Origin of the sequence: Streptomyces sp. NBC_01508, from assembly GCF_045040315.1 — a bacterium.
GTDB lineage: Bacteria > Actinomycetota > Actinomycetes > Streptomycetales > Streptomycetaceae > Streptomyces.
In genome coordinates this window covers 515,523-630,333 of sequence record NZ_CP109419.1, presented here as the reverse complement: position 1 = coordinate 630,333, position 114,811 = coordinate 515,523, and the positions used below count along the sequence as shown (strand labels likewise).

Here is a 114,811-nt window from a genome sequence, read left to right as displayed (position 1 = left end):
CTGACCAGCGCGTACTCCACCGCGCTCGGACCGCTCCGGCCACGCGGTACTGGTCATGACCCGGGCCGGATCGCGACCGACCTCGCGGTGATGGTGGCTGCCGGCGGCGAGACCATCACGGATCTGGCCGTCCTGCGCGACCAGCGCGAGGTGTTCGGCCCCATCGCCTCGACACCGACTGCCTGGCGGGTGCTGGCCGCCGTCGATGAACGCGTACTGGGCCGCCTGCGCTCAGCCCGGGCTCAGGCTCGGGAAGTGGCCTGGCTCCAGGCATCCGAGACCCGCTGCGGCATACCGGCGGCGAAAGCCGGCGGGCGGGAAGTGCCCGGACTGGTCCTGGACATCGACGCCACGCTGATCACCTGCCACTCGGAGAAGGTCCAGGCCGCACCCACCTACAAAGGCGGCTTCGGCTTCCACCCCCTGCTGTGTTTCCTGGCCAACACCGGCGAGGCCATGTCCGGGCGCCTCCGGCCCGGAAACTCCGGAGCCAACACGGCCGCGGATCACATCGCGGTTCTGGACGACGCTCTCGCGCAGATCCCCGACGCCCACCGGCACGGCACCGACATCCTGATCCGCACCGACAGCGCCGGATCCGCGAAAGCGTTCCTCAGCCACATCCGAGACCTGCGAACACGCGGAATCCGCACCTTCTTCTCAGTCGGATACGCGGTCACCGAACCAGTCCGCCGCGCGATCCGGGCCCTGCCCGAGCAGGTCTGGCACCCCGCCCTGGACCAGGACGGCACCCTCCGCGAGTCCGCCGAGGTCGCCGAACTGACCGGCATGACCGACCTTGCCGGCTACCCGGACGGCACCCGCATCATCGTCCGCCGCGAACATCCCCACCCCGGAGCCCAGCTCTCACTCTTCGACCAGGACGAAGGCATGCGGCACCAGGTCTTTCTCACCGACACCCCGTTCACCTCCGGCTCCGCCCAGTTCCTGGAGGTCCGCCACCGCCAGCACGCCACCGTCGAAGACCACATCCGGTGCGGCAAGACCACCGGCTTCGGCCGCTTCCCCTCCCGCCGCTTCGGCGTCAACGCCGCCTGGCTCGAACTCAGCCTCGCGGCGATCGACCTCCTTGCCTGGACCCGCACCCTCCTCCTGGACGGCGAACTCGCCACGGCCGAACCCAAGAAACTCCGATACCGGCTCCTGCACGTCGCCGCCAGAATCACCCGGGGCAGCCGCCGCCTCCGCCTCCGGATATCGGCGACCTGGCCCTGGCGACACGAGCTCACGGCCGCATTCCACCGACTGGCCGCACTACCCCGCCCCGCCGGCTGACCCACCACCCCCGCCCACCTCAACCCAAGGACCTCGGAGAACCCGACCCCGCGTCGGGCCCTCACCATGCCCACCGGCCGACCCAGCCTCAAACAACCTCGCTCAGCCGCCCAGCAACCCCAACTGAAACGGCGAGGCTAGCCTCCTTGTTTCGGTAGAAGGATGCTTGTTCCGCCCCTCACCGGCATGCGGGTCAGGCGAAGGCTTCCAGCAGGCCCTGATCTAGGCGGTCACCCGCTTTTCGCCGTTCCCCGGGCCAGCGGCCGGTGCAACTGGAGGACGGGGAGGTGACCGTGCACGTCAGGGTGACGGCAAGGCCCGCCAGTGTCGCGGCGACGGCAGTCGGCTTACAAGCGGTCCAGGGACCTGGGGCGTCCGAGTCGTCACCGAGCAGATGCCGCGGCTCCCCGACGGTCGGGGCGGGGGCTATCGCGGCGGGCCTCGTTTCTGTCCCCTCCACTGCCCCCACCACCTCCACCGGCGGCCTGGGCGAGGGTGTCGGGGTTGAACTGGAGCACGATGATGCGCCATGGTTTTCGGCGCTCGGAATCGACGATGACGATTCCGGACCGGATGGGTTGGGTTGGGTATAGGGGCGTAGCGGGTCACATACGCTCCCGGAGGCGGGCCCGGAGGTCCGAGTAGTCACATTCGGGAAAGATCCCGGGAAACAAATTGAGCATCCCGGTGAGCCGGTTCCGGACGTGGTTGCATTCAGTTTCTCTCAGGGAGACGTCAGCGAACAGGTACTGCCAGTCGTAGACGCCTTTCGTCGTCAGAAGAAGGTCGAGGTAATCCGCGTAGCCGATGTCCAGCTCCTGGAATCCGTGGGCCACCGTGAAGTACCAGACCTCCGGGAAGGATCTCCCGGGTTGAATCCGCAATGCGGCGAAGGAACCGGCGCCGCCTTCGGGCTGGTCGTCCAGGAGACGTAGTCCGGAGGCGAGTCGGCGGTCGGCCTCCGACGGGAAATCCCGCAAGATCTCCAGCGGCCCCGTGGTGATCGAGGTGTAGAGGTTCTTCAGACCGAACTCTCCGGTCAGTGGACGGTCCGCAGAGGTAGTTTGCCATTGGCACGCCAGATTCCGGAAACGCAGGAAGTGGCTTTGCAGCGATGCGTCAAGCACCACACCGAAACGCTGTACGAGTTTCTCGGCAACGGTTTGCGCATCCCCGTACGCGGTGACGAGAGGCCCCCGATTCTCCGCGAGTACACGGATGTCCGAGCTGTTCCCCAACTCGTCCATTAGGGTGAGATGCCGCTCCTCGTAGGCAGTGAGCACCTTGCTCATGTTGCTCCGCGCAACCCTCTCGATGTCACAGTTGCTCTTCCAGGAATCCGATCAGTTCCTTGTCCCGGACCGCCCCCTCGATCCGTTTTTTGCTCTCCTCGACGAGACCGTCTCGTATCGTCGCCCTCCTCCTGTCACCTTGCCAGGGCCGCAGCCCAGATCCGCGACCGGTCCTCGATCAGACGCAGCATGAGGCGGTTTAGAGCCTCCCCCCGCAGGGCGACTCTGAAGGGCCATACCTTCATCTTTCGCACAGCACCATTTCCAGAAGCGGTCCTACAACCAACTCCCTTTCGTGTTCAGGACACAAGACCACCAAGATCCCCGACAGAGTCAAGGTAAGTGCCTGTGTCTGAACCTCGGATGGAGAGTCTTCTCAGGTCAGGATTCGAACGAGGCGATCCGAAGGCGGCTCGATGGGCAGCGCAAGACGCCCGGCCCCCGGCGGGGAGCCGGGCAGGTATGAGGAACTGAGCCTGGTGTCGGTGTATGGGGCAACGCGGCCCACCGGGTATACCGAACTCGCACGTCCAAGCCGATACTCAGGGATTGATCTCGGTTGTCCCGCCTATCGAGCGCCCATGATCGGGAGGACCAAGCGCACCCCGTGGCACGACAGCGCGTTCACCCGTGCCATGGTTGCTGCCATGACAGTTGGCGCGGTTCCGGGCAGTGAGGTTGTACTCGAGACAAGTCGCCTGCTGCTCAGACCTTGGCGGGTAGCCGAGGCCGTCGTCCAGCATGAGCTGTGGACCGAACGTGATCCACGAGTGCCGCCGCACCGCCGAATCGACGCGGACGGACACCCCACGGTCGCGGAGCTCGAGGGTTCGATCCGCACCAACCAGCTGTGGTCGAGCGGGTTGCTGGCGGTCGAGCGGAAGGCATCTCGTGACGTCATCGGCTACTGCGGGCTGGTCGACAGCGAGCGAGGATCGGCAGGGGAACCTGAACTGGCATTCGAACTGCTACGCCGAGTTTGGCGTCAGGGATACGCGACCGAGGCATCGTTGGCGGTTGTGGAATGGGCGAGATCATCTGGGTACGAACGTCTGTGGGCCACGGTCTGGGACTGGAACACCGCTTCACGCCGTGTGCTGGCCAAGGTCGGATTCACTGAAACCGAGCGGAAGGAAGTGGACGCGGTGTACGGAACCCTCCTGTTCACCACGAAACGGCTCTGACACACCCCGTATTGGCCTTGCGGACGGCTCTGTGCCGACGGCTGACGCCGAGCCCCCTGGTGCGGATTGCCCTGTGGAGCCGTCGTGGTGGTGCGACAATTAGGCTGGCCCGAGCCGAGCGACCTCTTGGTGGGGTTGCTGACCGCCGACGCCAAGATGATCAGTCGCGTTGAGTCTCGCGGGAGGTCTGCTGTCCGCTTCTGCGGGAGCTTCGGCGGGTGATTCGTCTGGTCATAAGGGTGATCGCGGCCCAGGTGATGAGTGATTCCGATTCTCTGAACTACTGAACTTGAATGTGTGATGTCGGCCTGATCGTGTCAGCTGTTCAGGGCCAGGCCGGTGCCTATGAGGCAGCCGTCGATGAGGTGCGGTCGGTACTGGGTCTTCTTGAGGCTGCGCTTCACGGCGGCGAGCTGGTCGAGGTTCGCGGCGGCGAGGTTGCCGATCGCCCGTTTCACCAGGGACCGGATGCCTTCCTGTGGGTTGAGGTCGGGTGCGTAGGACGGGAAGTGGAAGACGGTCAGCCAGTCCTCGTTTGCGGCGATGAAGTCCTTCGTCTGCGGCATGAGATGGGTGCGCAGGTTGTCCCAGACCAGGACGATGGGGCCTTTGAGCTGGTTGTGCGCCCGCACGATGAGGTCGCGGTAGTCCTGCCAGGTGAAGCCCTTGGGTTCGCCCTTTCGGCCCCGGTGGACGCGAAAGCTGTAGATCAGCCTCGACCGGTCTCCGGGGCGGAAGCAGGCCATTCCCGCCATCGAAACCCGCCCTGAACCCCGGCCCCGGACGCGGACTACCGGCGTCTGGCCGATGCGGCCCCAGGACCTCGCGCGTGGCGGCCTCAGCGACTGGCTGGCCTCGTCCCCACAGACGATCCAGGCCCCCGCGGGCCGCCGCCGTACTTTTACCTGCGGCCACACCTCCTTCTTCCACAACTCCACAGCTCCGTCGTCACGTTCGATCGCCCGACGGGCCGGCTGCTGCCACGACCAGCCATGACGCTTCAGCAGCCGCCATGTCCCCTCAACCGTGTAGCCGACGTGGAACAACCGTCCGATCAGAGTCTTGACCCGGGCCAGTGTCCACCGCTGATCCGCCCATCCATGGGCAAGCGGACCGCGCTCCAACTCCCGCTCCAGCCTGGCAATCTGGCGTGCCGAAAGCCTCGGGCGCCCTGGCGATCCCTTCGACCGGACACCCGCTTCACCCCGCTCACGCCACTGACGGCGCCAGCGCTCCACCGACCGCTCGCTCACCCGCAGCGCGGCCGCGATCTCCCGGTTCTTCGCGCCGCTCTCGAAGCGACCAACCGCTTCCAGCCGGATCCGCTCTCTTGCAGCCCTCTTGGCATCGGTCAAACCACCGCCCTGCGCGTATCTCACACCCCACAGCTACCGACCCGACTCAGTCGATGTCAGGCGAACGGCCCGACATCACCCAATCAAGTTCAGTAGCACTGAGGCCGGAGATCGATTACGGGACAGCCCTTATTAGAACCTCGTCACGATGAGGTACTTCACCTTTCCTCTTCCTCTTCTTCCTCCCCTTCGGGCTCCTCGTCCTCGTCCTCGTATTCGTATTCGTCGTCGGCTTCCTCCTCGGGCTCCTCCTCGTTGTCCTCTTCGGGCTCGTCTTCCGGTTCGTCGTCCTCCAGCCCCTCCTCATGGCTCCGAACGACTTCCCCGTCGCGGATCTCACCGCGCCAGCCCTCGACGTCCTCGTCGTCGGTGAGCGTGGCGTACCGCTGGAAGTGCTTGAGGTCCAGGCGCAGTCGGCGTCCCTGGGCCCGCCAGATGTTGCCGGTCTTCTCGAAGAATCCGGACGGGGTGTACTCGACGACAGCGACGATGCGGGTCAGGGTCGGGGCCAGTTCGTGGAAGGTGATGGCGCCGTGCGTCGTACCCTGGGCGCCCTCGGACGTCCAGACGATGCGGTCGTCGGGGACCTGCTCCTGCACCGTGGCCTTCCAACTGCGGTTGGAGAACGCGACCTTGAGTTGCCAGTCGCTCTCGATCTCGTCCGACTGGGACACGTTGGTGACACCCTTGGTGAAGGAGTTGAACTCCTCGATCTCCGTCCAGCGGTCGTAGACCGTGCGCAGGGGTTTGCCCACGTCGATGGCTTCCACGATGTTGGTCACCTTGGTGTTGCCTGATTTTCCGCCCCCGCCGCCGAAGGCGCTCTTGACCGAATCCACGGCCTTGTCCTTCATCGAGCCGGCCTTCTCACCTACGAGAGCCTTGGCCGGATTCTCGCCACCAAGCACCCGCTTTCCGACGTCCAGGAGGCCACCGGTGCCGTCTCCACCGGCGCCGTCCCCGAGGCCCTGCGAGAGGTCGGTGAGCTTCCCGCCGGCGGAATCCAGCAGCCGCTGTCCCTGGGCCCCGACGTAGGCGGACAGTTGCTCCTTGACCCGCTCCAGGCCGGACGTGCTCGTGTTCGTGGGGTTGTCGTCTTGCTTGGCCATGAGACTTACCTCCTCCGGCTGTCGCGGTTCGCGGACTTCTTCGCAGGAGCCTTCTTCGGCGGCGGCGGCTTCTTCGCCGCCTTCTTCTTAGCGGGCGCCTTCTTTGCCGCGGTTTTCTTGGCGGGTGCCTTCTTCGCCGGCGGGCTTTTCGCGGACCGGCGGCGAGGGCGTTTCTCTTCTTCCTCCTCTTCTTCCTCGTCTTCCTCGGGATGTTCTTCGGGCGTTTCTTCTTCTTCCTCTTCTTCGTCGGCTTCGAGCGGCGCTTCCAGCAGCGCCTCCGTCCGCTGCTGAAGTGCGTCGGCGACAGCTTCGAGGCGACGGTTGGCTGTCGCGGACAGCGCCGAGCGCCCGGCGCCCAGCACCTCGCCCCGCGCCTGCTCCACCAGCGGCGCCACCGTTGGGTTGTCCGCCAGCTTGCGAGCGGTCAGGATGACCAACTCCCGTGGATTCATGGGTATTTGCTGTCCCGCCACGAGAGCAGCGAGGCCAAGGGCAAGCTTCCCCTTCTTGGTCCGGCCAAGGACGTAGCCCGCCGCCACAGCGGCGGCCACACAGACTTTCTTACTGTCCTCCATGGGTGCCTCGCAATGCTTGGGGAATGGGACACATGCCTATTCGGGCGATGGGAGCCGACGGCTTCTCGGCGTTACCGGACCCGTTCGCTCCGGCGGTCACTGCTTTCGTCGTTGCTTTCGTCGTCGTCCGATCCGGGCAGATGTACGTCAAGCACGTTGATGTTGATCTCGACGACTTCCAGACCCGTCATCTTCCCCACCGCGTCCGTCACGCGCGTCCGGATCTCTTTCGCGTTGTCCGCGATGGGTTCGCCGTACTCCACGATGACGTCCACGTCGACCGCGGCCTGGACCTCGCCGACTTCGACCTTGACCCCCCGGCTGGGGTCGGACGATTTGGCTACCCTGTCCCGTACTGATCCCAGTGCCCGCGAAGCGCTGCCGCCCAGCGCGTAGATTCCGTCGGTCTCACGGACCGCGATGCCCGCGATGGTGGCGACGACGTTGTCGGCGATGGTGGTCGTGCCACGCGGACCTCCACCGTCGCTGCTCGTGCCGTGAGAGGTGCCGGGGCGTGTATCGGTGCTGGCCATCAGAGATCCTCCAATAAGAGCGAGAAGTGTCTGCGAGTGGCAAGGCGGTGGTGTCCCGGGCGCTGGCCGGCATCGCGGTGCGCGCTCTCTCAATCCAGTCTGCTCCGGCCTTCGGCAAGCCGCCATTCGTGTGGTTCGCGGTGGCAGCACATTCGGTCCATCACCACGTGCGGAGGGGCCTCGTTCCCGGCAGGCTGGGGAACATGCCAGAGCAGCGTGCCGGCAAGGCCCGGACCTCCCGATCCACCCGTACCTCCGCGGGCAAGGAGCACCTGAGGGGAGCGGAGGAGGCGGCCGAGAGGGCGTGTCAGAGCCTCCAGAAGCTGATCAGACACCGGGCCGAAGGCGTCTCCGCCGTCTCGCGGAGCGACGACGGGTGGCACATCGACGTCGATGTCCTGGAACTCCCGCGCATCCCCGACACCACCAGCCTGCTCGCCACGTACGAAGTGGACATCGATGAGGACGGGTCGCTGCTGCAGTACCGCAGAGTCCGTCGCTACCGCCGTGGTCAGGCGGACACGTGAGCGCCGAGCACCGGAGCCCCTTCCCGAGAAACGGTCATTCCTTGAGTGCATACAGTGAGGAGGTTGTCCGGGTGCCGCGCGCCGGCACCCTCTACGACGTCCTGGAACTCATTCTCGACCGCGGCATGGTCATCGACATCTTCGTGCGGGTGTCGCTGGTCGGCATCGAGATCCTGAAGATCGACGCACGGATCGTCGTCGCCAGTGTGGACACCTATCTGCGGTTCGCCGAAGCATGCAATCGGCTGGACCTGGAGAACGATTCGGCCAGCCGGACAGTGCCCGAGCTGTTCGGCGGCGGCATGACCAAGAGCGTCGGCAAGGCCGGGGCGAAGAAGGCCGCGCATTCCGTGGGCGACAAGGTCAAGAAGGCCGTGGGTGCTGGCGGGGACGACGAGGAGGACGAGGACGAACTGGAGGAGGAGCGCCCGCGCAGGTCCAAGTCGGCGCGCTCCAGGAGCGCCGGAAGCGAACGAACGCGCCGCCACCGGGATGAGGACTGACGCATGACCGCTCCAGGCATTTACGTGTACGGCATCGTGGGCCGCTCCCATCCGCTCTCCGCCGGTACCGCCGGCGTCGGCGAGCCGCCGACACCGGTACGGCTGCTGCCGGCCGATGATCTCGCTGTCGTGGTCAGCGCCGCGTACCCGGGACTCAGAGCCCGGAGACGTGACCTGATGGCACATCAGGGCCTCCTGATGACGCTGGCAGAAGCCGGGCCCGTGCTGCCGATGCGTTTCGGCATGGTGGCACCGGACGAGGCCACGGTGCTGGCGGGCGTCGCCGCACACCACAGTGAGCACGCCGCGGTTCTGGAGCGGCTGGACTCCCGCGTCGAGATGAACATCAAGATCACTCCGGTGCAGGACAATCTGGCCGCGCTGATCCGTGAGGACCCGGTGGTCCGGCGGATTCGCGAGGAGACGCGCCGTCACCCCAGTTACGAGGCCAACGTACGGCTCGGCGAGGCCGTCGCGGCAGGCTTGCGGCGCAGGGCCGCGGCGGCGGCGGCCAGGCTGCCGGCCGAATTCGCCGGGATCGCGGGGATCGGGGGGATCGCCGACGACATGCGTCCGGGTCCGGACGTGGAGGGCTGCGTCCTGAACGTGTCCTTCCTCGTACCCCGCCGCGAGGAAGGACGTTTCCGAGGCGTCGCCGAGCGGTTCGCCGCAGACCATCGGGACCGCCTCGAACTGCGGGTGACAGGCCCGCTGCCGTGCTACAGCTTCGTGGCTCCGGAACCCGTCCCGGCCAGGGCCTGACATGGGTCTGCTCTCCGGTGTGCTCCTCCTTCCCCTGGCACCCGTACGCGGCGTGGTCTGGGTCTCCGACCGTCTCATCGACGCGGCGGAGGCGGAGCTCTACGACCCGGCGGTGATCCGCGTGCAGCTCGCCGAGCTGAACCGCTCACTGGACGACGGTGAGATCGACCTCGCGCGCTTCGAGCGCGAGGAGGAACGGCTGCTGGACATTCTCGACAGGAAATCCCCGCTACCTGGAGTGAGACCGTGAGCGAACTGGACAGCTGGACGACGGAGTCCCGGTCGCATCCGCCCGCCACGGCCAACCTGGCCGAGATCCTGGAGCGGGTGCTGGACAAAGGCATCGTCATCGCCGGTGACATCAAGATCGACCTGCTGGACATCGAGCTGCTGACCATTCGCCTGCGGCTGTTCATCTCGTCCGTGGAGACAGCGAAGAAGGCGGGCATCGACTGGTGGGAGACCGATCCCGCGCTGTCGTCGCGAGCCGCACACGACGCTCTGTACGAGGAGAATCAGCGGCTGCGCGAGCGGATCGAGGCGCTGGAGGGCGACGACGCCCAGGAGCCGGACAGCATCCGGCGGGCCAGCGGCGGAAGGGAACTGCGCCGCTGATGAACTCCACCTCGCACATCTCCGCCCCGCGCATCTCGCCATCGGCCGAGGGCGTCGGCTCCTGCGCCACGTACGTCTTCGCCGTCTGCCGATCGGACCACCCCGCGTCCCCCTCCGCCGCTCAGGGACATGCCGGTGGCGGGCCGCTGCGCCTGCTGACGGTCGGTTCGCTGTGCGCCGTGGTTCAGGACGTGCCGCCGGCGGAGTTCTCCGAAGCGGCCCTGCGCGAACGGCTCGGCGACGCCGCCGAACTCGAACGCTGCGCACGCGCCCACCACGGCGTCGTCACCGCCGCCGCCGCGGACGGCCCCGCCGTACCGATGCCACTGGCCACCCTCTACCTCGGCGACGAACGGGCGCGCACGGCCATCGAGGAGAACCGGGAGAGCTTTCGGCTGGCGCTGGAGCGCATCACCGGCCGGGCCGAATGGGCCGTGAAGGTCTACCTGACACAGTCCGCCACGACGGCCCGGTCCGTCGCGTCCGACACCCGTCAGACCCCCGCCCCGGGCCGTGGGGCCGGCCCCGGAGCCGTCTCGGGCCGTGCCTACCTGGATCGCCTGCGCAGCCGCCAGGACCTGCGCGAGCAGCACCGGGAGAGCGCGGTGGCCGCGGCCGAGCGGGTGGACCGGGCGGTACGGGAACTGGCGGTCGCCATGGTCCCGCGCCGGCCGCACGGACCCGAGGTGACCGGTAAGGACCGCACGCAGATCATGAACATGGCCTATCTGATCGCCGACGACAGGATCGAGGAACTGGCGGCCACGATCGGGCGCCTCCGCGCGTCCCCGGATTTCGACGGCATCGAGATCGACGTCACCGGGCCCTGGGCCCCGTACTCGTTCACCGACGGAGGAGACCTTGCAGGGCACTCGTAACCCCGTTCCGTGGCAGGGCCCGGAAGCCACGGCCCCCATCGGCGTCCCCCTGGTCGACCTGCTCGACAGGGTGCTCGGTACCGGCGTCGTCATCAGCGGAGATCTCGTGATCGCCATCGCGGATGTCCCGCTGGTCCGCCTCTCCCTGCACGCTCTGCTGGCATCCGTCAGCGAGCGCGTTCCCGCGCCGTGGGCCGACAGCGGGCCCCTGTGAGCGACACACGCGTGGACATCGATCCGCACAACGCGGGCCGCGACCTGGCCTCTCTGGTGCTGACCGTCGTGGAACTCCTCAGACAGCTGATGGAACGCCAGGCGATTCGCCGCTTCGACACGGGAGAGCTGACGGAGGAACAGGAAGAGCGCGTGGGAACCACCCTGATGCTCCTTGACGAGCGCATGACGGAACTCTGCGAACTGCACGGCCTGCGCCGCGAAGACCTCAACCTGGACCTCGGCCCACTCGGAAACCTGCTCTCGCACGAAACGCGGTGAAGGACCGGTAACGCCGTGCCGGATCAGCGGTCGAGGTAGTGCGCGCGGCCCTGCGCGTTGAGTCCCACCGAACCCCGAGGGATGACGCAGAACTCGTTGCCCTCGGGATCGGCCATCACAAGAAAGCCGCTTTCGGCGTACTCCTCGAGCCATCGGCCCCCCAGGGCCTCGGTACGTCGCCGCTCGGCGGCCGGGTCCGGGAAGGTCAGGTCCACGTGCGTGTGGTTCTTGCCCGGCGTGGGTTCCTCGACTCGTTGAAAGCCCAGAAGCGGTCCGTCGCCCGGTGTGAGCCAGACGTACCGGCCTGGTAGGACGCGATCGCGCTGCCGAGGAGTCGCGACCAGAAGACGGCTAGCCGTTCCGGGGCATGGCAGTCGATCGCGATCGCCCTGAGGTACGAGTGATTGCCTGTCATGGTCCGATGTCTTCCCTCTTCCTGCTGAGCTGCCTGCTGGTCCTGCCGTCAGACGTGCTGGTCACGGGAGGGGTGTGCCGCAGGTCGCGTTGACGATCTCGGCGGTGATGTAGCTGGCCTGCGGGGACGCGAGGAAGACGTACGCGGGTGCCATGTCGGCGGGCTGGGCTGGCCGTCCGAGGGGGACTGCTTCCCGAACTCGGCTGTGTCGGGCATCGTCGCGGGGATCAGCGGGGTCCAGACCGGGACGGGCGCCACGGCGTTGACCCGGATGCCGTCCTTGGCCACCATCTGCGCGAGTCCTTGGGTGAAGGTGACGATCGCGCCGTTGGTCATGGCGTACTCCAGCAGATGGGGACTGGGCTTGTACGCCTGCACGGAGGCGGAGTTGATGATGCTTCCGCCCTTCGGCATGGACGGCAGCACCCGCGTGGCGTCGCGAGAACGGCGTGGCCGCCCGGATTCACTCTTCGCATGCTGCCCGAGCCGAGCCCGACGAACCCCGCCGCCGACAACGGGTGTTTCGTCCCCGGCCCGACGGGGACGCGGCGACACAGCCGGCCCACCGTCCCGTTCCCTGAGGATGCGGGCGCGGGACGAGGCCATCACGCTGAGACGGACAGTAAGGCCCGGAGGCGACAGCGGCCGGGACGTCCCGGCCGTACGAGGAGGATGAACAGCATGCCGACTGGATCGAGCCCCAAGCGGGAGCGTCAGTACGAGCACATCAAGGAGGGCGCCGAGAAGCGCGGCACCTCCACCGTCCGGGCGAAGGAGATCGCTGCCCGGACGGTGAACAAGGAACGGGCCCGCTCCGGCGAGTCCAGGACCGCGAGCAGGGTCTCCACTCGTGACAAGAAGTCCGCGTCGCAGCGCGGCGGCGAGCGCTCGCACAGGGGCTCCGGGGGACCGACCCGCGACCAGCTGTACGAGGAGGCCAAGAAGCGCAACGTCGACGGACGCTCCTCCATGAACAAGGACCAGTTGCGCAAGGCGCTCGGCCGCTGACCGCCGCCTCCGTCGCGTCCCCCGATCTCGCCCGTCGGAAGCGGCGGGGCGCTGGGGGCGGTCATCATCGACATGGAGCCTCTTGGCGTGCTGGCGGACATGATCGTGCACGCCTCTGTACGGATGCGATCGAGGTTCTGGAGACTCCTAGCTAGCCCATCGGGCGGGCTCCGCTGTACAGCTCATTGGCCACTCCGCTGTTGCCGTTGTAGGTGAAGGCGGCCTTCGCGCTGCGGGGAAAGTCCAGACCGCCGCCCGATGCGGCGTCGGAGCCGAGCTGGGCCCAAGCGGCTCGGCGGCTGCAACCCACAAGTTCTCTAGTCCTCACCGTCGGCGTGATTGGTGCGTACGAGCCCCGGTCCGGCGGCCCGCGAGCGCCCGTGCCGGTGCCGGGGTGGTCCCGGTGACGGATACCTGCTCAGGGTCGGCGAGGCGGCGCAGCCGCCACACGAGTACGTCGCTGACGGAGTCGGCGGTGTGAAGCTCCCGGCGCCTGGTGGCTTTGGCGAGCAGCGTGGCCGGGTCGTGTCCGGCGGCTTCGGCGTCGGTGAGGGTGGCGGCGAGGGCGGGCCAGCCGGGTTCGTTGAGGATCTGCTCGGCCAGCTCCGGTACCGCCGCGTGTAGGTGCGCGGTCTGTCGCTGGAGCCGGGGTTGGGTGAGGTGTTGGCCTTGTTGGTGGAGGACGGCCATGGGATGGCGGGCGGCGGCCTGGTAGGCGGTGCGCAGGTGCTGGGCGGTCTGGCGGGCGGCGGCGGCCTGTTGGGCGTGGTTCTTGCGGGCGTGCCAGTGGGCGGCGGCGGTGATGAGGAAGAACGCCATGTCGATCACCATGGCGGTGGTTCGCTCCGTCCTCCCCGTGTCCGAGGGCTGGTCCGCTGCGGACGAGGTCGCGTGCGGCCTGGCGGAGCGCCCGGTCGTGTCCGCGTTCGGCTTGGGTGTGGGAGCGGGTGGCGCGCTCGAACAGGAAGGCCGCTTGGCGCAGTTCGTTTCTCGTGGCGGCGGCGGATGTGGTGGCGAGCGCGTCCAGGACTTCCCCCGCCCCGGTGATTCGGGCGGCGATCTGCTCGTCGGTGCCGTGGTCGATGACCAGCAGGGCCTGCCACATGGCGGTGCTCGCCCGCCGCCTGGCGCCCGCCGGCCCCGGCCACCGGGGACCTGCGGACACGTCGGGGTCACGTTCCGGCTGTGGACCGCTGTTGGTCCAGCGTTTGCGGATTCTGGTGAGGGAGAGGTCGGGGGCGAGGGTGGAGCCGGCGTAGAAGACGGGTCCACCGTCGTGGTTGCGGTCGTCGGGGAGGGCGACCTTGTAGCCGAGGAGGTCGCCGGAGGGCGCGACACGTTGGCGGACCAGCAGGCCGGCGGCGGCGAGGCGGGTGAAGAACTCGGTCTCGTTCATGGTGCCGGCTGCCGCGTGGCGGACGGTTTCGCGGAGTTCCTCGCGTGGGGTCTGGGGGCGGTTCTCGCGTGCGGCTTTGTGGCGCTCCGCGCTGGTGGGGCGTTTCGCGGCGGTGCCGTCGCCGGGGTTGAGCTGTCGCAGGCCGTACTCGGCTTCGAGGAGGCGGGCTTCGGCCTGGGCGCGGGCGGCGTCGTTGTTCTGCCGTGGTCTGCGGCCGTCTTCGCGGACGAGGGTGGCGACGATGTGGATGTGGTCGTCCGCGTGGCGTACGGCGGCCCACCGACAGGCGGTGTCGTCGCCGGTGGGGGCGATGCCGGTGGCGGCGACCATGCGGCGGGCGATGTCGGCCCACTGCTCGTCGGTGAGCAGCGGGTCCTCGGTGCTGTTGCGTGCGGACAGGTGCCACACGTGCTGTTCGGGGCGGCGTGATCGGGAAAGGGCGTCGACGGGCTGGTCCAGGAGCCGAGCGAGGTCGTCGTAGGTGGCGTCCGGGTGCCGGCCGGGGTCGGGGGCGAAGGCGTCCCAGGCCGCGACGAGATGCGGGTCGGTGTGCTCCTCGCACCTGCCGGGCTCGTACAGGTAGAAGATCAGGCCGACGGTGCGGCTGCCGCGCTTGTGGACACGGGGAATCATCCGGACCGGTTCTCGTTGCTGAGGTAGTGCTGGGTCAAGGCGTCGACCCGCTGGGCGGCGCGTTCGACGGCGTCGAGAACAGCTGTGGCGTGGGGTGCGTCGGCGCCGGAGTGGGCGGCCTTGGCGACCTGGTTGAGGTTGTTGCCGATCTGGCCGAGATGCCGGCGCAGCGCGAACAGCTCGCTCACCACTTCGCGTTCACCGGCCACCTCGGCAGCGGTCCGGTCGAGATCACGGGCGGCGTTGAGGCCGGCGCGGGCGAGGAAGGCGGCGATGCTCATACCGCAGGCGGCAGCGCCACGGGCGAGACGCTGGTACTCGGTGTCGTTCATGCGGCAGCTCGGCTGGTGCATGCGCTTGTCGTCGTCACGCAGACGCTCACGCTGCTTCACACGCGGCTTCAACGGCGCGGCGCAAGCGTGCTCACACGACGAACGACGGCACTTGTGCTGCTCCTCCTGTTGTTCCGGATGCGGGCCGCCCTCGGCCCCATGCGGACCGGTCGGCGCCCCCTGGCGCCGGCCGTCTCCCGCCACTCCCGGGGCGGGAGATGCGTGAGCATTGCTGCCATCGGCAGCAATGCTCACGCGATAACTTGCTCCTCCTGGGACCGAGTTGGGGTCAGCGCTAGGTTCGGGTGTGGAGGGGCTCGGGTTCGTCACCGTCCGTCCTCCTGTCCTTCGTGAATGATCTCCAGGATGTCGAGGACGAAGTCGAAGGCGTCCTGGGTGTCGGTCAGGTGATGGATCCGTCCGTCGGCGACTATCTGGACGAACCGTTGTCCCTCGGGCCCGTCGACGGCTGAGTGGATCAGTCGGAAGTGGAGGAAGGTGTGCAGGAACGCCCAGACCAGGTGGTCCTCGAACTGGCTGGGGGCGGCTGGATGGGCCATGGTGATCTCCTTCGTCGTACGGGGCGTGACCGGCGTGGAGCCGGGATCTCCGGCAGGCTGGGCCCCGGACGAGCGCACCATCCAGCGCATGATCGTCCGTGAGGGTCTGACCGCCTTGCGGGCCCCGGCCTCGCCCGCCGTCTTCGGCCGGTTCGAGGCCGAGGGGCCCAACGAACTCTGGACCGGGGACGCCCTGCACGGGCCGATGGTCGAGGGCAGGAAAACGTACCTGTTCGCGTTCATCGACGATCACTCGCGGGCCGTGGTCGGCCACCGGTGGGGCTTCTCGGAGGACACCGTCCGCCTGGCCGCCGCTCTGCGGCCGGCTCTCGCCTCGCGCGGTGTCCCGCGTCTGGTCTATGTCGACAACGGCAGCGCGTTCGTGGACTCGTGGCTGCTGCGGGCCTGCGCGAAACTCGGCATCAAGCTCGTGCATTCCACGCCCGGCCGCCCGCAGGGCAGGGGTGAACCTCGGCGCCGACCCCGACCGGACGGTGATTGTGATCGCCCATCGCCCCGCCACCCTGGCCGCCGCGGATCATGTGGTCTCGCTCGACGACGGCCGGGTCGTGGAGACCGGCATACGGGCGGAACTGCTGCTCACGGGTGGGGCGTTCGCGCGTGTGAGCACACAGTACGAGCGGGCACGTCACTGGCGTATCGCCGATGTGAGTCGCTGACCGGCGACATGAGTCACCGCGCCACTGCGCTGCCGGCGATCCGCACACAAAGTCGCCGGCAGCGCAGCGCAGCCCGGCCCAGCCCAGCCCAGCTCAGGTCTCAGTGCGCAAGTAGCGATGTGCCAGGTCGGTGATGTCGGCGATGAGCTCATCGGCCAACCGGTCGATGTCCTCGGCTTCGTGATGCACCAGCGCATGGGTGGCGCCGTACCAGGTGCTGTAGATCAGATTCGCCGCCATGGCGGGGTTCGGGGCGTCCGCCGGCGGCGGACGCTCGGTGATGAGTCGCCGGAACGCTTCGACATGCGCGTTCTCAGGGCTGACCTGAATCTCCGTCGTGGCGTTGATCGAAGTGTGGCCGTACAGCACATCGCGCAGTTCGGCATGTTCCACACATAGACGCGGACCGCGTGTCTGAGCCAGGCGCCCACGTGCCCGGTCGGGGTGCCCCTCCTTCACCATCGGCCCCCGCGCCGGGTCGACGTCGCGCGACCTCGACATGAGATGTGTCACATTAACTTCCCATTGACGCCCAGGGAATGGGCTTGCAACATCTGTAAACGTTTCCAACTGCGGGAAACGTTTACAGCAATGGGGAAGTCGGCCGACAGGGGGATACCACGATGCCGAGGACATCAGGCGGCGGTCAGCCGACGATCGTGTCGATCGCTGAGCGTGCCGAGGTCTCCATCGCCTCGGTCTCCCGTGTTCTCAACGGTCTCGGCGCTCGGCGGGAGACCGTTGAGCGGGTGGAGCGGGCCGCGTCCGAGCTGGGCTATGTGCCCAACGCGGTGGCGCGTTCTCTCAAGGGCGGCAGGACGCGGCAGTTGACGTTCGCGATGCCGGACATCGGTAACCCGGTGTACGTCGAGATGGTCCGTGCCATCCAGTCCGTCGCCAAGGCGGCCGGATACCGGTTGCTGCTGCACTCCACCGATGCCGTGGTCGACGACGAACTCGCCGTACTGCGCAGCCTGGGCGACCGTACGAGCGACGGTCTGATCATCTGTCCCATCCGGATCACGGACGCACACATCGAAGCCCTGCGCACCGCGGCCGGCCCGGTCGTCGTCATCGGTTCGCTGCCCGACGGCGCACCCGTGGACAGTGTGCGCGCCGACTCCGTCGCGGGCACCATCCTGGCCGTGCGGCATCTGTACGAAACAGGCAGACGACGCATCGCGTTCGTCAACGGCCCTTTCGACACGGTGCCCGGCCGCAACCGCGCCGAGGGGTACCGCGCCGCCCTGGCGCAGTGCGGCCTCGGCTACGACAGCGCGCTCGTCGTGCACACCGACTTCGGTATTGATTCGGGTGCCGAGGCGGCCGGGCAACTGCTGGCCGACCCCGCTTCCCGGCCCGATGCCGTGTTCTGTGCCAACGACCAACTGGCCCTCGGTGTCGCCCGTACCCTGCACTCCGCGGGCCTGCGCATCCCCCAGGACGTCGCCGTCGCGGGAATGGACGACAGCCTCCTTGCCCAGGCCGGCTGGCCCCCGCTCACCAGCGTCGATCTGGGCTCCACCGCACGCGGCCGGCACGCCGCCGAATTCCTCCTCCAGCGACTCGGCCAGGCGTCCGACGGCCCCGAGATCTCCCCTCCCCGCACCACCACCGCCCCTCCCCGCCTCGTCGTACGCGCCTCCACCGCGCACACGGCGACCGACAAATAAGAGCACGAGGTTCGCATGAGTCTCACCGCCTCCCGGGCCGGAGCCGCCCCGGGCAGCCGCGGCACCCCACCGCCCCGTACACCCGCACAGCGCAAGCAGGTGCTCGGCCTGGACCGGGGCGCCTGGTTCCTGCTGCTCCCCGCACTGATCCCGATCCTGATCCTCAGCGCGGGGCCGCTGCTCTACGGTGTCGCGCTCGCGTTCACCGACGCGCAGACGGGCCGTACGGCGGCCACCCAGTTCGTCGGGCTGGACAACCTTCTCGACCTGCGCCACGACTCGTTGTTCTGGGAGTCCTTCCGCATCGGCCTGATCTGGGCGGTGTGCGTGACGGCGCTCCAGTTCGTCATGGCCATGGGACTCGCGCTGCTGCTCAACCAGAACCTGCGTTTCCGCTGGCTGGCCCGCACCCTCGCCATCGTGCCGTGGGCGATGCCCGAGGTCGTCGTCGGCATCATGTGGCGCCTGGTGTACCACTCCGACGCCGGGGTCCTGAACAAGACGCTCTCCCAGTTCGGCCTCATCAGCGAGAACGTCGACTGGCTGGCCAACCTCTCCTACGCGCTGCCCGCGGTCATCGTGGTCGGCGTATGGGCGGGCATGCCACAGACCACGGTCGTACTCCTGGCCGGTCTGCAGAATGTTCCGCACGAGCTGCGTGAGGCTGCCCAGCTCGACGGCGCCGGCGTCTGGCGCCGCTTCACGACAGTGACCTGGCCCGCGCTCAAGCCGGTCGTCCTCGCCATCACGGCCCTGAACTTCATCTGGAACTTCAACTCGTTCGGCCTGGTGTATGTCCTGACCCAAGGCGGTCCGGGCGGTCAGACGCGGCTTCCGATGCTGTTCGCGTACGAAGAGGCGTTCAAGTACGGGCAGTTCGGCTACGCCGCCGCGATGGGCCTGGTCATGGTCGCCGTGATCGCGGTCCTGCTCACCCTGTTCCTGCGCAAGAAGCTGAAGGAGGACGCGGCGTGAGCGTGACTTCTGCTCTCCCCAAGGTCCGTGCCCTGCGCGCGGCGGGCCGCACCGGTCAGTACCTGGCCCTGCTCTGCTATCTGATCTTTCTGGCCTTCCCGCTCCTGTGGCTGCTGTCCACGTCCTTCAAGTCGCCGCAGGAACTGGGCTCCATTGACCCGACGTGGTTCCCTCAGCACCCCAGCCTCGACAACTACCGCGCCGCCTTCGACGCGCAGCCGCTGCTCAACTCGGCGCTCAACAGCCTTCTGGTGGCGGTCAGTGCCTCGGTGATCTCGGTGTCGATCGCCGTCCCGGCCGCGTATGTGATGGTCCGCTACAAGTCGCGCGTCAGCCAGGCCGGTACCGTCTGGATCCTGGTCAGCCAGATGTTCCCGTTCGTCCTGGTGATCATCCCGCTGTTCCTCGTTCTGAAGAACCTGCACATGATCGACAGCCTCCTCGGCCTGATCATCGTGTACGTCGTGTGGAACCTGCCCTTCTCGCTGTGGATGCTCCAGGGCTACGTCAAGTCGGTGCCGCTCTCCCTGGAGGAGGCCGCGGCGATGGACGGCGCGGGCCGGCTGCGCACCCTGGTCAGCGTGGTCCTGCCGATGCTCATGCCCGGTCTGGTGGCGACGCTGATGTTCTCCTTCGTCACCGCCTGGAACGAATTCTTCTTCGCCCTCGTGCTCCTCAAGTCCCCGGAGAACCAGACGATGTCCGTGATCCTCACCCACTTCATCGGCGCCGAGGGCGCGGCGGACCTGGGCCCGCTGGCAGCGGCCTCGGTCCTCGCGACCATCCCCAGCCTGCTCTTCTTCGCGCTGCTCCAGCGCCGGCTCGTGGACGGCATGCTCAGCGGGGCGGTGAAGGGCTGATGCGTATCCCTAACCGTACGAAGAGGCTGAGCGCCTGCGCCGCCGCCCTCTCGCTGGCCCTGGTCGCCGGCTGCGGCGGCTCGGAGCCGGACTCCACCGACGGCCGAGTCACCCTTGATTTCCTGAGCCTGGCCTGGCAGAAGGAGTCCGTCGACGCCAACAAGGCGCTCGTGAAGGAGTGGAACGCGACCCACCCCGATGTCCAGGTCAAGTACGTACAGGGGAACTGGGACAACGTCCACGACCAGCTCCTCACCTCCTTCGAGGGCGGCGAGGCGCCCGACATCATCCACAACGACGCCGCCGACCTCACCGACTTCGCGAACGGCGGCTATCTCGCCGACCTCACCGACTACCTGCCGACGTCGCTGCGCGAGGACATCCCGCAGTCTCTGTGGGACACGACGGCGTACCAGAAGGGAACGTTCGGCGTCCCGTTCCTCCAGGAGCCCCGCGTTCTCATCGCCAACACCACACTCCTCGAACAGGCGAAGGTGCGCATCCCCACGGTCGAGCACCCCTGGACCTGGGACGAGTTCGAGGAGGTCGGCAAGAAGCTGACACGCGACAAGAACGACGACGGCAAGACCGACCAGTACGGCGTGGCCTGGTCCATGAAGGAGCCGGTCACCCAGTCCGTCAACCTGTCTCTGTCCACCGGCGGCGAGATCTTCTACAAGAACGCGGACGGCAAGAACGAGATCCGCTACGACAGCGCCGAATCGGCCGTCGCACAGATGATCAACCGGCAGGTCAACAAGGACGGAACCGCGCCCAAGAACGGCCTCGGCATGTCGGGTTCGGACACGCTGCCAGGCTTCTTCGCGAGCCGCTACGCGATGCTCCCGCTCAACTTCTCCTATCGCCAGCAGGTACAGCAGCAGGCCCCCAAGGGCTTCGACTGGACAGTCCTGCCGCTGCCCAGCAGCGAGGGGAAGCCGATCCAGGGCACGGCCCCGCAGACCCTGTCCGTCTCCGAGGACAGCAGGCACAAGCAGGCGGCGGTCGACTTCATCGCCTTCCTCGGCCAGGCCGACCACCAGGTGCGACTGGCGCGCGGCGACTGGATGCTGCCCACCAGCACCGCGGCGCTGAAAGACCCGTTCTTCAACACCGTGAAGTACGGCTGGAAGACCGGCGTCGGCGTCGCGGCCGGTCTGCGCGCCTCCCCGGTGCTGGGGGTGCGTGGCTACCCGGAGTGGAAGGACAAGATCGCCACCCCCGCCTACCAGGAGTACTACAACGGCGCGTTCGGCGTAGCGGAGCTGCGTAAGCGCCTGGCCGAGGACGGCACCCACATCCTCGACCGCTACCAGCGCTGAACCCAAGCACAACCGGCTGAAAAGAGCACGAACCCACCATGAGCGTCAAGCTCGACTCCGACCCCCACCCCGACCCCGGCTCCGACCGCAACCCCGACCGCAATTCCGACCCCGACCGTGACCCCGACCCGTCGTCGGACGGCGCAGCGGATCCCCGCAGGCGCCGTACCGTTCCCCCCTCCCAGCCCGCCGCCGCGGTCCCGCTGCGGGACCGCGCCCGCGGCGCACTGCTCGGCCTCGCGGTCGGCGACGCGCTCGGCGCACCGGCCGAGAACATGAAGCCGTCCCAGATCCGCGAACGCTGGGGCCGCATCGAAGGATTCGTCTCCGACGACCCGGCCGGCACGGACGACACCGAGTACGCGATCTTCTCGGGTCTGCTGCTCGCCGACCATGGCGCCGCTCTCACCGTCGACCAGGTCGAGGCAGCCTGGCACGAGCAGATCGCCGACCGTGACGAAGGACCGTTCAAGGGCGCGGGGTTCAGCGAACGCGGCACCCTGGAGAACCTGCGCCGAGGTCTCGCCGCCCCCATCTCCGCCCAGCACCGGCACGCCTGGAGCGACGGTCTCGCGATGCGTGCCGCGCCCTTCGGGGTGTACGCGGCCGGGCGCCCGGCCGAGGCGGCCCGACTGGTCGCCATCGACGGCACGGTGTCGCACGACGGCGAGGGCATCCTCGGCGGCCGGGCGGTGGCCGCGGGCGTCGCCGCGGCCATGGTCAGCCACACCCCGGACGCGGTGATCCAGGCCGCCCTGGCCGTCGTACCGGACGACTCATGGACGGCCCGCTCACTGCACCGGGCGGTGTCGGCGGCACGCCGGGCACGACGCGAATTCGACGGCACCCAACTGTCGATGGAGCGAGTGGTGCGCAAGGCCGTCGTCATCGGCGGCTATCCGTGGACAGACCTGGCCCCCGAGGCGGTCGGCCTCGCGTTCGGCGCGTTCGCGGTGGCCCGGGGTGACTTCCGCGAGTCGGTCCTGACCGCCGTCAACATGGGCCGCGACGCCGACACCACGGCCGCCGTCGCGGGCGCCCTCGCCGGCGCCCTGCGCGGCGCCGCCGCGATCCCCGCCGAGTGGGCGGACGCGATCGGCCCGGTACGCGGCAGTTGCCTGCCCGCCATGGCCGGACGGCACATCCGCGACATCGCCGACCGGCTGACTCCCACCGCACCGCACTGGGCGGGGGCGACGGCGTGACCAGGCGCCGGGACAACGCCGCCGTGCCTCCCCGTACCACCGAAAGGCCCCGCACCCTCATGCCCCCCGCTCCCGACGACACCGCCCATCGCGTCGAGGGCCTGCTCCTCGGCATCGCCGCGGGTGACGCCGCCGGGTGGCCATCGGGCCGGCACCGCGCCGCCCGGCTGCCCGACTGGACGCGTCGCCTCACCCGCGAACTCGACACCTTCGCCGAGCAGAACGCGACGACGACCCTGCCTGTCCCGATCGCGCTGAACCAGCCCTCCGAGCCCCTGCGCCTCGGCCCGTCCGACGACGCGGAGTGGGCGGCCTTCACCGCGCTCTCCATCCTCGACGCCCACGCCGACGGCCTCGGGGACCTCCCCACCGACCAGCGCGTACGCTCCGCGCTCTCACTCGCCTGGAACTCCCTCGCGGACGAGATCGCGGCGGCGGCGGACCGCGCGGACGAGATCGAGTCGGCCCAGATGCCGCTGCGCGCCCGTATCTCCGTACGGGCCGGCCTCGGCAACCTCGCCGCCGGACTGCGGCCCCCCGCCACCGGCCACGACAACCCGCACTACTTCGACGACGCGGCCTGCGTACGCGCCGCCGTCCTCGCGGTCGTGCACCCCGGCGCACCCGAACTCGCCGCTGATCTGGCCGAGTTCGACGCGCGCTACACCCAGGACGGCGACGGCGTCCACGGCGCCCGCGCCATGGCGGCGGCCGTCGCCGCGGCCCTCGGCGGCGCGCCCGTCGACGCCTGCGTGGACGCGGCCCTCGCCCAACTGCCCGAGGGCACCGAAATCCACCGCAACGCGGTGCGCGCGGTCGGCCTGGCCCGCACCGAGGTGACCGAGCGCCCCGGCCGGTCCGGCAACGCGTTCGCCCTCGTGCCCGTACTGGAGCACGAGATCGTCGACCACGTCTACAGCTACGGCATCGCCGCCGCCGAAACGGTCCCCGTCGCGCTCGCCATCGCCACGGCGGCGGCCGGATCCGTGAGCGAGGCGGTCCCCACCGCGGCCTGCCTCTCCCGCGTCGCCGACTCGGCCCCCGCCCTGGCCGGCGCCCTCGCCGGTGCACTCGACGGCGCCGACGCGTTCCCGCGGAGCTGGCGTGAGTCCTGCCGCACGCTCGCGGGCTGCGCGCTGCCATGGCTGGCCGGCACGGACCTGGTCGACCTGGCGGCGCGCCTGTCCACCACAAGCAGCCTGACCAACTCCCCCTTTTCGGAAGGCATCCCGGCATGAGCACCCCCACCAACCCGACGAGCCCCATCGCATCCCTGGAGGACCGCACCGTCGGCGCCCTCGTCGGAGCCGCCGTCGGCGACGCCCTCGGCGGCCCGGTCGAGGGCTGGACCCCCGAGGCCATCGCCGAGCGGCACGGCGGCCGGGTGCGCGGCATCGTGGAACCGTTCTACAAGGACGACTGGAAGACCGCGCGGCCCATCGCGCCGTACCACAAAGGCGATGGGCATGTCACCGACGACACCTTGATGACGCACGCCCTGATCCGCGTCTACGAGAACGTGCGGGACCACCTCGACGCGTACGCGGTCGCCGACCACCTGGTCCCCGACCTGATGACCAACCCGCGCTGGATCCCTGAACTGGAGGCCGAGGCCCTTCCTCTGCAGCGCATCTTCCTCGCGGAGAAGTGGATCGTCGCCCGTATCCACTACGGTCACATCGACCCACGCGAGGCGGGCGTCGGCAACATCGTCAACTGCGGTGCGTCCATGTACATGGCGCCCGTCGGCGCGGTCAACGCCGGCAACCCTCTCAAGGCGTACGAGGAGGCGCTGGATGTCGCGGGCGCCCACCAGTCGTCGTACGGCCGCGAGGCCGCAGGCGTCTTCGCGGCGGCCGTGGCCTCCGCGTTCAAACCCGGCGCGACCCCCGAGTCCGTCGTCGAGGACGCCCTGGGGCTCGCGAAGGACGGCACCAGAACGGCGATCGAGGCGGTGTGCGAAGCCGCGGCGCGTTACGACGACTTCGAGGACGCACTGGCCCCGCTGCGCGAGGCGGTGGCCCCCTTCGACACGGTCGGACCCGAGTACCGCAACCCGTCCCTCGGTGCCCGTCGCCCCTCACGTCTGCACGCCATCGAGGAACTTCCCGTCGCCCTGGGCATGTTGCTGGTGGGCCGCGGCGACTTCCGGCAGACGGTGCTCGGTTCGGTCAACTACGGCCGCGACTGCGACTCGATCGCCACGATGAGCGGCGCGATCGTCGGTGCCCTGTACGGGGAGAGCGCGGTGCCCCAGGAGTGGAGCACGGAGATCGCCCGGGCCAGCAAGCTGGATCTGCACGCCCCCGCGGTATCCCTCGCCCGGATCACGCGCGAGGTGCACGCCCGCGACCTGGAGCGGCACCGCGCCCACGAGGCGGCGTTCGCGACGATCGCGGGGCTGTGATGCTGCGTCTGACCTGGGTACAGCCCGAGGACCTGATCGGCCACGAACTGCGCCAGGCGGCCCAGGACGGCCGCGACGCCGCCGCGATCGAACGTCGCTGGACCGAGGCGGGCGGACATCTCGCACCCGAGCGGGCGGGAGCTTCGCCGCAGTCGGCGACCACCGAACTCCGGGATCTGGCCGAGCGGTTGATGACGGAACTGGCGCGGGAACCCTCGCCGCTGGCAGCGCGGGAACCTACCGGCCTACCCGCCATCCGGGCCCTGAACCCGGCCGCCCCGCCCGCCCCGGCCCACCCGACGCCGCACGCCGAGCCGTCCCCGACGCCGCACGCCGAGCCGTCCCCGACGCCGCACGACGAGCCGTCCGGGCGACTCGGCGCGACGGACCCGCGGCCGGACAGGGAGCAGCGGCGTCTCCACGCCGCCTGGCTCGGCCGGGCCGTCGGCTGCCTCCTGGGCAAGCCTGTCGAGAAGCTTCCGCTCACCGGCATCAGGGCCATCGCCGAGTCGACGTCGAACTGGCCGCTGACGACGTGGTTCACGGAGCGGGACCTGGACCCGCGGATCGCCGCGGCCTACCCCTGGAACCGCCGCTCCCGCCCGACCTCCCTCGCGGAGAACATCGACGGCATGCCGGAGGACGACGACCTCAACTACCCGCTCCTCAACCTGATGCTGCTCCAGCGTCACGGCCACGACTTCACCACGGGCGACGTGGCGAAGCTGTGGCTGGACGAGCTCCCGGCAGGCCGCACGTTCACCGCGGAGCGCATCGCCTACCGCAACCTCCTGGACGGCTTGGAGCCGCCGCACACAGCGACGCACCGCAATCCGTTCCGTGAGTGGATCGGTGCCCAGATCCGGGCGGACGTCTTCGGCTGGACGAACCCGGGCGACCCCGCCAAGGCCGCCGAACTCGCCCACCGTGACGCGGTGTTGACCCACACCGCGAACGGCGTCTACGGCGAGATGTTCGTCGCGGCGGCCATCGCGCACGCGGCCGGCCCCGCCCCCACCACCATCCACGAAACCCTCGCCACCGCCCTGGCCCACATCCCGCCGAAATCCCGCTACGCACAGGCGATCCGCGTCGGCATCGACACGGCACAGGCGGAACCCACCGGCACTCCGGCCGGCTTCGAGCAGGTCGTCGACACCCTGCACGCCCGCTACGCCCCCAGCCACCACTGGGTACACGTCCTGCCGAACGCCGCCCTGCTCGCCGCCGCTCTCACCCACTCGGACGGTGACTTCACCGGCGCCATCTGCCGTGCCGTATCGGGTGGTTGGGACACCGACTCCAACGGCGCGACCGCCGGTTCGATCGCGGCCCTGCTCGCCGGCAGCCCCGAGGCGCTCGGTGAGCACTGGACGGCCCCGCTGAAGAACCGCCTCGCCACCACGGTCGGCGGTTTCGACGGCATCGGCTTCGACGAACTGGCCCGTCTCACCTTGAAGGCCCGCACATGACACACCTGACCGTCCTCGGCTCGGCCAACATGGACCTGATCGCCTTCGTACCGAAGGCCCCGTTGCGCGGCGAGACCGTCACCGGGCGCGAGTTCCGCACGGTCCCCGGCGGCAAGGGGGCCAACCAGGCGATCGCCGCCGCCCGCGCGGGCGGCACCGTGGCCGTGATCGGGGCGGTCGGTGACGACGACTTCGGCAAGCGTATGCGCCGGACCCTCGCCGACGCCTCAGTGGACACCACCGGCCTGCGCACCGTCCCCGGCCCGAGCGGCACCGCACACATCGTGGTGGACGACGACGGCGGCAACGCGATCGTCGTCGTGCCCGGAGCGAACGGCACGCTCACCGCACTCGCCACCGGTGACGAGGAACGCATCGCCGCGTCCGACGCGCTCCTGCTGCAACTCGAACTACCCATGGAGGGCGTGCTCGCGGGCGCCCGGGCGGCTCGTACGCACGGAGTCCGCACCGTCCTCACCTCGGCCCCCGTCCAGCCGCTGCCGGCCGAACTCCTCTCGCTCACCGACCTGCTGGTGCCCAACGAGCACGAGGCGGCGGCCCTCACCGGGACCGCCGACCCGTACGAGGCCGCGCGCCTGCTGCTCGCGCGAGTCCCCGAAGTCCTCATCACCCTCGGCGCGCGGGGCAGCCTCTACGCCACCCGCGACGCGGCCCCCGTCACCGTTCCGGCACTGCCCGTCACCGCGGTGGACACGACAGCGGCCGGCGACACGTTCGTGGGCGCGCTCACGGTGGCGTACGGCCTGGGACGCCCCATGCCGCAGGCCATGGCCTGGGCCTCGGCGGCCTCGGCGCTCGCGGTGCAGCGCCCCGGGGCCTCGTCCTCCATGCCCACACGGACCGAGATCGACGCGTTCCGCGCGACAGTGCCAACCGATGAAGCGTCTCAGGAGACACGATGAACGACACTCCTCCCACCCCGCACGAAGGCCCGCTGAAGGGCCTGCGCGTCCTTGATCTGGCAACGCTCTTCGCCGGCCCCCTGTGCGCCACGATGCTCGGTGACTTCGGCGCCGAGGTGATCAAGGTGGAACACCCCCGCAAGCCCGATCCGTCCCGGGGCCATGGCCCGTCGAAGGACGGTATCGGCCTGTGGTGGAAGCTGCTGGGCCGCAACAAGCGGAACATCACGCTCGACCTCTCCACCCCCGGCGGCCGGGACGTGCTCCTCAAACTGGTCGCGGAGTCCGATGTCGTGATCGAGAACTTCCGCCCCGGCACCCTGGAGAAGTGGAACCTCGGCTGGGACGAGCTGTCCGCCGCCAACCCCCGCCTCGTGCTGGCCCGCGTCACCGGCTTCGGCCAGTTCGGCCCGTACTCGCGGCGACCGGGATTCGGCACGCTCGCCGAGGCGATGAGCGGCTTCGCGGCGATCACCGGTCAGCCGGACGGCCCTCCGACGCTGCCACCGTTCGGCCTCGCCGACTCGATCGCCGCGCTCTCCACGTCGTACGCGGTGATGGCCGCCCTGCGCGGTCGTGACGCTACGGGCCGCGGCCAGGTTGTCGACATGGCGATCATCGAGCCGATGCTGACGATCCTCGGCCCGCAGCCCATCTGGTACGACCAGCTCGGCTATGTGCAGCCCCGCACGGGCAATCGCTCCACGAACAACGCCCCGCGCAACACCTACCGCACCCGCGACGACAAGTGGGTCGCGGTCTCGACCTCCGCGCAGTCGATCGCGGAGCGTGTGATGAGCCTCGTCGGCAGGCCCGAGTTCGTCGGCGAGGACTGGTTCGCCACCGGCTCGGGCCGTGCCGCGCACGCCGACGAGCTGGACGAGGCGGTCGGTTCGTGGATCGCGGCGCACACCCGTGACGAGGTCGTCGCGGCCTTCGAGAAGGCGCAGGCCGCCATCGCCCCGGTCTACGACATTCGCGATGTGATGGCCGACGAGCAGTACCGGGCGCTCGACTCGATCACCGAACTCCCCGACCCGGACTTCGGCACGGTGAAGATGCAGAACGTCCTGTTCCGTCTCTCCGAGACGCCCGGCTCCATCAAATGGACGGGCCGCCCGCACGGCGCCGACACGGACGCGGTTCTCACCGGTCTCGGCGTGAGCGAGACGGAGATCGCGTCGTTGCGCGAAGCGGGTGCGGTATGACGGACCACGCGTATCTGACCTGGTTGTACGTTCCCGGGGACCGCCCTGATGTCGTCGTCAAGGCACTTGGCTCCGGGGCCGACGTGGTGCTTGTCGACCTGGAGGACGCGGTCGCCCCCGACCGCAAGGCATACGCACTCGACGCGACCGCCGAACTCCTGGCCGCCGAGCACGAGATGCCGGTTCACGTACGGATCAACGCTCTGACCGGCACGCTCGCCGAGAAAGAGGTGCGCCGCCTCACCCCGCTGCCGGGCCTGGGCGCACTGCGCCTGCCGAAGGTCGACAGCACCGACGACATCGCCCGGGCCCTGGCCTGGGCGGCCTGCGAGACATCCGAAGCACCAGCCCTGTACGCCCTGTTGGAATCGGCCCTCGCCATCGAGAGCGCCTACGACGTCGCTCGCCATCCCGCCGTGTGCGGCATCGCTCTGGGCGAGGCGGATCTGCGCGCCGAACTCGGTGTCACGGACGCGGTGGGCCTCGCCTGGCCGCGCGGCCGGGCGGTGGTCGCGGCACGGGCGGCGCGACTGCCGCCGCCGCCGCAGTCGGTGTACCCGGACGTGCGCGACGCCGAGGGTCTGGCCCGCTCCTGCGCCGAGGGCCGCGCCCTGGGCTTCTTCGGCCGCACCGCGATCCACCCGCGCCAACTCCGGGTGATCGAGGAGGCGTACCGCCCGAGCCCCGAAGAGGTCGCGGCGGCGCACGAGATCGTCCAGGCGGCGGCGACAGACGCGGGCGCCCTGGCCCTCCCCGACGGCCGCTTCGTGGACGCGGCCGTCGTCGCCGGCGCACGACGGACACTGGCCCTGGCGGAACGCCGGCTGGACTGATCTCGCCGGGCACCGTCCCGACGGGGCGTGGCCGGCCCGACAAGCGGCCCGTGTCGAGGCGAACTGGCGGGTGCACGAGCGCCGCCTGCTCGACATGTCATGGGCAAGAACGCCGGAGTGAGTCGAGTCGGACCATTCTTCGATGACGATGATCCCGACCGGATCTCCGTTCTCGTCGCGGGCGGTTCCGAGCGTGACACGGACACCAGACCCGGCGTCTGCCGGCCGCGTGGCCGAGCTGTCTCCGCGGTCGGCCCCGTGCGTACATTCCCGAACTCCTGATGTCAGGCGGCGCGTTTTACGTGGCGGACCAGCCACATCAGAAGGGCGTCCAGGTCGGCGGCGGCCGAGAGGACCCGGTCGACCGCCTCGGGGGTGTGCAGCCACTCCTCGCAGCCGAGGGGACGGGCGGCGATCAGCGAACGGTGGCGCAACAGGTTCGTACGCGGGTGGTCCGTCGGAAAGCCGCGCGGGGGGCGTTTCATCACGTCCCCGGAGATGTCGTACCCCTTCTTCCGCATGTCCTCGACGATGGTGGACAGTTCGCGGCCGCTCCGCTCGGATGCCACGGCTTTGCGGAACGAGTCCACCTGGCCGGGATCGGGGTACCACCAGGCGCCCTGGATCCGCAGGCCGTCCAGGTCGAACCGGAGACCGATCTCGATCTTGCGGCCGAGCCGGATCACCGCGCCCTGGTGCTGCCACCACCAGGAGTTGGTGCGGTAGTGCCAGACGGAGAAGTCCTCGTACCGGGGGTCGGTGTCCGCGACTTCGTTCAGCAGGGCGATCATCGGCTGCCGGACCAGGCGTTCGCGGTCCGCGCGGTAGCGCTCGCGGATCGCGTGGGCCGGTTCGCCCTGGAGCTGCAACAACACGTCCATCGCCTGCTCCGGCCAGCCGGTGAACTGTGCGCGCATGCGCGCAGGGTAGCTCACCCAACGGCCGGGTTGGTGACCCCGTGACCGCCGAGCCGAGCGTCGTCGGCCTCGCGCGCCAGGCCCCGCTCGCGGCCCAGAAGGCGGCGAAGCAGCACACAACACAGGGGGACACAGTGGGAGCACGGACGATCAGGGCCGCGAAGGCGGCGGGGGTCTGCGGGCCGGCGTTGGGCGCCGCGTTGAGTTCGACGGGATCGGCTTGGGCGGCGCAGTGGACGAACGAGTACTGGAGGGAGGGACGCCTACGACGGTGAGACCGGTGGAGTCGGCGGATCGGCCGCCCGTTACTGGTCCGGCGATGACTCCATCCGGGCGTACATCGGGTTCTCCGCCAAAGGCGACGTGTTCTCCGTCCACAACGACACTTCCGCACGCGCCTCTTGCTGTGCGACCGCGAACGGCTGACCTCTCCGGGCCGGTATCGAACGAAAGAGGGACGTGCGGGAGAGCCCGCCGCGGCTCCTGCGGAGAGTGTGGGCGCAGGATCTTCCTGGCCGGCCCGGCGGTCGAGGACGGCTGTGCAAGCCGTGCCCTCATCGAACGGGGTGGTCGTACCAGTGCGGCAACCCCCGCCGTAGCGCAGCCGCGGCGCACGGGTGACTGGTCACAACACCTGGCGCTGCTCGCTTCCCGGCCGCTGAGCGCGGCACTCATGCCGAACTCGCCGCGGAAGGACCGGCTGTGGCGCCATGGCCGGGGTGGAGTTCGCGTGACACCGTGGGGTGCCACGACAGAACGGCGCTGCGCCGCAATCCGCGTGCGGGGCGCCCGATCACGTGCCTCGACCATGGCGGTGGCCGCGGCGAGGTTCGTCACCACGGTGGGGAGAGCATTCGATGAGTGCGGGGGGTTCGGCTTCGGCGCGCGCTGCGGCATTGCGAGCGGCGGCCCGGAAGGGCTGGTGGCGGCGTGTCCTGGCGTGGCTGGGTGTCGGTGGGCGTGCGACGCGCCGTGCGGACGCGAGAGCGGCGTTGTGGTCGCACGGCGCCGCGGGGGAGGAGCGGACCGCCCGATTACTGGCCGAGCTCCAGGCACAGGGGTGGGTGGTCTGGCACGACCTGATGCTGTACGGGCGCAGGTTCAATCTGGACCACGTCCTGATAAGCCCCTGCGGGACGGCAGTGGTGGTGCTCGACACGAAGGCGTGGCGCCGCACCTGGACCACAGGACTTCTGCACGGGCGGGTGTACTGCGGGCCGGACGACCGGCACAACCAGGTCGAGAAGGTCGCTTCGTACGCGCAGGCGGTCGCCGGCGTAGCCGGTTTGCGTCCGGCGGCGGTACGTCCTCTGATCGTTGTCCATGGTTCCCCGGTCGCCGGCGGGTTCCTTGAGGTGATGACGCCTCACGGCCTGGTGCGTGTCCTGAGCCCCGAGTCCCTGGTGCCGACACTGGTCAACGGTGCCGGAGCGGCGGATCTATGGCGTGCGGGGGCTCTGGCTGAGCAGGTGGGCCGTGTGCTGTCCCCGTACGTCGACCGGGGGTAGTGGTACGGTCCGGTGTTCTCCGCGCCCATGGGTTGGTCCCGAGCCGCTCACGACCCCGCCCGGAGGGGCAGCGGAAGTCTTCAGGGCCTTCATCACGGACAACGCCGCCGCGTTCGACGCGACCTCTCCCGGCCCGCAAGCCTTGTTCGGTTCCGCGACGTCCGTGGCCTGCATGGACGCTACGGGTGAAGGCGTCACCCTGCCGTACGGCGCCCTGGTCGACCTCGCACGTGACATCGACACCGGCCGGACCGACGCGTATGAGGTGGCCGACTCCATCCGCTCCTGGCGGACCTGACGCCGCCACAGCCACGCGCCGGTCGCCGTGGCGGCGCTGGTGCCGTCGTCGCGTCTCTCGCGGCCGCGACGCGGACGATTGCCGGGCTCTGCCCCGCACCGGCTTGGCCGCCGAGGGCCGGGGATTACTTGCCCGGCCCTCGGCAGCATTGTGGGTCCGGCACGGGGCCATCAGGACACTCCCCGGTGGCAGCGGGACATGATGGGGTGCATGCGCGATCTGACCTATTCCGACGTGGGTATGACGGCGAAGAGCGAACCGACACCCCCGGGCTTCCACATGCTGCAGCTCCGCACATCACTGGGGCCCGGCACGTACGAACGTGCCGCCGAGGCGCTCTTCGGGTGGGGGATGCACCGGGCCACTCCCTTGATCCGTGTCTCGAACGACACCCCGCACGCCGCGCCCGGCGTACGGGTGCTGTTGCGGGCAGGGCCGCTCAGGGCGCCGTGCCAGGTCGTATGGACCGTCAACGAGAAGCATCGGACCGGGTTTGCCTACGGGACGCTCACCGGACACCCCGAGTGCGGGGAAGAAGCGTTCGTTCTGGAACGCCTGCCGGACGACTCCACCGACTTCGTCATCATCGCCATCAGCCGACCCTCGGCTTGGTACGCGAAGGCGCTGGGCCCCTGCGGACGCTTGCTGCAGCAGGCTGTGGCGCGGCGGTACGCCAAAAGCCTGCAGCGGCTGGCCCGAACGACGTGAACTCGCCCGCCCGGCCTGCGGCTGCTCACGTCACCTGGCCGCCCGCGCCGACCAGGCGCCGGCACCCGCCGAGCCCACTGCACGGCCGAACCAAAAGACGCCGCTCCACTGACTGGTGGAGCCCAGGGAAAGAACTGAAAGGAAGGCGACGGAGTCGAATACGGAACCTTCGGCAGTTCCCCCACGACAGCGCGGCACCGACGCCTCACACCTGTTTCGGTTGGGCGCGCCGGGCGTAGGCGCGGGCGGCGCGGGCGCGGTCGCCGCAGCGGGTGGAGCACCAGTGGCGGCGACCGTGGCGCAGCAAGTAGCGGTTACAGGGACTGGAGCCGCAGCCGGTGAGGCGGTTGGCGTCGGGGCCGGTGAGTAGGTCGGCCGTGTTGGCCGCGAGGGTCGCGAGAGCGCGGTCGAGGATCTCGTTGGTGGGGCACGGCACCGCGCGGTAGGGGCCGTTCTTCTCGTCCCAGTACAGCAGGGCGGCCGTGGGGGCTCTGCCCAGCGCGTTGTTGACTGCGGACAGTGCTGCGGGCAGGGCGGGCAGCCCGGCGACGCGGGCCGCGAACAACGACCTGAGGTTTTCGCGCAGAGAGCGCAGCTGCGTCGCGCACATCTCCTGTATCCCGGCATCAGTCGGCGCGAGGCCGTGTTCGGCGAGCCACCGATTCGCGGCCTCGGGAGTGCCGAGGAGATCGATGAAGTGCCCTCCGGGCAGCGCGATGGCGCTGTTGACGAAGTCGAGGGCGAGGTATTCCTCCGCCCCCGGCGCGGACGGTGGCACGGATTCGACGGCCGATGGGTCGCTCATACCTCTCATGGTATGGCTTGCGTTGATCCGTGAGGCGCCGCTACCGTCTCCCACGGATGAACTTCGTTCTATCCGTGAGGTTTTGTTGACCGGTACCAGTACGACCACTGGGCAAGTCCCCATCCCCATCCGCGTCTTCGGTGGTCCGACCGCCCTCCTCGAATACGGTGGTCTGCGATTCCTGACCGACCCGACATTCGACGCGCCCGGCGATTACCACGTGCCGGGCGGACACCTGACCAAGACGGCACCCTCCTCCACCGCAACGGCGGGCCTTGGCCGTATCGACGTGGTCTTGCTCTCCCACGATGAGCACCCCGACAACCTCGACGACTCCGGCCGGGCACTGCTCGCCGACGTCCCGCTGACCCTGACCACGCCCGGGGGCGGGCGGCGCCTTGGGGCGGGGGCCAGGGGACTGGCCGACTGGGAGTCGATCGAGCTGGCCCGCCCCGGCGGCGGCACCATCACTGTCACGGGCGTGCCCGCCGGCCACGGGCCCGGTGCGCGCGAGGAAGTCGAACCAATCACCGGCCAGGTTGTCGGATTCGTCCTGACGGGAGAGGGCCTGCCCGTGGTGTACATAAGCGGCGACAACGCCTCGCTCCGCCTGGTCAAGAAGATCGCCGAACAGTTCGGCCCCGTGGACACCGCCATCCTGTTCGCCGGGGCTCCCCGCCTTCCCGTCCTCTTCAACGGCGCGCTGATCGTCCTCGACAGCGCGCAAACCGCCGACGCTGCTCAGATCCTCGGCGCCCGCCGGGTGGTTCCCGTCCACTACGACAGCTGGGCACATTTCACCGAGGGCCATGACGAACTGGTCGCCGCCTTCGCCGACGCCGGGCTGCTGGACCGCCTGGACTTCTGCGACCGGGCCTGACCGCACGGCCTGGGGAGGCCGGACGTCGGCCGATGCCGCGGCAGGCCCGGCCGGCGTCCGGGCCTCAGGAGAACGTCGCGCCTCGCGGGAAGAGTGATCCCACGCCCCGCAGGACGTGCAGGGTCAGGTCGCCGCCCTCGTCCAGCAAGGCGCCCAGCAGGTGCTCGGCAGCGAGGACGAGTACAGCGGATGGTGCTGGGGCGACAGCGCACCCCGATACTCCAGCCCCGGCTCCGACCCCTTCGACTGCAAAGCCGAGATCGCGCAGGTTGAGCCCGGCGAGGACACCTACAGCGATCACTTCGCCGACGCCGACTCCTTCCGCGTCGATTCGGGCTGCAAGACCACGTTCGAGCGCAGCGCCGACGGTCTCGGGCCCGACCTGTGGCCCGCTCCGGGCGACCACACCTACGTTGAGGACCGGCGCGGCAAGGCCGGTGACAGCGGGTTTGCCGCGGTGCTCGAATCTGCCACCGACAACGAGGCGCAGGCCTCGGAGTGAAGGCCAAGCTCGACCGGGCCGTCTCGCATTCGCGGCCGACCCGGCGGCGCCGCTGCCGACACCCGAGGGCACCCGCGCGATGTGCGCGGGCGCACCCGGGCGCTTCTTGCTTCCCTCGCGCCGGCCGGTGCGCCGCTCACGACCGGTCGGATGGTTGATGCCGACGAGCCTGCTCGCCTCTGACCGCCGGCAAGAGTCGTCCCCCCCAGGCGTGGTGCCAGGTGTGGTACCACCGGACCGGACTTCTGAGGGTCAGGAGTTGGTCCAACTGCGGGTGCTGAGTACCAACCGATAGCCGTCCGGGTCTTGGACAGTGACACCCCACGTGTCCCAGTACGGATTACGCGACCGCACGCGCTTGCCGCCGTGGGCTTCCAGGCGTGACAGCAGCGTTTGCGGTACCCGCTCGTCGAGGTAGACGACGAGCAGGTCTTCCTCGGTGGGCCGTGGTTCAACGGCGGCGTCGTGGACGAGTTCGAGGTGCCAAGAGGCATCCGGCCAGCCGACCATCAGCAGATCGTGCTTGTCCGGCCTGCCTGCGCCCTCGGCTCGGAACAGTACGCTCAGCCCGAGCCCGTTGATCCAGAAGTCCTCTGCCGCGGCGAGGTCGCGCGACGGCCGGGCGATGCGGACGTGACTCTGGCCGGTGGCGGGCATGGGATGCTCCTCGTCATCGATCATGTTCTGGCTGCGGCAGCGTATGTGGGTGTGATCCCCGCGGCATCGGCCCGAAGGCTCAGGATCGATCGATCGCGAGTCCTACGACCGGGTCGGGCCGGTCCCGAACAGGGCTCGTACCGGATCACCCACCTGACGATGTGACGGACAGACAGACAGACAGATGGACAGACGACCGACGGACGGACGGCCCGCGCGTGGGCTGCTTCCTCTGCCGACTCCCGGTTGAGTGCCGCCCTACCACTGCTGCCAATGCAGAACCTGCTCCCGAGGAATCCGGCGGGCCGGCTTGAAGTCGGTACCGATGGTGAACGCCAGCGGGATGAAGGCGGCGAGCATCACCTCGTCGTAGGGCACTCCGAGCGCCGCGGCGAGTTCCTTCTCCAGCGGGCCCTGTGCCGTGGTCCACACGGTGCCCAGCCCGCGGGCACGGGCGGCGAGCATGAAGCTCCACACCGCCGGGAGGATGGACCCCCAGGTCATGGACTGGTCGAGCACGGAGGCGCTCTCCGTCCGGCCTTCGACGGCCGGGACGACGAAGGCGGGCACTCGGTGGATGTTGTGGTGCAGGTGCCGCAGGCCGTCCGAGATCCGTTCCATGGAGCCGGGATGGGCGAACATGCGCGGCAGGTCCCGCTCGGTCGGAGGCTGCCCACCTCCGGTGGTCAACGCGCGGCGGAAGATGTCTCCGACGAGGCGGCGCCGGTCGGGGTCGGTGACGACGATGAAGTGCCAGCGCTGCCGGTTGCGCCCCGTCGGTGCTTGTGTGGCGAGATCGACGCACTCCTCGATCAGGGACCGTGGGACCGGGCGGTCCAGGTCGAGGCGTTTGCGCACCGCGCGGGTGGTGGACAGCAGTTGGTCGGGGGTCAGGTCCAGTGTCATGAGGAGCCTCCTCGGCGTCGGGTGGTGTGGTTTCGGGCGGGACTCAGGCACGGACCTGGGCCTCGTGGCTGACGCGGGCGCGGGCGCGCAGGCCGATGGACGCGAGGGTGGCGCCGAGCAGCGAGAAGCAGCCGGCAGCAAGGAAGGCGAGCCGGTAGCCGTCGAGCCCGGACCCGCCCATGGACATGAGAGAGGCCAGCAGGGCCACGCCGATTCCGGCCCCTATCTGTATGGATGACGTGATCAGGCCGGAGGCCAGACCCTGTTGCTCGTCGGGCAGCCCGTCGACCGCGGCGATGTTCAGGCTGGGGAAGGACAGGCCGTTGCCCACGCCGTGCACCAACAGCGCCGGGAGCAGCACCCCGATATAGTCGCCGGTGGCTCCGGCCCGCAGGAACAGCAGGATTCCGGTGGCCTGGATCAGCATTCCGACCGCGGCCGTCCGCCCCAGCCCCCACCGGCTGATCAATCGTCCGGCGAGGTTGGCGGTCACCACGATGGCCAGTCCCATGGGGGCGATGCCCAGTCCGGTTGCCAACGGCCCATAGCCCTGGACCTGCTGGAGGTAGAGGACGGCGGCGAACTGCCAGCCGATGGTCGCGCAGGCCCAGGCGAGCGCGGCGAGGTTGGCGGTGACCAGATTGCGTGACCGGAAGACCCGCGGTGGGAGCAGCGGGTGCCGCTGCCGACGCTCGATCAGCACGAAGGCGACCAGAAGCAGGGCTGCCGCCGCTCCTGCCGGCCAGGTGGTCTCCGTGAGGCCGTACACGAGCAGCAGTACTCCCGCGGTGATCGTGAGCGCGCCGGCTCCGTCGAAGCCCCGGGCCGTACTGTGCGAACGGTCCACTCTCGGCAGCGCCATCGGGGCGAGGATCAGGACCAGCAGGGCGATCGGCACCGGGAAGAAGAACACCAGTCGCCAACTGACCTCGGTCAGCAGCCCGGAGGCGATGAGTCCGCCGCTGTATCCGGTGGCGCCGGCCAGGGCGTAGACGCCGAGCGCCCGGTTGCGCCGGGCGCCTTCGGCGAATGTCGTGGTGATGAGTGACAGGGCCGCCGGGGCGGTGAGCGCCGCGGCCAGTCCCTTGACCACCCGCGTGACGACCAGCGCCCAGCCGTCCGAAAGCAGCCCGCCGACCAGGCTGGCAGCCGCGAAGACCGCCAAGGAGAGCAGGAACACGCGGCGACGGCCGAACAGATCCGCCATGCGACCTCCCAGCAGCAGGAAGCCGCCGTACGCGACCGCGTATCCCGACACCAGCCACTGCAGCGTTCCCTCCGACAGCGACAGATCCCGCCCGATCGCGGGCAGGGCGACCCCCATCAGCGACAGGTCCATCGAGTCGAGGAACACCGCAGCGCAGAGCAGTGCAAGCGCCATTCGCTTGCGTCCATCGGGCTTGTCCACGCCAGACCTCCGTCAGAGCGCCAATGATTGGATAGCAGATGGTTGGCGAGCATACGATTTTGATGGTTGGTGGTCAAACAATCTGGGGTCAGATGATTGCTGGTAGGGTGGCGGCAGTCAGGAGGGAGACTCCATGCCAGCCGCCAACACGGACCGCGCAAGCACCGACTACTTCCCCCGGCTCGCCGCGGAGCGCTTGGACATCGCTCTGTGCCGGGCCTCAACTGCCGTTGCCCGGGCCGCGGATGCCCGGGCCGGCGCGCTCGGGATCGGCGTCGGCCAGCATCTGGTGCTCAAGATGCTCGCCGAGGTCGGCCCCTGCTCACAGCGCGTCCTGAGCGACGAACTGCGCATCGACCGCACCGTGATGGTCGGCATCTGTGACGGCCTTGAACAGGCAGGCCATGTACGCCGTGAACGAAACGTCGCGGACCGCCGCGCGTACGCCGTCACCATCACCGATTCCGGTAGGCGACTCCTCGCCCAGGCTGAGGACGCCGTGCCCGAGTTCCTTGACGGGACCTTCCAGGCCCTCAGCCCCACGGAGCGCGAGCAGCTCTCCGGCATCCTCGGCAAACTACTGCGACCTCGATCGGAAACGACCAGTCAGTAGGCTCCCGCCATGACTCCGGACTCCCGCCATGACGCTCATGGAGGCCGGTGGACGAGAACCCGGACCCGTACGCCACCTTCCGCCGTCGTGACCTATGCGGGCCGACATCGTTCCCAGATGGTCCACGTGGGCACGGCGGCGCGCATGGTGGAAGGGGCAGGGAATGGTCACACGCAGAGGGTTCATCGACGGAATGTCGGCGGCCGGTGCCGCGACGCTCTTCGGTGTCACCCCGTCGGCCTCCGCCACCACGCGTGCGGGCGCGGCCGTGGCCGACGCCGAGCTGACGGCCCGTGACGCGATCCGAGCGACCAACGTCGGTATGCGTGCGAGCTATGCCGCACTCAAGTCCGAACTGATCAGTCGCCTGAGTCCGGTGATTGTCGTCCAGAACGACGCCACGGGCGGCGAGTTCACTCTCATCCATGGCGCGAGCCCACAGGAATCCGTCACCCCGGTGCCCGAGCTGTTCGAGCTGGCGAAGTCGATCAGCCACGTACCTCAGGGCATCTTCTCGACCATTGCCGCGTACCTGAGCGACAAGGTGCCCAACCTCCCCAACGCCGGCCGCATCGACCCCCACGACCTGGACATGGTCGCCTTCGAGGGGCCCGGGGCGGCCGGCTGGATCAGCCCGCTCCAGGGGTACGCCGCCACGCTCACCACCGCGCGCCGGCAGCTTGGGGAGGCCAATCTGCCGCGGGAGTTGGAAATCTCCTGCCAGAAGATCCTCGACGAAGCACTCACGTTCATCCGTGATTCCGTGCGAAGCGGAACATTCGACATGGCGTCGTTCGAGAAGTTCTCGGGCAAGACGTACCCCAGCATCCGCACGAACATGAAGTACGCGGCCGCCGCGCAGATCTCCGGCGTGGAAGGTCTGATGCGGAAGTGGCGGGGCACGGTCGGTGACGAGGCGTGGAAGGACTTGTACACGGTCGTGCTGTCGATCTGGACGACGTCCGAGCTCAACCAGGCTTCGATCATCGTCAGGCGATGCATGAATCCGGCGAAGGTCGACACCCACCTGATCGACCTGCCGACCGTCGAAGTTCCTCGCGATCCGATCTTCGTCGCACTGGACAATCTCGCCCGGATCGTTCAGGACAGAGTCTCGGCCGAAATGGTCTTCCCCACCGATCCGGTGGTCGCGGACGCCTTCAAGGGCAAGGAGGACTTGCTCTCCGTCGAAATCCTGCATCAGCTCGGGGCGACGGCCGGGGCACCCGCGGCCTTCCCCTCGGCGGCGGCGTCCGCCTGTCCAGTCCGTAGGGAGACGGCGCAGCCGGCCGTCGCCCTCTCGCCGGACGCGGTCCGCCGATAGCTGCCGCACGTCCAGCACGCCGTCTTGTCTGCCCTCGTGTCGAGCCGGCAATATCGGTGGATGCCCTCCACGCCACCCGCGCCTCACACGTACCGATCGCTATTCGGGATCGGGGAGTTCCGACCTTCGTGAAGCTCACGATGCCCGGCGCGTCGGCCGGGACGGCGCGGGGCAGGTTTCCCGCGTAGCCCTGCTCCGTCATGAACACACCCCAGGCGACCGTGTACGCGGCGGGCTGCCCCGGAGTCGCGGAGGGGAACAACTCCGGTACCGGACGCACCAGTCGCTGTACGACGGTGGCCGCCATCGACGCCCCCGGGCGCGGTGACCGGCCCCGTTCCGCCGCCGACGACCAGGCCCGCGCCGACCTGCGCCGGGCGTTGGGGGCCGGCGAGCCGCTCGATGAGATCTTCGAGTCCTTCATCGGCCCGCTGGTCGAGAAGACGGCCCCGGACTGGCGGACCGCCCTTGACGCCCTCCTCTCGCTGCCCGGGATCGGCGGTCCGGTCGGGTACTCGGGGTGGACCGCCGTAGGCATTCATCTGGCGGTGGTGGAGCCACGCATCGCGGCCGCCGGCTTCTTCGCCGGGGGATACGTGCCCCGCGCCCAACGCGAGGAGGCCCGGCAAGTCACCATTCCGCTGCTGTTCCTGCCGCAGTGGGACGACGAGGGAAACCCCCGCAGCGGGCACTGGACCTGTTCGATGCCTTCGGCGCCAAGGAGAAGACGCTGCACGCCAATCTGGGCGGGCACACCGGCATCCCGTGGTTCGAGGTGGAGGACGGAAGCCGCTTCTTCGGCCGGCACCTGAGTCGGCACCCGAAGTAGGGCCGGGCCGGCAGGTCGGCAGCAGCCGGTGGGCCGTGTCTGCCGGGATGCCGCTCATCGAGGACGGACGGGCCCCGGCCCTCCTCGACGAGCGGCGCCCGGTCGCTCGGCGTTCACCAGCGCGTTCACCAGGCGTGCCATGTGGGGCCGTGGGTCAGGCGTGCCGGGCCAGCCGGTCATCAGGAGGTGATGGGCAGTGCCGACGATGGCGAGGGCCACCGTGTCCGGGGCGATGGTCCGCGCCACTCGGCCAAGCTCCTGCTCGGCCTTGAGATAGCCGGTGATGGCCTCCTGGATCACGGTGAAGCCCGGCGCCCCGCCTTCCAGTGCCTCGCGGATACGCAGTGCGGCGGCGGGGCGGGTCATGGCCAGGCCCGAGATGGCGGGACCGCCGGAGTCGAACAGTGCGAAGGCGACGGCCTCAAGATTCTGCGCCACCGCGCCCTGCCCGGCGAACCCCGACAATGCCCGCGCCTTCGCCGCACTCCGTGCGAACCGGTCGAGACACAGTTCGGCGACGAACTCATCGAGCCCCGCGAAGTGCGTATGCAACAGCCCCTTGGCGCAGCCCGCCTCGGTCGTGACGGACCGGCTGGTGAGCGCGCCGGGGCCATCCCTTTCCACTACGCGCTCGGCGGCTGTGAACAGCCGCTCGCGTACATCCGGTGTCGGTACTCCGCGTGGTGACATGGCCGCCTCCTTCCGTTCCGGCTCTGCCGCTCCTCAAGGCACAAGCGCCTGGATAGTAGCGGGGATTGCCAGTTTGGGCGAGCGCCCATACAGTTTGGGCGCATGCCCATTCTCGGTCGTCCACCAGTCGTCGACCAGTCGTCCACCACCCCAGGAGGCACCCGTGCCGGACATCGTCAACACCGAGCAGGCACAGGCATGGAACGGCCCCGAAGGAGCGCACTGGGCCCGTAACCAGGACCGCTGGAACGCAGTGAACGAGGGCTTCAACGAGCCGCTCCTGCATGCCGCCGGGATCACCGGGGGCCACCGGACCCTCGACCTGGGCTGTGGCTCGGGGCAGACCACACGCCTCGCCGCCCTCCGGGCACCCCAGGGCCGCGCGCTGGGCCTCGACCTGTCAGGTCCGATGCTGGCCGAGGCCCGCGCCCGCGCCGAGCGGGAGAACATCGTCAACGTCTCCTTCGCGCAGGGCGACGCACAGGTGCACCCCTTCGAAGAGGGCGCCTTCGACACGGCGATCAGCCGCTACGGGGTGATGTTCTTCGCCGACCCCGTGGCCGCCTTCGGCAACGTCGGCCGGGCGCTGCGACCCGGTGGGCGCCTCGCGTTCGTCTGCCCGGCCGATGCCACGCTCAACGAGTGGGTGACGGCAGTGGCATCCCTGCGCGACTTTCTACCGGTCGGCGATTTCGGGCAGCCGGGGCTGCCTGGCATGTTCTCCCTGGCCTCGCCGGACCGTATCCGCGACGTCCTCACCACCGCCGGATTCACCGGCATCACCCTCAACCAGGCGCAGGTGTACGGGGCGTGGGGACACGGAGCCGCAGACTCGGCGGAGTTCCTGCTCGGCACCGGCCCCGGTCGCCACCTGATGGAGCGGGCCGACCCGAACGCACGGGCCCGAGCCCTCCGCACGCTGACGGACCACTTGCGCGCCCACGAGGCGGCGGACGGCACGGTCCGGCTGCGCAGCACGTCGTGGCTGGTCACGGCGGATCGCCCGACCGTGCCGTCCGGCAGGCCCTGACTTCGAGTCGGCGAGAGGATCCGGCGCACCGGCCGACGCCTCGGGCGTTTCGCCCCTGGGTGGAAATCGGGCCGCGGCCGTGTCGATCGGCGCTTGCCTCGTTCGACCTAGGAACAGAGACAGTGAGGGTCGAGAGGCGACCCCCGATCAAGGAGGCCGAAGATGGCGAAGTACATGCTGATCATGCGAGGCACGGACGAGTCCGTCGCGAAGATGATGGAGACGCCCTTCGAGGAGATGCTTGAGACCGTGGGCCGCTTCAACGAGGAGATGATCCGGGCGGGCGTGCTGGTCGCCGCCGAGGGCCTGGACGACCCGTCCCAGGGCGTGGTGGTCGACTTCGGCGGGGAGACCCCGGTGGTCACCGACGGCCCGTACGGTGAGACGAAGGAGCTGTTCGGCGGCTTCTACGTGATCGATGTCGCCTCGAAGGACGAAGCGGTGGAGTGGGCCAAACGACTCCCGGCCCTCCCCGGCTCGAAGTGCGAGATCCGCCGTGTGCCGGGCATCGAGGAGTTCCCGCAGGACAACGAGTGGATCATCAAGGAGCGGGCGTGGCGCGAGAGGACCGGCCAGATCTGATGACTGCGGCTGATGGCGGCCCGCCGGGTGCCGAGTCGGCACGGCGGGCCGTCGAGGCGGTCTGGCGGATCGAGTCGGCACGGATCGTCGGTGCGCTGGCCCGCTATACCGGGCACTTCGCGCTCGCCGAGGATGTCGCTCAGGAAGCCCTGGCGGAGGCATTGGTCAGCTGGTCGCGCGACGGTGTGCCGGCCAGCCCGGTGGGCTGGTTGCTGGCGACCGCGCGGCGGCGGGCCATTGACGGCTTCCGTCGCGAGTCGGCGCTCGACGCGCGGTACGCGATGCTCGCGAACCAGCTGGCCGATGGCGAGTTCAGCTCGGGCGTGGCCCTCGCGCGGGACCGGCCCGACGATCTGCCGTGGGATCCCGACCGGGTCGACGACGACGTCCTCGCGCTGATGTTCACGGCCTGCCATCCGGTCCTCTCGCCCGAAGCCCGGGTGGCGCTCACGCTTCGCGCCGTGGGTGGCTTGTCCAGTGAGGAGATCGCCCGGGCTTTCCTCATACCGGTGCCCACTGTCCAGGCCCGGATCACACGGGCCAAGAAGACGCTGGCCGCGGCGGGAGTGCCGTTCGAGCTGCCGCCGTCCGAGGAGCGGCGCGAGCGGCTCGGCGGAGTCCTGAGCGTTCTGTACGTGATCTTCACCGAGGGTTCGACGGCGACGGCCGGCGACCGCCTGCTGCGTCCCGATCTCGCGTACGAGGCTCTTCGGCTGGCCCGGATGCTGGCCGGCCTGCTGCCCGGTGAGCCGGAGGTGTACGGGCTGCTCGCGATGTTCGAGCTCACCGCCGCGCGCTTCGCGGCACGTACGGGGCCCGACGGCGAGGCGGTGCTTCTGGAGGACCAGGACCGGCGTCTGTGGGACCGGTCGGCGATTCGTCGTGGCCTGGCGGCGCTCGGCCGGGCCTCCGCTGCCGGGCGGGGCCTCGGGCCGTACGGTCTCCAGGCCGCGATCGCCGCCTGCCACGCGACGGCGCCTGCGGTGCGGGAGGTCGACTGGGAGCGTGTCGTGCTCCTGTACGAGGCACTCGGGCGGGTGGCTCCCTCGCCCGTTGTCGAGCTCAACCGGGCTGTGGCCGTCGCGATGGCGAGCGGACCGGGGCCGGCGCTGTCCGAGGTCGACGAATTGGTCGCGTCCGGCCGCCTGTCGGGGTCGTACCTGCTCCCGAGCGTGCGCGGCGAACTGCTGGTCCGGCTCGGCCGGACGGCCGAGGCCCGGACCGAGCTGGAGCTCGCGGCCCGGCTGTGCCGCAACGTCCGCGAGCGGTCCGTGCTGCTGCGCAAGGCGGCCGCGTTGGGGTGACGTCCACCCGCGCAGTGGAGCCCCGGTCCATCAGCCGGCCCTATGACGCCGACCAGGCTCCGGTCGATCCGGGATCACTGTCACCAGCCCCCGAAGATCCGCCGGACAGGGCCTGGGGCGCGTCACCCTCCCGCATTGCCGTCCTGTCCTCCCCTGGCAGCCATGCGTCCGAAGGCAGTTCGAGCCAGTGGTGTTCTCGCGCGAGGCGCCGTGCGCTGTCGGCGAGTGCGTCGAGCGCCGGGTGGTCGAGGCCGGCGCGCCAGACCAGGGAGAGGGGTGAGAGGGGCACGGGGTCGCTCAGCGGGCGCAGCGCCATGCCGGGGACGTCGATGAACTCCGAGCTCGCCAGCACCCACCAGCCCCGTTTCACCACAACTCGCATGAACTCCTCCGGGCCCTCGATCTCCGGGAAGGGATCCGCCAGATGAATGCCGTGCCCGGCGAACAGCCGGGTGGCGAGGTCGGTCCACTCGGCGGCGGACTGGTTGCCCGCCGCGGCGTAGAGAGTACGGCCGGCGAGGGCCTTCATCGGGACCCGGTCGCCCGCGCACAGGACGTGGTCCTCGGGCAGGAGCACGGCCATCCGCTCGTAACGGACCGGGAGATGCGCGAGCTGCGCGGCCACGGCGGGGGCGAGTCCGGCGAACCGCCCGAAGGAGGCGTCGAGACGGCCGTCGAGGATTTTCTGGGCGGCGCCGGTGAGGCCGCTGTGGAAGCGGGCGACGAGTTCCAGTTCGGGGTGGGCGCGCCGGGTCTCCTCCAGCACCTCGTGCCCGGTGGCCACCCGGGCCCCGACGTCGACGAGCAGCGGCCGTTGTTCGCGCGCCGAGGCGGCGGCGGAGAACGCCTCGTGGGCGGCGAGCACTCGCCGGGCGTGGGGCAGCAGCCGTGCGCCCTCGGCGGTGAGGCGGACGTGGCGGGTGGTGCGTACGAACAGCTCGGCGCCCAGGTCGTGTTCGAGACGGCGGATGTCGCGGCTCAGTGCCTGCTGGGCCACGTACAGCCGGGTGGCGGCGCGCGTGAAGTGGAGTTCCTCGGCGGTGGTGACGAAGGCGCGCAGGAGACGGGGGTCGAAGTCGCGGGACACCCCGGCAATCTACCGTCGCGGACGGCACTGACAACACAGATGCGTGAATGCGGACAAGGTAGGTGTTGGACCGCGGTGGGCGCGGCGGGCGAGCGTAGAGGCCATGCCCCACTACGAACTCCCGCGGCCTGCTTCCCCCTTGGCACCTGCCCCGATGCTGCTGGCAGTCAGCGGACACATGCTCGTTGCCGCCGCTGTGACCCACTTCGACCACGACTCCGACCATGACTCCGACCATGACGACCACGACCACGACCATCCGGAACAGCGGTCGGCGCACACCAGCCGGGACGGGAAGAGCCGCGCCTGGGTCCGCCGTCTGCTCGCCACCGGATTCCGCTCCCGCCCCGGCGCCCCCCCCGCGGAGTACGAGGAGATGCCGTTCAAGGCCGAAGCGACCCTGCGTGCACGGCCGAAGGCGCCAGTCTCGGGCTCGTAGCGGCCACCACCCACGCGTACCAGCCGCCCGCTCGTCCGACGACGGTCTGTTTGGGCACCAGGTGGGGTAGTTGTCTCAAAGTACGCGTGAGCGAAGTTGTCCTCACGACAGAGCGCGGTGCCGGCTCGACACCGGATCGTCACCGGTGACCCGCAAGCTCAGGAGGCCCCGAGTGCCGTCAACAGGGCGATCACAGCAGGGTGGTGCCATCAGCGACGACCAGGCGCAGGTGATCGTGGTGGGCGCGGGGCCGGCGGGTTCGGCCGCCGCCCTCTTCCTGGCCCGCGCAGGTGTGGACGTACTGCTGCTGGAAAAGGGCGCCTTCCCACGGGACAAGGTGTGTGGTGACGGCCTCACCCCACGGGGCGTACAGCAACTCGTTCGCATGGGCATCGACATCGACGCCCCAGGCTGGATGCGCACCAAGGGCATGCGCTGGGTGTGCGCGGGCCGCCAGGTGCACATCGACTGGCCGCGCTCGGGCAGCCAGCCGGATTTCGGCCTCACCCGCAGCCGGCACGACTTCGACGACATCCTGGCCCGCCATGCCGTGGCCGCCGGAGCGCGGCTGCGTCTGGACACGAGGGCCACGGGTCCGCTGACCGACCGGGCAGGGCGTGTCATCGGCGTGAGTGCCGTTACGGGAGCGGACAAGCAGCCACAGAACTACCACGCCCCATTGGTGATCGCCGCCGACGGCGCCTCAGCCAGAACAGCCCTGGCCATGGGGCTGGAACGCGATCCGAGCAGACCCATCGCCACCGCCGCTCGGCGCTACTACCGCAGCGATACCCGCACACATGACCCGTATCTGGAGCTCTGGGCCGACCTGCGCTGCTCCCGCACCGGCCGTGACCTGCCCGGATACGGATGGATCTTTCCCCTCGGCGACGGCCGCGTCAACGTCGGCCTCGGCGCGCTGCCACACCGGAAGCACGGCGCGGTCGACCTGCGGGCCACCCTGGACCAGTGGCTGACCCGGCTGCCCCCGAGCTGGGAGCTGCGGGAGGAGAACGCCGACTCCCCGCTGCGCAGCGCCGCCCTGCCCATGGGTTTCAACCGCAGGCCGCAGTACCACCGCGGCCTGCTCCTCATCGGCGACAGCGCGGGCATGATCAGCCCATGGAGCGGTGAGGGCATCGTGCAGGCCATGGAAGCCGGGGAGGTCGCCGCCGAAACGGTCGCACTCGCTCTGCGCCGCGCCGGCGAGGGCGGGCGCGAGCAGGCCCTGCGGCAGTACCAGAAAGAGGTGAACCGCCGCTGGGGGCGCTACTACCGGCTCGGCAACACCGTCGCCGACCACGTCTTCGCCCGCTACGGCTACCGGCCTCTCCTCAACCGCCGTGTGATGGCCACTCCCGCTCTGGTCCGCACCCTCGCACGCCTCCTGACACACGGAACGGACGCGCCCTCCGACGACCTGATCGACACCGCGGTGCGAACTCTCGTACGGATGGTGCCCGCACCGGCTCAGCGTGCGACGTCCAAGCGCTGAGCCCGATGCGGGCACCATCCGCACCGCGTACGGGATGCCTCCGACCGAGTACCGCCGCCTCGCTCCGCAGGGCGGCGACGCGTCCTGATCGGCGCCCCCACCTCGCCGGTACCGGCGGACGGTAATGCCACTTCTCGAACCAGGCACTGGCGGGACAAGCGCCTGGCGCTGAGTGATAAGGGTGGCCCTCAGTCGATGCGGCAGAGTCACAGGTGCTCCACCCGGTCGGCACGCCGCATCGGCGTGCCGGGCCCGGAGGTCGGCCGGGAAGGCACCCGGCCGTCACTTCCGTATCTGGGGGAATGCACACATGCCGTTGAACATGCTCACGAAAGCGCTGGTAGGAACCCTCGCAGCCGCCACCCTCGGCATCGGCACCCTCGCCGGCACGACCACGGCCACCGCCGCACCCGCCGAGCAGGTCCCCACCCGGACCGTCACCATCCTGGCCGGCAACAACCCCGGCCCCAACACGATCCGAGCCCTCCAGAGGTTCCTCGTCGACTGGGGCTACAGCACCGGCGGCATCGATGGCATTGCCGGTGACCGGACCAAGGCCGCCTGGAAGGCGTTCTCCCGTCGCGGCGGAGGCTGGTGCTGACCACCCGTCGCGGCGCATGACGGGGATTCGCACCGCGTAGGCGCAGCCGGTTCCAACGGCTGTGACACCCCTCGTGCGTCTTCCGCAGTCAGGGGACACACCGTTCCTCGTGCGGTCCCGTCGAGTTCCGTCGAGCCCCGTCGTCACGCGAGCCGAGGGAAGAGCGTGAGCGTGTTGTCGCGCTCCACGCCGCGCAGTTGGTTCTTCGTGAAGCCGTCGAAGGCGGTGAGGTTGCCGATGTCGCGTACGACTGTGGGGGTTCCGGGGCGGCCGGCCAGTCGGTGCCGAAGAGGAGGTGGTCCGGGGTGGTCACCTCAAGGGTCGGCAGCAGTGAGTTACGGCTCCCGGCGAGTGCCGTGTCGTAGTAGAGCCTGCGGAGCACCTCGGCGACGTGGGCCGGGTCGATGTCGGCGTCGTCCGGTCCGCGGCCCATGACGGTGTGTTCGCCGATCCGCCAGCCGAGTGTGGGGAGCGCCCCTCCGCAGTGCGCCAGGATCAGGCGCGGTCCCGGGTGGCGCTGGAAGACGCCGGCGCCGACAGCGCCCGCGAGCTGTACGGCCGTGCCGTCGCTCTCGCACGCACCGACGGCATCGTCGCCTGGCGCGGTGACCACTGCCCAGCCGACCCCGACGCACTGGTGGACCGGGTGACGGGCGGTACGGGCGGTACAGGTGGTACGGGCGGTACGGGCGGTACGGGCGGTACGGGTGCCTCCGGCGCCGGCGGCGAGAACTGACAGGAGATCACCATGCTGCTCGCACAGACGGACCAGGGCATCGCGCGGATCGGCCCCGAGGGGCCACAACTCCTCGACCAGCCAGTCCAGTCGAACCGGTCGGACCGTTCAGACCAGTCCGGCCGATCGCTGGAGGACTACATCATCGAGGGCCGACTGGCCGAGCTGGCGGGCCTGCGGACCCGTAACGGCATCGGCCGGGAGCAGGCCACGTTCGCGCCACCGGTCGGACGTCCCGGCAAGATCGTCGTCATCGGCCTCAACTACCGCGACCACGCGGCCGAGACGGGCAGCCCGCTGCCACTCCTGCCCCGATTCCATGTGATCCCGGGCTCCGCCGTGACCGGCTCGGGCGCCGTCGTCCACCTGCCTCGATCCGCACCGGACCGGGTCGACTACGAAGGCGAGCTCGGCATCGTGATCGGGCGTACCGGCCGCGACATCCCCGAGGCGACGGCGTGGGACTTCGTCGCGGGCGCGACCGTGGCCAACGATCTCTCGGCGCGCGACATCCAGGCGGGTGAGAATCCGGCCCTGCTGATGGCAAGTCCGGTGGTCGGCAAGGGATTTGACGGCTTCAAGCCTCTCGGCCCCGCCCTGCTCACCACCGACGAACTGCGCACACACGGCGCGTTGGGCATCACCACCGAGGTCAACGGTGTCGTGCGGCAGCGGTCGTCGACCGCCGAACTCATCTTCCCGGTTCCTCAACTCCTCTCGTACGTCGGCTCGTTCCTGACCCTGGAAGCCGGCGACGTCATCCTCACCGGCACCCTGGGCGGAACGGGCGTCGCGCAAGGGCGGTTCCTCGCGGCCGGGGACGTTGTGACGGTGACGATCGACAGGATCGGCACACTCACCACCACGCTCGCCGCCCCGCGCACCGGAACACGGCGGACGGCGGCGGAGACGGCATGACGGACGACGCATGCCCACTCTTCGTGCGAGGCACGACCCTCGAAGCCGCCGATCCCGGCTGGCTGACGCGCACCGCGCACTGGGGTGTGTCCCCGCACCCGGCCATGCCGGTGCCCGGCTGGGTCGCGGCCCAGACGCTGCGCCACACCGAAGGACTCGGCACTCTGAACGGTGACGAGGGCGCCGAACTCGGGCCGCTCCTGGCCCGGTTGAGCGCGGCGGTGACCCGGGTGACCGGCTCGGAGCGGGTGTACACGTACTCCCTCGGCGAGGGCTGTCCCCATACCCACATCCTGCTGGGCCCGCCCCGACGGGACGTACGCGGCTCCGCCTTCGTCACCGCACTGCTGCGGCGCGACGAGTCGCTGGCCGACGCGGCGCGCACGTCGTGTCGCCGATGAACTGGCCGATGAACTGGCGGACGAACTGGCGGACGAACTGAACGGCGTCCCGCCCGGAACCCTGACCACTGGCCCCCCGACCACCGGAAGCCCCACCACCCGACCCCCCACCACCGGAGTCCCCACCACCGGGAACCCCATCACTGGAAAGCGGTGATCACCATGACCGAGACGACCGACGTGCCCATCCCGGAGTCCTTCGCGTACTTCCGGGCGATCGGCCCCCCTGCCGGACAGTCGCTCAAATGGAAGCTGGAGCGTTACGCCAAGACCCACCTCGACGTCTCCGAGGAACTGGCGACGGCGTTCGGCCGGGCCATGAACACCGGGGACCGGCTCGGTGACGCGTACATCGACGCCGCCTTCGCCTCGACCAAGGGCAAGTCGCGCGCCAGGAAGGACGTCGAGCAGGCCCTCCTCGGCGGCGTCGAGAGCGTCAAGGACCCCTCGGCGGAACTGGTGGCGCTGTTCGACCAGATCAACACCGACCCGGAGTGGGTGGACTGGGCGAAGGTCGAGCACGGCGCGGAGGTCTTCCGGCGGTACGGCAAGGAGCTGTACCCGTACTTCGGTATGGCCACGTTCAACGCGTACGGGCTGGAAACCGTCGCCAAGCCGCTCGCGCTGACCGGCGCGTACACGGGCGGTTCTGCGTTCGGGCGGTTCCTGGAGACCTCCCGTCTCTGGACGGACACCACCGAGCCCGGAGCCATGCGGCCCGGCGGTGTCGGACGCCGCTCCGCGGTGTTCGTGCGCACCCTGCACTCGATCATCCGCCACACCCTGCTTCCGCATCCCGAGTGGGACCGGGCCAGGCTGGGCGTGCCGATCAGCCAGTTCGCACAGACGGGGACGCTGCTGCTCAGCTCCTTCGCCCCCGGAATGCAGCTCAAACTCCTCGGCTACCGGCCCACCGACGCCGACATCGAGGCGATGATGCGTCACTGGCGCTACGTCGGACACCTCATGGGTGTCGAGCCGCCCTGGTACCCGGAGACCGTGCGGGACGGGTTCGCGGCCCAGCCGCTGATGGGGCTCGCCGAGGCGCCGAAGATCGACGGGGACTCCCGCGAACTGTGCCGGTCGTTCATGGACACCTACCTTCCGCCGGAGGACGCGCGGGGTCTGCGCCAGATCTACGGCTAAATCCGCTACAAGGCCCAACTCGGCCACGCGCGTTTTTACCTCGGCTCGGAGAGCTACGACGGTACGGGCCTGCCCGACGTGGGCCTCTGGCGTTTCGCCCCGCTCGCCCGCGTCCCCGGAAATCTGACTCGCGAGACCCTTCGCCGGAACGTCCCCGGAGTGGCCGGGTGGATCGACCAGGTGAACCGGCGCGATCGTCACGCGTTCCTGAACTCGAACCTGGAGGGCGGCGAAGCGAAGTTCACTCCCGTCGACAAGCTCACGCGGTAGACGAATAGCCGTTCCGAATCGGATCAGAATCGCCCGGAATCCGCTCCGAATCCGCTCCGGGTCCTCCTCGAATAGCCGCCCCGTCCCGCAATTCCACTCCGCTCTCCTCGGTGTCGAACCGAGGAGAGCGGACACCGCTAAGCTGGTCCCGTGTCTGATACCCCACCGCGCCCCGTCCGCCCACGGGGACGTCCCCCAAGGATGCCCAATTGGCCCCGACCGACCAGGTCATGGCCGCAGCGATCGAAGCCTTCTCGGTGCAGGCTACAACGGGGTTTCGCTCCGGACGGTCAATGAAGAACTGGGTGTCAGCCGCAATCTTCTTTACCAGCGCTTCGGCTCGAAGGACAGACTCTGGCATGCCGCCGTCGACTGGGCCTTCCGACCGCTCCGGGACCATCTGGAGGCCGCCGACGACGAATTGGCCGACCCCATGGTAAGGCTGAGGGTACTGACTCTGAATTTCATCGAGTACTCGGCCACACGCCCTTATCTGGCACGTCTTGTCTCGATGGAGGGCGCGGTCGCCAACGATCGGTCGGAGTATCTCTACCACCACTACATCGAGCCCGTCCGGTCACGCTTCATGCCTGTCTTCGATCTGCTGCGCGACCAGGGAAGAATCAAGAACATCCCGGCCGAGATCTTCTATTTCCTGCTCACCTCGGGCGGAACCGCGCCCTACGGTCAGAAGGGAGTCGTCTCGCTGATGAGCCCGGAGCTGGCTTCGACGGACGAGACCCGTGTGCGGCTCTATGCCGAGAATGTGGCCGAAGTGCTCATCAACGGCCTGTCGTTGACCGACTGAACCTGTGGCCACCGGGCGGACCCGGTGAACCCTTCGGGTCGTAGCACTGGCTTACGACGTCAGGACGGATCGGCACGGGTCGGTACGGATCGGGACCGCGCGCTCCCGTCGCCCACGCGCTCCCGTCGGCCTGGGGCCGCGCCCGCGCGCACGCCGTGCCGGTGGCCGCCGTCCCGGCGCGTGATCCGGCCGTTTTCGCCTTGCTGTTCAAGGTCGTTGGCGTGATCTCATCACTTCTGCCTCGCCGTGACAGATTGTGTGTATGTTGTGACCGCTCGCATGGGGAGTGTGAGCGTCATGGGTCCTTGGTGACCCACGAGGGGGCTCTGGGGAGGGGCGCGGTGCGCATGCACGGCGAACGCTTTGGGACACGTATGTCCACGTACCGTCGATCGCTGACGGTCGGTCTGCTCGCGCTGACTCTCTCGGCGGGCCTGGTGTCGGCCGAGGCCGCGCCACCCGCCCCGACGCCGGGAGCCTCTTCCCCGTCCTCGGCGCCTGCCTCTCCGCGGCCGAAGCAGCCCGAGAGGGCCAACGGCCCGGTGGCCCCGGCGAGTTCGAAGGCCGCCGAGCCGACCACGAAGGACGCCGTGTACGCCTACGACGCGGCGTCGCGGCTGGTCGGCGTGACGGATCCGGCGGGTGAGACGGCCCGTTACCGCTACGACGCGGCGGGCAACCGGCTCGGCGTGGACCGGTTCGCGTCGAGCACCCTGTCTGTTCTCTCCCTGGTCCCGGCGCGCGCTCAGGCGGGCGCGAAGGTGACCCTCTCCGGGACCGGTTTCTCGACCACACCGGCTTCGAACTCGGTGACGTTCGGCACGGCGGCGGCGACGGTCACCTCGGCGTCCGCCACCCGGCTGGTGGTGACGGTCCCGGCCGCCGCGGCCAACGGCAAGGTCTCGGTGACGACAGGCGGTACGACGGCCCAGTCGCCGGAGTCGTTCACCTTCGCGGCGGCACCGTCGATCTCGAAGATCGAGCCAACCACCGGCGGCGCGGGCGGCCACGTGGTCATCACTGGTGCCGATTTCGCGAGCACGGTCACCGAAAACGTCGTTCGGTTCGGCGGTGGCATGGTCGCGGAGGTGACGAACCGCACGAGCAATGCCCTGACCGTCCTGGTGCCGGTCGGTGCGGCGGACGGCCCGCTGGAGGTCGCCACCCCGGACGGTGAGGTGGCGTCCACCACCAGCTTCGACGTGCGCTCCGCCGACGGCGAGATGGAGATGTCCGCCGAGACATCGCTCACCGACGAGACTCCGCCGACTCTCTCGGTCACCAAACCGGGCAATACGGCCCAGGCGCTCTTCGAGGCTCCCGCCGGTGCGGACATCAACGTCGGCATCACGGACTCGACGTTCAACTCCGTGATGAGGGCGCGGCTGGTGGACCCTCTGGGCAACAGCGTGCGGAGCATCACGTTCCAAGGGCCGGAAGGCGAAGGGGAGTTCACCGACCTACCGGTCGCAGGCCTGTACGCGCTCGTCCTGGAAACGGGATCGGGCAACTTCGGCACGGCCGTGGTCACGCTGTCGGCTCCCCTGACGAGCACCCTCACCGTCTCCGGGCCGCCCGCCCAAGCCGTCTTCGAGCGTGCGGGACAGGACCGATTCCTCACCTTCTCCGGCACGTTGGGGACGTCGCTGAGCCTGGGTATCGACGCCAAGGCACTGCCGCACCAGGTGTGGGCGCGTCTGTACGGACCGGACGGTGCGCAGATCGAGACCGCCTTCATCACCGGAGGCAAGGCCGGCGGCATGGACCTGGACATGCTGCCCCAGTCCGGCACATACGCGCTGGAACTGGATCCCGCTGTCGGAAACGCCAAGGGCACGGTCACCGTGACCGCGTCGCCGTACGTCGACGCGGGCACACTCGACCCGGTCGGAGCGGCACTCGGTGTGTCACTCACCCGGGCGGGTCAGCAAGGGCGCGCCCGGTTCGCCGGCACGGCGGGTCAGCGGGTGTCCCTCGGCGGTACGGCCACCGGTTTCGGCTCGGCGACCCGGGTGGAGATCCGCCGGCCAGACGGCGGGCTGCTGGACTACTTCCTCGTATCCGACGGTGACGTGGGGGACGAGTGGGACAGCGACCCTCTGCCCGCGACCGGGACCTACACGATCGTCGTACTGCCGACCAGCGGCGTCGGGGCCGGTGAGCTGGCGCTGACCCTGTCGCGTCCGGTGGTCGTACCGGCACTGTCGACCACGGCGGGCGCCACGACGGCGACCGTCGCCCGGATCGGTCAGAATGCCGAATCGTCCTTCCAAGGTCAGACCGGGGTCGCGCTGTCGCTCGGCGTGACCGGCAACACCTTCGGGCAGTACGTCGATCTGACGGTCCTCGCGCCGTCCGGCGCGAAGGTGGTCGACGGACTGAACGTGTCGGCCGGCGTCTCGGCGACGGTTCCGCTGCCCGTGCTGACGGAGACCGGTACCTACCGCGTGGTCCTCGATCCCTACAAGGGCGCGGTCGGATCGGCGGCCCTCACGCTCTCCACCGAGGTTCAGGCCGCCCTCACCGTCGACGCGGCCGGACTCGCGGCGACGGCGCCCCGTGCGGGACAGCTGATACGTGCACGGTTCACGGCGCCCGCCACGACCTCGCTGGGCCTGGGCATCACCGCTAACACCATCGCCGATTCCACGGAGATCAGGCTCATCGGCCCCGGCGGCGGGGCGGGCACGGTCGTCGGCCGCGCCACGAGCAAGGCGTCCGAGGCGTTCTACCTGACCGGTCTGACGGCGGGAGCGGCGTACTCGCTGGTCTTCGAGCCCGCGAAGGCCGCGACCGGCGGGATGACGCTCTGGCTGTCGAAGCCGGTCAAGGCGGGCGCCCTCTCGACGGCGACCCCCGCGCTCACCGGAGAGATCACCCGTCCGGGGCAGCAACTGGAGTTCACCGTCAACGCCGCCGCGGGGGCGGGCTACGGCGCGGCTGTCGTCTTCGGCGCCACCACCCTCAGCACGTCGTCGCAACTGGTCCACCGGGTACCGGGCGGGACGGAGTCGGCCCTCGGATCGCTCACCAAGACGGCGGGCGAGGGTGACCTGCTGGCACCGCTGGTCGCGGGCGCCCACCTGCTGTTCGTACGCCCCAACGCCCCGGCCACCGGGAAGACCACGGCCACCCTGGTGCCGGACGCGAACGGCGGGGCGCTCGCCACCACCGGCACGCGCAAACCCGTCACCATCGCCAAGGCGGGCCAGAACGGCCACTTCACGTTCGCCGGCACCCAGGGGCAGAAGCTCACTCTCGGTCTCAACACCCCGCCCGCCGCCTGGGCGTTGTCGGTGTCCGGCCCGGACGGCAAGTGGCTCGTCGACGGGCGTGCGATGAGCGCGACCGCCGTGACGTACGCCCTCCCTGCCCTCCCGGCCACCGGCACCTACACGCTCTCGGTCGACCCGAACACTCTCAAGACCGGCACTTACACCCTGGGGCTGACCGCCGCGGCAGCGATCGCCGGAGCGGACAGGGCCGACGCGTCGGCGGGCGGACCGAGCGACGGCCAGACGCGGACCGACAGCGCCGACACGTCCTCCGCGGCCCGCGTCACCCCGGCCGGTCCGGATGCCTGGCAGCCGGGTAAGTCCAGCCTGGCGGGCCGGGATTGGATCACGAAGCGCGGCAAGGCGCCGAAGGCACCACCGGCCTTGCGCGGCCCGCCGAAGACCACCGCGCTGACCGGTCATGTCCTCAAGCTCGACGGGAAGCCGTTGGCGAAGGTCACCGTCTCCGTGGGCAAGAAGTCGGCGAGGACGGACGCCCGGGGGAGGTTCCTGCTGAGCGGCATCAGTGACACCAACACGACGCTGGTGGTCGAGGGCGCGAGCGCGAACAACTCCAAGCGCCAGTACGGGCGTTACGACATCAAGATCAGCCCGGAGGCGGGCCGGACGGTGGATCTCGGGTTCCCGGTGTGGATGACGCCGCTGGACACGAAGAACACGGTGAGGTTCGCGGCCCCGGCGAAGGCCGATGTCGTACTGAAGACCCCGAAGATTCCGGGACTTGAGGTGCGGATCCCGAAGGGCTCGGTGGTCCGCGACGAGGACGGCAAGGCGGTCACGGAGCTGGGGATCACGGCGATCCCGATCGACCGGCCGCCGTTCCCGCTGCCGGGGAACGGCATCGTGCCGGTGTACTTCACCGTGCAGCAGGGGGGTACGTACGTCTTCCCCAAGGGCGCGCAGATCGTCTACCCGAACTACACCCGTGAAGCTCCCGGCACCCGGGTCAAGTTCCAGGACTACGACCCGAAGAAGAAGGGCTGGTACGTCTACGGCACCGGCGAGGTGTCGGCGGACGGCCGCCAGGTCGTACCCGACAAGAAGACCCGTATCTGGGCCTTCCACGGCGCGATGTTCCACACCGACGACCTGATGCCGTGGGACATCTCCTGGATGCAGGACGTCATGGACTGGCTGTCGGGGGACCCGGTCGAGCTGTCGACGGGCCTGCTCACCGACTCCCGTACGGACCTGGCGGTCGCGGACTCCTACGGTGGCGCCGAGCTGACCCGGACGTACTGGCAGGCCGACGCACAGAAGCGGGCGTTCGGGATCGGCCGCGACTTCTCCTACAACGCGTTCCTGCACTCCAAGGATCCGTGGAAGGAGGTCGATCTCTATCTGCCGGGCGGCAGCAAGGTCCACTTCACCCGTACGTCGCCCGGGATCGGCTGGGCGGACGCGGAGTTCGAACCACTCGACACCTCCTCGGAGTACCAGGGTTCCAAGATTGTCTGGAAGGGATTCCGGGGCGGCTGGGACCTGACGTTCCGTGACGGCACGGTGTGGGTGTTCCCGCAGTACGCGCCGCTGAGGGAGATCCGGGACCGGCACGGGAACAGCACCATGCTGTCCCGCCTGAACGGCAACAAGGGCGAGATCACCCGTATCACCAGTCCCGGCGGAAAATGGATCTCGCTGACCTACGACCCCCTGCACCGCCGTGTCACGTCCGCGCAGGACAACACGGGCCGCACCACCTCGTACCTGTATGACGGCGTGGGCCGTCTGGAGACGGTGACGGATCCGGCGGGCAAGGTCAGCCGGTACACCTACGACGGCGCGTCGAACCGGGTCAGGACGGCGGTCGACGCACGTGGCATCACCTATATGACGAACACGTTCAACTCGGACGGGAGGGTGGCGGAACAGACACTCACCGAGGGCGCGAAGTACACGTTCGCGTACACGCAGAGCGGGGCGGGGAAGGTCACCTCGGCGAGTGTGACGCAGCCGGGTGGTTCGGTGCGGCGGGTGGAGTTCGACGCGGACGGCTACGGCGTCAAGGACACCGAGGCGAACGGGAGTTCGCTGGCGCGGAGCACGCAGTACCACCGGGGTCCGAGGCACCGGATCGACGCGGTGAGCGACCCGTACGGTCGGCGTACGGAGCTGGCGTACGACGCGAACGGCTACGTCACCCGCACCACCGAACTCGCCGGCACCGCGCAGGCACGCATGTCCGGCACAGCCGTCTACAACGGCCCGTACGACCAGCCCACCTCTGTTACGGACCCGTTGGGCAACGAGACGGTGTTCGGCTATGACGCGGCGGGTGATCTGCGGACGGTCACCGACCCGGAGAACCGGCGCACGGCGTTGACGTACAAGCCGGACGGCCAGATCGAGACGGTCACCGACGCGTCGGGGGCGGTCACCGAATACATCTACCGCCACGGCGAGTTGCTGTCCGTGAAGGACGCGGAGGGCCGCACCGGCGCCCAGTTCCTGGACGCGGCGGGCCGGCCGACGGCCATGACGGACGAGGCGGGTTCGCGTACGGCACTGACGTACGACGCGCTGAACCAGACACGGACGATCACCGATCCACTGGGCCGGTCGACGTCCCTGGACTACGACGACAACGGCAACCTCAGGACGCTGACCGACGCCCGCCAGAACAGCACGAGCTGGGCGTACGACGACGCGGACCGTACGAAGTCGGTGACGGATCCGCTGGGCGCGCAGGCGTTGTTCGGATACGACCCGGCGGGCCGGCTGACGAAGGTCACCAGCCGCTCGGGTCAGGTCGCGACCGCCGAGTACGACCTGCTGGGCCGGGCGAAGAACACCAGGTACGGGGTGAACGCGGCGGGAGTGGCCGAGTCCACGGCCACATACGCCTACGACGCCGTGGACCTCCCGAAAACGGTCACCGACACCCAGGCCGGTACGGAGAGCTTCGGCTACGACGTGTACGACCGGCTGAAGACGGTCACCGGCCCGACGGGCACGGTGGGTTACGACTACGACGCGGCGGACCGCCGCAAGGAGATGACGGCGGCCGGGACCACCACCGTCTACGGCTACGACACCTCCAGCATCCTCACCTCCGTCACCTCGGGCCAGCAGGCGGTGAGCTTCGGCCTCGATGCGGTGGGCCGGGAGAAGACGGCGACCCTGCCGGGCGGCATCACACGTAGCACCACACTCGACAAGACGGGCACCGTCAAGGCCATCGACTACACGAAGGGCACGACCGGCGTCGGTGACCTCACCTACACCCGCGACACCCGGGGCCTCCAGACGGGCCTGGCGGGCAGCCTGGCCTCCGTCGCCCTCCCGGCCGCCGAATCGGGCGCGGTGTTCGGCAAGGACAACCGGGTCACGTCCCTGGGCGGGCGTTCCTTCACCTACGACGCCGACGGACAACTGACGTCGGACGGCAAGAGGACGTACAACTGGAACGCCCGGGGCCAGTTGGCGGGCCTGACCCCCACCGGGGGCGGGGCCGGCGGGACCTTCGGCTACGACCCGCTGGGCATCCGCAGCTCGAAGAAGCTGGGCGACACGACGCGGAAGTACCTGACCGACGGCTCCAACCCGCTGGTGGAGCAGGACGGTTCGGGCGCGACGAAGGCGACGGTCGCGACGTCGGGCCTGGACGAGTACCTGACGCGTACGGAGAACGGCGCGACGCAGGTCTATCTGACGGACGCGCTGGGCTCGGTGGTGGGCCTGGCCAACGCGGACGGCACGGTCGCGACGAGCTACACGTACGACCCGTACGGCCAGCCGACGACGTCCGGGGCGGCCTCGTCCAACCCGTACACGTTCACGGGCCGCGAGTCCGACGGCACCGGGTTGCTCCACTACCGCAATCGCTACTACGACCCGGAGTCGGGCCGTTTCATCTCCCAGGACCCGATCGGCCACGCCGGCGGCACGAACCTCTACCAGTACGCACTCAGTTCCCCGACGACTTACACGGATCCTACGGGCAACAGCCCGATGCTGGCCGGCTGCGTGATCGGCGGCCTGGGCGAGGCGGGATTGGACTGGCTGGGTCAGCGGTTGTCGGGCCGGAAGGTCGACTGGGGTCAGGTCGGCACGTCGGCGGCGCTGGGCTGCGCGGGCGGGATGCTCGGCAAGATCAAGCTGCCGGGCTGCGGCAAGGGGTTCCGCTTCCCCAACAGCTTCACGGCGGACACCCCGGTCCTCTTGGCGGACGGCACTCGCAAACCGATCAAGGACATCCGGATCGGCGACCAAGTCCTGGCCACCGACCCGGAGACGGGTGAGTCGGGCCCCCGCCCGGTAACGGCCCTGATCAAGGGCACGGGCGACAAACAACTGGTGGACATCACCCTGGCAGGCGGCAAGACCAGTACTCTCACCGCCGCGGACGGCCACCCGTTCTGGGTCCCCGCCCTCGGCCGCTGGATCGAAGCCGACGAACTCACCGCGGGCCAATGGCTCCAGACCAGCACGGGCACCTGGGTCCAGATCACAGCAGTTACCCACCACACCGAACGCACGACGGTCTACAACCTCACCGTCGATGACCTGCACACCTACTACGTGTTGGCAGGCGCCACTCCGGTCCTGGTGCACAATATAAATAGGCCGACCGGCTGTGGTCTCAATGGTGAGCCGATTTTCGATATACCGACTGGAGCGAGCGGAGGTCCTGGGGCGGGCAAGAAGATTCCCCGCGATATGCTCAGGGATTACAATATTGGAGTTAATGGAAACCCGAGTCTACCCACGCCTTTGTGTTCGTACTGCAGGACAAACCCTGCGCAAGCGGTGGATCATGTTCAGCCGCGCATTCGTGGAGGAGATCTAACCGACGCGAACACGACACCTGCGTGTAGGCACTGCAATAGTTCAAAGAAAGACAGCGGGGCTCCGCTGAACCCGCCGGCGGGTTACACCGGCCCGTGGCCGCCGCCTCACTGGCCGCCCCACATCAAGAGGTAGTCTCAGTCTCTGGACATTGGTCTACCCGGTTTGTTTGCTGATGTCGGGTAGACCAATATTTGCCCCAGGGAGGCAGTCGATGAGTTCGCAAGTCAGCTTTATCGTTCATGATAAACCAGCCATTAGGCCGGAGCCTGCCCATATTGCGATGGTTGATCTGGCTCCTTTCGGGTTTCGCGGCCAGATGGAGCAAATTTGGCTGCGCCCTCTAGGCGGTGGGCGGTATGAAGTTTGCTGCTTGCCTTTCAGGGTTTACGGGTTGGTGATGGGTGACATTGTTTCGCTCGACACGGAGGCCAGAGTGATTACCGAAATAGTTCAATCTTCCGGGAATCGCCTATTTCGGGTGTTCTTTCCTCCCTCGATTCCTCCGGGTAGATTCTTTGCGGCGAAAGAGAGTTTGGTTTCCGCTGTCCGTGATGCCGATTTGAAGGTGGAATGGAGTGGAGACCGCCATGTGGCGATCGATATTCCCTTGGGTGGATCCGTGGCTCGGGTGTGGGAGGTGGTTCGAGAACTCGAAGGTGTCGCGGTGTGGGAGTGGTCCGATGTGGAAGAATTTCGTATTCGCTGAGCTCGAATTGCTATTTCCCCGGGGATAGCGGGCCGGTGCTGACGGCAAGATTGTTTTGGTGCGGTCCAATGGGTGAGGGAGCGTGTTGTGCGACGTCGGGCGTTGGTGGTTTCCGGGTCGGCGGTTGGGCTGGGGCTCGTTGGCGTGGGTGTGGTCGCAGTGCGTGCGGGGGGTGGCGCGTCGGAGGTCGGCGAGCGGTCCGACGCTGTTGCGGCGCGGGTGCTGGGGCCGCATCACCCGGAGAGCCGGGCGGGGTTCGTCGTTCTTGATCGGGGTCGGTCGGGTGGGGAACAGGGGCGTGCGGAAAAGGCGTTGGTCGGGGAGGTGCGGGCCGTTGGTGGGGGTGGCACCGTTGTGGGGTTCGGGTTGGGGGCGTCGTTGTTCGAGGGTGCCGGGGCGCGGCCCCGGCAGTTGAAGGTGATGCCGTCCTTCCCCGGCGATCTGCTCGATCTCGCGCAGTCGCACGGAGACCTTCTCGTGCGGGTCGCGGGGGAGGACGCCGCAGAGGTGCGGAAGACCGTCGAGGGTGTCAAGGGCGTTGCCAAGCGCTCCGGTTGGAGGATTCGGTGGGGCATTGACGGGTTCCGGGCCGACAATCGGGTCGAGGGCGGCCGGGGGCTGGCCCGTAATCCCTTTCACTTCACCGAGGGGTTCGGGAACCCGGAATCCGAGCGGGAAGTCGCCGACCGCGCCCTCGTCCGGGCCGACCAGGGGGAGCCGGAGTGGGCCGTCGGCGGGAGTTATCAGGTTCTCCGCGTCATACGCTTCGCGACCGAGTTGTGGGACAAGGACTCCGTCCATGAGCAGGAGCGGATCATGGGGCGGCGGCGTAACGGGAAGTGGCTGGACGGGACGCCTGTTGGTGAGGAGCCGAACTTCGCGGCCGACCCGAAGGGCCGGCGTACGCCGCTCGATTCGCATGTACGGCTCGCCGCTCCCGACCGCCGCGATCCACCGGCCCTCGTACGGCGCAGCTACAGCTACGACCGGGGCGACGGCGATACCGGGATCGTCTTCTCCTGTTTTCAGCGGGACTTGGGCAAAGGGTTCGAGGCGGTCCACAAACGGCTGGAGGGCGAGGCGCTGGCCAAGTACGTGCTTACCACCGGCGGCGGCTACTTCTTCGTGCCCCCGCCCGGCGACGCCTGGATCGACGCCCTCGGTTACTGAGGTTGTAGGCGTGGTGTCGTCAGTGTGAGACCGGTTCCGGTGAAGGCGGTGTTGGCCTGGGTGGTCCGACGGAGTACTGACCAGATGCCTTCGACGGGGTTGAGGTCGGGTGCGTAAGGCGGCAGGTGGTAGGCGGTGATCCAGTCCTGTGCGTCGATGAAGGCCCGCATGCGGCGGTCTTTGTGGACGTTCAGGTTGTCCCATATGAGGACGATGGGTCCGTCGAGCTGCTGGTGGGCGGCGATGAGGAGGTCGCGGTACTCGGTCCAGGCGAAGCTCTTGCGGCCACCGCTCTTGTGGTCGGTATGCCGTTTGGGCCGGTAGATCAGGCGGGAGCGTTCGCCGGGCTGGTAGCAGCACAGGGCTGCCACGGAGAAGCGACGCTGGGAACGACCCCGGACGCGGATGACCGGGGTGGATCCGCGTCTGCCCCACGTGCGTGAGGTCGGCGGCGTCATCGAGAATCCGGCCTCGTCTTCGAAGACGATCCAGGCCCCGAGCGCCGCCGCGGTGGTTCCAGGTGCCGCCACACCTCCTTCACCCAGCCGGCGACGGCTGCCTCGTCGCGCTCGACGGCACGACGGGCCGGAACCTGGTGGCTCCAGCCACGGCGCCGCAGCATCTGGGAGATCCCCGACAGCGTCATGGACTTATGGAACCGTCGGCCGATCAACGTCCTGATCCGGGCGAGCGTCCACCGCTGGTCCGGCCAGCCGTGAGCGACCGGCCCCTTGGCCAACTCCTCCTCGAGCACCGCGAACAGTCGGTCATTCAGCTTCGGACGGGACACCGGGCCGCGGGAACGGACCGCGTCCTGGCCGGCCTCCCGCCAGGACCGCCGCCACCGCTGAACCGACCGGACGCTGACCCGTAACTCCTTCGCGATCTCCGTACTGCCACGTCCGTCGGCGAACATGGCGACCGCTTCCATCCGGACCCGCTCGCGAAATGCTTGCCTCTCCGCGGTCAGACCCCCACCCTGCGGATACCTCATACCTCCGGCATACCGCGACGATCACCAACCGTCAGCCCCTACGACAAGACGACTTCAAGGTCAGTAGCCGCACCACAGCCGTCACACGAGCCGATGGAGAAGCCGGTCTCGTGCGCCCGGAGGGCTCCGGGCGGGCGGCTGCCCGCCGCCCGCGCCGCCCGCCGCTTCGGACGATCGATACGTGCCCCGGGGCAGGTGTGCCTACCGCCGCTCCTGACCGTCGGGGGCGGATCGCACGCGGCGGCGTACGACGTCCGGCAGTCGGCGCGAGGCCGCGGCCGGGAGGAGGAACAGCCCGCCCATTCCCAGGCCGGTCACCACCAGGCTGAGCAGCGCCACCGGCACCCCGGGATCCGGTGCGGAGGCGGTGCCGCAGAGCGCCGAGCAGGTGGCGACGAAGGCCGGGCCCGACCAGATCCAGCGCTTGGACAAGGGGGACTCGTAGCGGCCTACGACGCTCACCCACCAGATCGCGCCCGCGCCCAGAACGAGCACGACCGCCGTGGCGGGCAGCAGCACCGGTAGTGCCCAGCGGACGAGATCCCCCTCGGGCAGCCGCCGTTGGCCCGTCAGATACGCGGCACGGGCCAACCACCCCACGTACAGCGGGACATCGACCGCGATCAGTACCCACATCAGCACGCGCAGCGTTCGTAAGCCGTCTCGCTCGGTCAACTCTCCGCCTTCCCCTTGGGCCATGGTGGACCATCAGGTCAACGGGACCGTACTGGCGACACACGGCGCACGCCAAGGGGCAGCGGGTCAGGGGCGGCCGGTCAAGTAGCCGCCCATGGAGGTGAAGTACTCCGTCGCGGGCAGTTCCCGGCCGTCCTCGGTGCGTACGCGTGTGATGGCCAGGCCGTGGTTGCGGCCGGTGCGGGCGTCGGCTCCGGCGACTATCGTCACGCCGTCGCCCTCGCGGTAGAAGACGCGGCCGGGCGTACCGCCGTATCGGCCCTGGGACACCACCGCGGCGAGGATCTCAAGTCGCTTGCCCTTGTGGAAGGTGAAGGCGCTGGGGTACGGCTCCGACTGGGCGCGGACCAGGCGTTCGAGGTCTTCGGCCGGCCAGGTCCAGTCGATGCGGATGTCTTCGACGGACCGCTTGTGGAAGAAGGTCGCCTGCGAGCGGTCCTGCTTGGTGAACTCCGCCCGGCCCGCAGCGATGAGGTCGAGTGCGCCGATGGTGACCGGGGCGATGAGGTCGACTGTCTTGTGGAAGAGGTCGGTGGTGGTGTCCGCAGGTCCGACCGGGACCGCCTCCTGCCGGACGATGTCGCCGGCGTCGAGTTCGTCGTCCATCATGTGTGCGGTGACGCCCACTTCGGACTCGCCGTTGATCAGGGCCCAGATCAGCGGCGAGAAACCGGCGTACTTCGGCAGCAGCGAGTCGTGGACGTTCAGCGTGCCGTGGCGCGGGAGGCCGAAGATACGCGGGGGAATCCACGTACGCCAGTTGTTGGCCACGATGATGTCCGGGTCGGCCTCCTTGAGGCGCGCGAACAGCTCCTCGTCGTCCGGGCGGTTGCGGATCAGCACCGGAACGCCGTGCTCTTCGGCGAGGTCGGCGACGGAGTCGCTCCAGATCTTCTCGTACGCGTGGTCGCTCTTGGGGTGTGTCACGACCAGCACCACGTCGTGCTCGGAGTCCAGCAGGGCTCGCAGGGTGCGATGTCCCCAGGTCTGGTAGCCGAACATGACGACCCGCATGGGGTTCCTCCTCGGAGCAGGGATTGGCCAGGGCAGTTAAGCAAGGCTTGCCTTAGTTTGCAACTGCCCCATAGCGCACCCCAGTCGGCGGGCGCCGCACCCCGGGTGCCCTATCGACAGTCGCGAGAGATTAGCTTAGGCTCACCTAAGTTTTGACGTGGCCGCTTCGTCGGCGTGCCCATCTTTCCTATGTCTTACCTGCCCCCCACGCCGCACAGGCGGCTTTCCCGTATGAATGGGAGTGACATGTCACAGGTTCTTCCTGGCGACGCAGCACCGGTCTACGACCTCATAGGCATCGGCTTCGGGCCGTCCAATGTGGCCATGTCGATCGCGCTCAGTGAGCACAACGCACGCGTCGGCAGGCAGGAGTCGGTCACCGCTCACTTCTTCGAGCAGCAACCGCGCTTCGGCTGGCACCGGGGCATGCTGATCGATGACGCGACCATGCAGGTGTCCTTCCTCAAAGACCTGGTGACGCTCCGGAACCCGACCAGCGAGTTCAGCTTCCTCTGCTACCTGAAGAGCAAGGGGCGGCTGATCGACTTCATCAACCACAAGAACCTCTTCCCGCTGCGGGTCGAGTTCCACGACTACTTCGAGTGGGCCGCGGCCAAGGTCGACGACATGGTCTCCTACGGCCACGAGGTCGTCGGCGTGACGCCGGTCGTCCATGACGGCACCGTGCAGTACCTGGACGTGACGGTACGGTCGGGGGAGGGGCTCGTGATCCACCGGGCCCGCAACCTCGTCATCGGCACCGGGCTGCGGCCGCGGATGCCGGAGGGCATGGAGCGTGGCGACCGCGTCTGGCACAACTCCGAACTGCTGGCGAAGGTCGACGGGTTGGCGGACGCGTCGCCCTCGCGGTTCGTCGTCGTCGGGGCCGGGCAGAGCGCCGCCGAGAACGTCGCGTACCTGCACCGCCGCTTCCCGCAGGCCGAGATCTGCGCGGTCTTCTCCCGCTACGGTTACAGCCCCGCCGACGACAGCGCCTTCGCCAACCGGATCTTCGATCCCGAGGCGGTCGACCAGTACTTCGCCGCCCCCGACGAGGTCAAGAGCCGGCTGATGGATTACCACGGGAACACCAACTACTCCGTGGTGGACATCGACTTGATCGACGACCTCTACCGGGAGATGTACCGGGAGAAGGTCCTCGGCACCGAGCGGCTGCGTTTCCTCAACGTGTCCCGGCTGGTCGATGTCAAGGAGACGGCGGACAAGGCCCGCGCCACGGTGAAGTCCCTTGTCACGGGTGAGGAGACCTTCCTCGACGCCGATGTCGTGGTGTTCGCCACCGGCTACGGTCCCGCCGACCCCGTCGGTCTCCTCGGCGAGGTCGCGGAGCGCTGCCTCCGCGACGACGAGGGCCGCGTCCGCGTCGAGCGCGACTACCGCATCGCGACGGACCTCGACCTGCGCTGCGGCATCTACCTCCAGGGCGGTACGGAGCACACGCACGGCATCACGTCGTCGCTGCTGTCCAACACCGCGATCCGGGTCGGCGAGATCCTGGATTCCCTGCTCGACCGGAGCGCCAAGTCCGCCTCCGGCGAGGCCCGGCCGGTCACCCGCCGGCCGAACTGATCAAAGGGATTACGGGATAAGGGATAACGTACGTCGACATGCGCACGACCGCAGTGGAACGCCCTCGGCCCAAGGGCACAACAGAAGCCGGCAGGCACCGGGTCATGGGTGTGGGCGCCCTGGTGGTGATCCTCGCGATCGCCGCGGTGGTGTCACTGGCCGTCGGTGCGCGTGCCTTGAGTCCCGCCGAGGTGTGGCACGGGCTGTTCGGCGTGCCGGACCCCGACCAGCGACTCACCGAGATCAGGCTCATCGTGCGCACCGTGCGGGTGCCCCGGACGGTGCTCGCGATCGTGGCGGGCATCGCCCTGGGGGTCGGCGGGGCGCTGATCCAGGGGTACACGCGTAACCCGATCGCGGACACGGGCCTGCTCGGGGTGAACGCCGGCGCCTCGTTCGCCGTGGTGTCGGCGATTGCCCTGTTCGGGTTCACCAACCCGTTCCAGTACGTCTGGTTCGCCTTCCTGGGGGCGGCGGTCGCCGGTGTCGTGGTGTTCGGTCTCGCGAGCATCGGCAGGGGGGCCGGCAACCCGCTGACGCTCGCACTGGCCGGGCAGGGCATCACGGTCTTCCTCGGGGCGATGACCACGGCGGTCTCGCTGTCGGACCAGAAGTCGCTGAACGCCCTGCGGTTCTGGAACTCGGGCTCCGTGGCCGGGGTCGGATTCGACGTCATCTGGCCGGTGACCGCGTTCATCGTGCTCGGGCTGGTGTTGGCGCTGACCACGCTGCCCGCCCTCAACCTGCTCAACCTGGGTGACGACGTGGCGCGGGGGCTGGGAGTGAACCTCGTGCTGAGCCGTACCGTCGGCATCGTCGCCATCACGCTGCTGGCGGGCGCGGCGACGGCGGCGTGCGGCCCCATCGCGTTTCTCGGGCTGATGGTCGCCCATGTGGCCCGCTATCTGACCGGTCCCGACTACCGCTGGCTGGTGCCGTACGCGGGTCTGCTCGGCGCCGTCGTCCTGCTGGTCTCCGACATCGTGGGGCGATTGGTGGTGCGGCCGGGGGAGTTGGACTCGGGTGTCGTCGTCGCCCTCCTCGGGGCCCCGTTCTTCGCGGGCCTCGTGTGGCGAGGAAAGTTCAAGAGCGCATGAGCGGGACAGACAGCGGGACCGGCAGCGGGACAGACGGTGGGGCCGGTAGCAGGACAGACGACAGGGCAGATGTCGAGACGGGTGTCGGGATCGGCGGGCAGGGATCGGTGGTGCCTGGCGTACGGTTCGGCCGAGCGTCGTTCGTATGGCGGCCCTGGATGGTGCTGGTCACGCTGCTGCTGACGGCGGCTGCCTTCCTGGTGTTCTGCCTGTCCATCGCCGTCGGTGACTTCCCCATCGGGCTGTCGCGCGTGATCGCCACGATCCTCGGCCGGGGTGAGCAGGTCGACGAGTTCGTGGTCATGGATCTGCGGATGCCGCGTGCCCTGGCCGGTCTCGTCGTGGGCATCGCGCTGGGGGTGTCCGGCGCCATCACGCAGTCCGTCGCGCGCAACCCGCTGGCCAGCCCGGACATTCTGGGGATCACCTGGGGAGCCGGCGCGGTCGCGGTGTTCCTGCTGACCGTGTCGGGCGGGACCGCCGCGGCGGTCGTCAGCTCCGTGGGCCTCTCCGCAGCGGCGCTCGCGGGCGGCCTCGGTACGGGGCTGCTGGTGTACTTCCTGGCGTGGCGGCGCGGGATCGACGGCTTCCGGCTCATCCTCATCGGCATCTCGGTGAGCGCCATGATGCAGGCGATCACCACCTGGCTGCTGGTCAGGGCCGACATCAGGGATGTGGCCAAGGCCCAGGTGTGGCTGGTCGGTTCGCTGGACAACCGGTCGTGGGACGAGGTCCGGGTGGCGATCTGGTGCACGCTCGTCCTCATGGTCGTCGTGGCGGGTGCGGCCTTCCAGTTCAAGCCGATGCACCTCGGTGACGAGGTCGCCGCGGGCCTGGGTGTCCGGTATTCGGCAGTGCGGGCGGTTCTGCTGCTGTGTGCGGTCCTGCTGGCCGCCGTGGCGGTGAGCGCGGCGGGTCCGGTCGCGTTCGTCGCGCTGGTGGCACCGCAGGTGGCGATGCGTCTGGCGAGGTGCCCGACGCCGCCGATGGTGGCGTCCGGCCTGGTGGGAGCGTTGCTGCTGATCGGTGCCGACCTGGTCGCGCGTACGGCGCTGCCGATCAGCCTCCCGGTCGGTGTGGTCACGGCCGCGATCGGCGGGCCGTTCCTCGTCTATCTGCTTGTGCGGGCGAACCTCAGGCAGATGGATAGATGATAGAAAAGGTTAGGCAAACCTAAATAAAGGGGGGCTTGTGGCCGCTCAGTACACCACCGAGGTCAAGTCCGAGGCCAAGGCCGGGATCGGGACCGGGGCCAAGGCCGGGACCAAGGCCGGAATCGGGACCGACGTCGCGATCAACTCCACGGTCGAGTCCGGCGTCACCGACGCCGCGCGGTTGGCGGCCAGAGGCGTCACGGTCGGATATGGCGGCCGGACCGTCATCGACGGTCTCGACGTCGTGATCCCGCCAGGGGTGATCACCACGATCATCGGCCCCAACGGCTGTGGGAAGTCGACCCTGTTGCGCACCCTGACGCGGCTGCTGAAGCCGACCGAGGGGACGGTGGTGCTCGACGGCGAGGACATCGGCCGGCTCAGGACCAGGGACGTGGCGAAGAAGCTCGGTCTGCTGCCGCAGGCGCCGGTCGCCCCCGAGGGGCTGACGGTGGCCGACCTGGTCGCCAGGGGGCGCCATCCGCACCAGAGTTGGCTGCGGCAGTGGTCGTCGGACGACGCCGATGTCGTGGAGCGCGCGCTGGCCATGACCGGGGTCGCCGATCTGGCAGACCGTCCGGTCGACTCGCTGTCGGGTGGGCAACGCCAACGTGTCTGGATCTCGATGACGCTCGCTCAGGGCACCGATCTCCTGCTCCTGGACGAGCCGACCACGTATCTGGACCTGGCGCACGCGATCGACGTGCTCGACCTGGTGGACGATCTGCACGAGTCGGGGCGCACCGTCGTCATGGTGCTGCACGACCTCAACCTGGCCACGCGTTACAGCGACAACCTGATCGTGATGAGGGAGGGGTCGATCCTGGAGCAGGGGCATCCGCGTGACGTGATCACCGCCGAGCTGCTGTACGAGGCGTTCGGGTTGCGCGCCCAGGTGATCGACGCCCCGGTGGGCGACAGCCCGCTCATCGTGCCGCTCGGGCGTACGCACGTGTAGTGCGGGGCCGCGTGCCCGTACGCGGTCCAACCCGATTGCCGGTAAAGGCAATTCACAAGTTAGGCTAGGCTAACCTCATCTGCTCGGGATAAGGTTTGGCTGCCCTCACACAAGGGCGCAGCGGACAGCGCGAACGCAAGGGACTCCGGATGCTCTTCCATCGAACGACGCTCGTGAAGCCATGGCGGCGACTGGCGGCGACACTGTCCGCCGCGGCCCTGGGCGTCGGCCTCCTCACGGCCTGTGGTTCCGATTCGACGGACAAGCCGGGCGACGACGCCCCGGCCGCTGCCGCCGGCGGCACTTTCCCGGTCACCGTGGAGCACGCGTTCGGATCCACGAAGATCACCAAGGCTCCCCAGCGGGTCGTCTCCGTCGGCTACACGGACGACCAGGCCATCCTGGCTCTCGGTATCAAGCCGGTCGGCATGGTCGACCAGTATCCGAACCCGGCGGGCAAGTCCCCCGACATCAACACCCAGTGGCCCTGGGTGAAGGACAAGTGGGGCGACACCCGCCCCGAGGTCGTCATGAAGAACGGCGACTCCGGCCCCAACTACGAGAAGATCGCCGCCCTGCGGCCGGACCTGATCATCGGGGTCTACTCCGAGATCGACCAGGCCGCCTTCGACAAGCTCTCCAAGATCGCCCCGACGGTGGGCCGTACGAAGGCCGAGAAGGAGCCGTTCAGCGCGCCGTGGCAGGACAACGCGGTCCACATTGCCAAGGCGCTCGGCAAGGAGGATGAGGGCACCAAGCAGGTGCAGGCCATCCAGGACAAGCTCGACGCCGCGAAGAAGGCACACCCCGAGTTCGCGGACCAGACCGCTGTCGCGGTGTCCTGGTACGAGGGTTCGATCGCGGCGTTCACCACCACCGACGTGCGCGGACGGCTGCTGACGGGTATCGGCTTCAAGGGCGCGACGGAGATCGACAAGATCGCGGACGGCCAGTTCTCCACCGTACTGTCGCCCGAGCGCGTCGACCTGGTCGACGTCGACCGCATCTTCGTCATCAACGACCAGGCGGACCAGGAGGCGTTGAAGAAGTTCAAGCTGTTCGCCAACCTGTCGGCCGTCAAGGGCGGGAAGGTGTCGTACGTGCTGGACAGTGAGGGCCCGGCGGTCGGCGCGGCCATGTCGCAGGGCACCCTGCTCTCCCTGCCGTTCGCGATCGACGAGCTCGTCAAGTCGGCCGCCGAGTGAGGGTGATCCGTCACACCCGTCACCGACTCCGTCCCCGGCCGCGTCACCGACCGCGTCACGGACTCCGTCCCCGGCCGCGTCACCGACCGCGTCACGGACTCCGTCCCCGGCCGCGTCACCGACCGCGTCACGGACTCCGTCCCCGACCCGCCCTGGTTCGCGGGTGAGCGCCACCGGTACGCGTGTCGCCCCGGCGGCCCTGCGCACGGCGACCGGACGGGAGGCCACCCGGTGGGTCATGGCGCACTGCCGCCAGGCCCCGTGGCTGACGGTCGCCACCGTGCTCACCACCGTGGTCGGGGCGGCGCTCCAGGTGCTCCCGGTGCTGCTGCTGGGCCGGGTGGTCGACGGGGTGGTCGAGGGCGAATCGCGCTCGGTCCTGGTGACGGTCGGTGTGCTGATGGCGGCCGCCGCGCTGCTCGGCGCGGCGGCCACCGCCGTGTCGACGTATCTGATCGGGCGGTTGGGCGCGGATCTGCTCGCGCGGCTGCGGGAGCTCGCCGTCCGCGCGGTGCTCGCAATGCCGAGCACCCGCGTCGAACAGGTCGGCCGGGGCGACGTGTTGTCCCGTGTCGGTGACGATGTGGCCGTGCTGTCCAAGGGGATCCGCACGGCTATCCCCACGGTGTTCTCGGCGGGCGTGCTGGTCTTCATCGCCACCGTCGGCATGTTCGGTCTTGACTGGCGGCTCGGCCTGGCGGGCGCCGGCGCGCTGCCCGCGTACGCGCTGGCCCTGCGCTGGTACCTCCCCCGCTCCGCCCCGCTCTACCGCGAGCAGCGGGTGGCCCAGGCCGACCGCGCGCAGGCGCTGATCAGCGGACTGAACGGGATCGACACCGTACGGGCGTACCGCCTTGAGGAGTCCGTCCGCGAGACGGTTACCCGTGAGTCGTGGCGGGTGCGCGATCTCGGTATCGAGGTGTTCCGGTTCTTCGGCCGGTTCGTCGGCAGGGAGAACCGCGCCGAGTTCATCGGGCTCGTCCTCATCCTCGTGGTGGGATACGCCCTGTTGGAGGCCGATGCCGCCACCCTCGGCGAGGTGTCGGCGGCCCCGCTGATGTTCCACCGGCTGTTCACCCCGCTGGGCGCGATCATGTTCACCTTCGACGAGGCGCAGAAGTCGGGCGCGAGCCTGACCCGTCTGGTCGGGGTGCTGGGGGAGGACGCGGAGGACCGGCTGGTGGGTGACGGTTCCGTCGCTTCGGCGGAGGCCGCGCCGTATCCGATCACGGTCGAGGGGCTGACGTTCAGCTATCCCGACACCGACGAACCGGTGCTCCGTGACGTCAACTTGACCATTCCGGCCGGTGGTTCGCTCGCCCTGGTCGGCGCGACCGGTGCGGGCAAGTCGACGCTGGCCGCGCTGATCGCCGGCATCGGGACCCCGCAGGCCGGGTCGGTGCGGGTCGGGTCGCACGATCTCGCCGGTCTGGACGAGGCGGGGGCGCGGGCCCTGGTGAGCATCCTGACGCAGGAGACGCATGTGTTCTCCGGTCCGCTCGCCGACGATCTGCGGCTCGCCGCGCCGGAGGCGACCGATGCCCGCCTGATGGACGCGTTGCGTACGGTCGGCGCCGAAGGGTGGGTCGACGCGCTGCCCGACGGGCTGCACACCGTGGTCGGCGAGGGCGGCGAGCGCCTGGACGTCACCAAGGTCGCCCAGATCGCCCTGGCGCGGCTGGTGTTGGGCCGGGCTCCGGTCGTGGTGCTCGACGAGTCGACCGCGGAGGCGGGCAGCGAGGGCGCCGCCGAGCTGGAGCGGGCCGTGCTGGCCGCGTGCGCGGGCCGGACCACGCTGTTCGTGGCGCACCGGCTGACCCAGGCGATGGCGGCGGACCGGATCGCCGTGCTGGACGCGGGGCGGGTGGTGGAGCGTGGCACGCACGAGGAGCTGGTGGCTCTGGGCGGTCGGTACGCACGGCTGTGGCGCGCGTGGCGAGAAGGTAGTTAGGCCAGCCCCACTTAGGTGAGCCTAAGTTAGGCTAGGCTAACTTTTCATGCCTGGAAGGGATGCTGAGTCTTCGATGTCTTCGACGATGGAACCGAGCGCTCGTCTCGTACTGCTTTCTCCCGCGCGCCTGGCCGACGTGCGCCGGCGGACCGGCGACCACTGCGACCGGACCATCGCCGAAGCGTGCGCCGTCGGGCTGTCGTACTGGGCGACGGGCCGCAGTCCCGACGGCATCGACCTCGCGCCCGGCACGCTGTTCGCCGATGTCCTCGGCTGGGTCGACAACGGCGGTGCCGGTCCCGGCGGTTGGGAAGTCGGCGCGGACGGCCTGGACGGTTGGCGCATCGCCGTCCCCGAAGGTGTCCTCCCGGCCGACGCGCAGCTCGCGCTGGACGACCTGGCCGACTTCCCCGACCGCCCCATCGGCACCATCGGCCCCTCCGGCGCGGCGGCGCGGATCGAGGCCCTGACCAAGTGGAACGACACCGCGGCCGACCGGGTCCGCCCGACCGTCGTGGAGATGTTCCGCGAGCAGGCCCGGACCAGGCCGGACGCGATCGCCGTCGTCGACGAGGACCGATCACTGACCTACCGTCAGACCGCCGAGCTGTCCAGCCAGTTGGCGCACCGGCTGATCGAACGCGGCCTCACCGCCGAACAGGTCGTCGGCATCTCACTGGGCCGCTCCGCCGAGATGGTGATCGGGCTGCTCGCCGTGCTCCAGGCGGGCTGCGCGTTCGTACCGCTCGATCCGCAGTGGCCCGCCGCGCGCCGCGCCGTCGTCATCGAGGACGCCCGGGTCGTCCGGCAACTCAACTCCTCGGGCGAGCCCGGCGCGGGTGAACCGGAAGCCGAGGCCGTGGACCTCGACGACTGGCGGTTCGGTGCCTACCCCGCCGAGGGAACCGGGATATCCGTCCCTGGCGCGGCCCTGGCGTACGTGATCTTCACGTCCGGTTCGACCGGGCGGCCCAAGGGCGCGATGATCCGGCACGAGGCGATAAGTGAGCGCCTGCTGTGGCAGGTTGACGAGATTCTGCGCTTCGGCCACGACGACGCTTCGCTGTTCAAGGCGCCGCTGTCCTTCGACATCTCCATCAACGAGATCTTCCTGCCGCTGGTGTCCGGCGGCAGACTGGTGGTCCTGCGGCCCGGCGGTGAGCGCGATCCGCACCACCTGCTGAGCGTGATCGCCGAGCAGCGCGTCACCTTCACCTACCTGGTCTCGTCCATGCTGGACGTACTGCTGGAGATGGCCGGCGACACCGGGCGCCTCGACAGCCTGCGGCACGTGTGGTGCGGCGGCGAAGTGCTGACCCCGGAGCTGTACGAGCGGTTCCGCACCCGGCTCGACATCCCGCTCTACCACGGCTACGGCCCGGCCGAGACGACGATCGGCGTCTCGCACGTCATCTACCGGGGCGCGGCGGAACGCCTGTCGACGTCCATCGGCAAGGCCAACCCCAACACCCAGTTGTACGTGCTGGACGACGAGTTGCGCCCGGTTCCGGTCGGGGTGGGCGGCGAGCTGTACGCGGGAGGGTTCCTGCTGGGGCGCGGGTACGTCAACGCGCCCGGCCTGACGGCGTCGCGGTTCGTGGCGAACCCCTTCGCCGACGACGGGTCCCGGCTGTACCGCACCGGTGACCTCGCGCGGTTCGCCCCGGACGGGTCGCTGGACTTCCTCGGCCGGGCCGACAACCAGATCAAGATCCGCGGTATGCGGCTGGAGATCGAGGACGTCGAGGCCGGTCTCGCGGAACACCCCTCGGTACGGCACACCTGCGTCGTCGCGAAGAAGAACGCGGCGGGCGGCACCTACCTGGTCGGGTACGTGATCCCGGCCGCCGGCAGCGAGGATCTGCGGGCGGACCAGGTCAAGGCGTGGGCCGTCGAGCACATGGTGGAGTACATGGTGCCCGCCCACACCGTCGTGATGACGGAATTCCCGCTCACCGCGAACGGCAAGCTCGACCGGAACGCGCTGCCGGAGCCCGTGATCGGCACGGGTCCGGTCGTCGCGCCCGTCACCGAGGACGAGCGTGTGGTGTGTGCGGCGGTCGCGGCGGTGCTGCGGCTGGACGAGATCGGGGTCAACCAGGACTTCTTCCAGCTCGGCGGGGACAGCATTCTGGCGATCTCGCTGCTGAGCGCGCTGCGCGAGGCGGGCCTCTATGTCACGGCGCGGCAGATCTTCACCAACGGCAACGTGCGGGCGCTGGCGGCGGTGGCGAGCCGTGAGGACGTCTCCACCGTGGACCACCGCGACGTGCCGACCGGTTCCGTCGTGGGATCGCCCATCGTGCGGTGGCTCGGCGAGACCACGGACGCGATCGACGGCTTCGTGCAGTCGGTGGTGCTGAACGCCCCGGCGGAGCTGACCGCCGACGCCCTGGACAAGATCCTCGCCGCAGTGGTGGGGCGGCACGACATGCTGCGCGCCAGGCTGGTGCGCGGAGACCACTGGAGCTTCGACATCCCGGAGGCGGACCCGGAGGCGGACCCGGAGGCGGACCGGGAGGCGGACCGGGCCGTCACGTACTGGCAGGAGAGTGACCGTTCGCTGGATCAGTGCGTCGCGCTCGCCACCGACGCGCTCGACCCGGACAACGGCGTGATGCTGAGCGTGGTCTGGCGCCGCGAGGCGCGCCAACTGGTCGTGGCCGTCCACCATGTGGTGGTCGACGGTGTGTCCTGGCGGATCCTGGTGGACGATCTGGCCACGGCGTGGCAGCGGTTCACCTCGGGCGCGCCCGTCGAACTGCCCCCGGTGGGCACCTCGTTCCGGCGCTGGACGCAGTTGCTGGAGCGCGCGGCGTTCGACGCGGACAGCGCCTACTTCCGGCGTCAACTGCCGGGCGCCGACCTGCCGGTGGGCAGGCGCGCGCTGTCCGATGCCGACACCGTCGCCCGCGAGCGGACGCGGACCGTTTCGGCCGGCCCCGAGGTCACGGCCGCGCTGCTGGGCGAGATTCCGGCGAAGTTCCACGCGGGCGTCAACGACGTGCTGCTGACCGCGCTCGCCGTCACCCTCGCCCGGTGGCGTCGAGACCTCGGGCAGAACCAGAGTCACGCCCACATCGAACTCGAAGGCCACGGACGCGAGGGGCGGTTCGTGGCCGGCACGGCCGGCTTCGAGCCCGAACTGTCGCGGACCGTGGGCTGGTTCACCACCCTGTTCCCGGTGACCGTGGACCCCGGAGCGGCGGCTGATCTCACCGCACCCGAGTATCTGGCCGCCGCGCTCAAGGCGGTCAAGGAAGACCTCGCCCGAGTGCCGGACAACGGTGTGTCGTACGGCGCCCTGCGGTACCTGGCCCACTCCGAGTTCGCCGCGCCCGCACCGCAGGTGCTGTTCAACTACCTCGGGCGCTTCGACGCGGGAGCGTCCGGGGACTGGCAACTCGCCGGTAACACAGGTCAGTTGGGTGAGAAGCGGGACCCGAGGATGCGCCTGCCGCGTGCCCTGGAGTTCAACGCGATCGCCGAATCCGCGTCGAGTGGCGAGTACGACCTGGTCACCACCGTCTCCTGGCCCGACGGGATGTTCACCGACGAGGACATCGCGACGCTCGGCGCGTACTTCCACCGTGCCCTGACCGGGCTGGCGGCGCTGACCGCGCTCGACCAGGGCGGCCACTCACCCAGCGACTTCCCCCTGGTGCCGCTCACACAGGCCGATGTCGACTCCCTGGACGGCCCCGCGCTGCGGGACATCCTGCCGCTGACCCCGTTGCAGGAGGGCCTGTACTTCCACTCGGTCTACGACGACGACTCGACGGGCAGCTACGTCGAGCAGCAACTGCTCACGCTGGACGGCGACATGGGCGGGGGCGGGGACGTGGACGCCAACCGGCTCGCGGCGGCGGCCACCCGGCTGCTCACGCTGTTCCCGAACCTGGCGGCGCGGTTCACCGCCCTCGCGGACGGCCGGGTGGTCTCCGTCCTGGAGAGCGGTGTCCAGGCGCCGTTCACCGTCCTGGACCGCCCCGGCATCACCGACGACGAGATCCGCGCGTACGCCGAGCGGGACCGCGTCGCCGGGTTCGACCTGGCCACCGGACCGCTGATGCGGTACACCCTCATCCGCGCCGGCTCCGGCCGGAACGTCCTGGTGCAGACCGTGCACCACATCATCGCCGACGGCTGGTCGGTGCCGCCGATGCTGCGCGCGCTGCTGGCCGAGTACGACGCGCCGGGCACCGTGTACCCGCTCGGCGGCTTCCCCGACTACCTGAGGTGGCTCGCCGACCGGGACGACGACGAGAGCGACCGGGTGTGGCGCGACGAACTCGCCGAACTGCCCGGCCCCTCGCTGGTCGCCGAGGGGCACACCCCGTCCGACCGGTTCGCCGACACGTTCCTGGAGGTCGAGGACGACATCGACGCGGCCGTCCGGTCGGCCGGCGTGCCGCTGAGCGTGGCCGTGCACAGCGCCTGGGCGCTGACGCTGGGCGCCATCCTGCACGGCGATGACGTCGTGTTCGGCTCCACGGTGTCCGGGCGGGACGCGGATGTGCCCGGCATCGGGGACATGGTCGGCCTGTTCATCAACACGATCCCCGTACGCGCCCGTTGGGCCGCCACCACCACTGCGCGCGAGCTGCTCGCCGCCGTCCGGGAACACCAGAGCGCGGTACTGCCGCACCAACATGTCTCGCTGGCCAGGATCGGCCGCCAGGCCGGTGCCGGCGCCCTGTTCGACACCCTGGTGGTGTTCGACATCGCGACCGACGTGGCCGCGCTGCGCGGATCCGGCGACGGGCTGGGCATCGCCGACATCGTCAACGAGGGCGCCCCGCACTACCCGTTGACCCTGGTCGTGGAGCGCGCGGGCGACGGCCGCCCGCGCTTCAACCTGATCTACGACGGTGAACTGGTGCGGGAGACGAGTGCCCGCGACATCCTGCGTACGTTCACCCGCACCCTCACCGGACTGCTCACCCGGCCGGACGCCCCGGTCGCCGACCTGGCACCCGAGACCGGCCGGCTTCCCGCGTCCCTCACCCCGACGACCCTCGGCGCGCTGTTCGACGCCGCGGCGGACCGCGACCCGGCCGCCACCGCCGTCACCCAGTGCGCTCTCGACGGCGTCACCCGGTCCCTCACCTACGGCGAACTGGCCGAAGCCAAGGACGAGTTGGCCGCCGGACTGCGCGCGGCCGGAGTCGGCCCCGGCAAGCGGGTCGCCGTCGCCGTCCCGCGCTCCGTCGAGCAGGTCGTCGCCCTGGTCGCGGTCGTCACCGCCGGTGGCGCGTACGTACCGCTGGACCTGGCGTACCCGGACGAACGGCTGGAGTACGTCCTCGCCGACGCCGCCCCGCAGGTCGTTCTCGTGGACCGCGACCAGCGAGAGCGATTTACCCAACTGCTGTCGCGGGCAGGCGTGTCGGCCCGCGTACTCGTGCAGGGGGACGAGCCGCCGCTCGACGCCGTAGAGACCGTTGAGAGTGACGTCGACTGGCGCGACCCCGCGTACGTGATCTACACGTCCGGATCGACCGGCCGGCCCAAGGGCGTCGTCGTCCCGCACTCCAGCGTGGTGTCACTGCTCGCGAACACCCGTCCCGACATGGGCTTCGGGCCGCACGACGTATGGGTGCAGTTCCACTCCTTCTCCTTCGACTTCGCGGTCTGGGAGCTGTGGGGCGCGCTGGCGCACGGCGGCGAACTGCTGGTGCCGGAGTACGGGTTGACGCGCTCCCCGGTCGACTTCCACCGGCTGGTCCGCGAGCGTGGGGTGACCGTTCTCAACCAAACCCCGTCGGCCTTCTACCAGTTCATCGAGGCCGACCGGCATGCCGGCGAACCGGTCACTGCGCTGCGCCGGATCATCTTCGGAGGCGAGGCGCTGGATCCCGGGCGGCTGCGCGGGTGGGTCGAGCGGCACGGCACCCGTTCGCCCGAGCTGGTCAACATGTACGGCATCACCGAGACCACCGTCCATGTCACCCACCGGGTGCTGACCGACGACGACTTCGGCCTCGCCGACCCCGTCGGCCCCGTCAGCTCCGGCGACGATGTCAGCCCGATCGGCGGTCCCATCCCCGGCCTGGTCACCCACCTGCTCGACGACCGGCTCCGCCCGGTGCCGCCGGGCCGGGTGGGCGCCATCTACGTCGCGGGCGACCAGGTGTCGCTCGGCTACCTGGGCAGGCCCGGCCTCACGGCCGGCCGGTTCGTGGCGAACCCGTTCGCGGGCGACGGCTCCCGCATGTACCACACGGGCGACCTCGCCCGCCGCACGCTCGACGGCGAACTGGAGTTCACCGGCCGCGCCGACGACCAGGTGCAGCTCAAGGGCTTCCGTATCGAACTCGGCGAAGTGGAGTCCGCCATCAGGGAGTTGGTCGGCGTGGTCGACGCGGCCGTCACCGTCGCGGACAGCGGCGATCACCTCGTCGCGCACATCGTGGGCCGGGTGCCCGGCAATGTCACCGGCCCGCTGTCCACGAAACTGCCCGCGCACATGGTGCCGGGCCGGGTGCTGCCGGTCGACGCCCTGCCGCTGACGGTCAACGGAAAACTGGACCGCGAGGCCCTGACCGAACGCGCCGCCCAGGCACCGGCCCAGGCACCGGCATCGGCGCAGGACGACGACAGCTCCGTGGCCACGAGTGAATCCACGCTCGCCGCGCTGGTCGGCATCTTCGCCGACACCCTGCCGGGCACCGACATCGCCAGTGACACCGACTTCTTCATGGCCGGGGGCGACAGCATCGTCGCCATCACCGTGATCAACCGGGCCAGGGCGCTCGGCCTGCCGATCGCGCCCCGCGACGTATTCCTGTTCCGGACCCCGCGCGCCCTGGCCGAGCACCTCGCCGACAGCGCACCGCAGACCGAGACGGCCGCGCCCGCCCGCCCCGCGGACGGCCCGCTGACACCGACGCCGATCATCCTGCGCCGGCGCGAACTGGGTGGCTCGCTCGCCCGGTTCGCCCAGGCCAGGGCACTGGTGGCGGCCGAGGGCACCGGCTTCGCCGACGCCGAGCGCGCCGCGAACGCCGTTGTGGCCGCTCACCCGGTTCTGCGCCTGCGGCTGCGCGTCGAGCACGGCGTGTGGACCCTGCGTACCGATCCCGCCCGCGAGGTCACCGTCGTCCGGACGGACGCCGCCGACGCGACGGCCGCGGCGAACGAGGCCGCCGGACGCCTCGATCCCGAGTCCGGAGACGTCATCGCGTTCTCCTGGCTGGAGGCCGGCCGCACGCTCGTGGTCACCGTCCACCACATCGCCGTCGACGCGGTGTCCTGGCTGATCCTGCTGGACGACCTGGCCACCGCGATGCGCGGGGCGGACCTGCCACCGCCCACCACGTCGTACGCCGAGTACGCCGAGGCACTGGCCGCCGGGTCCGCCCAGGCGATCGACGGTCTCGGGCACTGGATCACCACACTCCAGGCCCCCGCGCTGCTCGGCGCGGTCGAGAGGCCGCGTGAGACCACCGTCGTCCTCGCGCCCGAGGTGAGCGACCGAGTGACGCGCACCGCGCCCGCCGCGCTCGGTGTGGGTCTCACCGAGCTGCTGTGCGGCGCCCTGCGCGCCGCGCTGACACACAGTCAGCCGTCGCCCACCGACCTCGCGATCGAACTGGAGCGGCACGGCCGGGTCCCCGCCCTCGACCACCACGACTACACCCGTACGGTCGGCTGGTTCACCTCCATCGCGCCCGTGCGGCTCACGCCGCACACCGACCCCGTCGCGGCGGCGCGCGAGGTCGCCGAGCGGCAGCCGGACGAGTGCGGGCACGTCGCGTACGGCCAACTCCGTTACCTCAACCCGCAGACGGCCCCGCTGCTGACCGCCCGCCCGCAGGTGCTGTTCAACTACCTCGGCCGGGGCGGCGAGTCGCAGGCACCGCGCCTCAACGGCGGCGATCCGGGCAGCCCGTACGCCGTCGAGGTCAACGCGTGGACCGACGACGCCACCGGAAGCCTGCACGCCGCGTTCACCCTCGCCGAAGGCGTCCCCGACGCGATAACCGACCACTGGCGCACCGCACTTGAGCGCATCGCGGACGCCTCCGCGACGGCCGGGCGGACGGCTCCGGTCACCCCGCTCCAGCGGGGCCTGTTCTTCCAGGCCCAGTTGGCCGGCGCGGCCGGACACTACGTCGCGCAGAGCTGGTTCACCTTCGACCGGCGGCTGGACACCGACGCGCTGGCCGAGGCCATGGCGTACGTGATCGCCCGGCACCCGGTCGTGGGCGCCGGCTTCACCACCGACGACGACGGAAACCCCGTCCAGAGCCTCAAGGCCGGCCGGCGGGTCGGTGTCCGCACCGTCCAGTTGACGACGGACGCGGACGTCGAGGCCCTGCGCACCCGGGACCGCGACACGGGATTCGACCCGGCCGAGCCGCCGCTGGTCCGGCTGACCGTGGTGCGGCTGCCCGACGACCGGGACGGCCTGCTGCTCAGCTACCACCTGCTGCTGTGGGACGGCTGGTCCCGCGAGATCCTGCTGCGGGACCTGTTCGACGCCTATCAGGCCGCCGTCGCCGGTGAGCCACTGGTCGCGGCCCCGGCCACACCGAGCTTCGAGGACCACGCCCGGACGCTCGCCGCCAAGGACCCCGCCGTATCGGAACGCTTCTGGGCCGGGCACCTGGCCGCACTCCCCGGCCCGACGCTGCTCGCCGGGCCGGAGCCGGCCCGCTCGGACGACCTGCCGCGCGCCCTCGTGCACACCGTCTCGGCCGAACTGTCCCAACTGCTGCGGGAATCGGCCAAGGCGCACGGCGTCACCCTGAACACTGTGCTGACCGGCGCGTTCGGCCTCCTCCTCGGCGCGCACACGGGCCGCGGTGACGCCGTGTTCGGTGTGACCGTGTCGGGCCGGGAGGGCGAGGGCCTGTCCGACATCGTCGGTGTGCTGCTCAACACGGTGCCCATGTGGACGCGGGCCCGGCCGGACGACACGGTGCGCGCGTACCTGTCGGCCGTCCAGGCGGCCCGGGTCGAGGCGATGGAGCACGAGCACCTGGGGCTCGGCGAGATCCAGCGGGCCAGTGGGCACGACACCCTGTTCGACAACCTGTTCGTGCTCCAGAACTTCCTGGACATGGACGCGTTCGCCGCGATGAACGCCCGGCACGGCATCACCTCCGTGAAGGCCGACGACTCCACGCACTACCCGTTCACCTGGGTCGTCACGCCCGGCGACCGGCTGACGGTCAAACTGGAGCACCGCGACGACGACACGGCGAACGCCCGTCGTCTCCTCGACGACTACCTGCGCGTCCTCGAAGACCTGGCCACCTCGACCGGACCGGTCGGCGCGCTGCGCGGCGTGGGACCGGAGCCCGAGCCCGCCGCACGTACGGACGTCGGCACGGACACCGTGGTCGACCGGTTCGACCGCGCGGCGGACAGCGATCCCCGCCGGGTCGCGCTGGTCGCCGACGGCGCGACCATGACCTTCGCCCAACTCCGGGACCGCAGCCGCGCGGTGGCGGGTGTGCTCGCCCGGCGGGGGATCGGACCCGAGACGACCGTGGCTCTCGCGATACCGCGCTCGCTCGACTCGATCGTGGCGCTGTTCGCCGTACTGCGCGTCGGCGCGGCCTACGTGCCACTGGAGTTGGACCACCCGGACGAGCGGATCGCCACGATCGTCGCGGACGCCCGCCCGGACGTGACCCTCACCGTGAGCGCCGTGTCGCCCCGGCTGACCGGCGACCTGATCGAGCTGGACCGCCCGCTGCCGCAGGCGGAGCCGTATCGCACGTTCGCGCCCGACGACCCGAACCGGCTGCGGCACCCCGCGTACACGATCTACACCTCCGGATCGACCGGGAAGCCGAAGGGCGTGGTGACCGAGTACGCGGGCCTCACCAACATGCTGATCAACCATCGGCGCCGGATCTTCGAGCCGGTCCTCGCCGAGCACGACCACCGGGTCATGCGGATCGCGCACACCGTGTCGTTCGCGTTCGACATGTCGTGGGAGGAGCTGCTGTGGCTCGCCGACGGGCACGAGGTGCACATCTGCGACGAGGAACTGCGCCGTGACGCGCCCCGGTTGGTCGAGTACTGCCTGGAGCACGGGATCGACGTCATCAACGTGACCCCGACCTATGCGCAACAGCTGCTGGCCGAGGGCCTGTTGGACAACCCCGAGCGGCGGCCGGCGCTGGTGCTGCTGGGCGGCGAGGCCGTGACCCCGATGCTGTGGCGGCGGCTCGCCGAGACCCGGGGGACCGTCGGCTACAACCTGTACGGCCCCACCGAGTACACCATCAACACCCTGGGCGTCGGCACCTTCGAATGCCAGGACCCGGTGGTGGGCGTGGCGATCGACAACACCGACGTGTACGTCCTGGACCCGTGGCTGCGGCCCCTGCCGGACGGTGTTCCCGGTGAGCTGTACGTGGCGGGCGTCGGCATCGCCCGCGGCTATCTCGGGCAGCCCGCCCAGACCGCGCACCGCTTTGTCGCGTGCCCGTTCGGCGCACCCGGCGAGCGTATGTACCGCACCGGGGACCTGGTGTTCCGGCGGCCCGACGGGAACCTGACGTACCTGGGCCGTACCGACCAGCAGGTCAAGATCCGGGGGCACCGGGTCGAACTGGGCGAGGTCGAGGCCGCGTTCGCCGCGCACCCGGCGGTGCGGTTCGTCGCCGCGGTCGCCCAGCCCGACCCGCGGGTCGACGGCGCGTACCGGCTGGCCGCCTATCTCGTCCTGGACGGCGCCGACCTGGCCGGCATCGCCGCCGAAGTGGGCGCCGGGCTGCCGGACTTCCTGCGCCCGACGCATTACGCCCGCGTCGACGGCATCCCGCTGACGGTGAACGGGAAGGCTGACACCAAGGCCCTGCCGGAGGCCAGGCCGCTGGGCGCGCTGACCACGGCCGTCGAACGCCGGCCGGAGGCCGGGACCGAGACCGTGGTGTGCGAGTTCTTCGCCGAGGCACTGGACCTGGACGACGACGAGGTGAGCGCGGTGAGCGACTTCGTGTCCCTCGGAGGACACTCCATGCTGGCGGTGCGGCTGATCGGGCTGCTCCGCCGGGAGTACGGCCCTGTGGTCACGATCCGTGATCTCCTGACCCTGCGAACCCCGGAAGCGATTGCCCGCCACCTTGATGACAACTCCTGACCCGCAGCCGCCCACGCGGGGGTCGTCCCAGCGGCCCTCCGAGCAGCCTTCCGAGCAGCCTTCCGAGCGGCCCTCCCAGGGGTCCGACATCCTCCGGACCGCCCTGCGCCGCAACGTCGGCGCCATGACCAAGGGCACCGCCCTCATGGGCATGTACCAGGCGGCCGAGACCGCCTTCCCCATCGCGCTCGGCCTGATCGTCGAGCACACGATGCAGGACCGCAGCCTCGGCGCGCTCGGCCTGTCGATCGCCGCGCTGGCCGTGATCATCACGACCGTCTCGCTGTCGTGGCGGTTCGGGATGCGCGTCCTTCAGAAGGCCAACACGACCGAGGCGCACCGCTGGCGGGTGCGGGTGGCGGCCTGCGGACTCCAGCCGGTGGCCAGGGACGTCGACCTGAAGTCCGGCGAGGTGCTGACCATCGCCACCGAGGACGCCGACCAGACCGCCGACATCATCGAGGTGGTGCCGCTGCTGGTCAGCTCGCTGGTCGCGGTGCTGGTCGCGGCGGTCGCGCTGGGTCTGGCCGACATCCGGCTCGGTCTGCTGGTGATCGCGGGAACGGTCGCGATCCTGTCGATCCTGGCCGTGATGTCCAAGCGGATCGGCTCCAGCACCCGTGAACAGCAGGCCCGCGTCGCGCGGGCCGGCGCGAAGGTCGCCGACCTGATCACCGGCCTGCGTCCGCTGCACGGCTTCGGCGGCAACCACGCGGCGTTCCTCTCCTACCGGAAGGTCAGCTCGGAGGCGAAGCGCCAGGCGATCACCGTCGCCCGGGTGAACGGGGCGTACGCGGGCACCGCGCTCGCGCTCAACGCCGTTCTCGCCGCCGCGGTGACCCTGACGGCGGGCTGGCTGGCGTTCGGCGGCCGGATCACCATCGGGGAACTCGTCATGGCCGTGGGCCTCGCGCAGTTCATCATGGAACCGCTCAAGCTGTTCTCGGAGATGCCCAAGTACGTGATGATCGCCCGAGCGTCGGCCGATCGGATGGCGCTGGTGCTGTCCGCGCCGCCGGTGACGACCCCGGGGCCGGAGCGCCCGGCCGCGGGCGGAGACCTGGAGGTCGACTGCGTACGGTACGGGGTCCTGCGGCAGCTGAAGTTCCAGGTGCCGGCGGGTGAGTTCGTGGCGATCGCCGTCTACCAGCCGCGCGCCGCGGCCGACCTCGCGTCGATCCTGTCCGTCAACGTCCCGCCGGACGCGTACGAGGGAACGGTGCGGGTGAGCGGGCAGCCGATCGCGGACCTGTCGATCGAGGCGGTCCGCGAGCACATGCTGGTGAACCCGTACGACGGGGAGATCTTCGCGGGCACCCTCCGTACGAACATCGACCCGTCGGGCACCAGCCGTACGGTCGCCGAGGCGGTCGAGGCGTCCATGCTGACCGACGTCGTCGCCCTGCACCGCGACGGACTCGACTACGGCGTCCGCGACCGGGGCGCCAACCTCTCCGGGGGCCAGCGCCAACGACTGTCCCTGGCGAGGGCGTTGGCCGCCGACAGTGACGTACTTGTCCTGCACGACCCGACGACGGCCGTCGACGCGGTCACCGAACAGCTCATCGCGCGCAACGTCGCGAAGCTGCGCCGGGGCCGTACCACCGTCGTGATCACCAGCAGCCCGGCCCTTCTGGACGCGGCCGACCGCGTCCTCGTCCTGGACGAGGGCGTCGTCACCGCCGAGGACACCCACCGCAACCTCCTCGCCACGGACGAGGACTACCGCCTGGCGGTGGCGAGGTGACCCGCTGAGCGGCCCTGGCGGCGCGCCCCGTCAGAGGAGGCCGCGCGGGCCACGCCCGGCGCCATCGGCCCGCAGGTTTCGTTCCCCGCTTCTCATGGGGCGTCCAGCGTCCAGGCGACATCTCTGAGCAGCGCATGCCGCCAGCCCACCCGGTCGTGGCCGGACGGCGACCGCGAGACGCGCACGGCCGCGCCGGCCCGCTCGGCCAGGGCCTCGACCGGCTCACAGTGGGGCAACATCCGCGTCTCGTGTTCGCCCACGTCGAACGCGGCCCGTAGCCCGGACAGTTCGGACAGTTCAGCCCCATAGGCGCGCAGCCGCGCGGCGACGGCACCGCCGGCCGGTCCGTCCAGGGAGTCCGCCAGACCCGTCGCGTCAGGCGTCCACCAGAACGATCCCGACTGGCAGGCGACGCGCGACACCAGGTCGGGGAACTCCAGCGCCGCGTACAGCGCGCTCAGCCCGCCGAGACTCTGCCCGGCCACCACCAGCCGGTCCGGGTCGGCGGGCACGCCGGACTCCGCCACCAGCGGCAGCAGTTCGTCCCGTACCGCCTCCCACAGTTCGGGCCGGCACCCGAACTCGGCCTCCCTGTCCTTGGCCGGCAGGAAGACGAGCGTGACGGGAGGCATCGCACCACTGGCGACGGCCGAGTCGAACGCGGTCATGGCCGGGTGCAGGTACAGCCAGTCGTCCCCGTCGAGGAGCAGGACCAACGGCCCGCCGCCGCCCACCGGGTGGACGCGCACGGTGCGCCGTCCGCCGAGCCGTTCGCTGGTCCAGCGGAGCCGGGTACGGGGGAGGGGCAGGACGTCATCGGCGCCGAAGACCGGCCAGTGCGGCTGGGCCGGGATGTCCGGGGTCGCGGCGATGGACCGGTCGGCGCCGGCGCCGACCGGGTTGTACGGGTCGGCGTACGCCCCTTCGCCCACGAGGAGTTGGTACGTCACCCGCAGCCGCGCGGGCATCGGCACCGCGGCGTACCAGCAGTCCGTGTCGCGCCACCGGCGCAGGGGTACGGGCTCCGACCAGCTCTCGAAGCTGATGAGCGCCGGAGACCCGCGCCACAGGAACAGGGCCAGCCTGCCGCCGTCGTCGGCGGGCACCGACGCGGGCGTCCGCGCCGCCGCCCAGAAGGCGTCGGTGCCGGGTTCACCGGGCAGCCCGAAGGCGGCGAAGTCGTGCTCCCTGTCGGCCCCGAGGCGCATGAACGTCTCCTTGTGAGAGGGAAGGGGAAAGGCTAGGCTCGCCCTTGATTAGGCGAGCCTAACCTAATGTTAGGTCTCTCCTCATGTTGGCCCCGAGGAGGCACTGGCACATGAGCACCAACCCCTTCGACGACCCCGAAGGCCGATTCCTGGTCCTGGTGAACGACGAGGGACAGCACTCACTGTGGCCGTCGTTCGCCGAGGTGCCCGGGGGATGGGCGACCGTCCTCGGCGAGAGCACCCGCGAGGCGTGCCTGGACTTCATCGAGGCCCACTGGACCGATCTGCGCCCCCGCTCCCTCGCGGCGTCCACGGACGGCTGACCGCGCGGCCCGGTCGTGGGCCCGGCCGAGGCCGTGACGTCGCTGCCCGCCCATGAGGTGATCGACCTTCAGGGCGGGCAGTGTGCTGCCCGGGTTCATCGCGGCCCGGACCGCCGCGCTCGGCAGTCCGTACGAAGGGCTGGGTGAAGCAGGCCGGTTGGGCCCGGCTTCCTCCCGGTTGGGCCCGGCTTCCTGCGCCACGTCGTCGACGACCCCCGTGCTGGACTTGCTGCTTAGGTAAGGCTAGCCTTATCTCGTTTGTTCGTCGGAGTGATACGGCGACGAGTCGTTCTCCGATTGTGGAACCGAGGAAGGAAAGCCTTGACCACGGCTGTGCCGCGCCCCGCCCCGCCGCCGCACGCGCTTCTCGCGCCGACACCCTCCGTACGCCGCGCCCGCACGGAGGACGCCGCCGAACTCGCCCGCCTGTCAAGGCCGTTCGCGCGCTCGGGGGCGCTGCGGGAACGTCCTGCCTCGCTGTACGCCGCCCACGCGGCCGACTTTCTCGTGACGGAGGCCCCCGGCGGCACCCTTGAGGGCTGCGTGGGCCTGCGCGTCCACCCGGCCCGCCCGGGGGAGGACCCGCCGGGCGGACGCGCGGGCGTGCTGTACAACTTCTGTGTGGCCGGGCGGAGTCAGGGGCGCGGGGTGGGTGCCGGGCTGCTGCGTGCCGCGCTGGCCGCGGCGCGCGCCCAGTCGCTCGGCGCGCTGTTCACGGCGACGACCGGCGGTGGCGGCCTGTTCCTCCGGTACGGATTCGCCCCCACGGCCGCGCGCCTGGCGCCTGAGTCCTGGGCCGAGTCCCTGGATCCCCGGCGGGGCGCGCGGATCCTCGCGAGGACCCTGTGACCGTGTTGACGTCCCGCGATTCGCGGTGCTCACGCCGCCGTTCGCGTCGCCCGTACGGTGCTCATACGGCGCTTCCTTCGTGGTCCGGGCTGTTGTCGGGGACCACGGTGGTGCCGGGGCCGGTCTCGCCGAGGGCGCCTCGCAGCACCGCGTGCGGCACACGGCCGTCGAGTACGTGCGCCCGGCGCACGCCACCGCGGACGGCCCTCAAGCAGCCCTCCATCTTCGGCAGCATCCCGCTCGCCAGCCCCGGCAGCAGCCCGTCCAGCGCGTCGGCCGTCAGGCGCTCGACCACCTCGGTGCTGTGCGGCCAGTTCGCGTACAGCCCCTCGACATCGGTGAGTATCACCAACCGCTCGGCTTCGAGGGCCACGGCCAGGGCCGACGCCGCGAGATCGGCGTTGACGTTGTAGATCTGGCCGTCCTCGCCGCGTGCCACGGGGGAGACCACCGGGATGTGGCCCTGTTCCAGGAGCGTACGCACCACACCCGGGTTCACCTCCACGATGTCGCCCACCAGGCCGATGTCCACCGGCCGGCTGTCCACCCAGGCGGGCCGTCGCACAGCCGTCATCGTGTGCGCGTCCTCGCCCGTCATGCCCACGGCGAAGGGGCCGTGCGTGTTGATGTGCCCGACCAACTCCCGCTGGACCCGGCCGGTCAGCACCATGCGTACCACCTCCATGGTCTCCGGAGTGGTCACCCGCAGCCCCGCCTCGAACCGGGTCTCCAGGCCGAGACGGTCGAGCATCGCGCTGATCTGCGGCCCGCCCCCGTGCACGACGACCGGGCGCAGGCCCGCGTGGCACAGCTCCACGACGTCCCGGGCGAACGTCCGTTGGAGGCCGGCGTCCACCATGGCGTTGCCGCCGAACTTGACGACGACCGGGCGGGGGAGTGGCCCGGTGGCCGGCTCCAAGCCCGTGCGCGCTGTAACGACCGGGCCCATGGCTGTCCCCACCTCGTTGTGTACCACTCGCGCTCGGCGGAGAAGTCGGCCACCGAGTCGCGTGTCGCCGCCGATGACCGGCCGAATACCGGAACTTAGCTTAGCCTAACCTAAATTAATTTGGGTCAGGTTGAGCATGCGGGAATCGGCCTTCCGCGCGGGGGAGCTGCCGAGCTGGGGCGGTGCGCGAGACCGATCGACCGCGGGCACGACTCAGGACGTACTCGCCGCGCCGCGATCACGGCGGAGGCCGGCCAGCAGCAGCTCGATGAGCCGGCTGGACGCCTGTGCCCGCGTAAGCGGGTCGGACAGCGAGGGCGGGCTGCTGCTGACGACGAGGAGCAGGTCCCGCACGGTGACGGCGGGATCGATATCGCCCGCCGCGCGGGCGTTTCGGATGAGCTGCCGCAGTATGTGCGTCAGCTCGCCGTCGATCTCGACACTGGCCGTCCTGGGCGCGCCATCACGGAGCAAGTGAGGTGGCACCAGACGCCCCACTCGGATGTCACAGTTCACCGGGTCGTGACGCACCAACAGATGAGCCGCGTTCTCGTGAGCGAGGCCGAGCACGGCCACCAGGCCAGGCCCAGTAGGGCGATCACAGTGATCCCCGTCGGTGGGCTCCTTCCGGGGGACGGGCAGAAGCAGGTCAACGACGTCGTCATCGGGTAACTGCCACTACCCGCCGCCCAGGTTGGGTCCACGCGTGGATTCCCTGTTCTTCGTCCTTGAGGAACCGCATTCGTCTGCGGGCTCGAACGAGTGGCCGGGCGGCCACCGGGCCCGGATCGGCCGCCAGTGTGGGCGGTCGATCCGGGCCCGTGGGCATGTCTGCGGCGGTCAGTTTACCTTTGTCACGATCCAGGTTCCCAGCTCGTACCGGGCGCCGATCACCCTCAGCGTGCCCGCCGCTATCCGGGTTTTTGTCGGCTCTTCCAGCACGAGCTTGGCCCGTATGCGCCGGACATTCTCGTTGATCGCCAGGTTCAGCCGGTTCGGGGTGCCAGCCGGAGGTATCGCGGGCGTGATCTCGTCGGTGAGCCACTTCAGGTGGGGCGAGACGCCGGGCGGGGGCGAGCCGTCCGCCCATTCGATCGCCTTGGACACCGCGCCGCAATTCTCGTGCCCCAGTACGACGATGAGCTGCACGGCGGAGATCCCCGCGGCGTAGGAGGCGCTGCCGTAGACCGCCCGGTCCACCACCTGACCGGCGGTCCGTGAGACGAACAGGTCACCGAGCCCCTGGTCGAATATCAGCTCCGGCGGCACGCGGGAGTCGATGCAGCCGAGGATCATCGCCCAGGGTTCTTGGTGGTACGAGAGGGGGGCCACCTCGTTGCGCCTGACGTTGTCCTCGCGCGGATGTGTCTGTCCTTCCGCCATCCACCGCTGGTTCACGTCGAACAGGAGTTGCTCTGCGGCTGCCGGGCTCGTGGGCGGCGCGCCGGGGTGCGGGGGATACATCGGGACCCCTCGCGGCGAGGCCGCGGCGGGCGAGGCCCCGCCCAGCGTCAGTCCGGTTCCGGCGACCAACCCGCCGGCGACCATGCCGCGTAACAGTCCGCGACGGCTGGCCCCTGCTTTCGGGTTTGCGAACTCTTGGTCTGTTGTTGGCCTTTCGTTTTCTTCTTCTTTCATGAATCGAGAACTTAGAGTCGAAGATCTCCGTGCGTAAGCGGTCAATCACGCCAAAGCGATATGGGCGACATGTGCGCATTAAGCGCTTAAGGAGGTCGACCCACCGAACGGACCGGCGGCCCTCTGCCGCCTCCCTGGCCCCGCTCTCCACAGGGGTCTCGCCGGCGGGCGCTTCTCTCTTCCGCTTACTGTGGGCGCACGCCTCGTGACAGGGGCGTACGCTCCTCTCGCCGGGCGTCCGAACGTTCGTCTGATCGCGGCGGTCGGGATGTGGGCTGCCGTACGGTACGGCAGGCCGGCCATCAGGCGCGGCGCACCGGTATCAAGGTCAAGAGCAGGGCTGGTATAGACCTTTACCTCGACGCTCGGATGCGCAGTCGGTCGCTTTCGTCTCACCCGCCACGGCTCCGACCATGATCCACCGTGATCCAAACGACAGACTCCAGGGCCTACTCCTGCGAGTTCGGCTTCCACTCCTGGACGAGGAGCCCGAGCAGTACCTGGTCCAGGAACTCGCCCATCACCCAGGCCGAGGAGCGCAGTACGCCCTCGCGGACGAAGCCGTTGCGCTCGGCGGAGCGGAGCATCGCGGCGTTGTCGGACAGTGTCTCTATCTGTAGCCGTCGCAGGCCGCGTAGGACGAATCCGTAGTGGCACAGCACCGCGACCACGTCGGTGCCGTAGCCCTTGCCGCGAGAGGACGGCAGCAGCCCGAGCCCGATGTGCGCCGACCGGTTGTGGTCGTCGATGCCCCACAGCGCCGCGGTGCCGACCAGCGTGCCGCCGGCCAGCTCCACCACGGAGAACGGGACGCGCCCCTGCTCCGTGTCGTCCACCACGAGCCGCGCGTCCTTCGAGCCGGGCGTGACCGGCCGCCATGGCCGGCCTTCGGCCCGCGAGGCGTTGACCACGTCGTCGTAGAGCTCGGCCCGCAGGATCGGGATGTCGTCCTCGTGTCGGGCCCTGAGCCCCACCTTGTTGCCGTTCAGCATGCCCAGCTTCCTATCCGACCGGGCTTGCCGACGGCAAACCAAACCGGGCAACTCGCCCGCCCGTTCCGCGATAATGCGTTGCCCGGCGCGATCGCCGGGGCAATGATCGCCGGATGACTTCGACTCCCCCCGACGGCCGTGCCGGTATCGACGCCGCCCTGGTGAAGCGTCTGATCGCCGAGCAGTTTCCCCAGTGGAGCGCGCTGCCCGTCACCCCCGTGGAGGTCGACGGGTGGGACAACAGGACCTACCGGCTCGGCGACGGCATGACGGCCCGACTGCCCACCGCCGCCGGCTACGTCCCCGCTGTGGCCAAGGAGGACCACTGGCTGCCCCGGCTGGCGCCCGCGCTGCCCGTCGCCGTGCCGACGGTGCTCGGCCGGGGAGTTCCCGGTGAGGGATATCCCTTCCCGTGGTCGGTGCGTGGCTGGCTGCCCGGTGGGACGGCCCGGCGTGAACGCATCGGGGACATGCCCCGATTCGCCACCGCTGTGGGCGAGTTCCTGCTCGCGCTTCAGCGCTGTGACACCACCGGCGGCCCGGTCGCTGGCGAGCACAGTTTCCACCGGGGTGCGCCGCCCGCCCACTACGACCAGGAGACGCACCGCTGCCTGACCGCGCTCAAGGGCCGCGTGGACACCGACCGGGCCGCCGCCGTGTGGGATGCCGCGCTCGCCGCCGAGTGGCACGGGGCGCCCGTGTGGTTCCACGGCGACATCGCCTGGGGCAACTTGCTGGTCGCGGAAGGCGAGTTGACGGCCGTCATCGACTTCGGTACGTCGGGGGTCGGGGATCCCGCCTGCGATCTGGTGATCGCGTGGGGGATGTTCTCCGGCGACAGCAGGGCGGCGTTCCGGCGGACGGTCGCCCAGGACGACGGCACTTGGGCACGCGCCCGTGGCTGGGCGCTGTGGAAGTCACTGCTGGTCCTGTCCGAGAACATCGACACGGATGAGGAACTGGCCGCAGCCAACCGGCGTGTGATCGATGAAGTCCTGGCGGATCACGACGACTTCGCCTGACCGCCCGCGGCGGTGCGGTGCGCGTGTGGGCGGTCCGGCCCGTCGCCGGACGGTGATCCGCGCAAGGCGGACCGCGGCTGCCGAACCCGTCAACGGGCCTGCGGCGCACCGGCGTTGAGTCGTGCGACGAGTACGACGAGTACGCCCAGCAGGACCTGCCGCGCACGAACCCTCACGGAATGAGCAGCCATCGCCCCCGCTGGCCGCCGGCAGCCACCTTGTCGTACGCCGTCGTGGCCTCGCGCAGTGGCACGCGGCCGGCCACCCTCAGTTCCAGGACACCGGAGGCGGCGAGGGCGAGCAGTTCGGCGAGCATCGTGCCGTCGGGCGCGACGTTCACGATGACGATGCCGATGTCCCGCTCGGGCGTCGCGGGTGACGCCGTGGTCACGCCGACGAACGTGCCGCCGTCGCGGATCGCGACGAGGACCGGTGTGTGCAGGGCGGCGGCGTAACCGCCCACGGCCCCGGCCGCGCCGGTGACCAGCAGGGACCGTCCGTTGGCGGGGCCGATCCGGTGCACCATCTGCGCCGCGGTCAGCGCGTTGGGCGGGAGTGACGGCGCGTCGACCGGATCGAGGCCGTCCGGCAGTAGCGCGGTGGCCGCCGCGGGCACGACGGTCTCCTCGGCGTGCGCGCGGACCGGGGCGGCGAAGTCGTTGTTCGCGGCGGCGACCGGGTCACCGACCGAGAATCCGGTGACTTCGGCACCGGTCTCGGTGACGACACCGGTGAGGGACCAGCCGAGGCCGACCGTGCCGGTGAGCCAGAAGATGCTGACCCAGACCTTGCGGGGGCTGGAGCGGGACGGGCTGCTGACCCGTACGGTGACCCCGTCGGTGCCCGTTCGTGTCGACTACGAGCTGACGCCGCTGGGGCTGTCCCTGCTGGGGACGATGCGCCACCTCAAGGAGTGGGCGGAGGCGCACATGGCGACGGTGGACAAGGCGCGCGAGGAGTACGACCGGAACAGCGCCTGACCGCGTGCGCCGCGCCCGATGACTCGTCCGGAGCCGGTGCGTCCATGAGCGCGTCGTGCACCGGTCTCACTCCTCGTTGAGGTGCGCGAGGGTGGTGATGACGCGTTCGGCGATATCCGGTGGCCAGGGGTAGGTGAGGGACACCGCTCGCCGGTGAGCGGAGCCCGTGCGGACTCGGCAACAGCACGACCGCGTCGGCGAGCGGGTCGGCGCTGGTGGCCTGGCCCGTGGTGACGCAGGCGTCGAAGAAAGCCTGCTGGATGACGGCCGGCATGATGGCCGGCTGCTCGGGAGAGTGGCGGTGGATCGAAGGCGCGGCGATCCCGACGCGGCGGGCGACGGGGCGATCGCAGGGTGATGGAGCGCCCCGTCCTCGATCGCCGGGACGGGACCGGTTGTAGCCTCGGTCCCTATGAGTTGGCTGCCTGATGACTTCGTCCACCCCGTCCACGTGCCCGTGCCAGGCACCGCGCTTCATCTGCGGCCGATCCGGGAGACGGACGCCGCGCTCGACCACCCCGCCGTGATGGGCTCCCGAGAGCGTCTGTGGGAGATCTTCGGCCCGGCCTGGGCCTGGCCCAGGGAGACGATGACCTACGAGGAGAACCGCGCCGACCTGCTGCGGCACGAGAAGGAGATAGCCGCGCACCAGTCGTTCAACTACGCGCTGTTGGACGAGGAGGAGACGGCGGTCCTCGGCTGCGTCTATATCGACCCGCCCGAGCGCACCGGCTCCGACGGAGAGATCGCCTGGTGGGTCGTGGACGACCTCGTCGGTGGCGAGGTGGAGCGCGCGTTCGACGCGCTGGTGCCGCGGTGGATCGCCGCCGACTGGCCCTTCCGGCAGCCCCGTTGTCTGGGCCGCGACATTGCCTGGCAGGACTGGCTCGCGCTGCCCCGCGCCTCCTGACATGTCCGAGGCGCTGCCGGAAGGGCCGGTCGGCGGCCCTCGCCGCCCCGCGCGCTCGGGTCAGGTCGGCGGGTGAACGTTCGAGCGTATGTACCCGTGGAGGTGAGGGTGCGCCTCGGCCTACAGTTACGCGCTGTCCGCTAATCCGTAGGGCGGTCGGCGGCGGTACGTGGTTCGGTTCGGCGTCGAGGGAGGCCGCTCATGGCCAGTACGTTTCAGGAGCGCAAGCTCAAGGGGATGTTCGCCGCGTTCGACGCGGACGGCGACGGCTGTCTGCGCGAGGAAGACTTCACGGCGCTCGTCGCCCGCTGGAGTCGGCTGCCGGGAGTGGGTCCGGGGACGGAACTGGGCGCGCGGATGGAGACGTTGCTGATGGGCTGGTGGGTGGCGTTGCTGGAGGTCGGGGACTCCAACGGGGACGGCGCGGTCGACATGGGCGAACTGCTCTCCCTCGTCGACCGGCTGCCCGTCATGGCCGCCGACGTCACCGCGACCGCCGACACCGTCTTCGACGCCGTGGACACCAACGGCGACGGCCGCATCTCCCCGGAGGAGCACCGCAGGCTCGTCGAGACCTGGAACGGGCAGCCCGTGGACATGACGGGCATCTTCGAACGGCTCGACCTGAACGGCGACGGCCACCTCGGCCGGGAGGAGTTCGCCCTGCTGTGGCGCCAGTTCTGGATAAGCGACGACCCGGCGGAACCGGGCAACTGGCTCTGCGGGCCGCTCCCCGCCCAGTGAGTCGGCCCGGTCTCCGCGCGACTTCGTCCTGGCCAACTCGAAGGCCGCCGGTGAGCACCGGCCCACCTGCGTGCCGCTATCGGCGCCGTGGCGGATCAGGGTGTGTCCTGCCGTTCGCTCGGTTCGACCACGGCTAGTTTCGGTCCATGCCTCCGCTCTCGCCGCTCTATCTACTGCGCAAGCTGCTGGGCAACGAGCGGTGGCAGCGGCTGCACGTGAAAGCCTCCGCGTGGGCCGCCGTTGGGGTCGTTCTGGTCCTCGTACTCGGGTCCTGGATCATCGTCCCGTTCGAATCATCGGCGCCCCGGGCGACCATCACCTCGTTCCCGCTGGCGCTGTGGTGGTCCATCGAGACCGCGACAACTGTCGGGTACGGGGATCTGTACCCGGTCACCGCGCCCGGCCGCGTCATCGCGAGCATCGTGATGCTCGTCGGGATCTCGGTCTTCAGCATCGTCACCGCCTCCCTTGCCACCTGGTTCGTGGGGAGCGCCGCGCGCAGTGCCCGCCGGGTGGCGGAAGCCGTGGAACACGTCGAGCTGGCAGGGGAGGCGGACGGCGCCAAGGAACTACGCGCCCTGCACGCCCGCTTCGACCGCATCGAACACCTGCTGGCCCGGAACTCCGGCCGCGACCCCGGCCGCGACTTCGACCCGCCCGCCTGATGCTTGCCCGACCTTGCCCGCCGGCGCTCCGAACTGACCATCGACAGCGAACTCCGGTGAGCGAGCCGATCTAGGGCGTGTTGCGAAAGTAGCGCCGTCCGCCCGAAGGGCGGGGCCGACGGCGTCTGGTGCGTGCGATCGCAAGGCGGAGGATCGTGCTCGTACTGGGCGTACTTGGACGAGTCCGACAACGCGGCGAGTGTGCGTGCCAGGCGTCGTCGGCCAGGCGGGACTTTCGCAACACGCCCTAGGGTGGCTCCATGGTGAACGTGAGTGTGGAGACGCGGGAACAGACCGAGGAGCGTCTTCGACGCGTCCTCGCGGCGGCGGACGTGGTTGTTCACGAAGGCGACTGGTGCTTCCGGGAGACGCCGTTGTCCGCTCCGCCAATACTGTCACCGGAGACTCTGGCCGTGGTGCGGGACGCCGAGTCGTGGAGTGCGCTCGTCCCCGTGACCGGCGACGCGACGGATGTCGAGCGGTTCGGACTCTTCTCCTTCCATTTCCCTTCCGGGTTGGACAACAGCGGATTCGTGGGGTGGCTGGCCACCCATCTGAAGCGCTCGCTGGGCACGGGTGTGTTCGTGGTCTGCGGCAGCAATCGCGACCGTGGCGGGATCTACGACTACTGGGGCTGCCCGGCCGATGTGCTCTCCGAGGCCGTCGCGGCCGTCGACAACCTGCGCCTGGAGACCTGAGCGTCCGGTGGTGGGCCGGCGGGAGTGACGAGCGGGCCGAGCGTGGCACGGCTTGGTGCCACCTGGTGCCATGTGGCGTCACCCGGCATCACCTGGCGCCATGCGGTGCCATGCGGTGCCATTCCGTGCCTCGAAAGGCGCGTGAGCGTATGTGGTGCCACAACTGCTCAGGTAGGCGCCAGTGCGTTTTCGCAGGTCAGAGGAGTTGCGTCAGTGGGTGGCCCGGAAATGGTGCCTCGTCGCTTGCGTGTGGAGCCATTATGGTGCCATGATGGCGTCATGGACCTCACCCCGTACGTCGACACCCTCCGCCGTGAACTTGCGGTGGCCGCCGAAGCCGGTGGCGTCGAAGCGCGCGAGCTGGCCGAGAGGCTGACCGCTCCTCTGGAGTCGGCGACCCGGCTGACCATGCTCAACGTGCTCTCCGCCGCGATGGACGAGATCACTCGCGAACTCGCCCCCGGCTCCGTCGACGTACGACTGCGCGGGCTCGACCCCGACTTCGTGGTGACGCTGCCGCCCGCCGACGGCGGCGACCGCGTTCCCGCGGAGCCGGCCGCGCCCGTCGAACCGCTCAGGACCCCGGCCCCGGCCGACGGTGACGAGGGTGGCACCGCCCGTATCAATCTGCGCCTGCCGACCCACCTCAAGACCCGCGCCGAGGATGCCGCGGCCCGCGAGGGGCTGTCGGTCAACGCGTGGCTGGTGCGGGCCGTGTCGGGCGCGGTCGACGGCGGCACCCGGCCGCGCACGACGGAGAAGACCCGGACCGTCGGACAGACCTACACGGGCTGGGTCCGCTAGCCGCGCCACCGCCCGCATCACTTCACCCGCATCACTTCACTTCACTTCACTCACACCACGTCCCGCCAGCGGGGACGACCCCAAGACCCAAGAGGACGGGACAGCCATGCCTTCTTTCGACACTCCCGAACCGATCTCGGTCAACGCCTACATGTACTCCGGTTCCATCTGGTTCACCGCCGGCGACCGCCTCGACACCGTCGTGGAGGTACGGCCCCGCGACCCGAAGAAGGACCAGGACGTACGGACGGCCGACCAGACCGAGGTCGCCTACGCCGGCGGCGAACTGATCGTCAGGACGCCCAAGGCCAATCTGCTCGGGCGCGGCGGCACCGTCGATGTGACGGTCCAACTGCCCACGGGTTCGGACATCGACATGACCGGCGCCGGTGCCAACGTGATCGGCGAGGGCCGCCTCGGTGAGGTCCACGTGAAGACCTCGGCCGGCGACGTACGTCTCGACACGACCGGCCCGCTGCAACTGAAGGCGTCGCACGGCTCGATCGCCGTGGACCGGGTCGAGGGCGCGGCCGAGATCACCAGCAGCACCGGCAACGTGCGCGTCGGCCTCGTCGACGGCCCCGCCGTCCTGAAGAACTCGCACGGCACCACAACCGTCGGCGCCGTGACCGGCGAGCTTCGGTTGAGCGGCGCCAACGGCGCCATCGACATCGCACGCGCCGAGTCCTCGGTCACCGGCACCACCACCAACGGCGGCCTTCGTGTCGCGGAAGTCGCCCGTGGCACCGTTCAGTTGGAGACTGCCAACGGCCCCATCGAGGTCGGCATCCGCGAGGGCACCGCCGCCTGGCTCGACGTCAACTCCAACCGTGGGCAGGTGCGCAACACGCTCGCCGCGTCCGAGGCCCCGGAGCAGACCGAGGACACCGTCAAGGTCCGCGCCCGGACCAACTGGGGCAACATCGACATCCGCCGCGCCCGCGCCTGAGGGTCCGCCCGCCCTCTCTGTCCAGCCTCTCGCCTCATCTTTCACTTCACTCCATCCTTCGAACGGGAGAGTCCATGCCTTCATCTGTCATGCCCATGTCCAAGTTTGACAACGGTCGGCAGTCGTCCGTCGCGGTCTCGGCGGTCGGGTTGCGCAAGTCGTACGGCGACAAGCTCGTCCTCGACGGGATCGATCTGCGTATCCCGGCCGGGTCCGTGTTCGCGCTGCTCGGGCCGAACGGCGCGGGCAAGACCACGGCCGTGAAGATCCTGTCCACCCTCGTCGCCGCCGACGCCGGCGAGCTGCGCGTCGGCGGGCACGATCTGGCCGCCGAGCCGCAGGCCGTGCGTGCCGCGATCGGTGTCACGGGGCAGTTCTCGGCCGTCGACAGCCTGATCACGGGCGAGGAGAACATGTTCCTCATGGCGGACCTGCACCACCTGTCCAGGAGGCAGGGGCGGCGGGTCGCCGCCGAACTCCTTGAGCGCTTCGACCTGGTGGAGGCCGCGAAGAAGCCCGCCTCCACCTACTCCGGCGGTATGAAGCGCCGCCTGGACCTCGCGATGACGCTGGTCGGCAGCCCGCGGATCATCTTCCTCGACGAGCCGACGACCGGGCTCGACCCGCGCTCCCGTCACAACATGTGGGGCATCATCCGCGGCCTGGTGTCCACCGGGGTCACCGTCCTCCTCACCACCCAGTACCTGGAGGAGGCCGACGAACTCGCCGACCGCATCGCGGTGTTGAACGACGGGAAGATCGCCGCCGAAGGCACCGCCGACGAACTGAAGCGACTCGTCCCCGGCGGGGACGTCCGGCTCCGCTTCACCGACCCGGCCGCCTACCGCACCGCGGCCGACGCCCTGACCGGGGCCACGAGGGACGACGAGACACTGTCGCTGTCCATCCCCAGCGACGGCACCCAGCGCGAACTGCGCTCCATCCTCGACTGGCTCGACTCCGCCGACATCGAGGCCGACGAACTGACCGTCCACACCCCCGACCTCGACGACGTGTTCTTCGCCCTCACCGGCGGCGCCAAGGTTCCCAACCAGACCACGTCCACGTCCACGTCCACGTCCACGGAGGATGTCCGATGAGCTCCCTCTCCCTCGCCGTACGCGACTCGAACACCATGCTGCGCCGCAACCTCCTGCACGCGCGCCGCTACCCGTCCATGACGCTGAATCTGCTGCTCACCCCGGTCATGCTGCTCCTGCTCTTCGTCTACATCTTCGGCGACGTGATGAGCGCCGGCATCGACGGCGGCGGCGCGGACCGCTCCGACTACATCGCCTACATCGTTCCGGGCATCCTGCTGATGACCATCGGCGGCACCACGATCGGCACCGCGGTGGCCGTCTCCATGGACATGAACGAGGGGATCATCGCCCGCTTCCGCACGATGGCGATCCACCGTGGCTCGGTACTCGTCGGACACGTCATCGGCAGCGTGCTCCAGTGCGTGCTGAGCGTCATCCTCGTCGGCGCCATCGGCGTGGCCATCGGCTTCCGGTCCACGGATGCCACGCTCCTGGAGTGGATCGCGGCGTTCGGGCTGCTCGTACTCTTCTCCATGGCGCTCACCTGGGTCGCGGTCGGGATGGGCCTGATCAGTCCGAACGTCGAGGCCGCCAGCAACAACGCGCTGCCGCTGATCCTGCTGCCGATGCTGTCCAGCGCCTTCGTCCCGGTCGACGCGATGCCGGGCTGGTTCCAGCCGATCGCCGAGTACCAGCCCTTCACCGCCGCCATCGAGACCCTGCGCGGCCTCCTTCTCGGCACCGAGATCGGCCACAACGGGTGGCTCGCCGTCGTGTGGTGCGTCGGCCTCGCGGTGCTCGGCTACTTCTGGTCGACCTCGAAGTTCAACCAAGACCCGATGTAGCCGCCACCACGACGCGGGCCAACTCCCGCGGCTCGTCACGCCCCTGGGCGGCGTACCCCGACACCACGTCGGCGTACGCCGCCCCTTCGGCGCGTCGGCGCGTCGGCACCGATCACCGCCCGCCGAGCCGGTGTGCCGCCGCGTCCCGCAGCAGCTTCAGCGCCTGGCGTTCATCCGCGTCATGCCCGCCCGTCCCGGTGAGGGTCCCCGCGATCGCCGCGTGGTCGTGCCCGGTCAGGGATCCCACCGGCCGCAGCAGACGGGCCAGTGGGTGATGGAAGTCGTGGACGGTGAGGGCGAAGCCCGTGGTGGTGTCGAGCGTTCCGACGGCGGCGAACCGGCCGTCGGCCGAGGCGGCGATGGTACGCAGCGTCCACGGGTTGTCCTGAAGCCCGGCCAACGAGCGCGGCGGATCGGCCGTTTGGAGGGTGGCCGGGTCGAAGAAGCAGTGCCCGTCCTGGCTGCCCGTCCTCGCGACCAGGACACCCCAGGCCGGGACGGCGTACAGGCCGGTGAGGCGCGGTGCGTTGGCGACGGCCTCCAGGGTCAGGGCTTCGTGCGGTCCGGTACACCACCGGCCGAGCCCGCCGTTCATGCCGCAGCTGACGATCTCGCCGGGTCCGGTGAACGTCAGCTCCCGTACCGGCCCGTGCGGCAAGGGGACGACGCTGCGGGCGATCAGGTGCTCCAGTCGGGCGTCGACGATCGCGATGTCGGTGCTGCCGCCGAAGGCGACCGCGTTGCCGTCCGGCGCGACGGCGAGGCGGTGGGCGGTATCGATGCCGTACGGGCTCAGATCCACGAAGCCGGGGCCGACCTCCGGACCGGCGAGGAGCGCGACCGGCTGGAGGGCGGCGCCCGCGACGTAACCGGCGGCCGTGCCCGCGGGCCGCATGCCCGTCAGGCCACCGCCCTCCGTGACGGGGACGGCGTTGCCGCGCCGGTAGTGCACCACGACCCGGCCGTGTCCCGGCCCGTCACGGACGGCGACGACGTTCTCCTCGTCGACGCACGCGACGGCGTGATGCTCGGACGCGCCGTGGTAGATGTCGTGCCAGGAACCGTCACGCAGCATCGTGACGCGGGTGAGGTCGTCCTCTCCGTAGTCCGTGAGCGTGAGTACGGGAGCGCCGACGCCGAAGGACAGCCACTCGGCGGCGGCGGTGACCTGTGGGTGCACGGAACGCGACGCGCCGGCCGCCGCCGAGGTCACCCGCGCCACCAACTCCTCGTCCGCGGCGGCGAGCCGCGCGATGAAGGCGGCGTCGGGATGCCCGGCCGGGAAGAGACCGGCGTACCGCTTCGCCAGCCGTATCCCGTCCGGCAACGGCACGGAGGTGATCAGCTCTCCGAGTACGTTGCGGTGTCTGGCCCTGAGGTGCTTGGTGGCCTGCCGGTCGATACCGGCGGCGTCGTCCCAGATGACGCGACCCGTCATGCCCCGAACCCCACTCTCTCCGCCAACTGGTGCCGTTGGAAGGGATGTTCCTCATGCCGTGCTCTTCTGCCCGGCATTACGCTGACTTTCACACACCAGGGAGTTCAGGGGGAACGCAATGACGGATCCGATGTCGGCGCTGGTGATGACGGGCGCGACGACGATCGTGGCGGCCATGGCCACCAGCGGGTGGGAGAGTGCGCGCGCCAGGGTCGCGGAGCTGTTCGGGCGTCGTGGTGACGACGAGGTGACGGCGATCGCGGTCCAACTCGACGGGGACGCGCACCTGGTGGCCGACGAGGAGGACACGGAAGGGGTACGCGAGGAGCTGGTGCGGCCCTGGGCCCGGCGCTTGGCGGCACTGCTGCGTGAACACCCGGAGGCCACCGAGGAGTTGCGCCGGGTGGTGGAGGAGGTGGCCGCCGGGCTGCCCCGTACCGAGCACCACTGGACGCAGAACGTCACGGCGCACTCGGGAGGCACGGCGTTCGGGACGCAGGGGCCGGGCAGCAGCGTCCATATCCACCGGTACGCCACGGCCGGGGAGACGGCGCCGGGCGACCCGGCGCCGGGTGGCGCGGTGCCCGGTGACACCGCGCCCGGGGACAGCTCCCCGGCGTGAGCGACACGGCGCCGCACGGCGCGTACCCCGAGCCATCCGCCCGTCAAGTGGTGCGTGCGGAAGGCGGGTTCGCGTACGGGGTGGTCGGCGCGGACATCCACGTCTTCGGCGACGGCCGTCCCGTCTACGTCCTGCGGACCTGGCAGGGCGCGCCCGTGTCGGACCCCGAGTGGCTGCGTGAACTGCCCAGCAGAATGCTGAGCGCCCGGCACGAGGTGGTGCCGTTCACCGGCCGCGAGCACGACCTCGCGGAGCTGCGTGGCTGGCGGGACGCGCCCCGGAGGCTGGCGGCACGCTGGCTGCACGGCCCCGGCGGGCAGGGCAAGAGCCGTCTCGCCGCGCGCCTGGCCGCCGAGTCGGCCGCCGCCGGGTGGCTCGTCGTGGCCGCGGTGCACGGGCCCGGCACCGTACTGCCGCCACCGGGCAGCCAGGATCTGCGCGCGGAACACGCCGCCGGGGTACTGGTGATCGTCGACTACGCGGACCACTGGCCGCTGCCCGATCTGGCCTGGCTGCTCAGCAACGCGCTGCTGCACCGCTCCGATCTGCCGGCCCGGGTGCTGCTCGTGGCGCGCGACACCACCATGTGGCCCGCCGTGCGCGCGACGCTCGCGGACGTACAGGCGGCGACCTCACGTCAGACGCTGGAACCACTGTCCGGCGAAGGTGAATTCCAAGGGGAGGGGGAGAGGGAGGGAGAGGGGGAGGAAGGCCGGGGGAGCGGTGACCGGAGTGGCATGTTCCGTGCGGCGCGTGACGCGTTCGCCGCGCGTTACGGACTTACGGCGCCCGAGACGGTCGGGCCGCCGGTGCCGCTGTCGGGACCGGAGTTCGGGCTCACCCTGACCGTGCACATGGCGGCCCTGGCGGCCGTGGACGCCCACCGCGACGGACAGCGTCCGCCCACCGACGAGGCGGGCCTGACGACGTATCTGCTCGACCGGGAGCAACGGCACTGGTTCCGGCTCTCCGACACGCCCGGCCACCGCACACCCCCCGCCGTGATGAACCGCGCCGTCTTCGCCGCCGCCCTCACCGGCGCGGTCGAACGGCCCACCGGCACCGCGGCGCTCGCCTCGCTCGCGCTGCCGCTGCCCACCGACACCGTGCTCGACGACCACGCGGTGTGCTACCCGGCGACAGACCTGGCGGACGTCGCGGACGTCGCGGACCGTACCGGCCAGACCGACCCCGCGTGGCCCATCGTCCTCGAACCGCTGACACCCGACCGGCTGGCCGAGGACTTCGTCGCCCTCACCCTGCCGGGCCACCGCGCCGACTACCCGGCCCACGACTGGGCACCACCCGCGCTCAACGCACTGCTCCCGCTCAACGCGCTGCACCCGGACCCGCACTCCGCCCCGGACCCCGACCGCGCCGCGCCCAACCCCTGGCTGCCGCACGCGATGACCGTCCTGGCCAGCGGCGCCGCCCGCTGGCCGCACCTGCGAGCGGTACACCTGTATCCGCTGCTGCGCGAGGCGCCCTGGCTGGCCGTCGCCGCCGGCGGCGCCGCGCTGGGCACGCTCGTGGGCCTGGACGACATCGACATCGGCCTGCTGGAGCAGATCGAGGCGTACGTACCGCACCGCGACGACGCCGAACTCGACCCGGCCGCAGCCGTCCTGGCCGTGCGGCTCGCCGAGCACCGGCTGGCGGCGACCGACGACCCGGCGGCGCACGCCGCCGTGTATCTCAACCTCGGCTGGAGTCTCGGCGGGGCCGGACGGTACGACGAGAGCCTGGCCGCCGAAGAACGGGCGATCGAGCTCTACCGCGGCCTCGCCCGCACCGATCCCGACGCCCACGAACCCGACCTGGCCCGTGCCCTGAACAACCTCTCCGGCGGTCTGCACCGGGAGCGCCGCATCGACGAGGCGCTGCGGGCGATCGAGTCGGCGGTGGAGATCCGGCGCCGCCGGCTGCGACCGGGGCACGAAGTCGACACCGCCGACCTGGCGCTGTCCCTGTCCAACTACGCCAACCGCCTCGGCACCGCCGGCCGGTGGCTGGAAGCGCTGACGGCCGACAGCGAGGCCCTGGACCTGTACGCCGGGCTGGCGGCGTCCCGGCCCGGCGCGTACGGCCACGACCTGGCGGTCACCCTGCTCAACTTCGGCAGCGCCCTGCACCGCGCGCTGCGCCTCGACGGCGCGCTCGCCGCGACCCGGCGGGCGGTGGACCTGCTGCGCCCCCTGGCCCGAGGGACGCCGGCCGCACACGAGGGGATGCTGGCCCAGGCGCTGGCCAACAAGGCCCAGATGCTGGCGAGCTGGGGCCGGAGCGACGAGGACCTGATCAGGGACCAGCACCTGCCTTTCACGCGGGAGATGGCTCGGACGCGTGGCTGGCGCGCGGAGGCGCTGGAGGCCGCCACCGAGGCGGTGGAGATCGCCCGCCGCGCGGCGCGGGCCAATCCGGCCGCGCTGGACGCCGACCTGGCCGGCTATCTCGGGGTACTCAGCAATGTGCAGAAGGCCGTGGGCCTGCCGGACGAGGCGGTGATCACCGCCCGTGAGGCGCAGGTCGTCACCGACCGCACCGATCCTCGCCGGCACACGCGTCCGGCGCCGGAAGGCGTGACGTACGGCGGCGAAGCCAGCGTTGTCGCCGAGGACGCGATGATCACCCTGTACCGCCATCTGAGCGTCACCGAGGTGACGCGCTACGGTCCCGAACTCACCCTGCTGCTACGGCTCCACGCCCGACGCGGGCCGACGCCTGATCTGGCGATCCTGGAGGAGGCCCTGGGAGTCGACCTCCGGCTCGCCGACGCCGATCCGGTGGCCCACGAGCTGGGCTATCTGCTGGAGTTGAAGCAGTTCGGGTGGCAGCTGTGGTGGGCGGGCCGACGGGCGGAGGCCGTCGAGACGGTGGAACGAGCGGTCGAACTCGCCCGCGAACTCGCCACGGAGGATCCCGAGACGCACGGCGAGCGACTGGGCTGGGACGTGGACACGCTGGCCACGATGCTCAAAGGGGTCGGCCGCCGTCGCGAGGCCCGGGAGGTGCGGCGCGCGGCGAAGCGACTCCTCGCCGGGGCGAAGGCCCGCCGCACCGCCTCACCGCCGTAGGGCCTGTCGTTCGGATCTCGCTGGGCTCGCGGTCCCTGGCACGCACGCTCGCCGCGTTGACGGCGGACGGGGAGGCACCGCTCCCGCCATGCCTCCCTCCTCCGCCTTGAGACCGCACGCACCAGACCCCGCTCCCTGATCCAGCCTGATCCAAACGACAGACCCCAGGTCCTGTCCCGGCGTCACGCCATACGCGGCGCCGGTACGGGGGTGACCAGGGTGCCCTCGGTCATGAACTGGTGGAGATTGCGGAAGGCGAGTTCCCCCATGGCCTCGCGGGTCTCGTGGGTGCCGCTGGCGATGTGCGGCAGGAGCACCACGGTGTCGAGTCCCAGCAGGGCCGGCGGCATACGCGGTTCGTCGGCGAAGACGTCGAGCGCTGCGCCTGCGATGCCGCCTGCGACGAGGGCGGTGACCAGCGCCGGTTCGTCGATCACACTGCCCCGCGCGATATTGACCAGATAGCCCCGTGGCCCGAGCGCTTCGAGCACGTCCGCGGAGACCAGGCCCCGGGTGCCGGCACCACCGGCCGCCGCGATCACGAGCACGAGCACGTCGGCCCCGGCGGCGAGTGCGCGCGGCGAGTCGGCGTAGCCGTACGGCACGTCGTCCGCCGCGGTGCGCGAGTGGTAGGTCAGCTCGACGCCGAATCCTTCGAGCCGGCGGGCGATCGCGCGGCCGATCCGGCCGAGGCCGAGAATGCCGACCCGTTTTCCGCTCACCTTGGTGGTGAGGGGGAAGCCGCCCGGCACCCAGTCGCCCCGGCGGACGTAGCGGTCGGCGGCGGAGAGCCCGCGCAGCACGTCGATCAGCGCGCCCACGGCGAGGTCGGCCACACAGTCGGTGAGTACGTCGGGGGTGTTGCTCACCTCGATCCCGCGTGCGCGGGCGCGCGGGACGTCCGTCGTCTCATAACCATCGCGGCGGCGTCGGGTCGAAGTCCGGTTCGGTGCGGCGGAAGTACCCGGTGTCGTCGCGCTGCCGGATGCCGCACGCCAGGTACTGCTCGTGCAGCCGGGCCAGGGCGTCGCGGTCGAGTTCGACCCCCAGGCCCGGGGCGGTCGGCACCGCCACCGATCCGTTACGGAAGGTCAGCGCGCCGGGCGCGATGACGTCCTCGTCGGGGCTCTTCCACGGCCAGTGCGCGTCGCAGATACCGGCGAGCGTGCGGGAGCGTCCCAGACCGCCCCAGAAGTGGTGGTCGGAGAGGACCACTGGCACCGCGTCCTGTGTGACGGCGGGCTTGACCTGGTCGAAGGCCACCACGCACATGTTGGTGGCGAGTGGCATCGGCACCTCACGCTCGACCCTGGACATCCCGCCGATGCCGGCGGTCGGGTCCTCCAAGTACTCGATCACTCCGTTGAGTTCCTTGCCGACCCGGATCGACGTCTCCACGCTCCAGGCGGCGTTGGGGGTCGATCCGCGGCGGGTGATCGGGAAAGGCCCCGCGCAGCGCCTTGATCGCACCCTGGTACCTCCGGTGGTTACGACGGTGGATACGGCGGCAGCCTAGCCCCTTTCGTCCACATATATAGACAATTACCACAAATGAAAACGAAGGGGCCGGGTATCGGTTGACCTTCCCCCGGTGTGAACCTCTGGACTGGCCCTCCACTGCCGATCGACGGAAGGCTCCGCGTGATCTCCTACCAAGGCTCCGGCCCCTACTGCTACACCCACTCGCTGGCGATGGCCGCGGGAGCCCATGAGCTGCCCCCGTCCGCCGTGATCGAGACACTGACCGGCTCGCCCTTCGGGTTCCAGCTGATCGGAGGCAACCTGCCGCTGTTCGACCCCTACGGCTGGGATCCGGAGCGCGGCCTCGACGAGGCCGTCGACGTCCTGGGTCTGCGCTGCGCACACACCGCCGGAGGCACCCCGGCGGAAGCCCACGCCCGGCTGATGGCCGCCTGCGCCCGGGGCCCGGTGCTGGCGGGCCCCATCGACATGGGACTTCTGCTCTACCGGCTGGGTACCCCCTCGCCGGGCTTCGGGGACCACTACGTGGTGGTGCTCGCCGCCGACGACGGAGCCGTACTGCTGCACGACCCGCAAGGACACCCCTACGCGACGCTGTCGGCATCGGCGTTCCTCGACGCGTGGCGGGCGGACACGGTCGACTACACCGACCTGCCGTACGTGATGCGGTCGGACTTCGTACGGGAGCGGAAGGTGACCGCGGCCGAGGCCCTTCGGCGGTCGCTGCCGCGCGCCGTCGGGTGGCTGTCCGGCCGTGACGACCTGCCCGTCCCGCCCGGCACGCTCGGCGGTGCCGGAGGGGTCGACGCCTTCGCCGGCCTCGTGGAGCGGGGGCTTGAGCGGGACACTCGGCACCTGCTGGGTTCCTTCGCGATCCGGGTGGGCGCACGCCGCCTCTCCGACGCGTCCGCGTGCCTCTCCCTGCTGGACCTGCCCGGCCCCGCCGCGGCGGCGGCCGAACTGTCCCAGCACGTCGGATCCCTCCAGGAACCGCTGGTCATCGGGGACGACCAGGAGTTGGTGGCGAGGCTGGGCCGGCTGGCCCCGGGCTACGAGCGGCTGCGAGTGTCACTCGCGGGGGTGCTCGCCGACGCGTCCGAGGGCTGAGGGCCGCGAGACGGCCGCCCCCGGTTCGACGCGGGGCCGGGGGCGCCGTTACGATTCCCGCATGGGTGTCGCAGTCACGAAGTAGTTCCAGGTGTGCCGTTCCACGGCCACAGCCGCACCGGTCCCGGCCGGTGGGGTCTGTTCGTCGTACCGGCACGGACGCGTCCTACGACCTGAGGTCGTACTGTCCCGCAGCCTGGAGTACCCACTTCATGAACACCTTTCCCGAGGCACGCGTGTGCCCACCCGACCGTCGGATGCCGGCGCTCGCGCTGCTCTCCCTCCTCCAGTTCCTCATCGCCGTCGACGTCACCGTCGTCAACGTGGCGCTGCCGACCATCGGCGGGCAGTTCCACGCCCCGACCGCCTCACTCTCCTGGGTCGTCACCGGCTACACCCTGGTCGGCGGCGGTCTGCTGCTGCTCGGCGGCCGGGTCACCGATCTGCTCGGCAGACGGCGGATGTTCCTGCTCGGCGCCGCCCTGTTCGCGCTCGCCTCGCTCGCCGCGGGGCTGGCCCCCGACCTCCCGACGCTGATCGGCGCCCGCTTCGCCCAGGGCGCGGGCGAGGCGCTGGCGTCACCCGCCGCGATGTCGCTCATCGCGCTGCTCTTCCCCGAACCCCGTGAACGGGCCAAGGCGCTCGGCATCTGGGGCGGGATCTCCGCGAGCGGGCTCGTCGCCGGTGTGCTGCTGTCCGGTGTGATCACCGAACTCCTGCACTGGCGCTGGATCTTCGGCATCAACGTGCCGCTCGCGGCGCTGGTGCTGCTGATCACGCCGAGGCTGGTGCCGGCCGACGGACCACGCGTGCGCACCGAACGCCTCGATCTGCCGGGCGCCGTGCTGCTGACGGCGGGCCCGCTCAGCCTGGTGTACGGAGTACTGGAGTCGGCACCTTGGGCGATCGCGGCGGGTGCGCTGCTGCTGATCGCCTTCGTGGCCGTCGAGGCGCGTACGAAGCATCCGCTCGTACCGCTCTCCTTCTTCGCGCACCGCACCCGGGCGGTGGCGAACGCCGTGACCATCCTGCTGAGCGCGGCACTGTCCACCGCGTTCTTCCTGCTCACGCTCTACATGCAGGACGTACTCTCGCTCGGTCCGCTGCGGGCGGGACTGGCCTTTCTGCCGTTCTGCGCCGTACTGCTGCTGGTCATCACCCAGGTGCCCCGCCTCATCGGCGCGATCGGCGTGAAACACACCGCACTGGTGGGCTTGGCGCTCACGGCGGCGGGCCTCGCCTGGCTGGCCCGGCTCCCCGACGAGGGCGCCTACGCCGTCGATGTGCTGCCGGGCATGGTCGGTGTGGCGGCCGGCATGGGCGTCGGCCTGCTCGCCCTCCAGAACGCCGCGCTCCAGGGCGTCGGCGAGCACGACGCGGGGACCGCGGCGGGCGTCCAGCGTTCGGTGGACCAACTGGGCGGCTCGCTCGGGCTCGCGGTACTGGTGGGAGTCGCCGTCGGCGACGCGGGCGTCGACGGCTTCCGAACCGCCTTCCTCTACGCGCTGATCGGGGTGGTGGCGGCGGCGGTCGGACTCCTGCTCGCGGCACGTGACGAGGCGGCGCCGGACAGCTAGGGTCTTTCGTTTGGATCAGGCCGGATGAGGGAGCGGGGTCTGGTGCCGTGGATCGCAAGGCGGAGGAGGGAGGCACGGCGGGAGCCGTGCCTGCCCTTCCGCCGTCAACGCGGCGAGGCGCGGTGCCAGGGACCGCGAGCCCGGCAAGATCCAAACGAAAGACCCTAGGGCATGTTGCGAAAGTCCCGCCTGGCCGACGACGCCTGGCACGCACACTCGCCGCGTTGTCGGAATCATCCAAGTACGTCCAGTACGAGAACGATCCTCCGCCTTGCGATCGCACGCACCAGACGCCGTCGGCCCCGCCCTTCGGGCGGACGGCGCTACTTTCGCAACACGCCCTAGGCCCTCAAGCGCCGGTCGGGCCGCATATCCAGCCCGTCCGGCGATTGAGGACACCCGACCACCGGCCGGAACCCATCAAGCCCGTCCGGCGATTGAGGACGGACCGGCCCACCGGACGGCCCCGGTGACCCCTTCCGGTCACCGCACCCGGCCGACCGCCCGCGTTACCCCTGCCTGCCTCGTGCCGGCAGATCCCGCAGATAGGCCGCCACTCGGTGGTTGTCTCCGTATTCGGCCCAGCCGAGCGCGGTCGCGTCGTGCTCGGTGTCCTTGACCGTCGGGTCGGCGCCGAGCTCGATCAGTGTCCTGGCCGTCTCCACGTCGTCGTTCCAGGCCGCCGCGTGCAGCGGGCTGCCGCCGCGACGGTGGTTCACGTCGAAGCCGAGCCCGGCGAGCAGCCTTACGGCCGTCGCCTTGCGCTGCCCGGCCGCCTCATTGATCAACTCGGGGGACCGGGCGAGGACCCGCGCCGCCAGGTCGGGGCCGAAACCGGCCACCGCGTCGGCGTCGGCGCGCATGCACGCGGCCGTGAACGCGTCCACCTCGTCCAGTACGGCGCAGGCGCCGGCCGCGGCGAGGATGTCCGCGACCTCGGTGTGTCCGCCCAGCAGGGCCAGCTCGTACGGTGTGCGCCCGCCGTACGCCGGATGCCCGCCGATGCCGTCCACCTCGGCCCCGTACGCGAGGAGCAGGCGGGCGCGCCGGGGGCCACCGCGCAGCGCGGCCGTGGCCAGCTCGTCACGCAGCAGCTGACGCGGGGACGGCATGGTCGGCCCGAGCCGTGCCTTCCACGGTCCGCCGTCACCGTGGCCGAGGCCGAACTCCAGCAGCGGCCGAAGGTGGGCGGGGTCGTCCGAGAAGGAGCCGCCGAGGCCGAGGTTGTACAGGGTCTGGCTGTCGTTCGGGTCCGCGCCCGCCTCCAGCAACAGCCGCGCCAGCGCCGGACCTTGCGGGTGCGGCGGCTGATCGCCCTCGCCGCCGCCGAAGGCGCCGGTGAGCGCGGTGAAGGGCGAGGTCAGCCCCTCCCACAGGAATCCCGCGTTCGGGTCGCCGCCGTGCGCCAGGAGCAGCCGGGCCGCCGCCTCGTACCGGCCGGGCGCCTCAAGACGCGCGTAGGCCAGGTACAGCAGCGGTTCCCAGCCGAAGGGGCCGCCCTGCGTGCGGGCGAGCGACGGATTCCGGGCCAGCGTGTCGCCCAGCGCGTCGGCCGAGCCGGTCGCCGCCATGGTGAAGACGTTCGCGGTGGCCAGCCCCGGATGCCCGGCCCGCAGCAGGCCGGCTTCCCGGGTCCGGTCGGCGTCGTCCGTACCGTAGGTCAGGCACGCGAGCCGCAGAAACTCCTCCGACGGCTCGCCGCTCTCCGGGGCACGGTGCGGCGAACGGGAATACCGTGCGACGGTGCCGATGTGCTCCTTGAGCCGGGGCCAGCTCGCGAAACCGTGCATCCGGGCGGTGACGAGCTGCGCGTCGGCCAGCTTGAACGTCTCCGGCGGCCGGGGATGGAACTCGGCGACGAGCCCGAGCCCCTCGGGCTCCCCGGCCTTCACCTGCCGAAGGAGCGTCTTGGCCTGCTTGCGCAGCTGTTCGAGATGGGGATGGTCGGGCAGGTTCTGGATGGGCACAACGGCCCCCTTCCGTCTGCGCCTGGTGTCCGCTTGAACAGGCCGGAAAGAGGTCGGGCCGTGCTGTTCGACATGTGCCAGGTGGGCTTTGCCCTTCCCGCGGACCGGAAACGCCCTGAACGCCCTCACATGGTACGCCCACGCAGCACAATGGCCACACGGCGCGCCGCGCCCCGCCGGCCGGCGGAAGGGCCGGCGACGCCCAACTGGCCGATATGCGGGCGGTGTTGGAGCGCGATGGGGGCGTCGGATTGACGGATTGGTGTCCGTCCTCGCTGGGCAGTGAGCAGGGGAAGTTGTGTCATGCCCATGACTTTCTCTCCTGCAAGGAGGTCGACCATGCACGTCCGTAAGTTGACCGGCGGGCTCGCCGCCGCCCTGGCCGTGACCTTTTCCCTGATGGGTGGCCAGGCTCTGGCCGCTCCTTCCGCGGACGCGGACGCGGACCGGGCCGTGGCCGCCCGTGTGGTGACCTACGACGCCAGCGGTTCCGCGGAGTTCAGGTCCGCGGTCGATCGGGGCGCGGCGATCTGGAACGAGAGTGTCGCCGCTGTCGAACTGCGGCCGGCCGCCGCCGGCCAGTCCGCCAACATACGAGTCCTGGCGGACAACGGCTGGCCCCGCGCTCTCACCACCTCGCTGGGCAACGGAACCGTCTGGATCGGACGGCAGGCGGTGAACGAGGGGCACAACACGATCCGTATCTCGTCACACGAACTGGGCCACATCCTGGGCCTGCCGGACCGCAAGCCCGGTCCCTGCACGAGCCTGATGTCCGGTTCCAGCGCGGGCACCACGTGCACGAACGCCTACCCGAATACGGCCGAGAAGGCCGAGGTGGAAGGGTACTTCGGCGGCTCGTTCGCGCCGAAGGCCGGAGCGGTGCCGCTCAACACCATGATCGTGGACTGACCCGATGCCCGTGCGTGAGTGACCGTACGCCCCGGAGCGCGGATCGCGTTCCGGGGCGTACCTGCCCGGGAGCGTTCAGTGCTCAGTGCTCAGTGCTCAGTTCTCAGGGCTTGAGCGCGACCGCGCCGTACATCGCGATGTCGCGGTCGTCGACCTGGTGCTGGCCGGCGCCGGGCCGCCACTTGTGGACCTGGGTGACGCCGGGCTCGACCAGGTCCATGCCGTCGAAGAAGGACGTGGCGGTGGGCAGGTCGCGCAGCACCATCGGCATGTTCTGCCGGTTGTACTCGTCGGCGACGCGGCCGACCTCCTCGGGGGCGAAGTCGCCGGTGCCGATCGTCATCGCCAGGTAGCTGCCGGGCGGAAGCGGCTCCAACAGGCGTCGCACGAGCGGTTGGTCGTCGGGCGGCTCGATGAAGTGCATGATGCCGATGATCATGAGCCCGACCGGCTCGTCCGGATTCAGCAGCTCCCGGAACTGCGGGCTCCGCGTGACGGCGTCCGGGTCCCGCATGTCGGCGTCGACGTAGGCGGTGGCGCCTTCGGGTGTGCTGTTCAGCAGCGCGCGGGCGTGGGCGAGCACGATGGGGTCGTTGTCGACGTACACCACGTGGGATTCGGGCGCGACGTCCTGGACGACCTCGTGCAGGTTCGGCGAGGTGGGCAGGCCCGTGCCGATGTCGAGGAACTGCCGTATGCCCTTCTCCCGGGCGAGGTAGTGGCCGGCGCGGTGCATGAAGCGGCGGTTCTCCCGCATGTGTACGGGCAGGGCGGGCCAGTGCCGGCACATCGCGTCGCCCGCCTCGACGTCGACCGGATAGTGGTCCTTGCCGCCGAGGATGTAGTCGTACACCCGCGCCGAATGCGCTCGCGTGGTGTCGATCCGGTGTGCCGGGCTGTGCATCGCCGCTCCACTCCTTGCCGCTGACGGGACATCACGACAGACGGTACTTCGCCGGTCGTACGCCCTGCGGCGACGGGGTCGCCTCAGCCGCGGTGGTCCGTACGAGCCGAGCGGCGTACGGGAGTTGGCCCGCCGTGCTCGTCGGCGCCGGGTGGTGCCCTTCCCGCGCGCCAGGTCACCGCGGCACCCGCGGACACGATCAGTGCGATGCCGGTGAGCACCGGGGCGGAGAGGCTCTCGTCGAGTGCGACGGCGCCGACCAGCGCCCCCATCACGGGGTCGAGGGAGAACAGCGTCGCGACGACGGGGGCGGTGGCGACCTTGACGGCCACGAAATCCAGCGTGAAGGCGAGGGCGACACCGATGCCGCCGGAGACGGCGACGAGGGCCCAGTCGGAGCCCCGCACGGCAGGGACCGCGGAGGCGGAGAAGGGGAGCAGCAGCACCGCCGACATGCCGACCGACAGGGCCAGTCCGTCCAGTCCTGTGGACGTCCGGCCCACGCGCCGCGCGAAGACGGTGTACACGGCGAGGGCCAGCGCGGCGAGCAGGCCGAAGGAGATGCCGGCCCAGTCCGCCGTTCCGCCGGGCCGCGTCACGAGGACGACACCCGCCAGTCCGGCCGCGGGCAGGACGGCGTCCCGCACCACGCGCACGGAGGCCACCGCGACCGCGAACGGCCCGAGGAAGAGCAGCGTGGCCGCCACGCCGAGGGGGAGACGGTCCACCGCGTGGTAGAAGGCCACGTTCATGGTGGCCATCGCCGCCCCGTACACGGCGATGCCCGACCACTCCCGCCGGGTACGCCCACGGATCCGGGGGCGTACGAGCACCAGCAGGACCAGGGCGGCGCAGAGCTGGCGCAGGCCTGCCACGCCGGGAACGCCCAGCCGGTCGAAGAGGGTGGCGGAGACAGCGGCCGACACCTGCACGCTGAGGCAGCTGACCAGGACCAGGGCCGCACCGAGGAACGGGCCGGCGCGTCGGCGCCCCGCACGGGCCATGTGCATGAGCGCCTTTCGGTCCGAGGGAGGGGTCCCTGGTGTCGCCGGGCGTGCCGGTCTCGTTGTAACGGGCGTTTCAGCGTAACGCTCGTTATCGTAGGCCCATGAAGCAGCGCACCGGCGCCACTCCCGCCGCATCCCCCAGGAACCGGCTGCTCGACGCCGCCGACGAACTCTTCAGCCGGGACGGCATCGCCCGTACGAGCGTCGATCAGGTGCTGGCGCGCGCACAGGTCGCGCCCGGCACGCTGTACGCGCACTTCGGCGGAAAGGACGGCCTGATCGTCGCCGCGCTGCGACGGCGCCTGGACCGCTGGGACGAGGCGTGGCAGGGAGCCGTCGACGCCGCGGCGTCCCCCGCCGACAAGCTTCTCGCCCTCTTCGGCGCCGTCTCGGCCTACCGCGAGCGGTACACCCCCGGCCGGGGCTGCGCCTTCCTCGCCACCCGTACCGAACTGCCCGCACCCGACCACCCCGCCCAGGAGGTGATCGCGGCGGAATCCACGCTTCTGCGCACCCGGCTGAACCACCTCGCGGCGACGGTCACCGCCGACCGTCCGGAGGCCCTGGCCCGCGATGTGCTGCTCGTGTACGACGGCGCCATGGCCGGCCTGCTCCGAGGGTCGGAGCCGGACCCTCTGCGGCACGGCCGGGCGGTGGCAAGTCGGCTGATCCAGGCGGCCGTTGGGGCCGAGTGGGCACCGCCCGACCAAGGCGCAACCCTGGGGTTGCGTCTGAAGTCTT

104 protein-coding genes and 6 pseudogenes (2 of these 110 only partly in view) are annotated in these 114,811 nt (G+C 70.1%); 73 read left to right on the top strand and 37 right to left on the bottom strand.

Annotation, left to right across the window (positions count from 1 at the left end; all coding sequences use genetic code 11):
• On the top strand, positions 1-1,296 hold the 3' portion of the coding sequence (locus tag OG700_RS02865; RefSeq protein WP_405608350.1) for an IS1380 family transposase. Its footprint begins 126 nt before the window's first position; only the last 1,296 of its 1,422 coding nucleotides appear in the window; its start codon lies off the left edge, out of view; the stop codon is at positions 1,294-1,296.
• Positions 1,297-1,901: 605 nt separating this feature from the next.
• On the opposite strand, the gene OG700_RS02860 is transcribed toward OG700_RS02865, so the two are convergent.
• Entirely contained in the window at positions 1,902-2,588 is a 687-nt protein-coding gene (locus tag OG700_RS02860) for a hypothetical protein (RefSeq protein ID WP_405608347.1), read from the bottom strand.
• 581 nt (positions 2,589-3,169) lie between these two features.
• Between OG700_RS02860 and OG700_RS02855 the strand changes: the two genes are divergently transcribed.
• The gene (locus OG700_RS02855; protein WP_405608344.1) at positions 3,170-3,772 is read left to right on the top strand and encodes a GNAT family N-acetyltransferase; all 603 of its coding nucleotides are present in this window, start codon (positions 3,170-3,172) and stop codon (positions 3,770-3,772) included.
• Positions 3,773-4,089: 317 nt separating this feature from the next.
• Here OG700_RS02855 and OG700_RS02850 read toward each other — a convergent pair whose 3' ends face one another.
• The 4 genes from OG700_RS02850 to OG700_RS02835 form a co-directional block, all read right to left on the bottom strand.
• Positions 4,090-5,127, bottom strand: a complete 1,038-nt coding sequence (locus tag OG700_RS02850; protein ID WP_405608341.1) for an IS630 family transposase — start codon at positions 5,125-5,127, stop codon at positions 4,090-4,092.
• 158 nt (positions 5,128-5,285) lie between these two features.
• The gene (locus tag OG700_RS02845) at positions 5,286-6,236 is read right to left on the bottom strand and encodes an SRPBCC family protein (protein WP_405608338.1); all 951 of its coding nucleotides are present in this window, start codon (positions 6,234-6,236) and stop codon (positions 5,286-5,288) included.
• A 5-nt stretch (positions 6,237-6,241) separates the two neighbouring features.
• Positions 6,242-6,811 (bottom strand): hypothetical protein, encoded by a 570-nt coding sequence (locus tag OG700_RS02840; RefSeq protein WP_405608335.1) that lies wholly within the window; start codon positions 6,809-6,811, stop codon positions 6,242-6,244.
• Between the two features lie 71 nt (positions 6,812-6,882).
• On the bottom strand, positions 6,883-7,344 hold the full coding sequence (locus OG700_RS02835) for an Asp23/Gls24 family envelope stress response protein (protein ID WP_405608332.1): 462 nt from the start codon (positions 7,342-7,344) through the stop codon (positions 6,883-6,885).
• A gap of 203 nt (positions 7,345-7,547) precedes the next feature.
• Here OG700_RS02835 and OG700_RS02830 point away from each other — a divergent pair, with 203 nt between their 5' ends.
• From OG700_RS02830 to OG700_RS02795, 8 genes are read left to right on the top strand one after another with little or no spacing between them, the layout of a single operon-like run.
• Positions 7,548-7,871, top strand: coding sequence for a gas vesicle protein (locus OG700_RS02830; protein ID WP_329077137.1), 324 nt, complete (start codon positions 7,548-7,550; stop codon positions 7,869-7,871).
• A gap of 41 nt (positions 7,872-7,912) precedes the next feature.
• The gene (gene gvpJ, locus OG700_RS02825) at positions 7,913-8,374 is read left to right on the top strand and encodes a gas vesicle protein GvpJ (protein ID WP_405608329.1); all 462 of its coding nucleotides are present in this window, start codon (positions 7,913-7,915) and stop codon (positions 8,372-8,374) included.
• 3 nt (positions 8,375-8,377) lie between these two features.
• Complete coding sequence (locus OG700_RS02820) at positions 8,378-9,136, top strand: GvpL/GvpF family gas vesicle protein (protein ID WP_405608326.1); 759 nt, start codon at positions 8,378-8,380, stop codon at positions 9,134-9,136.
• Between the two features lies 1 nt (position 9,137).
• Positions 9,138-9,386, top strand: a complete 249-nt coding sequence (locus tag OG700_RS02815) for a gas vesicle protein GvpG (protein WP_405608323.1) — start codon at positions 9,138-9,140, stop codon at positions 9,384-9,386.
• On the top strand, positions 9,383-9,751 hold the full coding sequence (locus OG700_RS02810) for a gas vesicle protein (RefSeq protein WP_405608320.1): 369 nt from the start codon (positions 9,383-9,385) through the stop codon (positions 9,749-9,751). Before OG700_RS02815 ends, OG700_RS02810 begins: the two co-directional genes overlap by 4 nt.
• Positions 9,751-10,629 (top strand): GvpL/GvpF family gas vesicle protein, encoded by an 879-nt coding sequence (locus tag OG700_RS02805; protein ID WP_405608317.1) that lies wholly within the window; start codon positions 9,751-9,753, stop codon positions 10,627-10,629. The genes OG700_RS02810 and OG700_RS02805 overlap by 1 nt, the downstream gene beginning before the upstream one ends.
• The gene (locus OG700_RS02800; RefSeq protein WP_023536998.1) at positions 10,613-10,843 is read left to right on the top strand and encodes a gas vesicle protein; all 231 of its coding nucleotides are present in this window, start codon (positions 10,613-10,615) and stop codon (positions 10,841-10,843) included. Before OG700_RS02805 ends, OG700_RS02800 begins: the two co-directional genes overlap by 17 nt.
• A complete protein-coding gene (locus OG700_RS02795) occupies positions 10,840-11,124 on the top strand; it encodes a gas vesicle protein K (RefSeq protein ID WP_329077131.1) in 285 nt (94 codons plus the stop codon). Before OG700_RS02800 ends, OG700_RS02795 begins: the two co-directional genes overlap by 4 nt.
• A 23-nt stretch (positions 11,125-11,147) precedes the next feature.
• On the opposite strand, the gene OG700_RS02790 is transcribed toward OG700_RS02795, so the two are convergent.
• The 3 genes and pseudogenes from OG700_RS02790 to OG700_RS02780 all read right to left on the bottom strand — a co-directional run bounded on the left by OG700_RS02790 (position 11,148) and on the right by OG700_RS02780 (position 11,953).
• A complete protein-coding gene (locus OG700_RS02790; RefSeq protein ID WP_405621390.1) occupies positions 11,148-11,390 on the bottom strand; it encodes a VOC family protein in 243 nt (80 codons plus the stop codon).
• The gene (locus OG700_RS02785; RefSeq protein WP_405608313.1) at positions 11,330-11,539 is read right to left on the bottom strand and encodes a VOC family protein; all 210 of its coding nucleotides are present in this window, start codon (positions 11,537-11,539) and stop codon (positions 11,330-11,332) included. The genes OG700_RS02790 and OG700_RS02785 overlap by 61 nt, the downstream gene beginning before the upstream one ends.
• A gap of 61 nt (positions 11,540-11,600) precedes the next feature.
• Positions 11,601-11,953: pseudogene (locus OG700_RS02780) on the bottom strand (SDR family oxidoreductase).
• Between the two features lie 267 nt (positions 11,954-12,220).
• Here OG700_RS02780 and OG700_RS02775 point away from each other — a divergent pair.
• The gene (locus OG700_RS02775) at positions 12,221-12,547 is read left to right on the top strand and encodes a plasmid stabilization protein (RefSeq protein ID WP_405608310.1); all 327 of its coding nucleotides are present in this window, start codon (positions 12,221-12,223) and stop codon (positions 12,545-12,547) included.
• 151 nt (positions 12,548-12,698) lie between these two features.
• On the opposite strand, the gene OG700_RS02770 is transcribed toward OG700_RS02775, so the two are convergent.
• The 4 genes and pseudogenes from OG700_RS02770 to OG700_RS02755 form a co-directional block, all read right to left on the bottom strand.
• Positions 12,699-12,857: a hypothetical protein gene (locus tag OG700_RS02770; RefSeq protein ID WP_405608307.1), complete on the bottom strand. Its 159-nt coding sequence runs from the start codon at positions 12,855-12,857 to the stop codon at positions 12,699-12,701.
• 14 nt (positions 12,858-12,871) lie between these two features.
• Positions 12,872-14,576: pseudogene (locus OG700_RS02765) on the bottom strand (relaxase/mobilization nuclease domain-containing protein).
• Positions 14,573-14,968, bottom strand: coding sequence for a plasmid mobilization protein (locus OG700_RS02760; protein WP_405608304.1), 396 nt, complete (start codon positions 14,966-14,968; stop codon positions 14,573-14,575). The pseudogene OG700_RS02765 and the gene OG700_RS02760 overlap by 4 nt, the downstream one beginning before the upstream one ends.
• 266 nt (positions 14,969-15,234) lie before the next feature.
• Complete coding sequence (locus OG700_RS02755; RefSeq protein ID WP_405608301.1) at positions 15,235-15,468, bottom strand: hypothetical protein; 234 nt, start codon at positions 15,466-15,468, stop codon at positions 15,235-15,237.
• Here OG700_RS02755 and OG700_RS02750 point away from each other — a divergent pair.
• Together OG700_RS02750 and OG700_RS02745 are read left to right on the top strand one after the other, a co-directional pair.
• Positions 15,467-15,862: pseudogene (locus tag OG700_RS02750) on the top strand (DDE-type integrase/transposase/recombinase); the annotation flags it as partial. The gene OG700_RS02755 and the pseudogene OG700_RS02750 overlap by 2 nt on opposite strands.
• A 70-nt stretch (positions 15,863-15,932) precedes the next feature.
• Positions 15,933-16,148 carry a hypothetical protein gene (locus tag OG700_RS02745; RefSeq protein WP_405622252.1) on the top strand — a complete coding sequence of 72 codons (216 nt, stop codon included), beginning with the start codon at positions 15,933-15,935 and terminating at the stop codon, positions 16,146-16,148.
• A gap of 93 nt (positions 16,149-16,241) precedes the next feature.
• On the opposite strand, the gene OG700_RS02740 is transcribed toward OG700_RS02745, so the two are convergent.
• The gene (locus OG700_RS02740) at positions 16,242-16,541 is read right to left on the bottom strand and encodes a hypothetical protein (protein ID WP_405608298.1); all 300 of its coding nucleotides are present in this window, start codon (positions 16,539-16,541) and stop codon (positions 16,242-16,244) included.
• Positions 16,542-16,771: 230 nt separating this feature from the next.
• Here OG700_RS02740 and OG700_RS02735 point away from each other — a divergent pair, with 230 nt between their 5' ends.
• From OG700_RS02735 to OG700_RS02685, 11 genes are read left to right on the top strand one after another with little or no spacing between them, the layout of a single operon-like run.
• Positions 16,772-17,821, top strand: coding sequence for a LacI family DNA-binding transcriptional regulator (locus OG700_RS02735; protein WP_405608295.1), 1,050 nt, complete (start codon positions 16,772-16,774; stop codon positions 17,819-17,821).
• Positions 17,822-17,836: 15 nt separating this feature from the next.
• A complete protein-coding gene (locus OG700_RS02730) occupies positions 17,837-18,796 on the top strand; it encodes a carbohydrate ABC transporter permease (RefSeq protein ID WP_405608292.1) in 960 nt (319 codons plus the stop codon).
• Positions 18,793-19,656: a carbohydrate ABC transporter permease gene (locus OG700_RS02725; protein ID WP_405608289.1), complete on the top strand. Its 864-nt coding sequence runs from the start codon at positions 18,793-18,795 to the stop codon at positions 19,654-19,656. The genes OG700_RS02730 and OG700_RS02725 overlap by 4 nt, the downstream gene beginning before the upstream one ends.
• Entirely contained in the window at positions 19,656-20,978 is a 1,323-nt protein-coding gene (locus OG700_RS02720) for an ABC transporter substrate-binding protein (RefSeq protein ID WP_405608286.1), read from the top strand. The genes OG700_RS02725 and OG700_RS02720 overlap by 1 nt, the downstream gene beginning before the upstream one ends.
• 38 nt (positions 20,979-21,016) lie before the next feature.
• A complete protein-coding gene (locus OG700_RS02715) occupies positions 21,017-22,183 on the top strand; it encodes an ADP-ribosylglycohydrolase family protein (RefSeq protein ID WP_405608283.1) in 1,167 nt (388 codons plus the stop codon).
• Between the two features lie 59 nt (positions 22,184-22,242).
• Complete coding sequence (locus tag OG700_RS02710; RefSeq protein ID WP_405608280.1) at positions 22,243-23,421, top strand: ADP-ribosylglycohydrolase family protein; 1,179 nt, start codon at positions 22,243-22,245, stop codon at positions 23,419-23,421.
• Positions 23,418-24,590, top strand: a complete 1,173-nt coding sequence (locus OG700_RS02705) for an ADP-ribosylglycohydrolase family protein (RefSeq protein ID WP_405608277.1) — start codon at positions 23,418-23,420, stop codon at positions 24,588-24,590. The genes OG700_RS02710 and OG700_RS02705 overlap by 4 nt, the downstream gene beginning before the upstream one ends.
• Positions 24,590-26,062 (top strand): ADP-ribosylglycohydrolase family protein, encoded by a 1,473-nt coding sequence (locus tag OG700_RS02700; protein WP_405608274.1) that lies wholly within the window; start codon positions 24,590-24,592, stop codon positions 26,060-26,062. The genes OG700_RS02705 and OG700_RS02700 overlap by 1 nt, the downstream gene beginning before the upstream one ends.
• Positions 26,059-26,985, top strand: a complete 927-nt coding sequence (locus OG700_RS02695; protein ID WP_405608271.1) for a ribokinase — start codon at positions 26,059-26,061, stop codon at positions 26,983-26,985. Before OG700_RS02700 ends, OG700_RS02695 begins: the two co-directional genes overlap by 4 nt.
• Positions 26,982-28,193, top strand: coding sequence for a CaiB/BaiF CoA transferase family protein (locus OG700_RS02690; RefSeq protein ID WP_405608268.1), 1,212 nt, complete (start codon positions 26,982-26,984; stop codon positions 28,191-28,193). The genes OG700_RS02695 and OG700_RS02690 overlap by 4 nt, the downstream gene beginning before the upstream one ends.
• Positions 28,190-29,026: an HpcH/HpaI aldolase/citrate lyase family protein gene (locus tag OG700_RS02685; RefSeq protein WP_405608265.1), complete on the top strand. Its 837-nt coding sequence runs from the start codon at positions 28,190-28,192 to the stop codon at positions 29,024-29,026. The genes OG700_RS02690 and OG700_RS02685 overlap by 4 nt, the downstream gene beginning before the upstream one ends.
• A 284-nt stretch (positions 29,027-29,310) precedes the next feature.
• On the opposite strand, the gene OG700_RS02680 is transcribed toward OG700_RS02685, so the two are convergent.
• Positions 29,311-29,943 (bottom strand): DUF2461 family protein, encoded by a 633-nt coding sequence (locus OG700_RS02680; RefSeq protein WP_405608262.1) that lies wholly within the window; start codon positions 29,941-29,943, stop codon positions 29,311-29,313.
• Positions 29,944-30,800: 857 nt separating this feature from the next.
• Here OG700_RS02680 and OG700_RS02675 point away from each other — a divergent pair.
• From OG700_RS02675 to OG700_RS02665, 3 genes are all read left to right on the top strand, one after another.
• Positions 30,801-31,451, top strand: a complete 651-nt coding sequence (locus OG700_RS02675; protein WP_405608259.1) for a nuclease-related domain-containing protein — start codon at positions 30,801-30,803, stop codon at positions 31,449-31,451.
• 172 nt (positions 31,452-31,623) lie between these two features.
• Positions 31,624-31,749 carry a hypothetical protein gene (locus tag OG700_RS02670; protein ID WP_405608256.1) on the top strand — a complete coding sequence of 42 codons (126 nt, stop codon included), beginning with the start codon at positions 31,624-31,626 and terminating at the stop codon, positions 31,747-31,749.
• Between the two features lie 210 nt (positions 31,750-31,959).
• A complete protein-coding gene (locus tag OG700_RS02665) occupies positions 31,960-32,457 on the top strand; it encodes a DUF1990 family protein (protein ID WP_405608253.1) in 498 nt (165 codons plus the stop codon).
• A gap of 205 nt (positions 32,458-32,662) precedes the next feature.
• Here the strand turns inward: OG700_RS02665 and OG700_RS02660 are convergent, their stop codons facing one another.
• Positions 32,663-33,271: a CGNR zinc finger domain-containing protein gene (locus OG700_RS02660; protein WP_405608250.1), complete on the bottom strand. Its 609-nt coding sequence runs from the start codon at positions 33,269-33,271 to the stop codon at positions 32,663-32,665.
• 76 nt (positions 33,272-33,347) lie between these two features.
• Here OG700_RS02660 and OG700_RS02655 point away from each other — a divergent pair, with 76 nt between their 5' ends.
• Both OG700_RS02655 and OG700_RS02650 read left to right on the top strand, forming a co-directional pair.
• A complete protein-coding gene (locus OG700_RS02655) occupies positions 33,348-34,142 on the top strand; it encodes an MBL fold metallo-hydrolase (protein WP_405608247.1) in 795 nt (264 codons plus the stop codon).
• 115 nt (positions 34,143-34,257) lie between these two features.
• The gene (locus tag OG700_RS02650) at positions 34,258-34,644 is read left to right on the top strand and encodes a hypothetical protein (protein ID WP_405608244.1); all 387 of its coding nucleotides are present in this window, start codon (positions 34,258-34,260) and stop codon (positions 34,642-34,644) included.
• Between the two features lie 252 nt (positions 34,645-34,896).
• On the opposite strand, the gene OG700_RS02645 is transcribed toward OG700_RS02650, so the two are convergent.
• The 3 genes from OG700_RS02645 to OG700_RS02635 form a co-directional block, all read right to left on the bottom strand.
• Positions 34,897-35,301: a VOC family protein gene (locus OG700_RS02645; RefSeq protein WP_405621388.1), complete on the bottom strand. Its 405-nt coding sequence runs from the start codon at positions 35,299-35,301 to the stop codon at positions 34,897-34,899.
• Positions 35,302-35,559: 258 nt separating this feature from the next.
• Complete coding sequence (locus OG700_RS02640; RefSeq protein WP_405608241.1) at positions 35,560-36,207, bottom strand: nitroreductase family protein; 648 nt, start codon at positions 36,205-36,207, stop codon at positions 35,560-35,562.
• A gap of 43 nt (positions 36,208-36,250) precedes the next feature.
• Entirely contained in the window at positions 36,251-37,588 is a 1,338-nt protein-coding gene (locus OG700_RS02635; protein WP_405608238.1) for an MFS transporter, read from the bottom strand.
• Between the two features lie 160 nt (positions 37,589-37,748).
• Between OG700_RS02635 and OG700_RS02630 the strand changes: the two genes are divergently transcribed.
• The 3 genes and pseudogenes from OG700_RS02630 to OG700_RS02620 form a co-directional block, all read left to right on the top strand.
• Positions 37,749-38,228 (top strand): MarR family winged helix-turn-helix transcriptional regulator, encoded by a 480-nt coding sequence (locus OG700_RS02630; RefSeq protein WP_405608235.1) that lies wholly within the window; start codon positions 37,749-37,751, stop codon positions 38,226-38,228.
• A 163-nt stretch (positions 38,229-38,391) separates the two neighbouring features.
• Positions 38,392-39,552: a hypothetical protein gene (locus OG700_RS02625; RefSeq protein WP_405608232.1), complete on the top strand. Its 1,161-nt coding sequence runs from the start codon at positions 38,392-38,394 to the stop codon at positions 39,550-39,552.
• Between the two features lie 296 nt (positions 39,553-39,848).
• A pseudogene (locus tag OG700_RS02620) lies at positions 39,849-40,381 on the top strand (alpha/beta hydrolase); the annotation flags it as partial.
• Between the two features lie 54 nt (positions 40,382-40,435).
• On the opposite strand, the gene OG700_RS02615 reads toward OG700_RS02620, so the two are convergent.
• Complete coding sequence (locus tag OG700_RS02615) at positions 40,436-41,071, bottom strand: TetR/AcrR family transcriptional regulator (RefSeq protein ID WP_405608229.1); 636 nt, start codon at positions 41,069-41,071, stop codon at positions 40,436-40,438.
• Positions 41,072-41,234: 163 nt separating this feature from the next.
• On the opposite strand from OG700_RS02615, the gene OG700_RS02610 reads away from it, so the two are divergent.
• The 3 genes from OG700_RS02610 (at position 41,235) to OG700_RS02600 (ending at position 43,987) form a co-directional block, all read left to right on the top strand.
• A complete protein-coding gene (locus OG700_RS02610; RefSeq protein ID WP_405608226.1) occupies positions 41,235-42,101 on the top strand; it encodes a class I SAM-dependent methyltransferase in 867 nt (288 codons plus the stop codon).
• 162 nt (positions 42,102-42,263) lie between these two features.
• Positions 42,264-42,683, top strand: coding sequence for a YciI family protein (locus OG700_RS02605; protein WP_405608223.1), 420 nt, complete (start codon positions 42,264-42,266; stop codon positions 42,681-42,683).
• Entirely contained in the window at positions 42,683-43,987 is a 1,305-nt protein-coding gene (locus tag OG700_RS02600; RefSeq protein ID WP_405608220.1) for an RNA polymerase sigma factor, read from the top strand. The genes OG700_RS02605 and OG700_RS02600 overlap by 1 nt, the downstream gene beginning before the upstream one ends.
• 40 nt (positions 43,988-44,027) lie before the next feature.
• Here OG700_RS02600 and OG700_RS02595 read toward each other — a convergent pair whose 3' ends face one another.
• On the bottom strand, positions 44,028-45,083 hold the full coding sequence (locus tag OG700_RS02595) for a LysR family transcriptional regulator (protein WP_405621386.1): 1,056 nt from the start codon (positions 45,081-45,083) through the stop codon (positions 44,028-44,030).
• Between the two features lie 145 nt (positions 45,084-45,228).
• On the opposite strand from OG700_RS02595, the gene OG700_RS02590 reads away from it, so the two are divergent.
• From OG700_RS02590 to OG700_RS02580, 3 genes are all read left to right on the top strand, one after another.
• Positions 45,229-45,513, top strand: a complete 285-nt coding sequence (locus OG700_RS02590) for a hypothetical protein (RefSeq protein ID WP_405608217.1) — start codon at positions 45,229-45,231, stop codon at positions 45,511-45,513.
• Between the two features lie 172 nt (positions 45,514-45,685).
• Positions 45,686-47,008 carry a geranylgeranyl reductase family protein gene (locus tag OG700_RS02585; protein ID WP_405608214.1) on the top strand — a complete coding sequence of 441 codons (1,323 nt, stop codon included), beginning with the start codon at positions 45,686-45,688 and terminating at the stop codon, positions 47,006-47,008.
• A gap of 322 nt (positions 47,009-47,330) precedes the next feature.
• Complete coding sequence (locus tag OG700_RS02580) at positions 47,331-47,609, top strand: peptidoglycan-binding protein (RefSeq protein WP_405608211.1); 279 nt, start codon at positions 47,331-47,333, stop codon at positions 47,607-47,609.
• Between the two features lie 88 nt (positions 47,610-47,697).
• On the opposite strand, the gene OG700_RS02575 is transcribed toward OG700_RS02580, so the two are convergent.
• The gene (locus tag OG700_RS02575; RefSeq protein ID WP_405608208.1) at positions 47,698-48,414 is read right to left on the bottom strand and encodes an amidohydrolase family protein; all 717 of its coding nucleotides are present in this window, start codon (positions 48,412-48,414) and stop codon (positions 47,698-47,700) included.
• On the opposite strand from OG700_RS02575, the gene OG700_RS02570 reads away from it, so the two are divergent.
• The 8 genes and pseudogenes from OG700_RS02570 to OG700_RS02535 all read left to right on the top strand — a co-directional run bounded on the left by OG700_RS02570 (position 48,358) and on the right by OG700_RS02535 (position 61,851).
• Positions 48,358-49,263 (top strand): fumarylacetoacetate hydrolase family protein, encoded by a 906-nt coding sequence (locus OG700_RS02570; protein WP_405608205.1) that lies wholly within the window; start codon positions 48,358-48,360, stop codon positions 49,261-49,263. The genes OG700_RS02575 and OG700_RS02570 overlap by 57 nt on opposite strands.
• Complete coding sequence (locus OG700_RS02565) at positions 49,260-49,664, top strand: hypothetical protein (RefSeq protein ID WP_405608202.1); 405 nt, start codon at positions 49,260-49,262, stop codon at positions 49,662-49,664. The genes OG700_RS02570 and OG700_RS02565 overlap by 4 nt, the downstream gene beginning before the upstream one ends.
• 162 nt (positions 49,665-49,826) lie before the next feature.
• Complete coding sequence (locus OG700_RS02560; protein ID WP_405608199.1) at positions 49,827-50,810, top strand: oxygenase MpaB family protein; 984 nt, start codon at positions 49,827-49,829, stop codon at positions 50,808-50,810.
• A gap of 274 nt (positions 50,811-51,084) precedes the next feature.
• Positions 51,085-51,432 (top strand): annotated as a pseudogene (locus OG700_RS02555) (helix-turn-helix domain-containing protein); the annotation flags it as partial.
• Positions 51,433-51,513: 81 nt separating this feature from the next.
• Entirely contained in the window at positions 51,514-51,888 is a 375-nt protein-coding gene (locus OG700_RS02550) for a hypothetical protein (RefSeq protein WP_405608196.1), read from the top strand.
• A 374-nt stretch (positions 51,889-52,262) separates the two neighbouring features.
• Positions 52,263-60,107: an RHS repeat-associated core domain-containing protein gene (locus OG700_RS02545; protein ID WP_405608193.1), complete on the top strand. Its 7,845-nt coding sequence runs from the start codon at positions 52,263-52,265 to the stop codon at positions 60,105-60,107.
• A 79-nt stretch (positions 60,108-60,186) separates the two neighbouring features.
• The gene (locus OG700_RS02540; protein WP_405608190.1) at positions 60,187-60,681 is read left to right on the top strand and encodes a DUF4265 domain-containing protein; all 495 of its coding nucleotides are present in this window, start codon (positions 60,187-60,189) and stop codon (positions 60,679-60,681) included.
• Between the two features lie 354 nt (positions 60,682-61,035).
• Positions 61,036-61,851, top strand: coding sequence for a Dyp-type peroxidase (locus OG700_RS02535; protein WP_405608187.1), 816 nt, complete (start codon positions 61,036-61,038; stop codon positions 61,849-61,851).
• On the opposite strand, the gene OG700_RS02530 is transcribed toward OG700_RS02535, so the two are convergent.
• From OG700_RS02530 to OG700_RS02515, 4 genes are all read right to left on the bottom strand, one after another.
• Positions 61,845-62,309 carry a transposase gene (locus OG700_RS02530; RefSeq protein ID WP_405608184.1) on the bottom strand — a complete coding sequence of 155 codons (465 nt, stop codon included), beginning with the start codon at positions 62,307-62,309 and terminating at the stop codon, positions 61,845-61,847. The two genes, OG700_RS02535 and OG700_RS02530, sit on opposite strands and share 7 nt — an antisense overlap.
• Positions 62,306-62,845 carry a winged helix-turn-helix domain-containing protein gene (locus OG700_RS02525; protein WP_405608181.1) on the bottom strand — a complete coding sequence of 180 codons (540 nt, stop codon included), beginning with the start codon at positions 62,843-62,845 and terminating at the stop codon, positions 62,306-62,308. Before OG700_RS02525 ends, OG700_RS02530 begins: the two co-directional genes overlap by 4 nt.
• 201 nt (positions 62,846-63,046) lie before the next feature.
• The gene (locus tag OG700_RS02520) at positions 63,047-63,520 is read right to left on the bottom strand and encodes a hypothetical protein (RefSeq protein WP_405608178.1); all 474 of its coding nucleotides are present in this window, start codon (positions 63,518-63,520) and stop codon (positions 63,047-63,049) included.
• 87 nt (positions 63,521-63,607) lie between these two features.
• Positions 63,608-64,555 carry a methionyl-tRNA formyltransferase gene (locus tag OG700_RS02515; protein ID WP_405608175.1) on the bottom strand — a complete coding sequence of 316 codons (948 nt, stop codon included), beginning with the start codon at positions 64,553-64,555 and terminating at the stop codon, positions 63,608-63,610.
• Between the two features lie 246 nt (positions 64,556-64,801).
• Between OG700_RS02515 and OG700_RS02510 the strand changes: the two genes are divergently transcribed.
• The 8 genes from OG700_RS02510 (at position 64,802) to OG700_RS02475 (ending at position 85,361) form a co-directional block, all read left to right on the top strand.
• Positions 64,802-66,145 carry a lysine N(6)-hydroxylase/L-ornithine N(5)-oxygenase family protein gene (locus OG700_RS02510; RefSeq protein ID WP_405608172.1) on the top strand — a complete coding sequence of 448 codons (1,344 nt, stop codon included), beginning with the start codon at positions 64,802-64,804 and terminating at the stop codon, positions 66,143-66,145.
• Positions 66,146-66,183: 38 nt separating this feature from the next.
• Entirely contained in the window at positions 66,184-67,242 is a 1,059-nt protein-coding gene (locus OG700_RS02505) for a FecCD family ABC transporter permease (RefSeq protein WP_405608169.1), read from the top strand.
• Positions 67,239-68,396 (top strand): FecCD family ABC transporter permease, encoded by a 1,158-nt coding sequence (locus tag OG700_RS02500; RefSeq protein ID WP_405608166.1) that lies wholly within the window; start codon positions 67,239-67,241, stop codon positions 68,394-68,396. The genes OG700_RS02505 and OG700_RS02500 overlap by 4 nt, the downstream gene beginning before the upstream one ends.
• 139 nt (positions 68,397-68,535) lie before the next feature.
• Positions 68,536-69,354 carry an ABC transporter ATP-binding protein gene (locus OG700_RS02495; RefSeq protein ID WP_405621385.1) on the top strand — a complete coding sequence of 273 codons (819 nt, stop codon included), beginning with the start codon at positions 68,536-68,538 and terminating at the stop codon, positions 69,352-69,354.
• Positions 69,355-69,503: 149 nt separating this feature from the next.
• Positions 69,504-70,559, top strand: coding sequence for an iron-siderophore ABC transporter substrate-binding protein (locus OG700_RS02490; RefSeq protein WP_405608163.1), 1,056 nt, complete (start codon positions 69,504-69,506; stop codon positions 70,557-70,559).
• A gap of 163 nt (positions 70,560-70,722) precedes the next feature.
• Entirely contained in the window at positions 70,723-72,510 is a 1,788-nt protein-coding gene (locus OG700_RS02485) for an ABC transporter ATP-binding protein (RefSeq protein ID WP_405608160.1), read from the top strand.
• A 73-nt stretch (positions 72,511-72,583) separates the two neighbouring features.
• A complete protein-coding gene (locus tag OG700_RS02480) occupies positions 72,584-83,614 on the top strand; it encodes an amino acid adenylation domain-containing protein (protein WP_405608157.1) in 11,031 nt (3,676 codons plus the stop codon).
• Positions 83,615-83,738: 124 nt separating this feature from the next.
• On the top strand, positions 83,739-85,361 hold the full coding sequence (locus tag OG700_RS02475; protein WP_405608154.1) for an ABC transporter ATP-binding protein: 1,623 nt from the start codon (positions 83,739-83,741) through the stop codon (positions 85,359-85,361).
• A gap of 92 nt (positions 85,362-85,453) precedes the next feature.
• Here OG700_RS02475 and OG700_RS02470 read toward each other — a convergent pair whose 3' ends face one another.
• The gene (locus OG700_RS02470) at positions 85,454-86,569 is read right to left on the bottom strand and encodes an alpha/beta hydrolase-fold protein (protein ID WP_405608151.1); all 1,116 of its coding nucleotides are present in this window, start codon (positions 86,567-86,569) and stop codon (positions 85,454-85,456) included.
• 110 nt (positions 86,570-86,679) lie between these two features.
• On the opposite strand from OG700_RS02470, the gene OG700_RS02465 reads away from it, so the two are divergent.
• Complete coding sequence (locus OG700_RS02465; protein WP_405608148.1) at positions 86,680-86,892, top strand: MbtH family protein; 213 nt, start codon at positions 86,680-86,682, stop codon at positions 86,890-86,892.
• A gap of 321 nt (positions 86,893-87,213) precedes the next feature.
• Positions 87,214-87,741: a GNAT family N-acetyltransferase gene (locus tag OG700_RS02460; RefSeq protein ID WP_405608145.1), complete on the top strand. Its 528-nt coding sequence runs from the start codon at positions 87,214-87,216 to the stop codon at positions 87,739-87,741.
• 61 nt (positions 87,742-87,802) lie between these two features.
• Here OG700_RS02460 and argB read toward each other — a convergent pair whose 3' ends face one another.
• Complete coding sequence (gene argB, locus OG700_RS02455) at positions 87,803-88,690, bottom strand: acetylglutamate kinase (protein ID WP_405608142.1); 888 nt, start codon at positions 88,688-88,690, stop codon at positions 87,803-87,805.
• Between the two features lie 213 nt (positions 88,691-88,903).
• On the bottom strand, positions 88,904-89,164 hold the full coding sequence (locus OG700_RS02450) for a hypothetical protein (RefSeq protein WP_405608139.1): 261 nt from the start codon (positions 89,162-89,164) through the stop codon (positions 88,904-88,906).
• Positions 89,165-89,227: 63 nt separating this feature from the next.
• On the opposite strand from OG700_RS02450, the gene OG700_RS02445 reads away from it, so the two are divergent.
• Positions 89,228-89,362 (top strand): hypothetical protein, encoded by a 135-nt coding sequence (locus OG700_RS02445; RefSeq protein ID WP_405608136.1) that lies wholly within the window; start codon positions 89,228-89,230, stop codon positions 89,360-89,362.
• Between the two features lie 168 nt (positions 89,363-89,530).
• Here OG700_RS02445 and OG700_RS02440 read toward each other — a convergent pair whose 3' ends face one another.
• Together OG700_RS02440 and OG700_RS02435 are read right to left on the bottom strand one after the other, a co-directional pair.
• Positions 89,531-90,154 carry a carbonic anhydrase gene (locus OG700_RS02440; protein WP_405608133.1) on the bottom strand — a complete coding sequence of 208 codons (624 nt, stop codon included), beginning with the start codon at positions 90,152-90,154 and terminating at the stop codon, positions 89,531-89,533.
• A 623-nt stretch (positions 90,155-90,777) separates the two neighbouring features.
• Positions 90,778-91,320 carry a GNAT family N-acetyltransferase gene (locus OG700_RS02435; RefSeq protein ID WP_405608130.1) on the bottom strand — a complete coding sequence of 181 codons (543 nt, stop codon included), beginning with the start codon at positions 91,318-91,320 and terminating at the stop codon, positions 90,778-90,780.
• Between the two features lie 113 nt (positions 91,321-91,433).
• Here OG700_RS02435 and OG700_RS02430 point away from each other — a divergent pair, with 113 nt between their 5' ends.
• A complete protein-coding gene (locus tag OG700_RS02430; RefSeq protein WP_405608127.1) occupies positions 91,434-92,342 on the top strand; it encodes an aminoglycoside phosphotransferase family protein in 909 nt (302 codons plus the stop codon).
• 172 nt (positions 92,343-92,514) lie between these two features.
• Here the strand turns inward: OG700_RS02430 and OG700_RS02425 are convergent, their stop codons facing one another.
• The gene (locus OG700_RS02425; protein WP_405608124.1) at positions 92,515-92,958 is read right to left on the bottom strand and encodes a zinc-binding dehydrogenase; all 444 of its coding nucleotides are present in this window, start codon (positions 92,956-92,958) and stop codon (positions 92,515-92,517) included.
• 82 nt (positions 92,959-93,040) lie between these two features.
• On the opposite strand from OG700_RS02425, the gene OG700_RS02420 reads away from it, so the two are divergent.
• From OG700_RS02420 to OG700_RS02380, 9 genes are all read left to right on the top strand, one after another.
• Positions 93,041-93,322 carry a winged helix-turn-helix transcriptional regulator gene (locus tag OG700_RS02420; protein ID WP_405608121.1) on the top strand — a complete coding sequence of 94 codons (282 nt, stop codon included), beginning with the start codon at positions 93,041-93,043 and terminating at the stop codon, positions 93,320-93,322.
• A 412-nt stretch (positions 93,323-93,734) separates the two neighbouring features.
• A complete protein-coding gene (locus tag OG700_RS02415) occupies positions 93,735-94,232 on the top strand; it encodes a GNAT family N-acetyltransferase (protein ID WP_405608118.1) in 498 nt (165 codons plus the stop codon).
• Between the two features lie 201 nt (positions 94,233-94,433).
• Positions 94,434-94,976: an EF-hand domain-containing protein gene (locus OG700_RS02410; protein WP_405608115.1), complete on the top strand. Its 543-nt coding sequence runs from the start codon at positions 94,434-94,436 to the stop codon at positions 94,974-94,976.
• Positions 94,977-95,122: 146 nt separating this feature from the next.
• On the top strand, positions 95,123-95,641 hold the full coding sequence (locus OG700_RS02405; RefSeq protein ID WP_405608112.1) for a potassium channel family protein: 519 nt from the start codon (positions 95,123-95,125) through the stop codon (positions 95,639-95,641).
• Between the two features lie 260 nt (positions 95,642-95,901).
• Positions 95,902-96,339 (top strand): DUF6196 family protein, encoded by a 438-nt coding sequence (locus OG700_RS02400; RefSeq protein ID WP_405608109.1) that lies wholly within the window; start codon positions 95,902-95,904, stop codon positions 96,337-96,339.
• Positions 96,340-96,618: 279 nt separating this feature from the next.
• Positions 96,619-97,143, top strand: a complete 525-nt coding sequence (locus OG700_RS02395) for a hypothetical protein (RefSeq protein ID WP_405608106.1) — start codon at positions 96,619-96,621, stop codon at positions 97,141-97,143.
• Between the two features lie 106 nt (positions 97,144-97,249).
• Positions 97,250-98,092: a DUF4097 family beta strand repeat-containing protein gene (locus OG700_RS02390; RefSeq protein ID WP_405608103.1), complete on the top strand. Its 843-nt coding sequence runs from the start codon at positions 97,250-97,252 to the stop codon at positions 98,090-98,092.
• A gap of 95 nt (positions 98,093-98,187) precedes the next feature.
• Positions 98,188-99,192 carry an ATP-binding cassette domain-containing protein gene (locus OG700_RS02385; protein ID WP_405608100.1) on the top strand — a complete coding sequence of 335 codons (1,005 nt, stop codon included), beginning with the start codon at positions 98,188-98,190 and terminating at the stop codon, positions 99,190-99,192.
• Positions 99,189-99,980, top strand: coding sequence for an ABC transporter permease (locus OG700_RS02380; RefSeq protein ID WP_405608097.1), 792 nt, complete (start codon positions 99,189-99,191; stop codon positions 99,978-99,980). Before OG700_RS02385 ends, OG700_RS02380 begins: the two co-directional genes overlap by 4 nt.
• Before the next feature lie 112 nt (positions 99,981-100,092).
• Here OG700_RS02380 and OG700_RS02375 read toward each other — a convergent pair whose 3' ends face one another.
• A complete protein-coding gene (locus OG700_RS02375; RefSeq protein WP_405608094.1) occupies positions 100,093-101,418 on the bottom strand; it encodes a hypothetical protein in 1,326 nt (441 codons plus the stop codon).
• A 118-nt stretch (positions 101,419-101,536) separates the two neighbouring features.
• On the opposite strand from OG700_RS02375, the gene OG700_RS02370 reads away from it, so the two are divergent.
• Both OG700_RS02370 and OG700_RS02365 read left to right on the top strand, forming a co-directional pair.
• Positions 101,537-102,040 carry a hypothetical protein gene (locus OG700_RS02370; RefSeq protein WP_405608091.1) on the top strand — a complete coding sequence of 168 codons (504 nt, stop codon included), beginning with the start codon at positions 101,537-101,539 and terminating at the stop codon, positions 102,038-102,040.
• On the top strand, positions 102,037-105,114 hold the full coding sequence (locus OG700_RS02365; protein WP_405608088.1) for a tetratricopeptide repeat protein: 3,078 nt from the start codon (positions 102,037-102,039) through the stop codon (positions 105,112-105,114). Before OG700_RS02370 ends, OG700_RS02365 begins: the two co-directional genes overlap by 4 nt.
• A 182-nt stretch (positions 105,115-105,296) precedes the next feature.
• On the opposite strand, the gene OG700_RS02360 is transcribed toward OG700_RS02365, so the two are convergent.
• Positions 105,297-105,983, bottom strand: coding sequence for an NAD(P)-dependent oxidoreductase (locus OG700_RS02360; RefSeq protein ID WP_405608085.1), 687 nt, complete (start codon positions 105,981-105,983; stop codon positions 105,297-105,299).
• 40 nt (positions 105,984-106,023) lie between these two features.
• A pseudogene (locus tag OG700_RS02355) lies at positions 106,024-106,582 on the bottom strand (enolase C-terminal domain-like protein); the annotation flags it as partial.
• Positions 106,583-106,755: 173 nt separating this feature from the next.
• Here OG700_RS02355 and OG700_RS02350 point away from each other — a divergent pair.
• Together OG700_RS02350 and OG700_RS02345 are read left to right on the top strand one after the other, a co-directional pair.
• The gene (locus OG700_RS02350) at positions 106,756-107,703 is read left to right on the top strand and encodes a hypothetical protein (protein WP_405608082.1); all 948 of its coding nucleotides are present in this window, start codon (positions 106,756-106,758) and stop codon (positions 107,701-107,703) included.
• A gap of 212 nt (positions 107,704-107,915) precedes the next feature.
• A complete protein-coding gene (locus OG700_RS02345) occupies positions 107,916-109,280 on the top strand; it encodes an MFS transporter (RefSeq protein WP_405608079.1) in 1,365 nt (454 codons plus the stop codon).
• Between the two features lie 509 nt (positions 109,281-109,789).
• On the opposite strand, the gene OG700_RS02340 is transcribed toward OG700_RS02345, so the two are convergent.
• Positions 109,790-111,247 (bottom strand): ankyrin repeat domain-containing protein, encoded by a 1,458-nt coding sequence (locus tag OG700_RS02340; RefSeq protein WP_405608076.1) that lies wholly within the window; start codon positions 111,245-111,247, stop codon positions 109,790-109,792.
• Between the two features lie 339 nt (positions 111,248-111,586).
• Here OG700_RS02340 and OG700_RS02335 point away from each other — a divergent pair, with 339 nt between their 5' ends.
• On the top strand, positions 111,587-112,159 hold the full coding sequence (locus OG700_RS02335) for a snapalysin family zinc-dependent metalloprotease (RefSeq protein ID WP_405608073.1): 573 nt from the start codon (positions 111,587-111,589) through the stop codon (positions 112,157-112,159).
• A 103-nt stretch (positions 112,160-112,262) separates the two neighbouring features.
• On the opposite strand, the gene OG700_RS02330 is transcribed toward OG700_RS02335, so the two are convergent.
• Together OG700_RS02330 and OG700_RS02325 are read right to left on the bottom strand one after the other, a co-directional pair.
• Entirely contained in the window at positions 112,263-113,063 is an 801-nt protein-coding gene (locus tag OG700_RS02330) for an SAM-dependent methyltransferase (protein ID WP_405608070.1), read from the bottom strand.
• Positions 113,064-113,146: 83 nt separating this feature from the next.
• Complete coding sequence (locus OG700_RS02325; protein WP_405608067.1) at positions 113,147-114,067, bottom strand: EamA family transporter; 921 nt, start codon at positions 114,065-114,067, stop codon at positions 113,147-113,149.
• A gap of 104 nt (positions 114,068-114,171) precedes the next feature.
• Here OG700_RS02325 and OG700_RS02320 point away from each other — a divergent pair, with 104 nt between their 5' ends.
• Positions 114,172-114,811, top strand: partial view of a TetR/AcrR family transcriptional regulator gene (locus OG700_RS02320; protein WP_405608064.1) — the 5' portion only. Its footprint extends 2 nt past the window's final position; 640 of the gene's 642 nt are visible here — the first part of the coding sequence; the start codon lies at positions 114,172-114,174; its stop codon straddles the right edge of the window (only 1 of its three bases is visible, at position 114,811).

Coding starts and splice junctions, on each gene's coding strand:
- OG700_RS02860 (WP_405608347.1), bottom strand. CDS start 2,588: ATGAGCAAGGTGCTCACTGCCTACGAGGAGCGGCATCTCACCCTAATG.
- OG700_RS02855 (WP_405608344.1), top strand. CDS start 3,170: ATGATCGGGAGGACCAAGCGCACCCCGTGGCACGACAGCGCGTTCACC.
- OG700_RS02845 (WP_405608338.1), bottom strand. CDS start 6,236: ATGGCCAAGCAAGACGACAACCCCACGAACACGAGCACGTCCGGCCTG.
- OG700_RS02840 (WP_405608335.1), bottom strand. CDS start 6,811: ATGGAGGACAGTAAGAAAGTCTGTGTGGCCGCCGCTGTGGCGGCGGGC.
- OG700_RS02835 (WP_405608332.1), bottom strand. CDS start 7,344: ATGGCCAGCACCGATACACGCCCCGGCACCTCTCACGGCACGAGCAGC.
- OG700_RS02830 (WP_329077137.1), top strand. CDS start 7,548: ATGCCAGAGCAGCGTGCCGGCAAGGCCCGGACCTCCCGATCCACCCGT.
- OG700_RS02820 (WP_405608326.1), top strand. CDS start 8,378: ATGACCGCTCCAGGCATTTACGTGTACGGCATCGTGGGCCGCTCCCAT.
- OG700_RS02815 (WP_405608323.1), top strand. CDS start 9,138: ATGGGTCTGCTCTCCGGTGTGCTCCTCCTTCCCCTGGCACCCGTACGC.
- OG700_RS02805 (WP_405608317.1), top strand. CDS start 9,751: ATGAACTCCACCTCGCACATCTCCGCCCCGCGCATCTCGCCATCGGCC.
- OG700_RS02785 (WP_405608313.1), bottom strand. CDS start 11,539: ATGACAGGCAATCACTCGTACCTCAGGGCGATCGCGATCGACTGCCAT.
- OG700_RS02775 (WP_405608310.1), top strand. CDS start 12,221: ATGCCGACTGGATCGAGCCCCAAGCGGGAGCGTCAGTACGAGCACATC.
- OG700_RS02755 (WP_405608301.1), bottom strand. CDS start 15,468: ATGGCCCATCCAGCCGCCCCCAGCCAGTTCGAGGACCACCTGGTCTGG.
- OG700_RS02735 (WP_405608295.1), top strand. CDS start 16,772: ATGCCGAGGACATCAGGCGGCGGTCAGCCGACGATCGTGTCGATCGCT.
- OG700_RS02730 (WP_405608292.1), top strand. CDS start 17,837: ATGAGTCTCACCGCCTCCCGGGCCGGAGCCGCCCCGGGCAGCCGCGGC.
- OG700_RS02720 (WP_405608286.1), top strand. CDS start 19,656: ATGCGTATCCCTAACCGTACGAAGAGGCTGAGCGCCTGCGCCGCCGCC.
- OG700_RS02715 (WP_405608283.1), top strand. CDS start 21,017: ATGAGCGTCAAGCTCGACTCCGACCCCCACCCCGACCCCGGCTCCGAC.
- OG700_RS02710 (WP_405608280.1), top strand. CDS start 22,243: ATGCCCCCCGCTCCCGACGACACCGCCCATCGCGTCGAGGGCCTGCTC.
- OG700_RS02705 (WP_405608277.1), top strand. CDS start 23,418: ATGAGCACCCCCACCAACCCGACGAGCCCCATCGCATCCCTGGAGGAC.
- OG700_RS02700 (WP_405608274.1), top strand. CDS start 24,590: ATGCTGCGTCTGACCTGGGTACAGCCCGAGGACCTGATCGGCCACGAA.
- OG700_RS02695 (WP_405608271.1), top strand. CDS start 26,059: ATGACACACCTGACCGTCCTCGGCTCGGCCAACATGGACCTGATCGCC.
- OG700_RS02690 (WP_405608268.1), top strand. CDS start 26,982: ATGAACGACACTCCTCCCACCCCGCACGAAGGCCCGCTGAAGGGCCTG.
- OG700_RS02685 (WP_405608265.1), top strand. CDS start 28,190: ATGACGGACCACGCGTATCTGACCTGGTTGTACGTTCCCGGGGACCGC.
- OG700_RS02680 (WP_405608262.1), bottom strand. CDS start 29,943: ATGCGCGCACAGTTCACCGGCTGGCCGGAGCAGGCGATGGACGTGTTG.
- OG700_RS02675 (WP_405608259.1), top strand. CDS start 30,801: ATGAGTGCGGGGGGTTCGGCTTCGGCGCGCGCTGCGGCATTGCGAGCG.
- OG700_RS02670 (WP_405608256.1), top strand. CDS start 31,624: ATGGACGCTACGGGTGAAGGCGTCACCCTGCCGTACGGCGCCCTGGTC.
- OG700_RS02665 (WP_405608253.1), top strand. CDS start 31,960: ATGCGCGATCTGACCTATTCCGACGTGGGTATGACGGCGAAGAGCGAA.
- OG700_RS02660 (WP_405608250.1), bottom strand. CDS start 33,271: ATGAGAGGTATGAGCGACCCATCGGCCGTCGAATCCGTGCCACCGTCC.
- OG700_RS02645 (WP_405621388.1), bottom strand. CDS start 35,301: ATGCCCGCCACCGGCCAGAGTCACGTCCGCATCGCCCGGCCGTCGCGC.
- OG700_RS02640 (WP_405608241.1), bottom strand. CDS start 36,207: ATGACACTGGACCTGACCCCCGACCAACTGCTGTCCACCACCCGCGCG.
- OG700_RS02635 (WP_405608238.1), bottom strand. CDS start 37,588: ATGGCGCTTGCACTGCTCTGCGCTGCGGTGTTCCTCGACTCGATGGAC.
- OG700_RS02630 (WP_405608235.1), top strand. CDS start 37,749: ATGCCAGCCGCCAACACGGACCGCGCAAGCACCGACTACTTCCCCCGG.
- OG700_RS02625 (WP_405608232.1), top strand. CDS start 38,392: ATGGTCACACGCAGAGGGTTCATCGACGGAATGTCGGCGGCCGGTGCC.
- OG700_RS02615 (WP_405608229.1), bottom strand. CDS start 41,071: ATGTCACCACGCGGAGTACCGACACCGGATGTACGCGAGCGGCTGTTC.
- OG700_RS02605 (WP_405608223.1), top strand. CDS start 42,264: ATGGCGAAGTACATGCTGATCATGCGAGGCACGGACGAGTCCGTCGCG.
- OG700_RS02600 (WP_405608220.1), top strand. CDS start 42,683: ATGACTGCGGCTGATGGCGGCCCGCCGGGTGCCGAGTCGGCACGGCGG.
- OG700_RS02590 (WP_405608217.1), top strand. CDS start 45,229: ATGCTGCTGGCAGTCAGCGGACACATGCTCGTTGCCGCCGCTGTGACC.
- OG700_RS02580 (WP_405608211.1), top strand. CDS start 47,331: ATGCTCACGAAAGCGCTGGTAGGAACCCTCGCAGCCGCCACCCTCGGC.
- OG700_RS02570 (WP_405608205.1), top strand. CDS start 48,358: ATGCTGCTCGCACAGACGGACCAGGGCATCGCGCGGATCGGCCCCGAG.
- OG700_RS02565 (WP_405608202.1), top strand. CDS start 49,260: ATGACGGACGACGCATGCCCACTCTTCGTGCGAGGCACGACCCTCGAA.
- OG700_RS02560 (WP_405608199.1), top strand. CDS start 49,827: ATGACCGAGACGACCGACGTGCCCATCCCGGAGTCCTTCGCGTACTTC.
- OG700_RS02550 (WP_405608196.1), top strand. CDS start 51,514: ATGGTAAGGCTGAGGGTACTGACTCTGAATTTCATCGAGTACTCGGCC.
- OG700_RS02545 (WP_405608193.1), top strand. CDS start 52,263: ATGTCCACGTACCGTCGATCGCTGACGGTCGGTCTGCTCGCGCTGACT.
- OG700_RS02540 (WP_405608190.1), top strand. CDS start 60,187: ATGAGTTCGCAAGTCAGCTTTATCGTTCATGATAAACCAGCCATTAGG.
- OG700_RS02530 (WP_405608184.1), bottom strand. CDS start 62,309: ATGACGCCGCCGACCTCACGCACGTGGGGCAGACGCGGATCCACCCCG.
- OG700_RS02525 (WP_405608181.1), bottom strand. CDS start 62,845: ATGAGGTATCCGCAGGGTGGGGGTCTGACCGCGGAGAGGCAAGCATTT.
- OG700_RS02515 (WP_405608175.1), bottom strand. CDS start 64,555: ATGCGGGTCGTCATGTTCGGCTACCAGACCTGGGGACATCGCACCCTG.
- OG700_RS02510 (WP_405608172.1), top strand. CDS start 64,802: ATGTCACAGGTTCTTCCTGGCGACGCAGCACCGGTCTACGACCTCATA.
- OG700_RS02505 (WP_405608169.1), top strand. CDS start 66,184: ATGCGCACGACCGCAGTGGAACGCCCTCGGCCCAAGGGCACAACAGAA.
- OG700_RS02500 (WP_405608166.1), top strand. CDS start 67,239: ATGAGCGGGACAGACAGCGGGACCGGCAGCGGGACAGACGGTGGGGCC.
- OG700_RS02490 (WP_405608163.1), top strand. CDS start 69,504: ATGCTCTTCCATCGAACGACGCTCGTGAAGCCATGGCGGCGACTGGCG.
- OG700_RS02480 (WP_405608157.1), top strand. CDS start 72,584: ATGTCTTCGACGATGGAACCGAGCGCTCGTCTCGTACTGCTTTCTCCC.
- OG700_RS02475 (WP_405608154.1), top strand. CDS start 83,739: ATGACCAAGGGCACCGCCCTCATGGGCATGTACCAGGCGGCCGAGACC.
- OG700_RS02470 (WP_405608151.1), bottom strand. CDS start 86,569: ATGCGCCTCGGGGCCGACAGGGAGCACGACTTCGCCGCCTTCGGGCTG.
- OG700_RS02465 (WP_405608148.1), top strand. CDS start 86,680: ATGAGCACCAACCCCTTCGACGACCCCGAAGGCCGATTCCTGGTCCTG.
- argB (WP_405608142.1), bottom strand. CDS start 88,690: ATGGGCCCGGTCGTTACAGCGCGCACGGGCTTGGAGCCGGCCACCGGG.
- OG700_RS02445 (WP_405608136.1), top strand. CDS start 89,228: ATGAGCCGCGTTCTCGTGAGCGAGGCCGAGCACGGCCACCAGGCCAGG.
- OG700_RS02440 (WP_405608133.1), bottom strand. CDS start 90,154: ATGTATCCCCCGCACCCCGGCGCGCCGCCCACGAGCCCGGCAGCCGCA.
- OG700_RS02435 (WP_405608130.1), bottom strand. CDS start 91,320: ATGCTGAACGGCAACAAGGTGGGGCTCAGGGCCCGACACGAGGACGAC.
- OG700_RS02430 (WP_405608127.1), top strand. CDS start 91,434: ATGACTTCGACTCCCCCCGACGGCCGTGCCGGTATCGACGCCGCCCTG.
- OG700_RS02415 (WP_405608118.1), top strand. CDS start 93,735: ATGAGTTGGCTGCCTGATGACTTCGTCCACCCCGTCCACGTGCCCGTG.
- OG700_RS02410 (WP_405608115.1), top strand. CDS start 94,434: ATGGCCAGTACGTTTCAGGAGCGCAAGCTCAAGGGGATGTTCGCCGCG.
- OG700_RS02405 (WP_405608112.1), top strand. CDS start 95,123: ATGCCTCCGCTCTCGCCGCTCTATCTACTGCGCAAGCTGCTGGGCAAC.
- OG700_RS02400 (WP_405608109.1), top strand. CDS start 95,902: ATGGTGAACGTGAGTGTGGAGACGCGGGAACAGACCGAGGAGCGTCTT.
- OG700_RS02395 (WP_405608106.1), top strand. CDS start 96,619: ATGGACCTCACCCCGTACGTCGACACCCTCCGCCGTGAACTTGCGGTG.
- OG700_RS02390 (WP_405608103.1), top strand. CDS start 97,250: ATGCCTTCTTTCGACACTCCCGAACCGATCTCGGTCAACGCCTACATG.
- OG700_RS02385 (WP_405608100.1), top strand. CDS start 98,188: ATGTCCAAGTTTGACAACGGTCGGCAGTCGTCCGTCGCGGTCTCGGCG.
- OG700_RS02380 (WP_405608097.1), top strand. CDS start 99,189: ATGAGCTCCCTCTCCCTCGCCGTACGCGACTCGAACACCATGCTGCGC.
- OG700_RS02375 (WP_405608094.1), bottom strand. CDS start 101,418: ATGACGGGTCGCGTCATCTGGGACGACGCCGCCGGTATCGACCGGCAG.
- OG700_RS02370 (WP_405608091.1), top strand. CDS start 101,537: ATGACGGATCCGATGTCGGCGCTGGTGATGACGGGCGCGACGACGATC.
- OG700_RS02345 (WP_405608079.1), top strand. CDS start 107,916: ATGAACACCTTTCCCGAGGCACGCGTGTGCCCACCCGACCGTCGGATG.
- OG700_RS02335 (WP_405608073.1), top strand. CDS start 111,587: ATGCACGTCCGTAAGTTGACCGGCGGGCTCGCCGCCGCCCTGGCCGTG.
- OG700_RS02330 (WP_405608070.1), bottom strand. CDS start 113,063: ATGCACAGCCCGGCACACCGGATCGACACCACGCGAGCGCATTCGGCG.
- OG700_RS02325 (WP_405608067.1), bottom strand. CDS start 114,067: ATGGCCCGTGCGGGGCGCCGACGCGCCGGCCCGTTCCTCGGTGCGGCC.